The 108,635-nt window shown below is 69.3% G+C and carries 108 protein-coding genes (1 of these 108 running past the window's edge); 51 read left to right on the top strand and 57 right to left on the bottom strand.

Annotated elements, in window-relative coordinates:
* The 3 genes from ACQ5SP_RS15440 to ACQ5SP_RS15430 all read left to right on the top strand — a co-directional run.
* Positions 1 to 1,502, top strand: the 3' portion of a protein-coding gene (locus ACQ5SP_RS15440; RefSeq protein ID WP_430939297.1) for a DUF2125 domain-containing protein. It extends 4 nt beyond the left edge of the window; the window shows 1,502 of its 1,506 coding nt (coding positions 5-1,506); its start codon lies beyond the left edge, outside the window; its stop codon occupies positions 1,500 to 1,502.
* 111 nt (positions 1,503 to 1,613) lie between these two features.
* Positions 1,614 to 2,960 (top strand): TldD/PmbA family protein, encoded by a 1,347-nt coding sequence (locus tag ACQ5SP_RS15435; RefSeq protein ID WP_430939296.1) that lies wholly within the window; start codon positions 1,614 to 1,616, stop codon positions 2,958 to 2,960.
* Positions 2,947 to 3,720, top strand: coding sequence for a 3'(2'),5'-bisphosphate nucleotidase CysQ (locus ACQ5SP_RS15430; RefSeq protein ID WP_430939295.1), 774 nt, complete (start codon positions 2,947 to 2,949; stop codon positions 3,718 to 3,720). The genes ACQ5SP_RS15435 and ACQ5SP_RS15430 overlap by 14 nt, the downstream gene beginning before the upstream one ends.
* Positions 3,721 to 3,731: 11 nt before the next feature.
* Here ACQ5SP_RS15430 and ACQ5SP_RS15425 read toward each other — a convergent pair whose 3' ends face one another.
* Positions 3,732 to 4,553 carry a phosphate ABC transporter ATP-binding protein gene (locus tag ACQ5SP_RS15425; RefSeq protein WP_430939294.1) on the bottom strand — a complete coding sequence of 274 codons (822 nt, stop codon included), beginning with the start codon at positions 4,551 to 4,553 and terminating at the stop codon, positions 3,732 to 3,734.
* 203 nt (positions 4,554 to 4,756) lie between these two features.
* Here ACQ5SP_RS15425 and ACQ5SP_RS15420 point away from each other — a divergent pair, with 203 nt between their 5' ends.
* From ACQ5SP_RS15420 to lpxK, 3 genes are read left to right on the top strand one after another with little or no spacing between them, the layout of a single operon-like run.
* On the top strand, positions 4,757 to 5,002 hold the full coding sequence (locus ACQ5SP_RS15420; protein WP_430939293.1) for a DUF4170 domain-containing protein: 246 nt from the start codon (positions 4,757 to 4,759) through the stop codon (positions 5,000 to 5,002).
* A gap of 11 nt (positions 5,003 to 5,013) precedes the next feature.
* Positions 5,014 to 6,306, top strand: coding sequence for a 3-deoxy-D-manno-octulosonic acid transferase (locus tag ACQ5SP_RS15415; protein WP_430939292.1), 1,293 nt, complete (start codon positions 5,014 to 5,016; stop codon positions 6,304 to 6,306).
* Complete coding sequence (gene lpxK / locus ACQ5SP_RS15410; RefSeq protein ID WP_430939291.1) at positions 6,306 to 7,295, top strand: tetraacyldisaccharide 4'-kinase; 990 nt, start codon at positions 6,306 to 6,308, stop codon at positions 7,293 to 7,295. Before ACQ5SP_RS15415 ends, lpxK begins: the two co-directional genes overlap by 1 nt.
* Here lpxK and ACQ5SP_RS15405 read toward each other — a convergent pair.
* Positions 7,292 to 7,600: an HNH endonuclease gene (locus ACQ5SP_RS15405; RefSeq protein ID WP_430939290.1), complete on the bottom strand. Its 309-nt coding sequence runs from the start codon at positions 7,598 to 7,600 to the stop codon at positions 7,292 to 7,294. The two genes, lpxK and ACQ5SP_RS15405, sit on opposite strands and share 4 nt — an antisense overlap.
* 47 nt (positions 7,601 to 7,647) lie before the next feature.
* Here ACQ5SP_RS15405 and ACQ5SP_RS15400 point away from each other — a divergent pair, with 47 nt between their 5' ends.
* Entirely contained in the window at positions 7,648 to 8,883 is a 1,236-nt protein-coding gene (locus ACQ5SP_RS15400) for a TIGR03862 family flavoprotein (RefSeq protein ID WP_430939289.1), read from the top strand.
* Here ACQ5SP_RS15400 and ACQ5SP_RS15395 read toward each other — a convergent pair.
* From ACQ5SP_RS15395 to ACQ5SP_RS15370, 6 genes are all read right to left on the bottom strand, one after another.
* The gene (locus ACQ5SP_RS15395) at positions 8,849 to 9,808 is read right to left on the bottom strand and encodes a glutathione S-transferase family protein (RefSeq protein WP_430939288.1); all 960 of its coding nucleotides are present in this window, start codon (positions 9,806 to 9,808) and stop codon (positions 8,849 to 8,851) included. The genes ACQ5SP_RS15400 and ACQ5SP_RS15395 overlap by 35 nt on opposite strands.
* Positions 9,809 to 9,853: 45 nt before the next feature.
* A complete protein-coding gene (locus tag ACQ5SP_RS15390) occupies positions 9,854 to 10,441 on the bottom strand; it encodes a glutathione S-transferase family protein (RefSeq protein ID WP_430939287.1) in 588 nt (195 codons plus the stop codon).
* 80 nt (positions 10,442 to 10,521) lie between these two features.
* Entirely contained in the window at positions 10,522 to 11,544 is a 1,023-nt protein-coding gene (gene holA / locus ACQ5SP_RS15385; RefSeq protein WP_430939286.1) for a DNA polymerase III subunit delta, read from the bottom strand.
* Positions 11,541 to 12,038: an LPS assembly lipoprotein LptE gene (lptE, locus tag ACQ5SP_RS15380; protein ID WP_430939285.1), complete on the bottom strand. Its 498-nt coding sequence runs from the start codon at positions 12,036 to 12,038 to the stop codon at positions 11,541 to 11,543. Before lptE ends, holA begins: the two co-directional genes overlap by 4 nt.
* Positions 12,025 to 14,586: a leucine--tRNA ligase gene (gene leuS, locus ACQ5SP_RS15375; protein ID WP_430939284.1), complete on the bottom strand. Its 2,562-nt coding sequence runs from the start codon at positions 14,584 to 14,586 to the stop codon at positions 12,025 to 12,027. The genes lptE and leuS overlap by 14 nt, the downstream gene beginning before the upstream one ends.
* A gap of 108 nt (positions 14,587 to 14,694) precedes the next feature.
* Complete coding sequence (locus ACQ5SP_RS15370; protein WP_430939283.1) at positions 14,695 to 15,219, bottom strand: DUF3576 domain-containing protein; 525 nt, start codon at positions 15,217 to 15,219, stop codon at positions 14,695 to 14,697.
* A 256-nt stretch (positions 15,220 to 15,475) separates the two neighbouring features.
* Here ACQ5SP_RS15370 and ACQ5SP_RS15365 point away from each other — a divergent pair, with 256 nt between their 5' ends.
* Together ACQ5SP_RS15365 and ACQ5SP_RS15360 are read left to right on the top strand one after the other, a co-directional pair.
* On the top strand, positions 15,476 to 16,432 hold the full coding sequence (locus ACQ5SP_RS15365) for a porin (protein WP_430939282.1): 957 nt from the start codon (positions 15,476 to 15,478) through the stop codon (positions 16,430 to 16,432).
* Between the two features lie 142 nt (positions 16,433 to 16,574).
* Positions 16,575 to 17,228 (top strand): YggS family pyridoxal phosphate-dependent enzyme, encoded by a 654-nt coding sequence (locus tag ACQ5SP_RS15360; RefSeq protein ID WP_430939281.1) that lies wholly within the window; start codon positions 16,575 to 16,577, stop codon positions 17,226 to 17,228.
* On the opposite strand, the gene ACQ5SP_RS15355 is transcribed toward ACQ5SP_RS15360, so the two are convergent.
* Together ACQ5SP_RS15355 and ribA are read right to left on the bottom strand one after the other, a co-directional pair.
* On the bottom strand, positions 17,219 to 17,725 hold the full coding sequence (locus tag ACQ5SP_RS15355) for a L,D-transpeptidase family protein (protein WP_430939280.1): 507 nt from the start codon (positions 17,723 to 17,725) through the stop codon (positions 17,219 to 17,221). The two genes, ACQ5SP_RS15360 and ACQ5SP_RS15355, sit on opposite strands and share 10 nt — an antisense overlap.
* Positions 17,722 to 18,813, bottom strand: coding sequence for a GTP cyclohydrolase II (gene ribA / locus ACQ5SP_RS15350; protein WP_430939279.1), 1,092 nt, complete (start codon positions 18,811 to 18,813; stop codon positions 17,722 to 17,724). The genes ACQ5SP_RS15355 and ribA overlap by 4 nt, the downstream gene beginning before the upstream one ends.
* 160 nt (positions 18,814 to 18,973) lie before the next feature.
* Here ribA and ACQ5SP_RS15345 point away from each other — a divergent pair, with 160 nt between their 5' ends.
* On the top strand, positions 18,974 to 19,660 hold the full coding sequence (locus ACQ5SP_RS15345) for a response regulator transcription factor (RefSeq protein WP_430939278.1): 687 nt from the start codon (positions 18,974 to 18,976) through the stop codon (positions 19,658 to 19,660).
* 54 nt (positions 19,661 to 19,714) lie between these two features.
* On the opposite strand, the gene ACQ5SP_RS15340 is transcribed toward ACQ5SP_RS15345, so the two are convergent.
* A complete protein-coding gene (locus ACQ5SP_RS15340; RefSeq protein WP_430939277.1) occupies positions 19,715 to 20,413 on the bottom strand; it encodes a lysophospholipid acyltransferase family protein in 699 nt (232 codons plus the stop codon).
* Between the two features lie 109 nt (positions 20,414 to 20,522).
* Between ACQ5SP_RS15340 and ACQ5SP_RS15335 the strand changes: the two genes are divergently transcribed.
* The 4 genes from ACQ5SP_RS15335 (at position 20,523) to ACQ5SP_RS15320 (ending at position 23,179) form a co-directional block, all read left to right on the top strand.
* Positions 20,523 to 21,311, top strand: coding sequence for an exodeoxyribonuclease III (locus ACQ5SP_RS15335; RefSeq protein ID WP_430939276.1), 789 nt, complete (start codon positions 20,523 to 20,525; stop codon positions 21,309 to 21,311).
* Positions 21,312 to 21,387: 76 nt separating this feature from the next.
* Complete coding sequence (gene trxA / locus ACQ5SP_RS15330) at positions 21,388 to 22,317, top strand: thioredoxin (protein ID WP_430939275.1); 930 nt, start codon at positions 21,388 to 21,390, stop codon at positions 22,315 to 22,317.
* A gap of 26 nt (positions 22,318 to 22,343) precedes the next feature.
* Positions 22,344 to 22,988 (top strand): LON peptidase substrate-binding domain-containing protein, encoded by a 645-nt coding sequence (locus ACQ5SP_RS15325; RefSeq protein ID WP_430939274.1) that lies wholly within the window; start codon positions 22,344 to 22,346, stop codon positions 22,986 to 22,988.
* Between the two features lie 32 nt (positions 22,989 to 23,020).
* Positions 23,021 to 23,179: a Trm112 family protein gene (locus ACQ5SP_RS15320; RefSeq protein WP_430939350.1), complete on the top strand. Its 159-nt coding sequence runs from the start codon at positions 23,021 to 23,023 to the stop codon at positions 23,177 to 23,179.
* Between the two features lie 21 nt (positions 23,180 to 23,200).
* Here the strand turns inward: ACQ5SP_RS15320 and ACQ5SP_RS15315 are convergent, their stop codons facing one another.
* Entirely contained in the window at positions 23,201 to 24,325 is a 1,125-nt protein-coding gene (locus ACQ5SP_RS15315) for a TauD/TfdA family dioxygenase (protein WP_430939273.1), read from the bottom strand.
* 211 nt (positions 24,326 to 24,536) lie between these two features.
* Positions 24,537 to 25,763, bottom strand: coding sequence for an FAD-dependent monooxygenase (locus tag ACQ5SP_RS15310; RefSeq protein WP_430939272.1), 1,227 nt, complete (start codon positions 25,761 to 25,763; stop codon positions 24,537 to 24,539).
* Positions 25,764 to 25,870: 107 nt separating this feature from the next.
* Between ACQ5SP_RS15310 and ACQ5SP_RS15305 the strand changes: the two genes are divergently transcribed.
* The 4 genes from ACQ5SP_RS15305 (at position 25,871) to ACQ5SP_RS15290 (ending at position 31,969) form a co-directional block, all read left to right on the top strand.
* The gene (locus ACQ5SP_RS15305; protein ID WP_430939271.1) at positions 25,871 to 27,184 is read left to right on the top strand and encodes an amidase; all 1,314 of its coding nucleotides are present in this window, start codon (positions 25,871 to 25,873) and stop codon (positions 27,182 to 27,184) included.
* Between the two features lie 129 nt (positions 27,185 to 27,313).
* Positions 27,314 to 28,495, top strand: a complete 1,182-nt coding sequence (locus ACQ5SP_RS15300) for an aminotransferase class I/II-fold pyridoxal phosphate-dependent enzyme (RefSeq protein ID WP_430939270.1) — start codon at positions 27,314 to 27,316, stop codon at positions 28,493 to 28,495.
* A 20-nt stretch (positions 28,496 to 28,515) separates the two neighbouring features.
* Positions 28,516 to 31,296 carry a DNA translocase FtsK 4TM domain-containing protein gene (locus ACQ5SP_RS15295; RefSeq protein ID WP_430939269.1) on the top strand — a complete coding sequence of 927 codons (2,781 nt, stop codon included), beginning with the start codon at positions 28,516 to 28,518 and terminating at the stop codon, positions 31,294 to 31,296.
* Positions 31,297 to 31,357: 61 nt separating this feature from the next.
* Entirely contained in the window at positions 31,358 to 31,969 is a 612-nt protein-coding gene (locus tag ACQ5SP_RS15290) for a LolA family protein (protein WP_430939268.1), read from the top strand.
* A 1-nt stretch (position 31,970) separates the two neighbouring features.
* On the opposite strand, the gene ACQ5SP_RS15285 is transcribed toward ACQ5SP_RS15290, so the two are convergent.
* Together ACQ5SP_RS15285 and ACQ5SP_RS15280 are read right to left on the bottom strand one after the other, a co-directional pair.
* The gene (locus ACQ5SP_RS15285) at positions 31,971 to 32,552 is read right to left on the bottom strand and encodes a lytic transglycosylase (protein ID WP_430939267.1); all 582 of its coding nucleotides are present in this window, start codon (positions 32,550 to 32,552) and stop codon (positions 31,971 to 31,973) included.
* Between the two features lie 77 nt (positions 32,553 to 32,629).
* Entirely contained in the window at positions 32,630 to 33,511 is an 882-nt protein-coding gene (locus ACQ5SP_RS15280) for an AEC family transporter (protein ID WP_430939266.1), read from the bottom strand.
* A gap of 95 nt (positions 33,512 to 33,606) precedes the next feature.
* Here ACQ5SP_RS15280 and hspQ point away from each other — a divergent pair, with 95 nt between their 5' ends.
* Entirely contained in the window at positions 33,607 to 33,933 is a 327-nt protein-coding gene (gene hspQ / locus ACQ5SP_RS15275) for a heat shock protein HspQ (protein WP_430939265.1), read from the top strand.
* Here hspQ and ACQ5SP_RS15270 read toward each other — a convergent pair.
* Both ACQ5SP_RS15270 and ACQ5SP_RS15265 read right to left on the bottom strand, forming a co-directional pair.
* Positions 33,930 to 34,322: a rhodanese-like domain-containing protein gene (locus ACQ5SP_RS15270; RefSeq protein ID WP_430939264.1), complete on the bottom strand. Its 393-nt coding sequence runs from the start codon at positions 34,320 to 34,322 to the stop codon at positions 33,930 to 33,932. The two genes, hspQ and ACQ5SP_RS15270, sit on opposite strands and share 4 nt — an antisense overlap.
* A 23-nt stretch (positions 34,323 to 34,345) precedes the next feature.
* Positions 34,346 to 35,926 carry a gamma-glutamyltransferase family protein gene (locus ACQ5SP_RS15265; RefSeq protein WP_430939263.1) on the bottom strand — a complete coding sequence of 527 codons (1,581 nt, stop codon included), beginning with the start codon at positions 35,924 to 35,926 and terminating at the stop codon, positions 34,346 to 34,348.
* Between the two features lie 506 nt (positions 35,927 to 36,432).
* Between ACQ5SP_RS15265 and ACQ5SP_RS15260 the strand changes: the two genes are divergently transcribed.
* Positions 36,433 to 36,786 carry a DUF2794 domain-containing protein gene (locus ACQ5SP_RS15260; RefSeq protein ID WP_430939262.1) on the top strand — a complete coding sequence of 118 codons (354 nt, stop codon included), beginning with the start codon at positions 36,433 to 36,435 and terminating at the stop codon, positions 36,784 to 36,786.
* A 1-nt stretch (position 36,787) separates the two neighbouring features.
* On the opposite strand, the gene ACQ5SP_RS15255 is transcribed toward ACQ5SP_RS15260, so the two are convergent.
* Together ACQ5SP_RS15255 and ACQ5SP_RS15250 are read right to left on the bottom strand one after the other, a co-directional pair.
* Positions 36,788 to 37,624: an NlpC/P60 family protein gene (locus tag ACQ5SP_RS15255; RefSeq protein ID WP_430939261.1), complete on the bottom strand. Its 837-nt coding sequence runs from the start codon at positions 37,622 to 37,624 to the stop codon at positions 36,788 to 36,790.
* A complete protein-coding gene (locus ACQ5SP_RS15250; protein ID WP_430939260.1) occupies positions 37,621 to 39,009 on the bottom strand; it encodes a leucyl aminopeptidase family protein in 1,389 nt (462 codons plus the stop codon). Before ACQ5SP_RS15250 ends, ACQ5SP_RS15255 begins: the two co-directional genes overlap by 4 nt.
* Positions 39,010 to 39,158: 149 nt before the next feature.
* On the opposite strand from ACQ5SP_RS15250, the gene ACQ5SP_RS15245 reads away from it, so the two are divergent.
* Positions 39,159 to 39,809: a carbonic anhydrase gene (locus ACQ5SP_RS15245; RefSeq protein ID WP_430939259.1), complete on the top strand. Its 651-nt coding sequence runs from the start codon at positions 39,159 to 39,161 to the stop codon at positions 39,807 to 39,809.
* A 49-nt stretch (positions 39,810 to 39,858) separates the two neighbouring features.
* Here ACQ5SP_RS15245 and ACQ5SP_RS15240 read toward each other — a convergent pair whose 3' ends face one another.
* The 3 genes from ACQ5SP_RS15240 to ACQ5SP_RS15230 all read right to left on the bottom strand — a co-directional run bounded on the left by ACQ5SP_RS15240 (position 39,859) and on the right by ACQ5SP_RS15230 (position 43,110).
* Positions 39,859 to 40,212, bottom strand: a complete 354-nt coding sequence (locus tag ACQ5SP_RS15240; protein WP_430939258.1) for a hypothetical protein — start codon at positions 40,210 to 40,212, stop codon at positions 39,859 to 39,861.
* A gap of 133 nt (positions 40,213 to 40,345) precedes the next feature.
* Complete coding sequence (locus ACQ5SP_RS15235) at positions 40,346 to 41,986, bottom strand: DUF4139 domain-containing protein (protein WP_430939257.1); 1,641 nt, start codon at positions 41,984 to 41,986, stop codon at positions 40,346 to 40,348.
* A 101-nt stretch (positions 41,987 to 42,087) separates the two neighbouring features.
* Entirely contained in the window at positions 42,088 to 43,110 is a 1,023-nt protein-coding gene (locus ACQ5SP_RS15230; RefSeq protein ID WP_430939256.1) for an aspartate-semialdehyde dehydrogenase, read from the bottom strand.
* 118 nt (positions 43,111 to 43,228) lie between these two features.
* Between ACQ5SP_RS15230 and ACQ5SP_RS15225 the strand changes: the two genes are divergently transcribed.
* On the top strand, positions 43,229 to 43,588 hold the full coding sequence (locus ACQ5SP_RS15225; protein ID WP_430939255.1) for a hypothetical protein: 360 nt from the start codon (positions 43,229 to 43,231) through the stop codon (positions 43,586 to 43,588).
* A gap of 5 nt (positions 43,589 to 43,593) precedes the next feature.
* On the opposite strand, the gene ACQ5SP_RS15220 is transcribed toward ACQ5SP_RS15225, so the two are convergent.
* Positions 43,594 to 43,899: a hypothetical protein gene (locus ACQ5SP_RS15220; RefSeq protein WP_430939254.1), complete on the bottom strand. Its 306-nt coding sequence runs from the start codon at positions 43,897 to 43,899 to the stop codon at positions 43,594 to 43,596.
* 51 nt (positions 43,900 to 43,950) lie between these two features.
* Complete coding sequence (locus ACQ5SP_RS15215) at positions 43,951 to 44,403, bottom strand: RrF2 family transcriptional regulator (RefSeq protein ID WP_430939253.1); 453 nt, start codon at positions 44,401 to 44,403, stop codon at positions 43,951 to 43,953.
* A 137-nt stretch (positions 44,404 to 44,540) separates the two neighbouring features.
* On the opposite strand from ACQ5SP_RS15215, the gene cydD reads away from it, so the two are divergent.
* The 8 genes from cydD (at position 44,541) to ACQ5SP_RS15175 (ending at position 53,597) form a co-directional block, all read left to right on the top strand.
* Positions 44,541 to 46,226 (top strand): thiol reductant ABC exporter subunit CydD, encoded by a 1,686-nt coding sequence (gene cydD / locus ACQ5SP_RS15210; RefSeq protein WP_430939252.1) that lies wholly within the window; start codon positions 44,541 to 44,543, stop codon positions 46,224 to 46,226.
* Positions 46,223 to 47,881 carry an amino acid ABC transporter ATP-binding/permease protein gene (locus ACQ5SP_RS15205; RefSeq protein WP_430939251.1) on the top strand — a complete coding sequence of 553 codons (1,659 nt, stop codon included), beginning with the start codon at positions 46,223 to 46,225 and terminating at the stop codon, positions 47,879 to 47,881. The genes cydD and ACQ5SP_RS15205 overlap by 4 nt, the downstream gene beginning before the upstream one ends.
* Positions 47,882 to 48,007: 126 nt before the next feature.
* On the top strand, positions 48,008 to 49,609 hold the full coding sequence (locus ACQ5SP_RS15200; protein WP_430939250.1) for a cytochrome ubiquinol oxidase subunit I: 1,602 nt from the start codon (positions 48,008 to 48,010) through the stop codon (positions 49,607 to 49,609).
* A gap of 5 nt (positions 49,610 to 49,614) precedes the next feature.
* On the top strand, positions 49,615 to 50,763 hold the full coding sequence (gene cydB, locus ACQ5SP_RS15195) for a cytochrome d ubiquinol oxidase subunit II (protein ID WP_430939249.1): 1,149 nt from the start codon (positions 49,615 to 49,617) through the stop codon (positions 50,761 to 50,763).
* Positions 50,764 to 50,778: 15 nt separating this feature from the next.
* Positions 50,779 to 50,913 (top strand): cytochrome bd-I oxidase subunit CydX, encoded by a 135-nt coding sequence (gene cydX / locus ACQ5SP_RS15190; protein ID WP_430939248.1) that lies wholly within the window; start codon positions 50,779 to 50,781, stop codon positions 50,911 to 50,913.
* 22 nt (positions 50,914 to 50,935) lie between these two features.
* Positions 50,936 to 52,237: an NAD(P)/FAD-dependent oxidoreductase gene (locus tag ACQ5SP_RS15185; protein ID WP_430939247.1), complete on the top strand. Its 1,302-nt coding sequence runs from the start codon at positions 50,936 to 50,938 to the stop codon at positions 52,235 to 52,237.
* A 15-nt stretch (positions 52,238 to 52,252) separates the two neighbouring features.
* On the top strand, positions 52,253 to 52,609 hold the full coding sequence (locus ACQ5SP_RS15180) for a DUF5368 domain-containing protein (protein WP_430939246.1): 357 nt from the start codon (positions 52,253 to 52,255) through the stop codon (positions 52,607 to 52,609).
* A gap of 4 nt (positions 52,610 to 52,613) precedes the next feature.
* Entirely contained in the window at positions 52,614 to 53,597 is a 984-nt protein-coding gene (locus ACQ5SP_RS15175; RefSeq protein WP_430939245.1) for an SLAC1 anion channel family protein, read from the top strand.
* Here the strand turns inward: ACQ5SP_RS15175 and ACQ5SP_RS15170 are convergent, their stop codons facing one another.
* From ACQ5SP_RS15170 to ACQ5SP_RS15145, 6 genes are read right to left on the bottom strand one after another with little or no spacing between them, the layout of a single operon-like run.
* Complete coding sequence (locus ACQ5SP_RS15170) at positions 53,598 to 53,999, bottom strand: Na+/H+ antiporter subunit G (RefSeq protein WP_430939244.1); 402 nt, start codon at positions 53,997 to 53,999, stop codon at positions 53,598 to 53,600.
* Positions 54,000 to 54,006: 7 nt separating this feature from the next.
* Positions 54,007 to 54,276 carry a K+/H+ antiporter subunit F gene (locus ACQ5SP_RS15165; protein WP_430939243.1) on the bottom strand — a complete coding sequence of 90 codons (270 nt, stop codon included), beginning with the start codon at positions 54,274 to 54,276 and terminating at the stop codon, positions 54,007 to 54,009.
* Complete coding sequence (locus ACQ5SP_RS15160) at positions 54,273 to 54,764, bottom strand: Na+/H+ antiporter subunit E (RefSeq protein ID WP_430939242.1); 492 nt, start codon at positions 54,762 to 54,764, stop codon at positions 54,273 to 54,275. The genes ACQ5SP_RS15165 and ACQ5SP_RS15160 overlap by 4 nt, the downstream gene beginning before the upstream one ends.
* Positions 54,764 to 56,314 carry a monovalent cation/H+ antiporter subunit D gene (locus tag ACQ5SP_RS15155; protein WP_430939241.1) on the bottom strand — a complete coding sequence of 517 codons (1,551 nt, stop codon included), beginning with the start codon at positions 56,312 to 56,314 and terminating at the stop codon, positions 54,764 to 54,766. The genes ACQ5SP_RS15160 and ACQ5SP_RS15155 overlap by 1 nt, the downstream gene beginning before the upstream one ends.
* Complete coding sequence (locus ACQ5SP_RS15150) at positions 56,311 to 56,661, bottom strand: Na+/H+ antiporter subunit C (protein WP_430939240.1); 351 nt, start codon at positions 56,659 to 56,661, stop codon at positions 56,311 to 56,313. Before ACQ5SP_RS15150 ends, ACQ5SP_RS15155 begins: the two co-directional genes overlap by 4 nt.
* 1 nt (position 56,662) lies before the next feature.
* Positions 56,663 to 59,518, bottom strand: a complete 2,856-nt coding sequence (locus ACQ5SP_RS15145) for a monovalent cation/H+ antiporter subunit A (protein ID WP_430939239.1) — start codon at positions 59,516 to 59,518, stop codon at positions 56,663 to 56,665.
* 267 nt (positions 59,519 to 59,785) lie between these two features.
* Between ACQ5SP_RS15145 and ACQ5SP_RS15140 the strand changes: the two genes are divergently transcribed.
* The 5 genes from ACQ5SP_RS15140 to ACQ5SP_RS15120 all read left to right on the top strand — a co-directional run bounded on the left by ACQ5SP_RS15140 (position 59,786) and on the right by ACQ5SP_RS15120 (position 64,692).
* A complete protein-coding gene (locus tag ACQ5SP_RS15140; protein ID WP_430939238.1) occupies positions 59,786 to 60,415 on the top strand; it encodes a CDP-alcohol phosphatidyltransferase family protein in 630 nt (209 codons plus the stop codon).
* A gap of 25 nt (positions 60,416 to 60,440) precedes the next feature.
* A complete protein-coding gene (locus tag ACQ5SP_RS15135) occupies positions 60,441 to 61,643 on the top strand; it encodes an ABC transporter substrate-binding protein (RefSeq protein ID WP_430939237.1) in 1,203 nt (400 codons plus the stop codon).
* Between the two features lie 70 nt (positions 61,644 to 61,713).
* Positions 61,714 to 63,357, top strand: coding sequence for an ABC transporter permease (locus ACQ5SP_RS15130; protein ID WP_430939349.1), 1,644 nt, complete (start codon positions 61,714 to 61,716; stop codon positions 63,355 to 63,357).
* The gene (locus ACQ5SP_RS15125; RefSeq protein ID WP_430939236.1) at positions 63,350 to 64,009 is read left to right on the top strand and encodes an ATP-binding cassette domain-containing protein; all 660 of its coding nucleotides are present in this window, start codon (positions 63,350 to 63,352) and stop codon (positions 64,007 to 64,009) included. Before ACQ5SP_RS15130 ends, ACQ5SP_RS15125 begins: the two co-directional genes overlap by 8 nt.
* A 71-nt stretch (positions 64,010 to 64,080) precedes the next feature.
* Entirely contained in the window at positions 64,081 to 64,692 is a 612-nt protein-coding gene (locus tag ACQ5SP_RS15120; protein ID WP_430939235.1) for a DUF1989 domain-containing protein, read from the top strand.
* 191 nt (positions 64,693 to 64,883) lie between these two features.
* On the opposite strand, the gene ACQ5SP_RS15115 is transcribed toward ACQ5SP_RS15120, so the two are convergent.
* A complete protein-coding gene (locus ACQ5SP_RS15115) occupies positions 64,884 to 65,759 on the bottom strand; it encodes an MBL fold metallo-hydrolase (RefSeq protein ID WP_430939234.1) in 876 nt (291 codons plus the stop codon).
* A 76-nt stretch (positions 65,760 to 65,835) separates the two neighbouring features.
* Positions 65,836 to 66,483 carry a peroxiredoxin gene (locus ACQ5SP_RS15110; RefSeq protein WP_430939233.1) on the bottom strand — a complete coding sequence of 216 codons (648 nt, stop codon included), beginning with the start codon at positions 66,481 to 66,483 and terminating at the stop codon, positions 65,836 to 65,838.
* A gap of 103 nt (positions 66,484 to 66,586) precedes the next feature.
* Here ACQ5SP_RS15110 and ACQ5SP_RS15105 point away from each other — a divergent pair, with 103 nt between their 5' ends.
* Entirely contained in the window at positions 66,587 to 67,498 is a 912-nt protein-coding gene (locus ACQ5SP_RS15105; protein WP_430939232.1) for a hydrogen peroxide-inducible genes activator, read from the top strand.
* Here ACQ5SP_RS15105 and ureG read toward each other — a convergent pair.
* From ureG to ACQ5SP_RS15040, 13 genes are all read right to left on the bottom strand, one after another.
* Positions 67,495 to 68,139: an urease accessory protein UreG gene (gene ureG, locus ACQ5SP_RS15100; protein WP_430939231.1), complete on the bottom strand. Its 645-nt coding sequence runs from the start codon at positions 68,137 to 68,139 to the stop codon at positions 67,495 to 67,497. The two genes, ACQ5SP_RS15105 and ureG, sit on opposite strands and share 4 nt — an antisense overlap.
* A complete protein-coding gene (locus tag ACQ5SP_RS15095; RefSeq protein ID WP_430939230.1) occupies positions 68,136 to 68,780 on the bottom strand; it encodes an urease accessory protein UreF in 645 nt (214 codons plus the stop codon). The genes ureG and ACQ5SP_RS15095 overlap by 4 nt, the downstream gene beginning before the upstream one ends.
* A complete protein-coding gene (locus ACQ5SP_RS15090) occupies positions 68,770 to 69,243 on the bottom strand; it encodes an urease accessory protein UreE (RefSeq protein ID WP_430939229.1) in 474 nt (157 codons plus the stop codon). The genes ACQ5SP_RS15095 and ACQ5SP_RS15090 overlap by 11 nt, the downstream gene beginning before the upstream one ends.
* Positions 69,244 to 69,252: 9 nt before the next feature.
* Positions 69,253 to 70,965, bottom strand: a complete 1,713-nt coding sequence (ureC, locus tag ACQ5SP_RS15085) for an urease subunit alpha (protein WP_430939228.1) — start codon at positions 70,963 to 70,965, stop codon at positions 69,253 to 69,255.
* A 47-nt stretch (positions 70,966 to 71,012) separates the two neighbouring features.
* A complete protein-coding gene (locus ACQ5SP_RS15080; protein WP_430939227.1) occupies positions 71,013 to 71,681 on the bottom strand; it encodes a ceramidase domain-containing protein in 669 nt (222 codons plus the stop codon).
* A gap of 42 nt (positions 71,682 to 71,723) precedes the next feature.
* Entirely contained in the window at positions 71,724 to 72,032 is a 309-nt protein-coding gene (locus ACQ5SP_RS15075; RefSeq protein ID WP_430939226.1) for an urease subunit beta, read from the bottom strand.
* Positions 72,029 to 72,199, bottom strand: coding sequence for a peptidase M23 (locus tag ACQ5SP_RS15070; protein WP_430939225.1), 171 nt, complete (start codon positions 72,197 to 72,199; stop codon positions 72,029 to 72,031). Before ACQ5SP_RS15070 ends, ACQ5SP_RS15075 begins: the two co-directional genes overlap by 4 nt.
* Before the next feature lie 11 nt (positions 72,200 to 72,210).
* A complete protein-coding gene (locus ACQ5SP_RS15065; protein ID WP_430939224.1) occupies positions 72,211 to 72,513 on the bottom strand; it encodes an urease subunit gamma in 303 nt (100 codons plus the stop codon).
* 3 nt (positions 72,514 to 72,516) lie between these two features.
* On the bottom strand, positions 72,517 to 73,341 hold the full coding sequence (locus ACQ5SP_RS15060) for an urease accessory protein UreD (protein WP_430939223.1): 825 nt from the start codon (positions 73,339 to 73,341) through the stop codon (positions 72,517 to 72,519).
* Between the two features lie 488 nt (positions 73,342 to 73,829).
* Positions 73,830 to 74,588, bottom strand: a complete 759-nt coding sequence (locus ACQ5SP_RS15055; protein WP_430939222.1) for an ABC transporter permease — start codon at positions 74,586 to 74,588, stop codon at positions 73,830 to 73,832.
* Complete coding sequence (locus ACQ5SP_RS15050) at positions 74,585 to 75,388, bottom strand: ABC transporter ATP-binding protein (protein WP_430939221.1); 804 nt, start codon at positions 75,386 to 75,388, stop codon at positions 74,585 to 74,587. Before ACQ5SP_RS15050 ends, ACQ5SP_RS15055 begins: the two co-directional genes overlap by 4 nt.
* Before the next feature lie 54 nt (positions 75,389 to 75,442).
* Positions 75,443 to 76,450, bottom strand: coding sequence for an ABC transporter substrate-binding protein (locus ACQ5SP_RS15045; RefSeq protein ID WP_430939220.1), 1,008 nt, complete (start codon positions 76,448 to 76,450; stop codon positions 75,443 to 75,445).
* 171 nt (positions 76,451 to 76,621) lie between these two features.
* Positions 76,622 to 77,710, bottom strand: a complete 1,089-nt coding sequence (locus ACQ5SP_RS15040) for a polyheme membrane-associated cytochrome C (protein ID WP_430939219.1) — start codon at positions 77,708 to 77,710, stop codon at positions 76,622 to 76,624.
* Positions 77,711 to 77,848: 138 nt separating this feature from the next.
* On the opposite strand from ACQ5SP_RS15040, the gene ACQ5SP_RS15035 reads away from it, so the two are divergent.
* A complete protein-coding gene (locus tag ACQ5SP_RS15035) occupies positions 77,849 to 79,324 on the top strand; it encodes a ferredoxin reductase family protein (RefSeq protein WP_430939218.1) in 1,476 nt (491 codons plus the stop codon).
* Positions 79,325 to 79,460: 136 nt separating this feature from the next.
* Positions 79,461 to 80,429 carry a homocysteine S-methyltransferase family protein gene (locus ACQ5SP_RS15030; protein WP_430939217.1) on the top strand — a complete coding sequence of 323 codons (969 nt, stop codon included), beginning with the start codon at positions 79,461 to 79,463 and terminating at the stop codon, positions 80,427 to 80,429.
* A 49-nt stretch (positions 80,430 to 80,478) separates the two neighbouring features.
* On the opposite strand, the gene ACQ5SP_RS15025 is transcribed toward ACQ5SP_RS15030, so the two are convergent.
* From ACQ5SP_RS15025 to ACQ5SP_RS15010, 4 genes are all read right to left on the bottom strand, one after another.
* The gene (locus ACQ5SP_RS15025; protein WP_430939216.1) at positions 80,479 to 81,252 is read right to left on the bottom strand and encodes a formate/nitrite transporter family protein; all 774 of its coding nucleotides are present in this window, start codon (positions 81,250 to 81,252) and stop codon (positions 80,479 to 80,481) included.
* Between the two features lie 177 nt (positions 81,253 to 81,429).
* Entirely contained in the window at positions 81,430 to 82,083 is a 654-nt protein-coding gene (locus ACQ5SP_RS15020; protein WP_430939215.1) for a DUF2848 domain-containing protein, read from the bottom strand.
* 155 nt (positions 82,084 to 82,238) lie between these two features.
* A complete protein-coding gene (locus tag ACQ5SP_RS15015; RefSeq protein WP_430939214.1) occupies positions 82,239 to 82,640 on the bottom strand; it encodes a group I truncated hemoglobin in 402 nt (133 codons plus the stop codon).
* Positions 82,641 to 82,809: 169 nt separating this feature from the next.
* Complete coding sequence (locus ACQ5SP_RS15010) at positions 82,810 to 83,349, bottom strand: GNAT family N-acetyltransferase (protein ID WP_430939213.1); 540 nt, start codon at positions 83,347 to 83,349, stop codon at positions 82,810 to 82,812.
* 295 nt (positions 83,350 to 83,644) lie between these two features.
* On the opposite strand from ACQ5SP_RS15010, the gene ACQ5SP_RS15005 reads away from it, so the two are divergent.
* The gene (locus ACQ5SP_RS15005; RefSeq protein ID WP_430939348.1) at positions 83,645 to 85,069 is read left to right on the top strand and encodes an inorganic phosphate transporter; all 1,425 of its coding nucleotides are present in this window, start codon (positions 83,645 to 83,647) and stop codon (positions 85,067 to 85,069) included.
* 30 nt (positions 85,070 to 85,099) lie between these two features.
* Here ACQ5SP_RS15005 and ACQ5SP_RS15000 read toward each other — a convergent pair whose 3' ends face one another.
* From ACQ5SP_RS15000 to ACQ5SP_RS14970, 7 genes are all read right to left on the bottom strand, one after another.
* Positions 85,100 to 86,782, bottom strand: a complete 1,683-nt coding sequence (locus ACQ5SP_RS15000; protein ID WP_430939212.1) for a BCCT family transporter — start codon at positions 86,780 to 86,782, stop codon at positions 85,100 to 85,102.
* Positions 86,783 to 87,266: 484 nt separating this feature from the next.
* Positions 87,267 to 88,574 carry a TRAP transporter large permease gene (locus ACQ5SP_RS14995; RefSeq protein WP_430939211.1) on the bottom strand — a complete coding sequence of 436 codons (1,308 nt, stop codon included), beginning with the start codon at positions 88,572 to 88,574 and terminating at the stop codon, positions 87,267 to 87,269.
* A complete protein-coding gene (locus ACQ5SP_RS14990; RefSeq protein WP_430939210.1) occupies positions 88,574 to 89,080 on the bottom strand; it encodes a TRAP transporter small permease in 507 nt (168 codons plus the stop codon). The genes ACQ5SP_RS14995 and ACQ5SP_RS14990 overlap by 1 nt, the downstream gene beginning before the upstream one ends.
* A 63-nt stretch (positions 89,081 to 89,143) precedes the next feature.
* A complete protein-coding gene (gene dctP / locus ACQ5SP_RS14985; RefSeq protein WP_430939209.1) occupies positions 89,144 to 90,166 on the bottom strand; it encodes a TRAP transporter substrate-binding protein DctP in 1,023 nt (340 codons plus the stop codon).
* A 90-nt stretch (positions 90,167 to 90,256) separates the two neighbouring features.
* Positions 90,257 to 90,883: a 3-isopropylmalate dehydratase small subunit gene (gene leuD, locus ACQ5SP_RS14980; protein WP_430939208.1), complete on the bottom strand. Its 627-nt coding sequence runs from the start codon at positions 90,881 to 90,883 to the stop codon at positions 90,257 to 90,259.
* Positions 90,880 to 92,301, bottom strand: a complete 1,422-nt coding sequence (gene leuC / locus ACQ5SP_RS14975; RefSeq protein ID WP_430939207.1) for a 3-isopropylmalate dehydratase large subunit — start codon at positions 92,299 to 92,301, stop codon at positions 90,880 to 90,882. The genes leuD and leuC overlap by 4 nt, the downstream gene beginning before the upstream one ends.
* The gene (locus tag ACQ5SP_RS14970) at positions 92,298 to 93,086 is read right to left on the bottom strand and encodes a GntR family transcriptional regulator (RefSeq protein WP_430939347.1); all 789 of its coding nucleotides are present in this window, start codon (positions 93,084 to 93,086) and stop codon (positions 92,298 to 92,300) included. Before ACQ5SP_RS14970 ends, leuC begins: the two co-directional genes overlap by 4 nt.
* Positions 93,087 to 93,254: 168 nt before the next feature.
* On the opposite strand from ACQ5SP_RS14970, the gene ACQ5SP_RS14965 reads away from it, so the two are divergent.
* From ACQ5SP_RS14965 to ACQ5SP_RS14910, 12 genes are all read left to right on the top strand, one after another.
* Complete coding sequence (locus ACQ5SP_RS14965) at positions 93,255 to 93,818, top strand: tautomerase family protein (RefSeq protein ID WP_430939206.1); 564 nt, start codon at positions 93,255 to 93,257, stop codon at positions 93,816 to 93,818.
* Positions 93,815 to 95,512 carry a hydantoinase B/oxoprolinase family protein gene (locus tag ACQ5SP_RS14960; protein WP_430939205.1) on the top strand — a complete coding sequence of 566 codons (1,698 nt, stop codon included), beginning with the start codon at positions 93,815 to 93,817 and terminating at the stop codon, positions 95,510 to 95,512. The genes ACQ5SP_RS14965 and ACQ5SP_RS14960 overlap by 4 nt, the downstream gene beginning before the upstream one ends.
* Positions 95,509 to 97,584 carry a hydantoinase/oxoprolinase family protein gene (locus tag ACQ5SP_RS14955; RefSeq protein ID WP_430939204.1) on the top strand — a complete coding sequence of 692 codons (2,076 nt, stop codon included), beginning with the start codon at positions 95,509 to 95,511 and terminating at the stop codon, positions 97,582 to 97,584. The genes ACQ5SP_RS14960 and ACQ5SP_RS14955 overlap by 4 nt, the downstream gene beginning before the upstream one ends.
* Entirely contained in the window at positions 97,581 to 98,198 is a 618-nt protein-coding gene (locus ACQ5SP_RS14950) for a cysteine hydrolase family protein (protein ID WP_430939203.1), read from the top strand. The genes ACQ5SP_RS14955 and ACQ5SP_RS14950 overlap by 4 nt, the downstream gene beginning before the upstream one ends.
* Positions 98,198 to 99,079 carry an isocitrate lyase/PEP mutase family protein gene (locus ACQ5SP_RS14945; protein ID WP_430939202.1) on the top strand — a complete coding sequence of 294 codons (882 nt, stop codon included), beginning with the start codon at positions 98,198 to 98,200 and terminating at the stop codon, positions 99,077 to 99,079. Before ACQ5SP_RS14950 ends, ACQ5SP_RS14945 begins: the two co-directional genes overlap by 1 nt.
* A gap of 1 nt (position 99,080) precedes the next feature.
* Entirely contained in the window at positions 99,081 to 100,463 is a 1,383-nt protein-coding gene (locus ACQ5SP_RS14940; protein WP_430939201.1) for an FAD-dependent oxidoreductase, read from the top strand.
* Positions 100,464 to 100,668: 205 nt separating this feature from the next.
* On the top strand, positions 100,669 to 101,535 hold the full coding sequence (locus ACQ5SP_RS14935; protein ID WP_430939200.1) for a LysR family transcriptional regulator: 867 nt from the start codon (positions 100,669 to 100,671) through the stop codon (positions 101,533 to 101,535).
* 89 nt (positions 101,536 to 101,624) lie between these two features.
* Positions 101,625 to 103,076 carry an aldehyde dehydrogenase family protein gene (locus ACQ5SP_RS14930; RefSeq protein ID WP_430939199.1) on the top strand — a complete coding sequence of 484 codons (1,452 nt, stop codon included), beginning with the start codon at positions 101,625 to 101,627 and terminating at the stop codon, positions 103,074 to 103,076.
* A 4-nt stretch (positions 103,077 to 103,080) separates the two neighbouring features.
* A complete protein-coding gene (locus ACQ5SP_RS14925) occupies positions 103,081 to 104,088 on the top strand; it encodes a membrane dipeptidase (protein WP_430939198.1) in 1,008 nt (335 codons plus the stop codon).
* Positions 104,089 to 104,098: 10 nt separating this feature from the next.
* Entirely contained in the window at positions 104,099 to 105,799 is a 1,701-nt protein-coding gene (locus ACQ5SP_RS14920; RefSeq protein WP_430939197.1) for a hypothetical protein, read from the top strand.
* Positions 105,796 to 106,446: a DUF3726 domain-containing protein gene (locus ACQ5SP_RS14915; RefSeq protein ID WP_430939196.1), complete on the top strand. Its 651-nt coding sequence runs from the start codon at positions 105,796 to 105,798 to the stop codon at positions 106,444 to 106,446. The genes ACQ5SP_RS14920 and ACQ5SP_RS14915 overlap by 4 nt, the downstream gene beginning before the upstream one ends.
* Before the next feature lie 16 nt (positions 106,447 to 106,462).
* Entirely contained in the window at positions 106,463 to 107,467 is a 1,005-nt protein-coding gene (locus ACQ5SP_RS14910; protein WP_430939195.1) for an Ldh family oxidoreductase, read from the top strand.
* A 17-nt stretch (positions 107,468 to 107,484) separates the two neighbouring features.
* Here the strand turns inward: ACQ5SP_RS14910 and ACQ5SP_RS14905 are convergent, their stop codons facing one another.
* Entirely contained in the window at positions 107,485 to 108,543 is a 1,059-nt protein-coding gene (locus ACQ5SP_RS14905) for a quaternary amine ABC transporter ATP-binding protein (protein WP_430939194.1), read from the bottom strand.
* Between the last annotated feature and the right edge of the window lie 92 nt (positions 108,544 to 108,635).

The following is a 108,635-nucleotide window of genomic DNA, read 5'->3' as shown; positions in this document are numbered from 1 at the left end:
TGCACGGCAAACAGGCGATTTTCGCGTTCGGCGCCGCGACGCTCGCCGGGCTCCCGGCGCAGGCGGAGGTGACCCCGCAAGAGGTCTGGGCCAAGTGGCAGGACTTCTCGGCCTATACCGGCCAGGCGATGCAGGCCGGCTCGACAGAGATGTCGGGCGATACGCTGGTGCTCGAGAACGTCACCACCGAGTTCGGCGGCGTCGACTCGGAGATCGTCAGCAGCCGCGACTGGGTGCGCATGCGCGACCTGGGCGACGGCACCGTGGAAATCACCATGGCGCCCGCGCAGCGCATCGTCGGCACCGTCACCCCGGAGGAAGGCGAAACCGCCGCGATCGACATGACCGTTCTCTATGACGGCGCGCGCATCGTCGCCAGCGGCACGCCGGAGCGCCTGGTGCAGGAGTTCAGCCTCGACCGGCTGACGCTGGCCGACGGCGATATCGCCGTGGAAGACGAGGACGCCGATTTCAGCATCGACTTCACCGCGACGACGGTGGCCGGTCGCTACATCATGGAGGAGACCGGCGCCGAGGCGATGGCCGCCACGGGCAACAGCACGCTCGGCGCGCTCGAGATGGAAATGACCGGCACCGACCCGGAAAGCGGTGCGGATTTCACGGCGCGCTTCGACATGTCAGACGTCGCGGCCGATTTCAGCGGCAACCTGCTGAACATCGGTCTCGCCGCGAATCCCTTTGCCTCGGGGGCCGCCTTCTCGGTCGACATGACGTCCGGCGCCTCGTCCTCCGTTTTCGAGGCCGTCGAGGATGGCGACACAACCCGGTTTGAATCGCGCAGCAGCGGGGGCGGTTTCGGTGTAGCGCTCTCGCCGGACGCGCTGCGCTACACGCTCGACAGCCGCGGGATCGACTACACCCTCAGCTCGTCGGAGCTGCCTTTCCCCGAGCTTTCGGCCAGCATCGCCGAGACCGGTTTCGACCTGAACCTGCCCCTGAGCCCGTCGGAGGAACCGCGCGACTTCAACCTGCTCGTCAAGCTGCGCGATCTGGTCATCGACGACCGCCTGTGGGGGATGATCGATCCCGCGGGCAATCTCGAGCACAGCCCCGCGACGCTGCTGGTGGACCTCAGCGGCAAGGTGCAGGTTCTGATGGACATGCTCGCCCGCGCCGAGGATCTCGAGGATCTCGACAAGGCCCCCGGCGAATTGCGCGCGATCTCGCTCAACGACCTGGAGCTGGCGCTGGGCGGCGCCCGGCTTACCGGCAGCGGAAGCTTCACCTTCGATCCCGAAAAGGCCGAGGTGCTCGACGGCATACGCCAGCCCGCCGGCGCGATCGACCTGCGGCTGGTGGGCGGCAACGCGCTGCTCGACGCGCTCTCCAAGATGGGTATCGTCGGCGACAGCCAGGTGATGAACGCCCGCATGATGCTGGCCATGTTCGCCGTGCCGGGCGACGGCGAGGACACGCTGACCTCGACCATCGAGATGACCGAAGAGGGCAAGATCCTCGCCAATGGCAACCCGCTGAACTGAGCGTCGGTCCCGCCTGATGGCGCGGGCCGCCGCGCCCTTCCCGCGGCCGGTCTTGCAGCCCGGCCGCGGGATGCTTTAATCCGCCCCATCCCTGTTCATTTCGGAGCCCCCATGGCCCAGGATCTCGAGTCTCTCACCGCTGCCCTGCTGGACGCCGCCCGCACCGCCGGCGCGGAAACCGCCGATGCGCTGGCGGTCGAGGGCAGCGCCGTTTCGGTCGATGTGCGCAACGGCGCGCTGGAACAGGCGGAGCGCGCCGAGGGCGTCGATCTTGGCCTCAGGGTGCTGATCGGGCGCCGCCAGGCCTGCGTCTCGGCGTCCGACACGCGCCCCGAGACGATCGCGGAGATGGCCGCGCGCGCCGTCGCCATGGCCCGCGAGGCCCCCGAGGACCCCGGCGCCGGCCTGGCGGATCCGGCGGATCTGGCCGGTGACCGGGACGCCGCGGTACTGGAACTCGCCGATCCTGCCGGCGACCCCGCGCCCGCCGCGCTGGAGGAAGACGCCCGCGCCGCCGAGGCCGCGGCGCGTGCCGTCGCCGGCGTTTCGCAGATCCAGGGCGCGTCGGCCGGCTATTCCCGGCGGCGCCTGCATCTCGCGGCCAGCAATGGCTTTTCGGGCGGCTATGCACGCACGGGGCGGTCGACCTCCTGCGTCGCGATCTCGGGCGAGGGGCTGGGCATGGAACGCGACTATGCCGCCGAAAGCCGCGTTTTCCAGGCCGATCTGCCCGGCGCCGCGGAGATCGGCCGCCTGGCCGGCGAGCGCGCGGCGGCGCGGGCGAATCCCCGCCGCCCAAAGACCGGCGCCTACCCGGTGCTCTTCGACGAGCGTATCGCCGCCTCGCTGACCGGTCACCTTCTGGGCGCCGTCAACGGGACGGCCATCGCCCGCGGCGCCAGCTGGCTGATGGACGCGATGGACACGCAGGTGCTGCCCGCCGGCCTGTCGCTGGTCGAGGACCCGCATCGCAAACGCGTCTCTGGCTCGCGGCCCTTCGACGCCGAGGGCCTCGCCACCGCCGCCCGTCCCATCGTCGAAGACGGCGTCCTGCGCCGCTGGGTGCTCGACCTCGCAACCGCGCGCAAGCTCGGGCTGGAAAGCACGGCCAATGCCGCGCGCGGGCCCTCGGCGCCGCCCTCGCCCAGCGTGTCCAACATCGCCCTGACCCAGGGCGACCGAGGCCGTTCGGAGCTGATGGCCGAGATGGGCACGGGCCTGCTGGTCACCTCGCTGATCGGCTCGACCATCAACCCGACCACGGGCGACTACTCGCGCGGGGCCTCGGGCTTCTGGGTCGAGAACGGCGAGATCGCCTACCCGGTCAACGAGTGCACCATCGCCGGCAACCTGCGCGACATGCTGTTGCGGATCACGCCCGCCAACGATGCACGCCGCCATCTCAGCCACGTGGTGCCGAGCCTGCTCGTCGAGGGCCTGACGCTTGCCGGGGAGTGACCTCGCCCTGTTGCGCGACGCGGCCGCTGCCGCGGGCCGTATCGCCACCCGCCATTTCCGGCAGGGTCCGCAGATCTGGGACAAGGGCGGCGGCCACGGGCCGGTGACCGAGGCCGATCTCGAGATAGATCGGATGCTCCGGGCAGACCTGCTCGCGGCGCGGCCCGGATATGGCTGGCTGTCGGAGGAAACCGACGACGATACGCGGCGGCTCGGGGCGCGCCGGCTGTTCATCGTCGATCCGATCGACGGGACGCGCGCCTTCATCGACGGCCAGCGTGCCTTTGCCCACGCGCTGGCCGTGGTCGAGGACGGCCGGGTCACGGCCGGGGTGGTGTGCCTGCCGCTGATGGACAAGCTCTACGAGGCAGAGCTGGGCGGCGGCGGGCGGCTCAACGGCCGACCGATCCGGGCCAGCGACCGGGCCGAGCTTGACGGCGCAGACATCCTCGCCGGCCGGCCGCAACTCGCCCCCGAGCTCTGGCCGGGCGGGGTGCCGAAGGTCACCCGCCATCACCGGCCGTCCCTGGCCTATCGCCTGTGCCTCGTGGCCGAGGGCCGCTTCGACGGCATGGTCACGCTGCGGCCCAGCTGGGAATGGGACATCGCCGCCGGGGCGCTGATCCTTTCGGAGGCCGGCGCCCGGGTCACCGACCGGTTCGGGGCGCCGCTGCGCTTCAACGAACCGGACCCGCGCCATCCCGGGCTGGTCGCCGGCGCGCCGGCGGTGCATGCGGGGCTGCTGGCCCGGCTGCGCTGACAGCCGGTCGCTCAGCCGGATTTGCCCTCGACGAAACGCCGCGTCTCCGGGTTCCGCGGATCGAGGAAGACCTGCTCGGTCGGTCCGATCTCCAGCAATTCACCGAGATGGAAATGCGCCACCCGGTCAGCGACCCGGCGCGCTTCCATCATGGAATGGGTCACCACCACGATGCTGTGATCGACGCGCAGCTCCATCATCAGCTCCTCGAGCCGTGCCGTGGCGATGGGGTCGATGGATCCCGTCGGCTCGTCCATCAGAAGAACCTCGGGATCGGTGCCGATCGCACGTGCCACGCAGAGCCGCTGTTGCTGCCCGCCACTGAGGTCGAACCCGGACTGATCGTGCAGGTGATCCTTCACCTCGTCCCAGAGATGCGCCCGGCGCAGGCAGTGCTCGACCCAGGCATCCATCTCGGCGCCGGTGTCGACCAGGCCGTGAAGCCGCGCGCCATAGGCGACGTTCTCGTAGATGGAACGGGCAAAGGGGTTGGGCTTCTGCGCCACCCAGCCGAAGCGCTTGCGGTGCAGCGGCGGGTCCACCTCGGGCGCGTTGATATCCGCGCCGCTCATGGTGATGCGTCCGGTGATGCGCACATCCGGGTTGCCGTCATGCATCCGGTTGAGCGTCTTGAGCGCGGTGGTCTTGCCGCAGCCTGACGGGCCGATGAAGGCCAGGATTTCCTGCGGGTAGACGTCGAAGGTGACATTCTTCAGCGCATGGGTCTCGCCATACCAGAGATCGAGATCCGCCACCTCGATCAAGGGCGGCGCGTTACGGCCATGCGACGGGCGCGGGTCGGCCTTGGCCGGGGCTCGTCCGGAATCCAGCATCTCGACATCTCCTCCAGTACCGTTACCCGGAAAAGGATGACCTGCCCCGGGCCAGGGCGGTTTGCGCTGGATCAATCCCGTCGAATTGTCATGAAAACTTCATCTAAGCCGGATCGCCGGCCCCGCGCCGGCAGGCTGTGCGCCTTGACCCCGACGGGCGTTCCTTTAGGGTGCGCGCAACCTCGAAACGGTGGAGAATCCCAATGGCACAGCGCCTGCATCTCGTCTTCGGCGGTGAGCTCGTGACCCCGTCCAGCAGCGTCTTCAAGAATGTCGACGACATCCATATCGTGGGCATCTTCCCCGACTACGACTCCGCCTACAACGCCTGGAAATCCGAGGCGCAGCGCACGGTCGACAATGCGCATATGCGCTATTTCATCGCCCATCTGCATCGCCTGCGCGACGAAGAGCGCGAGGCCGGCCCGACCGAGGAACTCGGCAGCTAAGGCCGCGCGCGATGGGCCGGTCGCTGGGTCTTGCCTTCTACCTCGCCTTCTCCGCACGGGCAGACGGCTATGCCCGGCGACTGCTCGACCGGCGGCTCGCGGCGGGCAAGGAAGACCCGGAACGGCTCTCCGAGCGACTCGGCGACGCCGGCCAGCCCCGGCCGGACGGCCCGCTGGCCTGGTTCCATGCCGCAAGCGTCGGCGAGACCCTGTCGCTGCTGGAGCTGATCCGCAAGCTGGGCGAGGCCCGTCCGGAGGCGAGCTTCCTCGTGACGACCGGCACCGTGACCTCGGCCTCTGTGCTGGCGAGCCGCATGCCGCCCCGCACGATTCACCAGTTCATTCCCGTCGATACGCGGCGCGCCGTGGTGCGGTTTCTCGATCACTGGCAGCCCGATCTCGCGGTGTGGACGGAGAGCGAGTTCTGGCCGCGGCTGATGGTCGAGACCCATCGCCGCGGCATTCCGATGGTGCTGGTCAACGCCCGGCTCTCGGAAAAGAGCCACGACCGCTGGCGCTGGCTGCCCGGGTTCGCCAAGTCGCTCCTGACGCGCTTCGACCATGTGCTCGCGCAGGACACCCAGACCGCGGGCCACCTGCGCCGACTCGGCCTGCCCCGCGACCGGGTCGAGGTCATCGGCACGCTCAAGGAAGGCTCCGCCGCGCTGCCCTGCGACGAGACCGAGCGCACCACCATGGCGTCCCGGCTGGCCGGGCGGCCGGTCTGGCTGGCCGCCTCGACCCACCCGGGCGAGGAAGAGATCGTCGTCGAGGCCCATGCCGCGGCCGGACGCACCGCCCGGCGCCTCCTGCTCATTATTGCGCCCCGCCACCCGGAACGCGGCACCGCAATCGCCGCGACCCTCAGGTCCGGCGGATGGGACGTCACGCGCCGGTCGCTTGGCGAGGTGCCGACCGACGAGACCCAGATCTACGTCGCCGACACGCTCGGGGAGATGGGGCTTTGGTACCGGCTGGCCCCGGTCAGCTTCCTCGGCGGCTCGCTCGTCGAGATTGGCGGGCACAACCCGTTCGAACCCGCGGCGCTGGGATCCGCGATCCTGCATGGTCCCCATGTGGTGAATTTCGCAGATGTCTATGCCCGGCTCGCCGAGGCCGGCGCGACGATGGAGGTCCGGGATGCCGACAGCCTCGCCCGCGCGCTGTCGGAAGCCCTCGCGCCGGATCGCGCCGCCGAGCTGGCCCATGCCGCCTGGGAGGTCTGCTCCAGCGGGGCCGAGGTCACCGAGCGCACGCTCGAGGTTCTACTCGCCCGGCTGCCCGCACCCGGGGCCGATACCTGATGCGGGCGCCGCGCTTCTGGCACCGTGCGCCGGGGCTGTTGTCCACCCTGCTCGCGCCGCTCGGGGCGATCTATGCCGCCGCGACCCGGCGACGCGTGGCCCGGCCCGGCACACGGGTCGGCGTGCCCGTGATCTGCGTGGGCAACATCAATGCCGGGGGCACCGGCAAGACACCGACCGTGATCGCCCTGCTCGAGCGGCTGAACGCCGCGGGACGGACACCGCAGGTCGTCAGCCGCGGACATGGCGGGCGCCTCGCCGGGCCGGTCCGGGTCGATCCTGCCCGCCACCGGGCCGAGGATGTCGGGGACGAGCCGCTGCTTCTGGCCGCCTTCGCCCCGGTCTGGGTGGCGCGCGACCGGGCGGCGGGCGCCCGCGCGGCGGCAGGCGCCGGCGCCGATGTCATCCTGCTCGATGACGGGTTCCAGAACCCCGCGCTGGTCAAGGACGTATCGCTGGTCGTCGTGGACGCGGCCCGGGGCTTCGGCAATGGACGGGTGCTGCCGGCCGGCCCCCTGCGCGAGCCGGTGCCCGCGGGCATGGCCCGGGCCGACGCGCTGCTGTCGATCGGCGGGCCGGACGCACAGGCACGCTTCGCCGGCGACTGGGGCCGGGCGGTCGCGGTTCCGCACCTGCACGGGCAGCTCGTGCCGCTGCGAACCGGGATGGATTGGGACGGGCTGCGCGTGCTGGCCTTCGCCGGGATCGGCCATCCCGAGAAGTTCTTTGCCACGCTGCGCGGGCTCGGGGCCGAATTGATCCGCACCGTGGCGCTCGACGATCACCAGGCCCTGACGGCGGGCCTGATGGCACGCCTGGACTCCGAGGCGAAGCTTCGCAACGCCCAGTTGGTCACGACGGAAAAGGACGCCGTGCGCCTGCCCGCCAGCTTTCGCCAGAAGGTCTTGACCCTGCCCGTGCGCCTGGAGATCACCGACTGGGAGCCGCTCGATGCCCTCCTGGAAAAGGCCGGGATCAGCGGGATCTAGCGTTTCCGCCGCCGCCCCGGTGTCCTGGAGTGAAACTCCGGCGGGCGTTTCGCCACCCAGCGGATGAACCTGGCCAGCCGCGGATGGGCGCGGAGCGCTGCAATCGTGTTGTAATCCCGGGCCAGCTCGGCCTCGGTCAGCGTGGCGTGGATCTCGTTGTGGCAGATCTGGTGCAGCGCCACCACGGGCCCGTGCTTTCCCCCTTTCAGCCTGGGAACAAGGTGGTGCAGCGACCGGCGCGCGCCGGATGTGATCGGGCGGCCGCAAAGCGGGCAGACGGGATCTTGCGGCGCCGCGTCGGACATCAACGCCTCCTTGCCAAGCGGGGACGGTGGTGAAAGAGGATGGAGCCATGGCTGGCAATCGACAAGAGCGCGGCGCGCGGACCGCGGCAATGGTGATCGGGGCGGGGCCGGCCGGGCTCATGGCCGCCGAGGCTCTCGCCGATGCTGGGATGGCCGTGACCGTGGCCGAGGCCAAACCGTCGCCCGCGCGGAAATTCCTGATGGCCGGCAAATCGGGACTGAACCTGACCAAGCAAGAGCCGGCGCCCCGCTTCCGCGCCGCCTATGCAGAGGCGGCGGGCTGGCTCGCGCCGATGCTCGACGCCTGCGGCCCCGAGGCGGTGCAGGACTGGGCGCGTCAGCTGGGCCAGGAGGTCTTTACCGGTTCGTCCGGGCGCGTGTTCCCGACGGCCATGAAGGCCTCGCCGCTGCTGCGCGCCTGGCTCGCACGGCTGGCGGACAAGGGCGTCACCCTGCGCACCCGCTGGCGCTGGACCGGCTGGGAGGGCGACGCGCTGGCCTTCACGACCCCGGGCGGGCACCACGTGCTGCGGCCCGCCGTCACCGTGCTTGCGCTGGGCGGGGCCAGCTGGGCGCGGCTCGGGTCGGACGGCGCCTGGGCGCCCTGGCTTTCCGAAAAGGGCGTCGGGATCGCGCCTTTCCGCCCCGCCAACATGGGGATCTCGGTCCGGTGGTCCGCGCATATGCGCCCCCATTTCGGCCTGCCGGTCAAGGCCACGGCCTTGCGCGCGGGCCGCGTGACCCGGCGGGGCGAATACGTGATCTCCGAACGTGGTCTCGAGGGGGGCGGCATCTACGCCGTCAGCCGCGCGCTGCGCGACGGTGCCGCGCTTGCGATCGATCTCGCCCCGGATCTCGCGGTGGAAGAGGCCGCGCACCGGCTGTCACGCCCGCGCGGCAAGTCGAGCCTTGCCAATCATCTGCGCAAGGCGCTTGGCCTCGCCCCGGCGAAACGGGCGCTCCTGATGGAGTTCGGACGTCCGCTGCCGGACGATCCCGCCGCGCTTGCGCGGTTGATCAAGGCGCTGCCAGTCGCGCATGACGGGCCGCGCCCGATGGACGAGGCGATTTCCACCGCGGGCGGCGTGCGCGCGGACTCGGTGGATCCGGGCCTGATGCTGCACGCCCTGCCCGGCGTCTTCGTCGCGGGCGAGATGCTGGACTGGGAAGCGCCCACCGGGGGGTACCTGCTGACCGGCTGTTTCGCCACCGGCCTCTGGGCCGGGCGACACGCGGCCGCCTGGGCGCTCAGCCCCGGCCGTGCGGAACCGTCCAGTCGATGACCGGGCCTGCCGGCACGATGCCGAGCGGGTTGCGCAACTCCGACGGCGAGAAGTAGCCGCGCTTGTAGATGTCGAAATCCACCGTCCCGGCGACACCGGGCATCTGGTAGATCTCGCGCGCATAGCCCCAGAGGTTCGGATAGTCCGACACCCGCCGGATATTGCACTTGAACGCGTAGTGATAGGCCACGTCGAAGCGCGCCAGCGTCGGAAAGAGCCTGAGATCGGCCTCGGTGAAGCGGTCGCCGGTCAGGTAGCGGGTCCGCCCCAGCTGCGCCTCGATCCGGTCGAGCGTGTCGAACACCTCGGCCACGGCGGCATCATAGGCCGCCTGCGTGCGGGCGAAACCGGCCCGGTAGACCCCGTTGTTGAGGGTCGGATAAATCAGCGCGTTCCAGGCATCGATATCCGCGGCGAGGTCATCCGGGCGCAGCGACGGGCCGCCATCGAAGGCGGCGTCGAGCATCTGCACCATATCCGCCGACTCGTTCGAGACGATCCGCCCCGACTCGCGGTCCCAGAGAACGGGCACGGTGACCCGGCCGGTATAGGGTTGATCGTGGCGCGCATAGACCTCGTGCAGCGCCCGTGCACCCATCAAGGGATCCGCATAGGGCCCGTCGTCGTCGAAGACCCAGCCATCCTCGGTCCGGCGCGGACGGGCGAAGGAGACGGTGATCGCGTCCTCCAGCCATTTTATCATCCGCGTCAGGAACGCCCGGTGCGCCCAGGGGCAGTTCCAGGCAAGATACAGGTGATAGCGCCCGGGATCGGGGGTGAACCCGCCCGCGCCCGTCGGGCCGGCGCGCCCGTCGCGCGTGATCCAGTTGCGGATCGTGCTGTCCGCACGGCGAAACGCGCCCTGCGCCGTCGTATCCGGTCCGGGGTCTTCTGCATGATAGACCCCGTCTATCATAAGGCCCATGTGCCCTCCTTTCGGACATGACCCTAGGGCACCGGCGCCCCAAGGCTACCCGTCAATAACCCGCTTGAACGCGGAACGTTCCCACATGCGCGCCAGAAACGCGTTCAGACCGGGTGATTCGATTTCGAAATTGGCCCGCGCCGCCCAGCGGCCGCAATGCGCCAGGAGGATATCCGGCACGGTCATCTCCGCGCCCATCAGGAAGGGCCCGTCGCCAAGCCGCTCGGCGATCCGCGCCACGCCGCGGCCGAACTCCCACCGGAGACTGTCCAGCACCTCTGGCACGCGCTTTTCCACGGGCAGGACGAAACTGTGCCGCGCCGCCATCCAGATCACCGCCTCGATCTCGTCGAGGATGCGGAAGGTCAGCGCATCCTGCAGACCGCGCTCCACCGTGCCGGCGGGATAGGTCAGCGCGCCATGGCGGTCGGCGAGGAACGTCATGATGGCCAGGCTGTCGGTCATCACCACCCCGTCCACCAGCAGGATCGGGATCTTTCCGCTGGAATCGAGCGCGCGCACGGCCGCGCTGTGGGGGGCTTCGGGACGATGCTCATACTCCAGCCCCAGCTCTTCCAAGAGCCAGAGCACACGGAGCGCGCGACTCGCGGTCGCGCCGATGACGACATACATGGGCTACTCCTAAAACTCGTTACGCAGGTCACAACAAACGAGTCGGATCCTAGCTGATTTTTCCGGGAGTCACCCGTTCTCTAGCGTCCCGCCAGCATGGCAAGCCGGATCAGGGTCCGTTCGAGCATCGCCATCTGCGGGACCGGCCGCGCGGAGCGGAGCGCGAGATCGGTCTCGACCAGCAGGTGCAGCGCCTCTTCGAGCCGCCGCATTCCCCAGCGCCCGGCCTGCCGCGCCAGCCGGTCCCGCCGCGGCCCGAAGACCGGGGGCCGCGCGCGGGCGAGCCCGGCTTCCGGTCCCTTCGGATCAGCCGCGGCGGCGTGCAGCCGCCGGAAGTGCCGCGTCGCGCCGATCACGATGGAGATCGGCGTCACCCCCTGCCCCTCGAGGCGCTGCATCATCGGGCCAAGCTCGGCCACGCGGCCCTCGGCCACGACGTCGAGCGTCTCGTCCAGCCCGGCCTCGGTCGTCGCGGGGGCGCAGGCCGCGACGTCGGCGCTGGCGACGGGGGCCGGATCGCCGTGCTTGTAGAGCGCCAGTTTCTCGAGGGTCTGGCGGAAATCACCCGGATCGAGGCTGCGCGCCAGCGCCGTCAGGTCGGTCATGGCGTCCGGCGCGATATCGGCAAGGCCCGCCTTGCCCAGCGCCGCCTCGATCTCTTCGCGCGATGGCGGATCGGCGTAGATCGCCGCCGCATAGGCGTTCTTGTGACCCTCGAAGAGCTTGCGCAGCGCCGAACGCGCGTTGAGCTGTCCGGCCGTGACGACGATGCAGGCGTCCCCCTCGCGCCAGTCGTCCAAGGCGGCGCCGATCACCTTGGCCAGCCCGTCGCCGGCCTCTTCGACGAAGGCCACGCGCTGGCCAGGGAAAAACCCCTGCGCCTTGACCGCATCGGACAGCATCGCCGGGTCGCGGCGCAGATCCGCGGCGGGGATCCGCGCAAGCCGCATCTCGGCCTCGCCCTCGGGACCGATCAGGGCCTCGATCACCTCCTGGCGGCGCAGTGCCACGCGCATCGTGTCGGGGCCGTGGATCAGCAACCCGGCGCGCGATGGGTCGGGTTTGGCGAAATAGCGCAGCGCGTCGCGGCTCGAGAGCTTCATGTCCGCCAGTCCGGGGCGCTTGCGAGCAGCCGGGTGACGATCTGGTCGGCGAGCGCGCGCATCAGCCGGTCATAGGCGTCGCGCTCGGCCGCCAGCGTGCCCACGGTGGACCCGGTGGCGCTGTAAGAGGTGAAATTCTCGACCGTGCCTTCGGTCAGCACGACGTCGCGCGCCGCGTCGCGCAGGGCGAAACGGGCGACGCCGGCCAGGTTGAAGCGGCCGATCTCGTTGGTGGTCGTGATCGCGATGCCTTCGCTTTCCGTCTCGACGCTGACGGCCAGCGCGTAAGGTGCCGCCGCCCCGGCCCGGCCCAGCCGTTCCTGGAGCCGCCCCACCAGTGCGAAGCCGCGTTCCGTCCCGGCGGGATCGACGGCGATCTGCCCCATGAGCCCGGCGGCCGGCCCCGCGGGCCCGTAGACCGGGCGGAAGCCACAGCCCGCCAGCGGCAGCGCGGCCAGCCCGAGAACAAAGGTCCGGCGGTCAGATGACGACATTGACGATGCGTCCCGGCACGACGATCAGCTTCTTGGGGGCCGCTCCGGCGAGGACCCTCTGGACAGCTTCATCCGCCAGGACGCGCTTTTCAACCTCTTCCTTGGCCATGTGCTTGGGCACCTGGATCTCGGACCGGCGCTTGCCGTTCACCTGGATCGGCAGCGTCACCGTGTCCTCGACCAGCATCGCCGGGTCGGCCACCGGCCAGGCGGCCTCGGCCACCAGGCCCGCGCCGCCGAGCATCGCCCAGATGTCCTCGGCCAGGTGGGGGGTCATCGGCGCCATCAACTGCGCCAGCACACGCAAGGCCGCGCGCCGGGTCTCGGCGCCGGCCTTGGACTTCGCCACGGTGTTGGTGAACTCGTAGAGTTTCGCGACCGCCTTGTTGAAGGCGAAGCCCTCGATGCCGCGCGTCACCTCGTCGATGGTGCGGTGCATGGCCCGGGCAAGGACCTCGTCCGCGGCGCCGTCCGCGGGGGCGGTGTCGGCGCGCGCCTCGTCGGCGAGGCGCCAGACGCGGCTCAGATGCTTCCACGCGGCCTCGGCCCCGGCGGCGGTCCATTCCACGTCGCGCTCGGGCGGGCTGTCGGACAGCATGAACCAGCGCGCGGTGTCAGCGCCGAAGTCGCGGATGATGTTGACCGGGTCGACGACGTTCTTCTTCGACTTCGACATCTTGGCCGAGGGGATCACCTCGACCGGCTCGCCCGTCGCGCCGAGGCGCGCGCCGCTCTCGGTCCACTCGATATCGCCCGGCAGGTGATAGACGGGCCGGTCGCGATCGTCGCGGGTGACGTAGATCTCGTGGGTGACCATGCCCTGGGTGAAGAGCGCGTCGAAGGGCTCGGTCGCCTTTTTCGGCAGGTGCCCCGTCAGATGCATCGCACGGGCGAAGAACCGCGAGTAGAGCAGGTGCAGGATCGCGTGCTCGATCCCGCCGATATACTGGTCGACATTCATCCAGTATTCGGCATCGGCCATGGTCGTCGGCGTCTCGGCCCGCGGCGCGGTGAAGCGGGCAAAATACCAGGACGAGTCGACGAAGGTGTCCATCGTGTCCGTCTCGCGCCGGGCCGGCTTGCCGCAGGACGGGCAGGCCACGTCGCGCCAGGTCGGGTGCCGGTCCAGCGGGTTGCCCGGCTTGTCGAAGCTGACGTCCCTCGGCAGTTCGACCGGCAGGTTTTCCTTTTTCTCGGGGACGACGCCGCAGGTCTCGCAATGGACGACCGGGATCGGGCATCCCCAGTAGCGCTGGCGCGAGATGCCCCAGTCGCGGAGACGGTAATTGACCACGCCCTTGCCCACGCCCCGGGCCTCGCACTGGTCGATGGCGGCCTCGACGGCGTCCTCGCCGGTCTGCACCGCGTCTCCGGCGAAGCCTTTCACATAGCGGACTTTCTCGGTCTTGGGCGGCACGAAGGCCGTGTCGTCCACCGACTCGTCCGAATCGACCGGCTTGAAGACGTCGATCACGTCCAGCCCGTATTTCCGGGCGAAATCCAGGTCGCGTTGGTCATGGGCCGGGCAGCCGAAGATCGCGCCGGTGCCGTAATCCATCAGGATGAAGTTCGCGATGTAGACCGGCATTTCCCACGCCGGGTCGAAGGGATGCTTCACGCGGAGCCCGGTGGCGAAACCCTTCTTCTCGGCCGTCTCGAGAGCCTCTTCCGACGTGCCCATCTTGCGGCATTCGGCGTTGAAGGCGGCGATGTCCGGATTGTCGGCCTCGAGCCGCTTGGCCAGCGGATGATCCGGCGAGATCGCCGCGAAGCTCGCGCCCAGCAGCGTGTCGGGGCGGGTCGTGTAGACCTCCAGCGTCCCGAAACCCTCGGGCGCGCCCACCGTCTCGAAGCCGAATTGCAGCCCGCGCGAGCGCCCGATCCAGTTGCGCTGCATCAGCCGGACCTTCTCGGGCCATTTTTCGAGCCCGTCCAGTGCCTCCAGCAGCTCCTCGGAGAAATCGGAGATGCGGAAGAACCACTGCGTCAGCTCGCGCCGTTCCACCGGCGCGCCGGACCGCCAGCCCTTGCCGTCGATCACCTGCTCGTTGGCCAGCACGGTCATGTCCACCGGGTCCCAGTTGACGGTGGCCGCCTTGCGGTAGACGAGGCCCTTGTCCAGCATGTCGATGAACATCGCCTGCTGCTGGCCGTAATACTCCGCATCGCAGGTGGCGAATTCGCGGCTCCAGTCGATGGACAGGCCCATCGGCTTCAACTGGTCGCGCATATCGGCGATGTTGCCATAGGTCCATTCCGCGGGATGGCCGCCCTGCTCCATCGCGGCGTTCTCGGCCGGCATCCCGAAGGCATCCCAGCCCATCGGGTGCAGCACGTTGAAGCCCTGCGCGGCCTTGTAGCGCGCGATCACGTCGCCCATGGTGTAGTTGCGCACATGGCCCATGTGGATCCGCCCCGAGGGGTAGGGGAACATCTCCAGCACGTAGTATTTCGGACGGTTCTCGTCGCGTTCGGCGCGGAACACGCCGGCCTCATCCCAGGCGGACTGCCATTTCGGCTCCACCGCCGAAGCGTCGTAGCGAGACATCTGTACCTTCCTTCAACGACTGCGCCGGGCACGAACGGCCCGGCGCGTGTTTAATGCGGGTTCGGGGGCAAGGTCTAGGCTCCGAGGCCAGAATCCGGGCCGGTCGGGTCAGAGATTGCTGTCCTGGACGCGCAGCTGGCGGGCACGGGTGAGGATCGCGTCCTCGACCGCGCGCACGGTGTCGCGGCTGGCCGGACCGGCACGCGAGACCAGCGCCACCTTGAGCGAGCGCGCGTCGAGCGCCGGGTCCTGCACGTAGACGGTGGCGCGGTAGGCGCGGCCGCCGCCCGCGGGCTGGCCCCAGCCCATCACGATCACGCCGGAAAACGGATCGGCGGCCTCGATCGGCATGAAATTGAGGATCTCGAGCGAGGCGCGCCAAAGATAGCGGTTCACCTCGACGGTGACGTTCGGATCGTCCTGGTCGGTGAAGAGATCCCAGATCGTCTCGCGGTCGCTTTCGCGCATCTCGCGGGCGGGGTTCGTCTGCTCGGCGGCCCGGGCGCGCTGACGCTCCTGGGCCTCGGGATCGCTGCCGCCGCTGAACGGCCAGCTGCCGCCGCCGCCGCAGCCGGCGAGGACGACCGCCATCGAGAGGAACAAGCCGGCCTTCAGTCCCGTGGAGAATGTCATGTCGTCTGGTCCCCGCGCCCCTGATCCTTTGGGGTTGTGTAGCGAAGCACCCGAAGCGGGACAAGTTTTTTCACCGCAGGCAAAGGGCTTCGCGCGCGCGGGGGCGGTGTGGCAAAGCTGCATCAACTCCCGCCAGTTCGCTCCGCGGCTTCGGCCTGTTCATTGCAATTCAGGGGCCAAAGCGAGATAGGAAAGCATACTCAATTCGGATTCCTCGGATTGAGGTGCACCTTTGAATGTAAACGAGGGAATAATCATGAAGAAGCTTCTCCTTGCTTCCTCCGCGCTCGTCGCCTCCGCTGGCGTCGCTTCCGCGGAAATCTCCTGGTCCGGTTACGCCGAGATGGGTATCGGTGGCGGCACCACCCAGACTGCCGAGTTCATCCAGGACATCGCCCTGACCTTCTCGATGTCGGGCATGACCGACAACGGGATCGAGTTCGGCGCGTCGTCGGATCTCGACACTGACAGCAGCGGACAGGGTTCCGTCAACGGCACTTGGAACTTGGACAACGAGTCGGTGTTCATCTCGGGCGCCTGGGGCACCCTGACGATGGGCGAAATCGACGGCGCCATGGACTGGGCGCTGACCGAAGCCGCCGTCGGCAACCCGGGTTCGCTCAACGACGACGAAACCGCGCATGCCGGCTACATGGGCTCCTACCTGGACGGTCAGTACGACAACCAGATTGTCCGCTACGACTACACCATGGGCGACTTTGGCTTCGCGGTCTCGGCCGAGATGGACGACACGGATGTCCGTGACCCGGGTATGGCGATCGGTGCCAAGTACAGCATGGCGCTGGGCATGGGCTCGCTCGACCTCGCCGCCGGTTACCAGCAGACCGATGGCTTCAGCTTCGCCGGTCTCAACGGTAATGCTGGCGACGAAGCTACCGTCGCCGGTATCAGCGCCGTGCTCGCCACGGACGCCGGTCTGACGGTTGGTGTCGAGTACACCGACTGGGACTTCAACGGTCAGGACGCCACGCATGTGGGTGTCGGCGCCGGCTACACCATGGACGCCATCACGCTGCACGCCAACTGGGGTCAGTATGACCTCGACGGCCTTGGCGAGATCACCGGCTACGGCCTGGCGGCTGCCTACGACCTCGGCGGTGGCGCTGCCCTGCACCTCGCCTATGGCGACAGCGAAGACCTCGCCGGGAACGACTCGGACAGCTGGTCCTTCGGCCTGTCGATGAGCTTCTAATCACCTCCCGGTGATTTGAACGGGGAAGAGCGGGCTTCGGCCCGCTCTTTTCTTTTCCGACCTGCTTCCGCCCGTCCCAAATTGACACCGGCGCGGATGCGCCATACCCCATGGGTTCCCGCTCGCGTACCGGAGACCGCCCATGCCGCTTTCCGACATCCAGGACCGCATCCGCAAGGCCGAGGACAAGGCCGGCCGCGTGCCCGGCGCGACCCGGCTGGTCGCCATCTCCAAGAAACAGCCTCCCGAACGGGTCGAGGCCGTGCTGGAGGAGGGCCACCGGCTCTTCGGCGAGAACCGCGTGCAGGAGGCCGCCGCCAAGTGGCCCGCATGGAAAGCGCGTTTCAAGGACGTCGAACTGCACCTCGTCGGGCCGCTCCAGACCAACAAGATCAAGCAGGCCTTCGACCTGTTCGACGCGATCCACTCGCTGGACCGGCCCAAGCTCGCCCGCAAGATCGCCGCCGAGGCGGAGGCGCGCGGCCACTGCCCGAAGCTCTTCATCCAGGTCAATACTGGCGAGGAAGAGCAGAAAGCCGGGGTCCTGCCGCAGGATGCCGACGCCTTCATCGCGGAATGCCGCGAGATGGGGCTGGAGATCGCGGGGCTCATGTGCATCCCGCCCGTGGACGAGGAACCGTCGCTCCACTTCGCGCTCCTGGCGAAGATCGCGGCGCGCAACGGGCTCGAAAGCCTGTCGATGGGGATGAGCGGCGATTTCGAAAAGGCCATCGCCCAGGGCGCCACCCATGTGCGGGTCGGCAGCGCGATCTTCGGCGACCGCGATTACGGCTGAGGCACGATCAGCCGGGCGCCGTAGTCCAGCCGGTTCACGATCCAGACCAGGTCGCGCCGGTCGAAGGCGACGCAGCCGGCCGTCGGATACCGCGGCGCGCGCCAGCAATGCAGGAAGATCGCCGAGCCCAGGCCGCGTTCGGCATGGGGCCAGTTGAAATCCGTCGTCAGCACGATGTCGTAAAGCGGGTCCGCGCGGCACAGCCGCTCGTGGCCGAAGGGATGCGGGCGACGCACCATCAGGTTGTAATCCGGGTCCGCCGGGTCGTCCGACCAGCCGTCGGCGGGATGGATGGGCACCGCCCAGCCCGGCAGCGCGCCGGCGGCAACCCTGTCCGGACGGTAGAGCAGCCCCACGATCCGGTGCGCGCCGGCCGGCGTCGCGCCGTCACCCTCGCGTTTCCGGGCGGTGATCCCGCCCCGGCCCACGGAACAGGGAACGAGCCGCCCCCGGAAGCGCACGCCCAGCGGCGTCAGCACGAGATCACCGGGCGTCACAGCAAGTGCCCCGATTTCTTGGCCTTGGTCGCCAGGTAACGGGTGTTGAACCGCGTCCGGCCGACCTTGAGCGGTACCCGCTCGGTCACCTCGACGCCGTGGGCCTCCATCATCGCGACCTTGGCGGGATTGTTCGTCATCAGCCGCACCGCCGAGAAGCCGAGGCCCTTCAGGATATCGGCGCCGAGCCGGAAGTCGCGCTCGTCATCCTCGAAGCCGAGCCTGTGGTTGGCCTCCACCGTGTCGAATCCCTGGTCCTGCAGCGCGTAGGCCCGCATCTTGTTGGCCAGCCCGATGCCCCGGCCCTCCTGGTTGAGGTACAGCAGCACGCCCGCCCCCGCGGCCCCGATCTGGGCCAGCGCGGCGTGCAGCTGCGGGCCGCAATCGCATTTGAGCGAGCCGAGCACGTCGCCGGTGAAACAGGCCGAATGCAGCCGGGCCAGCACCGGCCTGTCGCGCGGCGGGTCGCCGATCTCGATGGCGTAGTGTTCCTCGCCGCCGTCCCCGGGCCGAAAGACGTGGAGCCGCCCGGCCTCGCTCGCCGCCATGGGCAACCGGGCGAAGACAACTTCCCGCGGCGCGCGGGTCTCGGCGGCCAGCGGATCGGCCACCCCCAGGTCCAGCCGGGTAAGCCCGTGTCGCCCGGCGAACGCCGCGCCATCCTCCAGCGCCAGCGCCAGCACCGCCGGCAGCAGATGCGCCTGCTTGGCCAGGTGCAGCCCGGCCCGGTAGAGCCGCGCCGCGCCGCCGCGCTCGGTCATGAGCGGTCCCTTCATCGGCCGGTCCAGGTCGTCCTTTGGGTCCGCCACCGCGCGCACCCAGGCCGCGTCCGCGTCGCCCGGCACCCGGATGCGCGCCAGGTCGCCGTCATAGGGCCGCGCGCGGAGCGTCGCCGCCCGGCGCGCGGTCACCGCCAGGACCAGCGGGTCGCCCATCGCGCGCAATTCGGCGAAACGCGCCGCGCTCACCGTCTCGGCCGCCGCAACCAGCACGGCGCCGGTCGTATCGGACAGCACCACCGGCACACCGAGCCGAAGATCGGCGCGGGCGCGGGCGATCATCTCTTCTGGCGAGGGGTCGAGACTCATCGGCGGTTCCTGTTGCACGGGCCGCGTCTTCATAGCCCGTCACCGCAGAAATATGAAACAATTCCCCGGGTTTCGACACGAGGCCGTGAAAAAGCCACGCGGCAACTTGCGCCGGGGCGTCAACGGCAACACCTATAGCGCAGACAGGAGGGAGAGGACCATGAGCACCCTGAAAAAGATACTGCTGGTCGATGACGACGACGATCTGCGCGAGGCGCTGTCCGAACAGCTGGTCATGACCGAGGATTTCGACGTCTTCGAGGCCGAGGACGGCAACGGCGCGCTCGTCAAGGCCAAGGCCGGCCTCTATGATCTGGTCATTCTCGACGTGGGCCTGCCCGACACCGATGGGCGCGAGCTGTGCCGCCTGATGCGCAAGCAGGGCGTCAAATGCCCGATCATCATGCTGACCGGCCACGATTCGGACGCCGACACGATCCTCGGTCTCGACGCCGGGGCGAACGACTACATCTCCAAGCCGTTCAAGTTCCCCGTCCTGCTGGCCCGGATCCGCGCCCAGCTGCGTCAGCACGAGCAATCCGAGGACGCGGTCTTCCAGCTTGGGCCCTATACCTTCAAGCCGTCGATGAAGATCCTCATCGACGAGGACGACCGGAAAATCCGGCTGACCGAGAAGGAAACGAACATCCTGAAGTTCCTCTATCGCGCGACCGAGGGTGTCGTGCCGCGCGACGTGCTGCTGCACGAGGTCTGGGGCTACAATGCCGGTGTGACGACCCACACGCTCGAGACGCATATCTACCGGCTGCGCCAGAAGATCGAGCCCGATCCCTCCAACGCGCGCCTTCTGGTGACCGAGTCGGGCGGCTACCGCCTGGCCGGCTGACCGCCCCCGGCGCGCGCCCCGGCGGCCCGGCCCGGCCCCGCGCCGGGCCTGTCCTTACCAGTCGCCCGCGTCCACGCGCCGATCGGCCTCGGCCGCCGTTTCGGTCAGCAGGCGGCTTAGCCGGGCCTGCGCCGCGGCGAGCCCCTCGGCATCGAGATTGGGCGCAGGCACGAATCCCTTGCCGATCAGGAAGATCCCCCGGCCGAAGGGCAGCGGGACCAGGAAGCGGTCCCAGCTCTTCGCGTGGATGCGGCGGTTCGTCGAATAGGCGAAAGGCACGAGTTCCGCCTGCGCGCGCGAGGCCAGCAGGATCGCACCGGCCTTCGCCTCCTCGCCCGGGCCGAGCGGGCCGTCGGGGGTGATCCCGATGGTCTTGCCGCCGCGCAGGACCGCGACCGCCCGCGCGACCGATGCGCTGTTGCCGCCACGGGTCTTCAGCGGGATCACGTCGATGCCCATACGCCGCATCACCTCGGTCGCGATCCGCGCATCCGGATGATCGCTGCCCAGCACCGAAAGCCCGGGATCCGTCCAGTCCCGGCAGAACGGCGCCATGAGAAGCCGCCCGTGCCAGACGCAGAAAACCTTTGCCTCGCCGCGGGCGAGATCGGCCTCGAACCCGGCGAATCCCTCGTGCCGCCAGCGCGTCGTGCGCAGGATGAGCCGCGTGTAGCCCGCGAACATCCGCTCCAGCATCCGCTGGAAAGCCGCGCTCTTTCGAATCCTGCGGGCCAGGCCGCGCAAATCGCCCATGTCAGACCTCCGTGCGCGGGCTTATATCAGCCTGGAAACGGGGCGCCAGTTGCTTGAGCCCCCCGCGCCCCGCGTCTAGTCTCGCCCGACCCAAGAGCCGGAGATTTTCATGAGCTTCACCATCGCCACCTGGAACATCAACTCCGTCCGCCTGCGCGAGGGGCTGGTGCTCCGCCTGCTCAGGGAGGAGGCGCCCGACGTGCTCTGCCTGCAGGAATGCAAGTCGCCGGTCGACAAGATCCCGACCGAGGCGTTCCGCGAGATGGGATTCGGCTGGATGGTCGCGCGCGGCCAGAAGGGCTATAACGGCGTCGCGATCCTGAGCCGCCTGCCGCTGGAGGATGTCGGCCACCGCGACTTCTGCGGCCGGGGCGACGCGCGCCACGTGGCCGCGCGGCTCGAGAACGGCGTCACGATCCAGAACTACTACGTCCCCGCCGGCGGCGACGTTCCCGATCGAGACGTGAACGAGAAATTCGGCCACAAGCTCGACTTCCTGACCGAGATGCGGGACTGGTTCCACGGCGAGCGCCCGGAAAAGACGATCCTCGTGGGCGATCTCAACATTGCCCCGCGCGAGGATGACGTCTGGGCGCACAAGCAGCTTCTGAAGGTGGTCAGCCACACGCCGGTCGAGGTCGACCACCTGTCGGAGGTTCTGGACTCGGCCGGTTGGCGGGACATCACCCGCGCCGACATTCCGGCGGGCCAGCTCTATTCCTGGTGGTCCTACCGGGCGCGTGACTGGGACGCGGCCGACCGGGGCCGGCGGCTCGATCATGTCTGGGCCACGCCCGACATCGCGACCGCCGGGCATGGCTCGCGGATCCTGCGCCATGTGCGCGGCTGGGAGAAACCGAGCGATCACGCGCCGGTCTTCGCCAGCTTCGATCTGTGAGCCCCCCTTGGCCCGGGCGCCAAGACGCCTCATATAGACGGCAACCGCCAACGACTCAGACAGACCGGGGGCAGACATGCTCGAACTGAACGCAAACGCCAGCGCCGCACCTGCCGGCGATCTCATCAAGGACAGCACCGAGGCCACGTTCATGGCCGACGTGGTCGAGGCCAGCCAGGAGGTTCCGGTCATCGTCGATTTCTGGGCGCCCTGGTGCGGCCCCTGCAAATCGCTCGGCCCACAGCTCGAGAAGGCCGTGCAGGAGGCCGGCGGCAAGGTCCGCATGGTCAAGGTCAATGTCGACGAGAACCAGCAGATCGCGGCCCAGCTGCGCATCCAGTCGATCCCGACCGTCTACGCCTTTTTCCAGGGCCAGCCGGTCGATGGCTTCCAGGGCGCGATCGGCCCGGCCGAAATCAAGCAGTTCGTGGACAAGCTGGCCGGCATGGCCGGCGGCGGCGCCGAGGGCGCCGAGGGCGACGGGCTGACCCAGGCCGTCGAGGCGGCCGAGCAGATGCTCGCCGAGGGCGCGGCCACCGATGCCGCGCAGACCTTCGCCGCGGTTCTCGGCGAGGACGACAAGAACGCCGCCGCCTATGGCGGGCTGGTGCGTGCCCATGTGGCGATGAACGATCTCGGCCAGGCCGAGGCGATCCTGAACGGCGCGCCGGCAGAGATCACCGACGCGCCCGAGATCGAGGCCGCGCGCGCCGCGCTCGATCTCGCCAAGCAGGCCGAAAACGCCGGGCCGGTCGACGAGCTGCGCGCGAAACTCGACGCGAATCCCGACGATCACCAGGCGCGGTTCGACCTGGCGACGGCGCTTCATGCCAAGGGGCAGACCGAAGACGCCGTGGACGAACTTCTGGAGCTTTTCCGCCGCGACCGCGAGTGGAACGGCGGCGCCGCCAAGGAGCAGCTCCTGACGATCTTCGACGCGCTGAAGCCGCAGGATCCGATCGTGCTGAAGGGCCGGCGGAAACTGTCCTCGATGATATTTGCCTGACGGCCTGTGCGGGCTAGACTCCAAGCATGATGACCGCCGCGGATCTGCCCGACACGATCCCAGTTTTCCCGCTGCCGGGTGCGCTGCTGTTGCCGCGCGCCCGGTTGCCGCTGCACATCTTCGAGCCCCGCTACCTGGCGATGCTCGACGATGCCCTCAAGACGTCGCACCGGTTGATCGGCATGGTGCAGCCCCAGGAGGTGCCGCAGGGCGGCGAGCCGCGGCTCCAGCGGATCGGCTGCGCGGGACGCGTGACCGCCTTCTCCGAAACCGAAGACGGGCGATACATGATCACGCTGACCGGCGTGTCGCGCTTCCGCGTTCGCGAAGAGGTCAACGGCTTCACCCCGTATCGGCGGGCCGAGATAGACTGGGCGGGCTTCGAGCGCGACCTCGGCGGCGCGGAGACCGACGCCGGTTTCGACCGTGACCGGCTGATGGACCTGCTGAACCGCTTTTTCCAGAGCGAGGGCCTCTCGACCGACTGGGACAGTCTCAGGGAAGCCGAGGACGAGCTGCTGATAAACTCGCTCTCGATGCTCTGCCCCTTCGACCCCGAGGAAAAACAGGCCCTGCTCGAGGCGCCCTGCCTCGGCACCCGGCGCGAGACGCTGGTCACCCTGATCGAGTTCGCCCTGCATGGCGGGCGCGGCGAGGAGAAGCTCCAGTGACGGCGCCGGACGGGCCGCTCCACGACCGCAAGATGCTCGAGGCGCTGGTCTGCCCGCTGACCCAGGACGTGCTGCATTATGACGCCGAAGCACAGGAACTGGTCTCGGGCAAGGCGCGGCTGGCCTTCCCGATCCGGAACGGTATCCCCGTGATGCTGCTGGACGAGGCGCGGCGGCTCGACGATCGCTGACCGGCCGCCGCGCGTTCGGGCCTAACCGCCGTGACCGGCCCGCGCGAGGATGCGCATCCGGCTTTCGAACTCTCCCCGGTCGACATAGCATCCGAGCAGGTGGCGATAGCCGGTCGACGGATCGAAGGCCGCGCGCCCGTGCAGGACGCGCCGGTTGTCGAAGACGACCATCTCGCCGGCCGAGAGTTTTAGCTCGACCGGGTATCTCGGATCTCGGGTCGCCGCCATGAACCGGCGATACGCCCGGTAATAGGGGCCGAGCACCTCCGGCGCCATGTCGAAGATCCCGGCGATATGGGCGTTGTAGCAGACCTCGCTGACCGCCCCGGTCTCGTCCAGCCGGATCACCGTCTGGCGCCGCCGGATATCGCAATCGTCGTCATGGAACCGGAACGGGATCGACACGGTCGACAGCAACGCGAAGGCGTCGGGATCGGCGGCGCGCAGATCCTCGGCGATCGCGACCCCGTCGGCGAAGACCGACCCGCCGCCCGCGGCCTCGTTGGCGAGGCAATGCAGGAACTGGAAGCCCGGCGGCAATTCCTGGTTGGGCAGATCGGTATGGAGCGGCAGCGCATCGGCCGTGTAGGCGAGGTTGTTCGGGTTGGGTTTCGACTTCACCTGGAAAGTGCGCCCGAAATTCGTCTCGCGCAGGAAGCCGATCCGGCGCGCGACCTCCTGCCCGGCTTCGGGCGAGTCCGCGAGGCCCTCGACGATGGAAAGCCCGGTGCGCCGTGTCTGGCGCAGCCAGGCCGCCAGCGCCGCGTCCGAGCGCAGCACCGCATCGGCCGCCACCCGCGGGATGCCGGCCGCCCCCATATCGGCGCGCCAGGGCACGTAGGGCGTGTCGGCCGGGTCGTCGGCGGGCCGTCCCGGGCGGTTGGCACGGAGCCAGCCCGTATCGAACCGGCTGGTATGGGCCTCGCCCGCCCAATCGATTTCCAGCACGCCCGCGCCGAGACGGACCGCCGCCGGCGACGCGTCCTCGGGAACGCTCAGAAGATCGAAGGCCCGCTCGCCCGTGTCGGGATGGAAGCCGCTCGGGCAGTTGTCGCGAAGCCAGATGAAGGGGAACTCCGTGCTGGTGCCGTCGTCCCAGCGCAGGGCGACGGTGCGCGCCTCGGCGCGAAGCGTTGCGTCGGTCATTGCAGGTCTTCCTTTGTACATGCCTTGGGGTCACGCGGGCCATACGGGCCCGCCGCGATCAGCCCGGCATGGGCGGCGGCCACCAGTTATGGGCCTTGGCATGAGGATGGCCGGGACACCGGCCGAGAACCGTGCACATGACACCGCCTCGCTTTGGACAGGGGAAGTCCAACGCAATTTGCGCAGCGGCGCAAGCCTTGGAAGCCCGTTTTCAGATGGCGCGACCCTGCATCAGGCGCGGCAGGTCGCCGGTCAGCCCGGCGGCTTCGCGGATGAACCGCCGGCGCAGGCCCGGCGCGGCGTTGACCGCGCCCAGCCCGATGTCGCGCGCGGCGCGCAGCAGCGGGTTGTCGTTGGAAAAGAGCCGGTTCACCAAATCGGTGCCGATGGCCAGCGTCGTCGTGTCCCAGCGTCGCCATTGCTGGTAGCGCGCCAGCACGTTCGCCGCGCCGATATCCTCGCCCCGGCGGTGGGCCTCGACCAGAACCTGGGCCAGGGCGCCCACGTCGCGCAGCCCCAGGTTCAGCCCCTGCCCCGCGATGGGATGCACCCCGTGCGCCGCATCGCCGGCCAGCGCGACGCGGTCGGCCACGAAGCTGTTGGCGAGCGTCAGGCTCAGCGGGTAGGTAAAGCGTTCGCCCGCCAGCGAAATCTCACCCAGGAAATCGCCGAACCGGGGACGCAGGATGTCCAGATACCGTTCGTCGGAAAGAGCGTTGATCGCCTCGGCCGCCCCGGTCGACTCGGTCCAGACGATCGAGGCGCGGTTGCCGGGCAGCGGCAGGATCGCAAGCGGGCCGGGCGGCATGAAGAACTGGTGCGCAGTGCCGTGATGGGGCCGTTCATGCGCCACGGCGCAGACCAGCGCCGTCTGCCCGTAATCCCAGCCCGTGCGGCCGATCCCGGCGCGTGTGGCCGTGCCGCTGCGCCGCCCGTCACACCCGACCAGGACCCGCCCCGTTATCCGCCGCCCGTCGGCCAGCGTCACCGTGACGCCGGTCAGGTCGGTCTCCTGCGCGACGATCTCGGCCGGCGCGACCTGCGTGATGCGCTGTTCCGCCGCCATGGCGTCCAGCAGCGCGCGGCGCAGGTAGCGATCCTCGAGCATGTGGCCCATCGGGCCTTCCTCGATCTCGGCATGGTCGAAATGCAGGAACCAGGGCGCGGCCCCCGCGCCCGCACGGCCGTCGGTCACCTCGATATCGAGGATCGGCTGGCTGTTTCCGGCCACCGCCGGCCAGACGTCCAGCGCGGATAACAGCCGCTGCGAGCCCAGCGCCAGCGCGTAGGCCCGGCCGTCGAAACCCGCGTCCGACCGGGTCTCGGCCGGAAGGGCGTCGATCAGGGTGACGCTCAGCCCCGCCCGGGCCAGCGCCAGTGCCAGCGCGGGGCCGTTCAACCCGCCGCCGGCGATCACAATATCCGCGTCGCGTTCCATGCCCCCCAATATGCGCCCGCATTCCCGATTGTCCATCGGTCAGCCTGCCGCTACCGTCGCGCCATCACGGAATACGGGGGGAGACGATGTCGCAGGACTGGCTTTGGATGAGCGCAACCGATCTGGGCCGCGGGATCGGCGCCGGGGCGATCGATCCGGAACAGCTGACCGAAACCTATCTTGCCGCCATCGACGCTCACCCGTTCCGCGACCGGGTCTATGCCCGCGTTACCCATGACCGTGCCCGGGCGGAGGCCGCCGCGGCCGCGGCCCGCGCGAAATCGGGCCATCGGCTCGGCCCGCTCGACGGCGTGCCGGTGTCCTGGAAGGACCTGTTCGACACCGCCGGGGTAGAGACCGAGGCCGGGTCGGCGCTGCTGAAGGGACGCATGCCGGTCGAAGACGCCGAGGTGCTGCGCAACGCCACCGCGGCGGGGCTCGTCTGCCTCGGCAAGACCCACATGTCGGAACTTGCCTTCTCGGGGCTCGGCTATAACCCGGTGACCGCCACGCCGCCCTGCGTCAACGACGAGAAGGCGGTTGCGGGCGGGTCGTCTTCCGGGGCGGCGGCATCCGTCGCCTTCGGGCTGGCGGCGGCGGCGGTTGGCTCGGACACGGGCGGTTCTGTCCGCGTGCCGTCGGTCTGGAACGATCTCGTGGGGCTCAAGACCACCTCGGGGCGGGTATCGCTGAACGGGGTCGTCCCGCTGGCCGAGAGCTTCGACACGGTGGGACCGCTCTGCCGCACGGTCGAAGACGCGGCCCAGATGCTCGGCGCCCTCGAGGGACGGCGCGCCCCGGACCTCGTCGACACCAGCCTGACCGGTCGCCGCTTCCTGGTGCTGGAAACCGAGGCGATGGAGGATCTGCGCGACGCGCCGGCGGCAGGCTTTGCGCAGGCGGTCGAGCGACTGGGCGCCGCCGGGGCGGTGATCGAGCGCGGCGAGATCGCGGAAGTGGCCGAGGCCGCGACCATGTCCGCCATTCTTTTCGCGACCGAGGCCTATGGCACCTGGAAACACGCCATCGAGGCGACGCCGGGCCTGATGTTCCCCGAGATTCTCGAGCGTTTCCGGGGCGGCGCGCATTTCACCGGCGCGGATTTCGTCCATGCCTGGCAAAAGCTGCGCGCGCTTCGCGCGGCGTACGCGGAAAAGACCGCCGCCTATGACGGGGTGCTGGTGCCGACCTGCCCGATCCTGCCGCCCGAGATCCGCCGGCTGGAACGGGACTCGGACTATTACAAGGCCGAGAACCTGATGACGCTCCGGAACACGCGGATCGGCAACCTGATGGGCGTCTGCGCGCTGACGCTGCCCACCGGCGTGCCGTCCACCGGCGTGTCGATCATGTGCGCGCCCATGTCGGAGGACCGGCTGCTCCGGCTCGGGCAGGCGGCGGCCCGCGCCATGGCTCCCTGAGCCGCCGCGGCGCGAAAGACACAACAGCGCGACGCCGACGGGAACGGTCCGCCACGATGCTGGACCGGGCCGGTTTTGGGCTGTATCGTGAATGAAAAGGGGCACTTAGACCCCGGGCATGAGGCAGTGATGGATTTTCCTGAGCGGTTTGCGAACCTGCCGGACTACGCGTTTCCGCGTCTGCGCGCGCTTCTCGACGGGCATGCGCCGGGCGGGGATGTGCTGCACATGTCCATCGGCGAGCCGAAACACCCGTTCCCGGTCTGGGTCTCGTCGATCATCTCCGAATACGCCCACGAGTTCGGGAAATACCCTCCGAACGAGGGCACGCCGGAGCTGCGCGCGGCAATCGCGGGCTGGCTGCAGACCCGGTACGGCGTGACCGCCGCCCCCGACACGCAGGTCTTTCCGTTGAACGGCACCCGCGAGGGGCTCTTCAACGCCTGCCTGGCGCTTTGCCCCGAGACGAAGGGCGGCAAGACGCCGGTGGTGCTGATCCCGAATCCCTTCTACCAGGTCTACACGGTGGCCGCGCAGGCCGTGGGCGCCGAGCCCGTCTACCTGCCGGCGACCGCCGAAACCGGCTTCCTGCCCGACATCGCGGGCCAGCCGGCGGAGCTGCTGGACCGCACGGCCATCGTCTATCTTTGCTCTCCCTCGAACCCGCAGGGCGCGGTGGCATCGCGCGCCTATTGGGCCGAGCTGCTGGCGCTGGCCGAGAAACACGATTTCCGCATCTTCGCCGATGAATGCTATTCCGAGCTCTACCGCGGTGCGGCGCCCGCCGGCGCGATGCAGGTCGCGGCCGAGACCGGCGCCGATCCCGAGCGGGTGGTCGTGTTCCACTCGCTGTCGAAACGGTCCAACCTGCCGGGGCTGCGATCCGGTTTCGCAGCCGGCGGACCGGGCTGTATCGCCCGGATGCAGCAGCTCAGGGCCTATGCGGGCGCGCCGCTGCCCCTGCCGCTGCAGCGCGTGGCCGAGCGTGCCTGGGCCGACGAGGCCCACGTGGCGGCCAACCGCGCGCTCTACGGCGAGAAATTCGAGATCGCGGACGAAATTTTCGGCGACGTGCCGGGGTACCGGCCCCCCGAGGCCGGGTTCTTTCTGTGGCTGCCGGTCGCCGATGGCGAGGCCGCGACGCTGAAGCTCTGGCAGGAGACCGGGGTCCGGGTGCTGCCGGGCGCCTATCTCGGCCGCGATGCGCCCGGAGGCAACCCGGGGCAGGGTTTCATCAGGGTCGCCCTCGTGGCGCCCCGAGAGGATACACGGCGCGGATTGAAGGCAATCCGCCGCTGTCTTTACGCATAAGAACGAGGACAGGGCTGAACATGGCGTATCAGGCGAGGCAACGCGACCCCCTTCTGGACAGCAACATGCAGGCTGCGCTGCAAAAGCGTGGCCTGGAACTGCTGGGCTTTCTCCTGGTGGGACTCGGCGTCGCGCTGGGCCTGATGCTGGGCTCCTACGTGCCGGAAGATCCGAGCTGGCTCTCGGCCACGGACGCGCCGGCGCAGAACTGGCTCGGCCAGTTCGGGGCGACGGTGGCGAGCCCACTCTACATTACCATCGGCTGGGGCGCCTGGGGGCTGGCCGGGCTGTTGGCCGGCTGGGGCCTGCGCTGCGTCCTGCACCGGGGCGAGGAGCGCGCGCTGTCGCGGGTGATCTTCGCGCCGATCGCCATCGCGGTCGCCTCGGTCTATGCCTCGACGCATGTGCCGGTCGCGGGCTGGACCCATTCCTTCGGCCTTGGCGGGCTGTTCGGGGACACGGTTCTCGGCGCGGCGCTGGGCCTGCTTCCCATCGACCCGGCGCTGGGCCTGAAGGCGCTGGCGGCGCTTTCGGGGATCGCGATGGTGGCGCTCGGTCTCTTCGTCCTCGGCGCCGACCGGGCGGAGCTGCGCGCCGGCGCGCGGTTTCTGCTGATCGGGGTCATCGTCACCTACACCGCGGCGCTCGCGCTTCTGCGGCGCCTCGGCCTGGTGACGGTGCAGGGGGCGGCGGCGCTCAAGGATCGCTACGCCGCGCAGCAGGCCGCGCGCGCGGCGGCGGACCCCGCGCTACACCGCGAACCGCGCGTCCGGCGCGCCGAACCCGTGATCGAGGAGGCGCCGGAACCGGCCGATCCGCCAGAGGCGCCCCGGCGCAAACCGTCGCTGTTCGCCCGCGTGCCGCTGCTGGGCACGCGCGCCGCCGAACCGGAGCCGGAACTGATCGACGCGGACATCGACCCGGAGGCGGAAATCGACGCACCGAGCGACGAGCGGATCCGCGAAAAGATCAACGACGTCATCCGCAACCGCTCGCGCCGGGACCGGGTGATGGATATCCGGCAGCGCCAGGAACCGCCGGTTCAGACCGGCGACGCCGCACCCGGGGCCGACCTCGCGCCAGAGGACGAGACCGGGCCGCTCCACGCGGAACCCATGTTCGAGACGCCCGATCCCGACGCGGTCGCGGGCGACGGCACCGCCTATCCGCGGCCCCCGGCCGCGGAAAAGCGCAAGGTCGTGCAGGCCCCGGCCCGGAAAGCCCCCGCGCCCAGCAGCCAGGCCCGTGCCGAGGCGCAGCCGGCCTTCAGCTTCGAGGAAGACCCCGACGCCTACGAGGCGCCGCCGCTCTCGTTGCTGACCGCCCCCTCGACCGTGGTGCGCCAGCAGCTTTCGGACGAGGCGCTGGAAGAGAACGCCCGGATGCTGGAGAACGTGCTCGACGATTACGGCATCAAGGGCGAGATCGTCAGCGTGCGGCCCGGCCCGGTCGTCACCATGTACGAACTCGAACCCGCGCCGGGGCTGAAGGCCAGCCGCGTCATCGGGCTCGCCGACGATATCGCGCGGTCCATGTCCGCGCTCAGCGCGCGTGTTTCCACGGTTCCGGGACGTTCCGTCATCGGGATCGAGCTGCCCAACGCCCAGCGCGAGAAGGTGCTTCTGCGCGAAATCCTCTCCTCCCGGGATTTCGGAGACGGCAATCAGAGGCTCCCGCTTGCGCTGGGCAAGGACATCGGCGGCGGCGCCGTGGTCGCCAACCTCTCGAAGATGCCGCACCTGCTGATCGCGGGGACCACCGGCTCGGGCAAGTCGGTCGCCATCAACACCATGATCCTGAGCCTGCTCTACAAGCTGACGCCCGAGGAGTGCCGGCTGATCATGATCGACCCGAAGATGCTGGAACTCAGCGTCTATGACGGTATCCCGCACCTGCTCTCGCCGGTGGTCACCGACCCCAAGAAGGCCGTGGTGGCGCTGAAATGGGTCGTGGGCGAGATGGAGGAACGCTACCGCAAGATGTCGAAGATGGGCGTCCGCAACATCGAGGGGTATAACGGCCGCGTGCGCGACGCGCTGGCCAAGGGCGAGATGTTCCAGCGCACCGTGCAGACCGGCTTCGACGAGGAAACCGGCGAGCCGATCTTCGAGACCGAGGAATTCGCCCCCGAGACCATCCCCTACATCGTCGTCATCGTCGACGAGATGGCCGACCTCATGATGGTGGCGGGCAAGGAGATCGAGGCCTGCATCCAGCGCCTCGCGCAGATGGCCCGGGCCAGCGGCATCCATCTCATCATGGCCACCCAGCGCCCCTCGGTCGACGTCATCACCGGCACGATCAAGGCGAACTTCCCCACGCGGATCAGTTTCCAGGTGACCTCCAAGGTCGACAGCCGCACGATCCTGGGCGAGCAGGGGGCCGAGCAGCTGCTGGGCATGGGCGACATGCTCTACATGGCGGGCGGCGCGCGGATCACCCGCGTCCACGGGCCCTTCGTCTCGGACGAGGAAGTCGAGGAAGTCGTCCGCCACCTCAAGTCCTTCGGGTCGCCGGAATACGTGTCCGGCGTGCTGGAAGGCCCCGACGACGAGAAGGAAAGCGATATCGACCTGGTGCTCGGGCTGGGCGGCAACACGGATGGCGAGGACGCCCTCTACGACCAGGCGGTCGCGATCGTCGTCAAGGATCGGAAATGCTCGACCTCCTACATCCAGCGCAAGCTGGCGATCGGCTACAACAAGGCCGCGCGCCTGGTGGAGCAGATGGAGGAACAGGGCCTCGTCAGCCCGGCCAACCATGTCGGCAAACGCGAGATCCTCGTACCCGAGCAGCAATAGATCGCCGAAACGTGAGCGGGGGTCTGGTGCATCGGCCGGCCCGCGCCCATATGTTGACCCCATGATGATGCTGCACCGCCTGAGCGCCGTTTTCCTCGCCGCCGTCCTGGCCCTGCCCGCGGCGGCCCAGGACAGGATCCCGCTGGCCGAGATCTCGCGCTACCTGAACGGGATCACGACCGCCGAGGCGGAGTTCACGCAGGTGAACGCCGACGGCTCGGTTTCCACCGGCACGCTTTACATGCATCGCCCCGGGCGCATCCGCTTTGAGTATGACCCGCCGGCGCCGGCGCTGGTCATGGCCGGGGGCGGCACCGTCGCGATCTTCGACGCCAAGTCCAACGTGGCGCCGGAACAATACCCGCTGCGGCGCACGCCGCTCTCGATCATCCTCGAGCGAGACGTGAATCTCGGGCGCTCGGACATGGTGGTGGCGCATGAAGGGGACGGGACGCGCACGGAAGTTGTCGCGCAGGATCCCGAACACCCGGAATACGGCAATATCCGGATGATCTTCACCGCGGATCCCGTGGAGCTGCGTCAATGGGTCGTGACCAACGAGGCCGGAACGGAGACCACCGTGATCCTCGGCGAGATGGAAACCGGCGCGGAGCTGTCCAGCCGGCTTTTCAGCATCGTGACCGAGCTGCGCACCCGCGGCCTGACCGAGTGACTCAGTAGAAGCGGCAGCGCCGCAGCTGCCCGCGGTACATCGCCGCGCGGTCGGTCACGCGGTCGGCAACCCGCAGGAGCCAGGCCTTGTTTCGGTAACTCCCACGCGCGAAGCCCGTGTGCCCCTGGTGATAGGCCAGGTACTGGTTGCGAACGTCGTAAAGCGGGACGCCGTTGCGCTCGCGCGTTTCGTTCATGTACCAGCCCATGAAATCCACGGCATCGTCGAAGCGGTCGCGCCGCGCGAACCGTTTCCCGGTCTCGTCGCGATACCAGTCCCATGTTCCGTCGATTGCCTGGCTGTAGCCGTAGGCCGAGCTCTGCCGGCCCATGGGGATGACGCCCAGCGAGTAGCGCAGCGGTGTACGCGCATTCCCGATGAAACTGCTCTCCTGGTGGATGATCGCCATCTGGACATGCACCGGCACGCCCCAGCGGCGTTCGGTGCGTTCCATGTCGCGCATCCAGCTGGGGCGTTCCCGCGCGATGGCGCAGGCATCGTCGAGGTTGCGCGGCGGGTCGTAGCGTCCGCCTCCGCAGGCCGCGACCAGCAGGAGCGTCCCGATAATGATAAGCCTGTTCATGACTGCCCGATGCTCGGCTTGTTTTGCGGTCAGAATACGGGAAATCGGCCCGAAACGAAACGGTCATTCGGACGCGGTCAGATCAAAACCGCGAGGGTGAGCGGAATCGTGACGACGGAAAGCAGCGTCGAGACCACGACGAGGCCCGCGACGTGGTCGGCCTCGGCGCCGTATTTCTCCGCGATCAGGTAGGACGTGACCGCCACCGGCGTCGAAAGCTGCAGCACCAGGACGGCGAAGGGCACCGGGCCGAGCGCGAACCAGCGCCCGGCCGCCCAGGCGATGGCGATGCAGAGCGCGATCTTCAGCACGGACAGAACGACGGCGCGGCCCAGCCCGCGCGGATGCAGCCGCGCAACCGCCACGCCCAGCGTGATCAGCATGAGCGGAATCGCGATCTGGCCCAGGAGTTTCAGGGTATTGGTCATCCAGACCGGGGTCTGCCAGCCCTGCGACATGAACAGCAGCCCGAGGATCGTGGCCCCGACCATCGGCTCGCGCAGCACCTTGAGCGGCGATCCCCCGCCGGCCACCACCCAGACCCCGAAGGTAAAGGAGTAGACCGCCATGATCGCGAAGATCACCACGGCAAAGCCGAGCCCCTCGTCGCCGAAGGCAAACAGGGCCAGGGGCAGGCCCAGGTTTCCGGTGTTGCCGAAGATGAGCGGCGCCAGCCAGGTCCGGACCTCGAGCCCGGCGATCCGCACCATGACCCATGTCAGGGTGGTCACCGCCCCGTAGGCCAGGACCGCCGCGAAGGAAACCGCCGTCAGCGCCTGCGGGTCGATCTCGGTTTCCATCAGCGCCGTGAAGATCAGGCAGGGAACCGACAGGGTCATCGCCAGCTCGGTGACGAACTTGACCCTGTATTCACCGCCAAGCCGCACCCAGGTGAACCCGATCGCCGCCAGTATGAAAACCGGCGCGACGATTTCGAGAACTGTCAGGACGAGGGTCACAGATTGTTTCCGCGTTTTGACTCTGAAACCCGGCCCCGCTGGTGGACTCCGGCTGCCGGCGTAGTTACATGGGGGCGAAAGGGGTGACAACACGCATGCTGACGTCGCACGCGAAATACATGCTGGGCCAGATCGTCCGCCACCGGAAGCATCCGTTCCGGGGGGTGGTCTTCGATATCGATCCCGAGTTCGCCAACACCGAGGAATGGTACGAGTCGATCCCGGAAGAGAGCCGCCCGCGCAAGGATCAGCCGTTTTACCACCTGCTCGCGGAAAACGAGCAGAGCTATTACATCGCCTACGTGTCCGAGCAGAACCTCGTGCCCGATGAAACCGGCGAGCCCGTCGATCACCCTGACGTGCCCGCCATCTTCGGCGATCTCGAGAACGGCCGGTACGACCTGGACGTGCAGCTCAACTAGGGGTCGCGCTTTTCCACCGCGCCGCCGGCCGCGACCCATCCCTTGAAGCCGTCCGCCATCTCGGCGACGTTCTCCAGCCCCATCTCGCGCAGGGTCCGCGTCGCCAGCGCCGACCGCCAGGCCGATGCGCAGAACAGCACGAGCTTCCTGTCGGTGTCGAAGGCGGGCTTGTGATAGGGGCTCTCGGGATCCACCCAGAATTCGAGCATTCCGCGCGGGGCGTGCAGCGCCCCCGGGATGCGCCCGTCGCGGTCCAGCTCGCGCACGTCGCGGATATCGACAAGCTGGATCTCGCCCGCGGCGGCGGCGCGCATCGCCTCTGCGACGGGCATGGTCTCGATCCCGGCCTTCGCTTCGGCGACCATGTCTTTCACCGGACGTATTGCCATGGCTGTCTGTCCTCCCTGTGTTCTCAGTATCCCAAGGCGCAGCCGTCCTTGCGCGGGTCCGACGCGCCCTGCAGAACGCCTGTCTCGTCATCGATCAGGATCGCCTGGGCACCGCCGATCGGCGCTTCGGGGATCCTGACGTGGTGGCCGAGATCGGCCAGGCCCTGGCGCACCGCGTCCGGGTAGCCGCGCTCGACCCTCATGTCGCCGGCATCCGAGAAACAGCGCGGCGCATCTATGGCCTGCTGCGGATTCATCCCGTAATCCACCATATTCGTGACGAAGCGGGCGTGGCCAGCCGGCTGGTAGCCCCCGCCCATCACGCCGAAAGGCATGATGACGCGGCCCGCCTTGCGCAGCATGGCCGGGATGATCGTGTGCATCGGCCGCTTGCCGCCGCCCGCCTCGTTGGGGTGACCTTCCTCCAGCGTGAACCCGGAGCCCCGGTTCTGGAAGTTGATCCCGAACGCCGACGAGGCCAGCCCCGAGCCGAAGCTGCTGAAGACCGAGTAGATCATCGAGACCACCATCCGGTCGCGATCCACCACCGTCAGGTAGACCGTTTCCTTGTGCACGGACTCTGTCAGCGCGGCGGGCGCCGGCATGGCGCGGTCCGGATCGATCAGCGCGGCGAGTTTCTCCGCCGTTTCGGGCGCAAGCATGTGGTCCAGGCGCGCCGTGTGGTCCGGATCCGCGAGAAAACGGTTCCGCGCATCATAGGCGAGCTTGGCCGCCTCGGCCTCGAGATGCGCGCGCTCCACCCCCATCGGGTAGAGCGATGGCAGGTCGAAATGCGCCAGGATGTTGTTCATGAGAATGGCCGTCGCGCCCTGCCCGTTCGGCGGATGCTCGAGCAGCTCCATGCCCTTGTAGGTTCCCGCGACGGGGTCGGTGTAGTCGCAGGCCGTCGCCGCGAAATCGTCGAGGCTGTGGGTCCCGCCCATGGCGCGAAGGCTTGCGACCATGTCCTCGGCCACCTCGCCCTCGTAGAAGCCCTTGCGCCCCTCGAGCCCGATCCGGCGCAGCACCTCGGCCTGGCCCGGCGCGCGGAACACCTGCCCTTCGCGCGGCGCGGCACCGTCGAACAGGTAATGCCGGCGCGCATCGCCCTGCAGGCTGTCGGCCGCCTCGTGCCAGTCGAACGCCACGCGCGGCGCGACCGGCACGCCGGCCTCGGCATAATGGATCGCCGGGGCCAGGCTGGCCTTGAGCCCCGCTCGGCCCCAGTCCCGCGAGAGCCGGCAAAAGGCGTCGACGGCGCCCGGCACCGTGACCGAATGCACGCTGCCGTCCGGGATCTTCCGCATCCCCTCGGCCCGCAGCGCCGCCGGGTCGAGCCCGGCAGGGGCCCGGCCCGAGCCGTTGAGCCCGATGATCCGATCCTCGCCGGCCGGTTTCAGAAGGACGAAACAGTCCCCGCCGATGCCGGTCATCTGCGGCTCGCAGATCCCCAGCAGGACCGCGGCGGCGATGGCGGCGTCGACGGCGTTGCCGCCCGATTCCAGCATCTGCACGGCGACCTTGGCCGCCAGGGGATGCGACGTCGCGCACATCCCGTTCGTTGCGAATACGGGCGAGCGCCCCGGCAGATGGAAATCGCGCATCGTTTCCCTGTCCTCCCCAACTCAGCGATACCGGCCGGAGCCTAGGGGCGCGCCGCGGGCTTTCCAACCCGGAAATGCCAGAGGACTCGAAAGAGCGGGGAGAAGCTGCCAGAGACCCCGACGCCGCGCACTGGGTGGGGGCTTCGTAACGCGACGCCGGGGGAAGCTCTGGCAGCTACGAGCCAAGGGGTAGCCCGGCTTTCCGGCGCCGGTTTGCTTGGAAAAGGGCAGGATTGAGGACTCTCGGTCCCATCGGAAAACAATGCGTTTCCAATGCGGTGACAGCTGGAAGCCCGTTGCGCGCCCTGCGGGCGCACGACCCGGTGCCGTGGGCTGGGTGGGGGATGATATCCACGGCACCGGGCTGAAGCGTTACTCGCTACACGGATCCTTATCGTCCCGAAACCGGGCTGAAGATTGGACCGGCGGCGGAAATACCGCGAAGATTTCGCGTCCATTCCAAGGCACCGCTTGATTTCACGGCCCCGCCGCGCAACTCTTGGGACATGAACGTGCAGGATCCCGCGCAGCCCGGACAGGGCAGGCAATCCGTCCCGCAACAGGTCAGCTTCGACCGCGGCGAGCTCGGCTGCATCCTGTCCCTTTACGGCCGCATGGTGGCCGCGGGCGAATGGCGCGACTACGGGCTGTCCTGCCTGCGGGACGTCGCCGTCTTCTCGGTCTTCCGCCGCACCGCCGAGCATCCGCTCTACCGTATCGAGAAACGCCCGAAGCTGCGCGACCGGCAGGGCCAGTACGCGGTGATCGGCATGGACGGCCGGATCCTGAAGCGCGGCCACGACCTGAAAACCGTGCTCCGCGTCCTCGAACGCAAGCTGATCCGCGCGGTGAACGACTAGCTCAAAGCCGCCGGCGGCTGGTCACCGGGCCGGTGTCGGTCTCGGCGATCCGGCGCGTCGCCTCCAGCAGCGGCTCCTGGGCCACGGCCATGTGATGCATGTTGGCGTGCAGCAGCATGCCCGGCGCCGTCAGGATGCCGACATGTCCCTTCCAGAACACGATGTCACCACGGCGCAGCGGCTCGCCCTTCGCGAGCGGCCGGCCGAGCGCCGCTTCCTGCATGTCGCTGTCGCGCGGACAGTCGATGCCGCAGGCCTCCAGCGCCAGCTGGATCAGCCCCGAACAATCGACGCCCCAGCGGCTCCGTCCCCCCCAGAGATACGGCGTGCCCAGGAACAGCTCCGCCACGCCGGCCGGATCGGCATACCGGGTGGCAAAGGGCTTCAGATGCGCCATCGGCACGAAATGCCCGGTCTGGATCTTGCCGAAGCCGTTCTTCTGGGCCAGCACGCGCAGCGCCGTCCCCATGAAGAGCGCCGTCTCGGCCCGCGACTTGGCTTCGGCGTCGGGATAGAGCTGCGTGGCCGGGGCCGCGACCCAGTGCGTCGGCGTATCCAGCCGGCCGAGCGCCGCGGTCTCGACGAAGCCGACATAACCGTCCCGCGCGCACTGGCCGAAAGCATAGCCATCGCGCTCCTCGATCACCGCGAACGGGTCACCGAAGAGCAGCTGGCTGTCCCGCGCCCCCTCGGGACCGGGCCGGTCGAGGATGTCGGCGACGGGCTGGCGGCACTGCCGGGGCGCCGGCGTGACGTAGCGCGGCGCCTCGACCGTGCCCTGCAGCGCCACGTCGGCCACGCGCGCATTGGCCAGCGTCAGGCGACGATCCCCGATCATTGCGCCAGCACCCTGGGCAGCGCGTCCAGCAGGGCCCGCGTGCCCTGCCCCGCACCGCCCTTGGGCCGGGCCGCGTCGCCCTCGGGCGCCCAGCCATAGATGTCGAAATGGACGAAGCGCCGCGCGTTCTCGACGAAGCGGCGCAGGAACAGCGCGGCGGTGATCGCCCCGGCAAAGCCGTTGCGGGGCGCGTTGTCGAGATCGGCGATGCCCGGTTCGATCATTGCCTCGTAAGGCGCGTGGAATGGAAGCCGCCAGACCGGGTCGGCCACCGCGTCGCCCGCGCTTTGCAACGCCGCGGCCAGCGTGCCGTCGTCGGTGAAGAACGGGGCGATATCCGGGCCCAGCGCCACCCGCGCCGCGCCGGTCAGCGTCGCCATGCAGACCAGCGCGTCGGGCGCCTCCTCGTCGGCCAGCGCAAGTGCGTCGGCCAGCACGAGCCGTCCCTCGGCATCCGTGTTGTTGACCTCGACGGTCAGCCCCTTGCGCGATGCGAGAATATCCTGCGGGCGGAACGAGTCGGACGAGATCGCGTTTTCGACCGCCGGCACCAGCACCCGGAGCTGCACCGGCAGTTCCAGCGCCATGATCATGCGCGCGAGGCCCATGACGGCGGCGGCGCCGCCCATGTCCTTCTTCATCAGCGCCATGGACTGCGCCGGCTTGATGTCGAGCCCCCCGGTATCGAAGCAGACCCCCTTGCCGACAAGCGTCAGGCGCGGCGCGTCGTCGGCCCCCCAGCGCATGTCCAGCAGCCGGGGCGCCTCGGCGGCGGCGCGGCCGACGGCGTGGATCAGCGGGAAATTCCCGTCGAGCAGCGCCGGTCCCCGGATCACCTCGACCCGGGCGCCGAAGTCCTGGCCGAGCGCGCGGAACGCCGCCTCGAGCGCCTCGGGTCCCATATCGGCCGCCGGTGTGTTGATCAGGTCGCGCGTCAGGAACTCGCCCGCGGCGATCGCCTCGATCCGGGCGGCATCGACCCCGTCGGGCGCGACGAGCATCGCCTCGGCCGGCGGCTGAGCCTTGTAGCGGTCGAAGCGGTAGCCCGCCAGCAACCAGCCAAGCGCCGCCTCCTCCAGCGCCGCCGGTGCCAGATCGCCATCGAGACGATAGGTTCCCGCGGGCAGCGCGGCGGCGGCGCGCCCGGCCAGGAACCGTCTGCGCCCGGCCTGCGCCGGATCGCCCAGGCCGAACAGCGCCCCGGCCAGCGCGCCGTCCTCGCCCGGCAGCCGGCACAGCTCGCCCGCGGCGGCCTTGAACCCGGTCTCGTCCACCCAGCGCCGCAGCCGCTCCGGCTGGTTTTCGCGCCAGCCCGGCAGGCGGTCCGGGTCGATCAGTGTCACCGGGCGCGACTCGGCGCCAGCGGGGGCGAAACGGGGTGTCATTCAAGGAATCTCCGCTGCGGACTGGCGCACAGCCTAGCGCCTGCCCCAGCCGCCGCAAGGGTCACCGCGCGGCCCCACGCGAGACAAAACGCTCGAATTCCGGCGCGTTGAGGATTAGAGACGGCAGAACAAGAACCGAGGGACACCCGATGGATCACGCAAAACCGCTGCCATCCTATCTCGTTCAGCGCTACCAGGGCTGGAAAGCGACGACCTATGCCGAGAACCGCGGCTGGTACATGCAACTGGCCGAACAGGGGCAGCACCCGCGGGCGATGGTCATCTCGTGCTGCGACTCGCGCGTGCACGTCACCTCGATCTTCGGCGCCGACACGGGCGAGTTCTTCATCCACCGCAACATTGCAAACCTGATCCCGCCCTACGAGCCAGACGGCGACCACCACGGCACCTCGGCAGCGGTCGAATACGCGGTAAAGGCGCTCAAGGTGGCGCATCTGGTCGTGATGGGGCATTCCAACTGCGGCGGCGTGCATGGCTGTCTCGAGATGTGCGAGGGCAAGGCGCCGGAACTGGAAGAGAAATCCAGTTTCATCGGCCGCTGGATGGACATTCTCCGTCCCGGCTACGAACGGGTGTCCGAGATAGCCGACGACACCGCGAAGCACCGGGCGCTGGAACGCGAGGCGGTGCTGGTCTCGCTCGAGAACGTGATGACCTTCCCCTTCGTGCGCGAAGCGGTCGAGGCCGGGCGGCTGACGCTGCACGGGCTCTGGAACGACATCGCCGAAGGCCAACTCTTCCAGTACGTCCCGGCGCGCCAGGATTTCCAATTGATCTGATCCGGCGCCCCGCACGGGCGCACGGCCATGACGCGGGACCGGGCGTGGCCTAGTGCAGGAACTCGCCCGCGGCCGGTGCGTCGCGGCGGGCCAGCACGCAGGGCCGGCCAAGGCGCGCGGCCAGGTCCGCCAGCGGATGGCCGAGAAGCCGCGCGGTGCAGATGCGCCGCCCGGTTTCACCATCCGTCAGCACCAAACGCCCCTCGCGTATGGCCAGCCGCACGCCGCGCCGTCCCAGCGCCGCGATAAGGCCCGCCCAGTCGCTCGCCCCGTCGAAAACGGGCCGGAGCGCCGCGCGCAAGAGCGCCGCGGTCTCGCTGTCGGGATCGTGGAAATCGGGATCTGCCTGCCAGGGGAACGCCACGGGGGCGGCACCGGCACCTGCCTCTTGGATCTTTTTCATGGTCGACTGCTCGTTATCATTCTCGCCGATCCGGCCAGCCTACCCCAAAATCGCATCAAAATCCGGGGGATAGGTTCCATACCGCCGCCGGGCGCGGCTTCACTGCAACAGGTCCGGTCCGGCCGGTGGCCGCTTAACGCAGGATGTCACCCTCGGGCCAGCTGATCTCGTGTTCGAGCCGGATCGTGCGCGTGCCGCCCGGCGCGATCTCGAAGCGCCATTCGAGCACGCCGCGCAGACCGTCGGGATCGGCGGTGTCGGCCGGCGGTTCGGCGGTGTAGTCGATCCGCAGATCCTCCTGCTCGGAATAGGGGACGCGGTCGCGCAGCTGCACCGGCCAGGCCCGGTCGGTCAGGTTCTCGACGGCGATCTCGGCGCGCTCGAAGACGCGGTTGGAGCGCGAGATCACGCCCCGGTCGCCCTCCAGCCGTTCGAGGATACGGCGCGACAGGCGCAGGCCCTCGATCGGGCCGAAGGGAAAGCGGGCCGTCTCGCCCCCGGCCCAGAGCCCGATCTGGCCGGAGCCCACGAAAGCGCCGTCCATGTAAAACGAGACCGGTCCCGGAAGGATCAGCTCGCCGCTGGCGTTCTCGGCCTCGGCCACGAGATAGGCGGTGGCGTCGAGACGCGGCGCGGCGACGGCGGTGAGATCGGGGGCCAGCGCGATGCGGTCCAGCGCGAGCCGCGCGGCCTCGGCGCCGCTGGCGACGTCGACCGGGTCCGGATAGCGGTAGACGACGGTAAGGCCCTGCATCTCGGTCCGGGCGCCGATGGCGTCGGCCGCGGGCGCGGACTGCGCCGGTTCCGCAGCGCCGGACAGCATCTCGGACTCGCCGCTGATCCGCTGGCGGTCGGCGGTGACGGGCGGGCCGATCCGCAGGCGGCGCGGCATGACCTCCGACGGACCCGTCTGGCCGGACGGCCGCGCGGTAGACAGCGTCAGCGCCACGCCGGTCCAGTCGCCCCCGGTGGCCTGGCGCACCAGCGCGCCCCGCACAAGCTCCAGCGTCGCCGTCTCGCCGCGCGACAGCCGCAGGTCGTAGACGGGCTGCCAAGCGGCAGCGGGGCTCTGGTATCGTATCTCGAGCCGGGCCGACGTCGCGGCCGCGGCCCGAACCTCGACCCGCAGGGCCGCGCCCGGCGGCGCGGGGCGGGTCAGCGCCTCGAGCGCGGCGCGCGCCTCGGCCAGTTCCTCGTCCAGCTCGGCGCGCGCGCGTTCGGCCGCGGCGATCTCCTGTTCGGCCGCGTGCGCCGCGGACCGGGCGGCAAGGGTTTCCTCGCCAAGCATCCGGGCGAGATCGCGGATCTCCGCCGGGCTGCTGCCGGCCAGGGGCTCCGCCGCCTTGGAGGCGCCGACGCTCGACAGGAAGTCGAGCCGGGCGCGGGCCGCATCTATCCGCAGCCGGATCGCGCCGATCTCCGCCGTCGCCTCGCGGATCGCGGCCTCGAGCCGGGCGATCTCGGCGCGGGCGGCCTCGATCGCGGCGCCGTCCTCCGGCGCGCGCGGCGGCAGGCGGCGGTCGCGGTAGCTGACCGCGCCGATCTGGAAATCCCCCGCGCCCGAGACACGCAGCGTGTCGGGGTTCAGACCGCGGGGCAACCCGGTCACGATCACCGCGCCTGACCCGGCAGGCAGCTCGGCCTCGGCCAGGCGGGTCAGCGCGGCACCGTCGGGATAGAGGGTGGCGCGCGTGACGGCCGAGGGGACGACGATATCCTCGGCGGCGGCCATCGTGGGCAGGAAAAGGACCAGGGCTGCAAGGATCCGTCGCATGGGGGCCTCCGCGCGTTGTGGGGGGTCAGGGTCCGCCAGCACCGCCCAAAAAGCAAGGGGCGCCCCGGCGGGACGCCCCCTCGAGATCCCTCTTCGGCCGGTCAGCCTTTCTTGAGGACGCGGTTGGCCAGCGTTTCGGCGATCTGCACGGCGTTCAGCGCCGCGCCCTTGCGCAGGTTGTCGCTGACGCACCAGAGGTTCAGCCCGTTGTCGATGGTCGAATCCTGGCGAATGCGGCTGATGAAGGTGGCGAAGTCCCCCACGCATTCCACCGGCGTGATGTAGCCACCATCCTCGCGCTTGTCGACGACCATGATCCCCGGCGCCTGGCGCAGGATCTCGCGGGCTTCCTCTTCGTCGAGATGGTCCTCGAACTCGAGGTTGATCGCCTCGGCATGGCCGACGAAGACCGGGACCCGCACGCAGGTCGCGGTGACCTTGATCGCGGTGTCGATGATCTTCTTGGTCTCGGCGACCATCTTCCATTCTTCCTTGGTGGAGCCGTCCTCCATGAAGACGTCGATATGCGGAATGACGTTGAAGGCAATCTGCTTCTGGAACTTCTTGGGCGCCACCTCGTCGGTCGGGTTGTAGATCGCCTTGGTCTGGTCCCAGAGCTCGTCCATCCCTTCCTTGCCGGCGCCGGACACCGACTGGTAGGTCGACACGACGACGCGCTTGATCTTCGCGCGGTCATGCAGCGGCTTCAGCGCCACGACCATCTGCGCGGTGGAGCAGTTCGGGTTCGCGATGATGTTCTTCTCGCGGTAGCCCTCGACCGCCTCGGGGTTGACCTCGGGCACCACCAGCGGGACCTGCGGGTCGTAGCGGTAGAGCGACGAGTTGTCGATCACGACGCAGCCCGACCGCGCGGCCTTGGGCGCGTAGTCCTTCGTCGCGTCGGAGCCGATGGCGAAAAGCGCGATGTCCCAGCCCTCGAAGTCGAAGGTGGCGAGGTCCTGGGTCTTGAGGGTCTGGTCCCCGAAGCTGACCTCGGTGCCCAGGGAACGGCGCGACGCCAGCGCGGCGAGCTCGTCCACCGGGAACTGGCGCTCGGCCAGGATGTTCAGCATTTCGCGGCCCACATTGCCCGTGGCGCCGACGACGGCCACACGATAACCCATTGTCATCTCCTGATCGGGAATCTCGGTTGTGCGTGTCTTAACGCATCCCAGCGGGAATGTGAAATGCACCATTGGCGTTGTTGGCGTAGCCTTGGGGGGCACGATCACGGAGGCCGAAGTGAAGACCGTTCCGCAAGCCCTCGCCGCCAGCCTCGTCTCCGTCCTGCCGCTGCAGGCCGGCGAAGCCGACATCGTCGCGGCCGAGGCCGTCCGCGGCGGAGAGACATGGCGCTTCGAGGTCACGCTGCGCCACGCCGACGAGGGCTGGGACCACTATGCCGATGGCTGGGCGGTCCTTGCCCCCGACGGCACCGAGCTCGGGTATCGCGAGCTTCTGCATCCGCACGTAGCCGAACAGCCCTTCACGCGGTCGCTCACCGGCGTCACGCTGCCCGACGGGGTGGACCGGGTCACGATCCGCGCCCATGACAGCGTGCATGGCTGGGGCGGCGCGGAGATCACGCTAGAGTTGCGCTGACCGCGTCAGTCGAAGAGATCCTCGATCTCGTCGAAGGCTTCCTTGAGGTAATGGAGCATCCCGCGCCGCTTCTTGCGGCGCTTGCCCTTGCGCGGCCGGTCCGGGGCGCCGTGACCGGGGTATCGCGACGGCTTGGACGGGCTCCGGGGGCGGGCCGGACCGGGGTCCGCCGCATCGGCGCGCAAGGCTTTCATCTTGGTGATCGGCGCGCCGCAGGCGGCGCATTGCAACACGTGCCGGGCGGAGTCGAACTCCAGCACGCTGCGCGTGCCGCAATAACAGCAGGTGGCGATCTTGGTCTCGGGCCTCATGGTCTGGACCTACGGCGCCCGCGCCCGGCTTTCAAGTCGGGCAGGCGGCCTTCAGGCCGTCGCGGCGTCGGACGGCATGCCGAGCAGTCCCTCCAGCCCGGCATTGCCGGCCACGAGATCCGACAGCGTCACGTCGTCGAGATAGCTGTAGAAGGCCGCGACCGCGCCGGCCAGCGACTGCTTCAACCGGCAGAACGGCGTGATCGGACAGGTGTTCTGCGCCCCGGCGAAGCATTCGGCGAACGGCACGTCCGCCTCGAAGGCGCGGATCACCGCCCCGACGGAGATATCGGCCGCCGGCCGGTTCAGCCTTATCCCGCCATTGCGCCCGCGGACGGTGCGGATGAACCCGCGCTGGCCCAGCAGGTTCACCACCTGCGCGAGATGATTCTCGGACGCGTTGCAATGTTCGGCGACGTCGGATTTCCGAACGGTCCGTGCATCGTTCACGGCGCAGAACATCAGCGTGCGCATGGCGAGGTTGGTGCGAGTGGTCAGCCGCATGGCAGGGTCTCGGTTGCGCCTTCAAACATGCCACGAGAATACAGCTTTATCCCCGGCACGATTTGATCGAGATCAGGTTCCGGGCAGTTTCCCGCTGTTAAAGATGTGCCGCGAATATAGCTTTAGGCAGGGCACACGTGGCGGAAACCGCGGACAGGGACGCCGGCAGGGACCGGCTTGCGGCACTTGTCGCGCCGGGCGCGCGTGACCTGCGGCGCGCCGGTGTGCTGTCGGTCGCCGCGGCGCTGATCTGGCTGCCGCAGGCCGCGATCGTCGCCCTTGCCATCGCGGCCCTCCTGGACCCGGCCCTGCCGCAGCTGCCGCCTCTCGTGCTGGCGGCGGGATTCGCGGGGCTGGGGCTGGCCCGCGCCTGGCTCGCGGCGCTCTCCGAGGCGCGTGCGTCCCATGCCGCCGACCGGGTCCTCGGGCTGGAGCGGCAGCGGCTGATCGAGGACGAGGCGCTGCGCGGGCCGCTCGATCCGAACCGCCCCGCCTCGGCCGAGGTCACGGCGCTCGCGGCACAGAAACTCGAGGCGCTGCGCCCCTTCCTGACGCGTTACCAGCCGGCGCGCATGCGGGTGGCGATCCTGCCACCGGCGATCCTGGCCCTGAGCTTCTGGTTTTCCTGGGCGGTGGGATCGGTCCTGCTGGTCGCCGGGCCGCTGATCCCGGTCTTCATGGCGCTCGTGGGGCTTGCCGCCCGCGAGGCGAGCGCACGCCAGATGGAAGAGATCGGCAGCCTGAACGGGCTGTTGATGGAACGGCTTTCGGCGCTGGTGGACATTCGCGTGCTGGATGCGGGCGCGCGCACCCTGGCGCGTTTCGACCGCGCGGCGGACGAGCTTCGCCGGCAGACGATGGAGGTTCTGCGCATCGCCTTCCTGTCGTCCACCGTGCTCGAGCTTTTCGCAGCGCTTGGCGTGGCGATGGTCGCGGTCTATGTCGGCTTCGCGCTTCTGGGCGAGATCGGCTTCGGCACATGGGGCGCGCCGCTGGGCGTCGGCGCCGGCATCTTCCTGCTGCTGATGGCACCGGATTTCTTCCAGCCGCTCCGCGATCTCGCGGCCGCCTGGCACGACAAGTCCGCCGCCGTCGCGGTCGCCGCAGAGCTTGCCGCGGCCGAGGCCGCCGGGCGACGCAACATCGCGGGACAGGGCGCGGCCGCGGCCCCGCTGGCAGGCCCGGCACGGATCGCCACGCGCGGGGTGGCTTTCGAGACAGCGGCCGGGCATCGCCTGCTCTTCCCCGACCTGGACCTGCCGCCCGGCAGCCGGGTCGCCCTGACCGGGCCGAGCGGTGCCGGCAAGTCGACGCTGCTGGCGCTGCTCGCCGGGTTGGCCGCGCCCGCGTCCGGCCGGATCGAGGTGGCCGGACAGCCTCTCGGGGCCGATACCGCCGATGCCTGGCGGACCCGGATCGGCTGGGTGTCCCAGACGCCCCATTTCCTGAACCGCAGCCTTGCAGACAATCTCGCGCTGGCGGGCGGGAACGCCGCGAGGGTCGAGCAGGCCCTAGATCTGGCGCAGGCCCGCGCGGTGGTGTCCGCGCTGCCGCGGGGCCGCGCCACGCGGCTCGGTGAAACCGGCGCGGGCGTCTCGGGCGGCGAGGCGCGGCGGCTGACCATCGCCCGCGCCGCGGCCGCGTCCCCCGGGGTGATCCTGGCAGACGAACCGACGGCCGATCTCGACCCGGAGACCGCGCGACTGGTGACGGACGGGCTGATGCGGCTGGCCGACGGCGGCGCGATGCTGATCGTCGCCACCCATGACCCGGACCTCGTGGCGCGCATGGATCGGCAGATCGCCCTCGGGGATACGGCATGAAGCCGCTCTTCGCGCTCCTCCGCGTGATCTGGCAGGGCCAGAGCCGCGCCTTCTGGCGCGGTGCCGCGCTGGCCGCCATGGTGCTGATGGCGGGTGTCGGGCTGCTCGGGCTCTCGGGATGGTTCATCACCGCCGCGGGCGCGGCCGGGCTGGCGGGGCTCGGCATCGGATTCGATTTCTTCCGCCCCAGCGCCGGGGTGCGGCTCCTGGCCCTCGGGCGCGCCGGGGCGCGCTACGGGGAACGTCTGCTGACCCATGACGCGACGCTCCGCGCGCTGGCCGGGCTGCGGGTCCATCTGCTCGGCGGCATCATGCGGCTGCCCTATCCGCGTCTGCTGCGGCTGCGCGGCGGGCTGGCGCTCAACCGTCTGACGGCGGATGTCGATGCGCTGGATGGCATTTCCCTGCGGCTGGTGATCCCGATGGCCTCGGGGGCACTGACCCTCGCGCTTGCCTGGGCGATCCTGGCCTGGCTCGTCGACCTGGCGGTGTCGACCGCCGTGATCCTGGCGGTCCTCGGCGGAACCGCGGCGACCCTTGCCTGGACCCTGCGCCGGGCCGCGCGCCCGTCGCTGCGCGCGGAATTGCACATGCAGGCCTTTCGCACCATGCTGATCGATCTTTTCCGCGCACGGGTGGAACTGGCCGTCTTCGGGCAGCTTCAGGCCCAGACCCGCGCCGCGCTGCGGCGCGAGGCCCGCCAGCGCGCCGCGGCCAACCGCGTCGACAGCATCGACCGGGTCGCGGGCGCCGCCCTGTCCGCCACGGCCACACTGGCTGCGGCGCTGGCGCTCTTGCTCGGTCTGCGGCTGGCCGAGACCGGGGCGATCACGCCCGCCCAGGCCGCGCTGGGGTTCTTCGCCGCGCTGGCACTGGCCGAGGTGATCGCCCCGCTGCGCCGGGGGCTGTCGGAGCTCGGGCGGACGCTGGTCGCGGCGCGGCGCATCGACCGGGACCTGCGCGACACCGGCCAGCCCGCGGCGGCCCGCGCTGCACCAGCGCCCCGGGACGACGCCCCGGCACTGGCCTTTGCGAATGTCGCGCTGCGCTATCCGGGCGGCGCGGCGCCGCTCTTCCGCGATCTCTCGTTCCAGCTTCGTGCGGGCGAGACGGTCGCGCTGACCGGGCCGAGCGGAGGCGGGAAAAGCAGCGCGCTGACCCTTGCCGCCGGGCTGATCGCACCGGCGGCGGGCGAGATCCGCCTGCGCGGCGCCCCGCTCACGGCCTGGCCAGAAACCGCGCTGCGCGCGACCGTCGCGTTCCTGCCCCAGCGCAGCGCCCTGCTGAGCGGGACGGTGCGCGATGCCCTGACGCTGGCCGATCCGAACCTCGACGACGCCGGAGTGCGCGCGCTGCTCGAGACGGTCGCGCTTGACGACGTCGTCGCCCGGATGGGCGGGCCGGACGCCCGGCTGGGCGAGGGCGGCGCTGGCCTGTCCGGCGGCGAGGGCCGGCGGCTGGCGCTGGCGCGCGTGCTGGCCCGGCGCCCGCGCGTTCTGCTGCTGGACGAACCGACCGAGGGCCTCGATGCGGACACGGCGCGCCGGGTGCTGGACGGGCTCCGCAAGGCGCTGCCTGACGCGGCGATCCTGACCGCCTCGCATCGCGCCGTCGAAATCGACCGGGCGGACCGGGTCCTATCCATCACGCAGTAAATATATATCGGATATGCTACTTATTTGATCTGAGTCAAAGCCGCCACGCCCGCTTTGATCCAGAACGACGCCGAACCGACATCTCGGAGTCATCTTTTCTCCGGGCAGGAGCGAAGGAGCCAATCCATGGAACTGGACGTCGTAGAGCTGTCCCGCCTGCAATTCGCGATGACGGCGATGTACCATTTCCTCTTCGTGCCGCTGACGCTGGGTCTGTCGATCCTCGTCGCGATCATGGAGACGGTCTACGTCATGACCAACCGCCCCATCTGGCGGCAGATGACGAAATTCTGGGGCACGCTGTTCGGGATCAACTTCGTGCTGGGCGTGGCCACCGGCATCACCATGGAGTTCCAGTTCGGCATGAACTGGAGCTACTACAGCCACTACGTGGGCGATATCTTCGGCGCGCCGCTGGCGATCGAGGGGCTGATGGCCTTCTTCCTCGAGGCGACCTTCGTGGGGCTGTTCTTCTTCGGCTGGGACAAGCTCAGCAAGGTCGCCCACATGATCGTGGCCTGGCTGGTCGCGATCGGCTCGAACTTCTCGGCGCTCTGGATCCTGATTGCCAATGGCTGGATGCAGAACCCGGTGGGGGCGGAGTTCAACCCAGTCACCATGCGCATGGAGATGACGAGCTTCTTCGACGTCATGTTCAACGAGGTGGCGCAGGCGAAGTTCGTGCACACCGTCTCGGCGGGCTACGTCACCGCGGCGGTCTTCGTGCTGGGCGTCTCGGCCTGGTACCTGCTGAAGAACCGCCACGTGGAACTCGCCCGCCGCTCCATCGCGGTGGCCGCCAGCTTCGGGCTGGCCGCGGCGCTGTCGGTGGTGGTGCTGGGCGACGAGTCGGGCTACTCGGCCACCCATACCCAGAAGATGAAGCTCGCCTCGATCGAGGCGATGTGGGAAACCCACGACGCGCCCGCGCCCTTCACCCTGGTCGGCCTGCCCGACAAGGAAAACCGCGAGACCCACTACGCCATCGAGGTGCCCTACGCGATGGGCCTGATCGGCACGCGCTCGCTGACGCAGGAGATGCCCGGCATCAACGATCTCGTCGCCGAGGCCGAGGATCGCATCCGGTCGGGCCAGATCGCCTATGACGCGCTGATGGACATCCGCGCCGCCAAGGGCGACGCGGCGCCCGAGGCCACCGCGCGCTTCGAGGCGCACAGCGACGATCTCGGGTTCGCGCTGCTTCTGAAGCGCTATGTAGAGGATCCGCGCGCGGCCACCGACGAGCAGATCGCCATGGCGGCCGAGGACACCATCCCGGGGGTCTTCCCGCTGTTCTGGGCGTTCCGCATCATGGTCGCGCTCGGCTTCTCCTTCATCGCGGTGATGGCGTATTTCTTCTACCGCGCCTCGTTCCGGGGAATGGATTTCCCGCGCCCGGCGCTCTGGTTCGCCGTCTTCATCATCCCCACGCCCTGGATCGCGGCCGAGCTTGGCTGGTTCGTGGCCGAATACGGCCGCCAGCCCTGGACCGTGGACGGGGTGCTGCCGACCGCGCTCTCGGTCAGCCAGCTCTCGATCTCGCAGGTCGCCCTGACGCTGGCCGGTTTCGTGGCCTTCTACTCGGTGCTGTTCGTCATCGAGATGGGGCTGATGATCAAGTTCATCCGCAAGGGTCCCTACCAGGACGTCGAGCTGGTCGAAGACTGGTTCCGGCGCCACGACCGCCCGGCGGCGGCGCACGGGTCCGTTGCCCATCCTGCGGAGTAATCGACATGATCCTGCATGAATTCCTGAGCTTCGAGATCCTGCGCGTCATCTGGTGGCTGCTGCTGGGCGTTCTCCTGATCGGCTTCGCGCTGACCGACGGCTTCGACCTGGGCGTGGGCACGCTGCTGCCCTTCGTCGCCAGGACCGATGTCGAACGCCGGATCGTGATCAACACGGTCGGTCCCGTCTGGGAAGGCAACCAGGTCTGGTTCATCCTCGGGGGCGGCGCGATCTTCGCGGCCTGGCCACCGCTCTACGCGGTCAGCTTCTCGGGCTTCTACATCGCCATGTTCCTGATCCTCGCGGCGCTGATCCTGCGCCCCGTGGGCTTCAAGTACCGCTCCAAGCGCGACAGCGCGGCCTGGCGCAGCGCGTGGGACTGGGCGCTCTTCGTCGGTGGCTTCGTGCCGGCGCTGGTCTTCGGCGTCGCGATGGGCAACGTCCTGCAGGGCGTGCCCTTTCGCCTGAACGACGACCTGATGACCGTCTACGACGGCGGCTTCTTCGGGCTGCTGAACCCCTTCGCCCTGCTTGCCGGTGTCGTGTCGGTGGCGATGCTGGTCATGCATGGCGGCAACTGGCTGGCGCTGAAATCGGAGGGCGTCGTCGCCGAGCGGGCCAAGCGCTATGCCGCGACCGCCGCGCTGGTCACCGTCGCCGGCTTCGTGCTGGCGGGGGTCTGGCTGGCCCTGGGGGTCGATGCCTATGCCCTGGCCGATCCGGCCGCGACCGGGGGGCCGTCCAACCCGCTCCTCTCCGAGATCCGCCATGGTGGCAGCTGGCTCGCGGCCTACGGGGCGCGGCCCTGGATCGCCGTGGCGCCGATCCTGGGCATCGGGGGCGCGCTGCTGGCCTACCGCCAGGTGCACCGGAACCGGGAGGTGCTCACGCTGATGGGCTCGTCGCTCTCGATCCTGGGCATCATCGCGACGGTGGGCCTGACGATGTTCCCCGTCATCCTGCCCTCCAGCATCCAGCCCGACGCCTCGCTGACGGTGTGGGACAGCTCGTCCTCGCACCTGACGCTCTTCGTGATGCTGGTCTCGACGGTGATCTTCATGCCGTTGATCCTTCTTTACACCGCCTGGGTCTACAAGGTGCTCTGGGGGAAGGTCACCGAGGACGACGTCACCGACTCCGACCACGCCTACTGAAAAAGGAGCGCACGCATGTGGTATTTCGCCTGGATCCTGGGGCTCCCGCTCGCCGCGCTGTTCGCGGTCGTCAACGCCATGTGGCTGGAGCTGCAGCAGGACAACGCCCGGATGGAGGAAGACAACACCAACGGCCCGGCCAAGGGCTAACCGCGAGGAGGAGGATCCCGCAATGCAGACCAACAGACGCCAGTTCCTGGGGCTTGCCGCCGGCGGTGCCGCGCTGGCCGCCGCCGGTACGGGAAGCGCCCGGGCCGCCAGGGTGCCGACGAACGCGCGGATCGTGATCCTGGGCGCCGGCGCCGCCGGGTCGGCGCTTGCCAACCAGCTGAACGATGCGCTCGACGGCGCGAAGATCACCATCGTCGACGAACGCAAGCGCCATCTCTACCAACCCGGCTTCACCCTGATCGGCGCCGGGCTGAAACCCGCCGGCTACTCGGTCTCGACCACGGCGGAATGGCTGCCGAGCGCGGCCGAGTGGATCGAGGAAGCCGCCGCGGAAATCGACCCCGAGGCCCGGACCGTCACCACGACCGGCGGCACCACGGTCGCCTATGACTACCTGATGGTCGCCACCGGGCTGAAGCTCGACTGGGACGCGATCGAGGGTTTCTCGCTCGACCTCGTGGGCAAGGACGGGGTGGGCGCGGTCTATGCCGGCCCGGACTACGCCGCGAAGACCTGGCAGGCGATGGACCGCTTCACCGAGGAAGGCGGCGAAGGACTGTTCTTTCGCCCCGCGACCGAGATGAAATGCGCGGGCGCGCCGCTCAAATACACCTTCCTGACGGATGACTATGCCCGCAAGAAAGGCACCCGCGGCAAGACGAACATCACCTATGCCGCGCATTCCGGCAGCCTCTTCGGCGTGCCCATCGTCAACGAGAAGGTCCGGATGCTCTATGACGACCGCGGCTTCGAGACGGTCTACAACCACGTGATGAAAGCCATCGACCCGGGCAGGAAGACGGTCACCTTCGAGACCCCCGAGGGCGAGGCCGAACTGCCCTACGACTTCACCAACGTGATCCCCCCGATGCGGGCGCCGGACGTGATCCGCAACTCGCCCCTGCCCTGGGCCGACCGGTGGACCGACCAGGGCTGGGTCGAGGTCGACCCCCACACCATGCGCCACACCCGTTTCCCGGAAATCTTCGCGGTGGGCGACGTGGCCGGGGTGCCCAAGGGCAAGACCGCGGCCAGCGTGAAATGGCAGGTGCCCGTGGCGGTCGACCAGCTCGTCTCCGACATCGCGGGGCGCGACGCCACCGAGACCTATAACGGCTACACGTCCTGCCCGCTGATCACGCGCGTGGGGCGGGCGATGCTGATCGAGTTCGACTACAACAACGATCTCGTGCCGTCCTTCCCGGGCATCATCGCGCCCCTGGAAGAGCTTTGGATATCCTGGCTGATGAAAGAGATCGCGCTGAAGGCGACCTATAACGCCATGCTGCGCGGCCGCGCCTGAGGAGGAGCAAGACCCATGAAAGACCTGACTTTCGGCACCCTGATCGCCGTCTTCGAGGAAATCTTCGGCCCCTGGCTCTTCTGGGTCATGGCCGTCGTGGCCCTGCTCGTCGGGCTCGCCTTCATCTACGTCGTCATCCGCGACCGCGGGCTCGAAAGCCGCCCCTTCCTGCGTGCCGAGCTTTCGGCGCCCATCGGGGCCGTCGCGGCGGTCGCCTTCGTCTTTTTCATGACGAAATCGGGCCTGCGCGACATGGGCGGCCCCATCGACGTCATCGTGATGCTCGCCATCGCGGCCGCCGGTGCCGTCGGGCTGACCATCCTCGTCTACGTCGTCCAGGAGATGTTCCTGAACAAGAAGACCGGTGAGTGACCCGATGACATCCCCCGAAGCGGCCGACGCCGACGGGGCGGCGCTGCGCCTGCCCAACTACCCGATCACCTTTTTCGCCACGGTGATGGGAATGCTCGGGCTGACCCTGGCGCTGCACGCGGCCGAGCAGGCCTACGGGCTGGCGGCCGGCGCCTCGCGGCTGGCGCTGGCGGTGTCGGTCGCGCTCCTGCTTGCCGTGGCGGCGGGCTACGCGCTCAAGGCGGTGCGATATCCGCACGAGGTCCGGGCGGAATGGAACCACCCGGTGCGCATCGCCTTCTTCCCGACGATCTCGATCTCGCTGCTGCTCCTGTCGGTGGCCACGCTGGGGACCTGGCCCGGTGTCGCGCAGACGCTCTGGCTGGTGGGCACGGCGCTGCAGGGGGCCCTGACGCTCAGCGTGATCGCCAACTGGATCGGGCATCGCCCCTTCCAGCCGCAGCATCTCAGCCCGGCCTGGTTCATCCCCGCCGTCGGCAACGTGATCGTGCCGGTGGCCGGCGCGCCCCTCGGCCATGTCGAGCTGTCCTGGCTCTTCTTCTCGCTCGGGCTGGTCTTCTGGCTGGTGCTGCTGACGCTGGTGATAAACCGGCTGATCTTTCACGATCCGCTGCCGGGCAAGCTGCAGCCGACGCTGGTGATCCTGATCGCGCCGCCGGCGGTGGCCTTCCTCGCCTATCTGCGGCTCGAGGATCAGATCGACGCCTTCGCGCGCATCCTGCTCAACACGGGATACGTCTTCTTCGCCATCGTCGCGACGCAGGCGCGCAAGCTGCCGCGGCTGCCCTTCGCGCTGTCATGGTGGGCGCTGTCCTTCCCGATGGCGGCGCTGACCATCGCCAGTTTCGCCTTCGCCGCCGCGACCGGCTCGGCGGCGCACCTGGCGATCGGGACGGCGCTGCTGGCGATCCTGGCGGCGATCATGGCCATGCTCGTCCTGCGCACGGTGCTGGCGATCCGGCGCCGCGAGATCTGCCAGCCCGAGTGATCAGGCCCGGGGGCCGCCGGTGTCCTTGTCGACCTGCCCGCCGGCCGAATCCACGTCATGGACGGCCCAGCCCCGGTCGGCGCCCGCCTCGGGCAGCTCCTCCGGCGCGACATGCCGGTGAATATGCGCCTTGGCGATGAAATGCGCGACGATCGGGGCGGTCAGGAACAGGAAGATCGTGATCAGCAGTTCATGGAACGATCCGTCACCTTCCAGGAGCCAGGCATGGATCATGGAGGCGATCAGCACGCCGCCGACGCCCAGGGTCGTCGCCTTGGTCGGCGCATGCAGGCGCGACATCGGATCCCCCAGCTTGATCAGCCCGTAGGATCCCACCAGCCCGAAAATGCCCCCGAAGACGAGGAAGAAGGCGACGGCGATTTCTGCGATCTGGCTCAGCATCTCCGCCTCATTCGATGATGTTGCCGCGCAGCATGAAGCGCGCATAGGCCACGGTGGAGACAAACCCGAGCATCGCGAAGATCATCGAGGCCTCGAAATAGACCTCGGTTCCGGCCTTGACCCCGTAGAGGATCAACAGCGCGATCGCGTTGATGACCATGGTGTCCAGCGCCAGCACGCGATCGCCCACCCCCGGCGCGTAGACCACGCGCCAGAGATTGAGAAGGATCGCCAGCCCGAAACAGCCGAACGCGAATGTAAGCGCGGCGTCGATCATTCGAAAATCTCCTTCAGCCGGCGTTCGTAGCGGGTCTTGATCTCGTCGCGCACCGCGTCCGGGTCGGGGGCGTGCAGGCAATGGACCAGCAGGCTGTGGCCCTCCGAGGACAGGTCGCTCGACACCGTGCCGGGGGTCATGGTGATGGTGCCCGCCAGGACCGTGATCGCCTCGGGGGTTCGCAGTTCCAGCGGGACCGTGACCCAGTTCGGCCGCATGTTCGCGTTGCGCTTGAAGAGGATCAGCCAGGCCACCTGGATGTTGGCCATCACGATGTCCCAGAGAACGACGAGGGCATATTCCACGATCATCGGCCAGTTCTTCAGCCGGGGACGGTCGGGCCAGTACGGCTTGGTCACGATGGGAATGATCAGCCCCAGGATAAGCGCGAAGACGAAGGTGCCGAGCGATACCGTGTTCTGCAACAGTATCCAGACGACGACGAGCAACAGGGTCAGGTAGGGGTGCGGCAGGATCCGGCTGAACATCACTGCGCCTCCTCTGCCTTGACGGGGGTCCCGCTCAACACCGCGTCGAGATAGGCGTCCGGCGCGTAGAGCTGGGCCGCGGTCGCGTCCAGATAGGCGGTGACCGGCCCGGCGGCAAGCGTCATGCCGACGAGGGGCGCCAGCAGGCCGAAGGCCGCGACGAAGGCAAGCCCGCCGCCGCGGGCCGGGGCCGCGGGTGCCGTGTCCGTCTCGTCCGTGACGATGCCGTAGCCTTTCCAGAAGACGGTGCTGCCCGCCCGCGCAAGCCCGACGATGGCGATCAGCGACGTCACGAGGATCACCGCCCAGATCGTCGTCGCCCCCGGCACGTCACGCGCGGCATCCAGCACCAGCAGCTTGCCGATGAAACCCGACAGCGGCGGCATACCGGCCATGGCAATGGCCGATATGAAGAAGATCGACGCGATCAGGCCGTTCTGCGGGATCGGCTGCGCCGCGCGGATCTCGACGCCGTCCGCGCCGCGGCGCTCCATCACCATGTCGGCGACGAGGAAGAGCGCCGCCGTCGCAAAGGTGGAATGGATCATGTAGTAGAGCGCCGCCGTCGTCGCCCCCGGCGCGAAGAGCGCCACCGCGACCAGCAGGGTGCCCATGGACCCGATCGCGGCATAGGCCGTCAGCCGCCCGAGGTCACGCGCACCGAGAATGCCGATCATCCCCACCGCGACCGTCAGCAGCGCCGCCGGCATCAGCCAGGCATCGAAGGATCCCGCCACGATCCCGGCCTCGGGGCCGAAGACCAGCGTGTACATCCGCAGGATCGCGTAGGCGCCCACCTTGGTCATGATCGCAAAGAGCGCCGCCACCGGTGCGGGCGCGTTGGCATAGCTTTCGGGCAGCCAGAAATGCAGCGGCAGCAACGCCGCCTTCACCGCGAAGACCAGCAGCAGCAGCGCCGCGCCGACCCGGATCAGCGCCGTGTCGTCGGCGGGCAGCTCGCCAACCTTCACCGCGAGATCGGCCATGTTGAGCGTGCCGGTCACGGCGTAGATCGTGCCGAGCGCAAAGAGGAACAGCGTCGAGCCGAGCAGGTTGTAGACCACGTATTGCGTGCCCGCCCGCAGCCGGCGTGGCCCGCCCCCATGGATCATCAGCCCGTAGGAGGCGATCAGCAGCACCTCGAAGAAGACGAACAGGTTGAACGCGTCCCCGGTCAGGAAGGCGCCGCAGACGCCCATCAGCTGGAACTGGAAGAGCGCGTGGAAATGCTTGCCGCGCTCGTCCCATCCGGACCCGATCGCGTAAAGCTGCACGCCCAGCGCCAGCGCCGCGGTCAGCAGCACCATCAGCGCCGAGAGCCGGTCGAGCACCAGGACGATCCCGAAGGGCGCCGGCCAGTTGCCGAGATCATAGACCGTGACGGTGCCGCCGGCGGCGGACACCGCCAGGCCGAGCGCGATCGCCAGCAGCAGGACCGTCCCGGCCGTCGAGAAGACCCGCTGCAGAAGGATATGGTGGCGGAAGGCCAGCATGGTCACCGCGGCCAGCAGGGCCGGCAGGATGACGGGGGCGATGATCCAGTGGCTCATGCGCCGTCCTCCTCGCCCCGGGCATCGGTGTCGATCCGGTCACTGTCGGAGGACAGGTAGGCGCTGAGCGCGATCATCACGACAACCGCGGTCATCCCGAACGAGATCACGATCGCGGTCAGCACCAGCGCCTGCGGCAGCGGGTCGGTATAGGTTCCGGCCCCGGACTTGTCCTGCAGCACCGGCGGCAGGTTGATCGCCAGGCGTCCGGTCGTGAACAGGAAGACGTTCACGGCATAGGTCAGCAACGACACCCCGATGATGACCGGGAAGGTGCGCTGGCGCAGCACGAGGTAGACCCCCGCCGCCGTCAGCAGCCCGATGGCGGATGCAACGAGCAGTTCCATCTCAGCGGCCCTCCCCTTGCGGCGTCCCGTCCTCGCGGGCGGGGTTGATGTCCATCGGGTACTCGCTGACCTCGTAGCCTGCCCGGCGCGAGATCCGCGACAGGCTCTCGAGCGTCAGCATGACGGCCCCCACGACGGCCAGGAACACCCCCAGATCGAAGGCCATGGCCGTGGCGAGCTCGAACTCGTTCATCGGCGGGATGCGGACATAGCCGAAATCGCTGGTCAGGAAGGGCAGCCCGTTGAACCAGGCGCCGATCCCGGTGAAGGCGGCCGCCAGAACCCCGGCCGCGATGGTCGCGTGATAGGGCACGCGCTGGCGTTCCGCCGCCCAGTCGAACCCGCTGGCCATGTACTGCATCACCAGCGCGATGGCGACGACGAGCCCCGCGATGAACCCGCCGCCCGGCTCGTTGTGGCCGCGCAGGAAGATATAGACCCCGACCATCAGCGCGATCGGCATCATGACGCGCGTGGCGATCACCATCATCAGCGGATGCGCGTCGCCGGCCAGCGCGTGGTTCGGCTGGCGCTCGAGCAGCTTCTGGCGAACCGGGCCGCGCAGCAGCGACTCGGTCACCGCGTAGATCACGATGGCCGCGATCCCCAGCACGATGATTTCGCCGAAGGTGTCGAAGCCCCTGAAGTCCACAAGGATGACGTTGACGACATTCGTGCCGCCGCCGCCCTTGTAGGAATTCGCGAGATGGAAGTCCGAGATCGACGGGAAGGCGAAGTCGCGCACCATCATCCCGTAGGCCAGCCCGGTCACGGCGAGGCCGGCCACAGCCGCGATGACGCCGTCGCGCAGCTTGCGCCCGGCGGTGCTCTCGCGCGGGGTGAACTCGGGCAGGAAATTGAGCGCGAGCAGCAGAAGGATGATCGAGACCACCTCGACCGAGAGCTGCGTCAGCGCCAGGTCCGGCGCCGAGAGATAGTTGAACCCGACCGCGACCACGAGCCCGATGATCGCCATCAGCACCAGCGTCAGCAGGCGGTGATGGTGGAACGCCACCACGCAGCCCGTCGCCACCACCAGCAGCACCCAGCCGATGAAGGGCAGCCCGGTGATGGGCGTCATGTCGCGGGTCGGCGCCCCGGCGACGCCGCCTGCATAGGCATGCAGACCCGCGGCCGCCACGGCGACGGTGAAGATCGCGGCATAGCGGGTCAGCGCCCCGTCATGCAGCGTCTCGGTGATCGCCCGGCTCAGGCGCACCAGCGCGTCTATGATGGCATCGAAGATCGCCTTGGCCGCGGGGGGACCGGCCCGTTTCCAGACGGACTCGAGCCCGCGATGCGACGCCAGCAGGACCGCCCCGCCGACGATCGCCGCGACGGACATGTAGAGCGCCGCGTTGATGCCGTGCCAGAGCTTGAGGTGCACATCCGGATCCTGGCCGGTCACGGCGGTCGCGACGAGGTTCACGAAGGGCTCGACCACGAAGGGGGCGAGACCGATGCCAATCACGAGGCCCGCCAGCAGCGCCGGCCCCGCCCACATGCCGAAGCCCGGATCATGCGGATTGGCCGGGTAGTCGTCGCGCGCCGGCCCCATGAAGACATGCCAGATGTAGCGGAAGGAATAGGCCACGGAGAAGAGGGCGCCCAACGTCGCCAGCGCCGGCATCAGCCAGGCGTTCCCGGCCCAGACGGCGTAGGTGGTCTCTTTCAGCATCATCTCCTTCGAGATGAAGCCGTTGAGCGGCGGGATGCCGGCCATGCTGAGCGCCGTGACCGTGGCGATCGCGAAGGTGATGGGCATCAGGTGACGCAACCCGCCCAGCCGCTTGATGTCGCGGGTATGCGCCTCGTGATCGACGATGCCCGCCGTCATGAAGAGCGCCGCCTTGAAGCTGGCGTGGTTGATGATGTGGAACACCGCCACCGCCGCCGCGGCCTCGGTCCCGAATCCGAGCAGCATGGTGATCAGCCCGAGATGGCTGACGGTCGAGAAGGCCAGGAGCCCCTTGAGATCGTCCTTGAAGAGCGCGATCACCGCGCCGATCACCATGGTGACCAGGCCGGTCGTCGCCACGAGGTAGAACCAGGCCTCGGTGCCCGACAGCACCGGCCAGAGGCGGGCCATCAGGAACAGCCCGGCCTTCACCATGGTGGCCGAATGCAGATAGGCCGAAACCGGGGTCGGCGCGGCCATCGCGTGCGGCAGCCAGAAATGGAACGGGAACTGCGCCGACTTGGTGAAGGCCCCGAGCAGGATCAGCACCAGCGCGGGCAGGTAAAGGTCGGACCCCTGGATCGCCTCGCGGTTTTCCAGGATCACGGTCAGGTCATAGCTGCCCGCGATATTGCCCAGGATCAGCATGCCCGCGATCATCGCCAGCCCGCCCATGCCGGTCACCGCCAGCGCCATGCGCGCGCCCTGCCGGCCTTCCGGCAGGTGCTTCCAGTAGCCGATCAGCAGGAAGGAGGACAGGCTCGTCAGCTCCCAGAAGATCAGCAGCAGCAGGATGTTGTCCGACAGCACGATCCCCACCATCGCGCCCTGAAAGAGCAGCAGGTAGGTGTAGAACTGGCCCATCGGATCCTCGCGGCTGAGATAGAACCGCGCGTAGAGGATGATCAGCAGGCCGATCCCCAGGATCAGCCCGGCAAAGAGCAGCCCCAGCCCGTCGAGGAAGAAATTGGCGTTGAGCCCGAGCATCGGCAGCCATTCGATCCGCGACTGGATGACCTCCCCCCGGAAGACGGCGGGCGCATGGGTCAGCAGACCGATGAGCGCAAGCAGCGTGGCGGACCCCGTCGCCCAGGCGCAGCTGTTGCGCCCGGCACGGATCATGAGCCCCGGCAGCAGCGCGCCGAGGAACGGAAGAGCGGCGATCAGATAGAGCGGCACGGCAGGTCACGACCGGATGTGAATGAACATGGTCCAGCGGTCATATACAGGTCGAGTCTCTGCTGCAATTCCCCCTCCGTCTCCCGCAGCTTGGCCGTTCGCCAACGCACCCTACCATGACTGCATCGGATGAAATCAAGGTATTCCGGCACGATGCCCCGGCAATCCCCCGGGGCCTGCGACACGGCGGCTTCACAAAGCCGTCATGGCGATTGAAAAATGGGCGCCCCATGCGCCAGATGGACGCCGCAACGGAGATTTGGCTGGATGCTCGACGCCGCCGCGCGAAAACTCATCGATCCGGTGCTCAACCGGCAGGGCGCCGCGCTGGCGCGGCGTGGGGTGAGCGCCGACGCCGTCACGCTGGCGGGGCTGGTTCTGGGCATTCTCGCCGCGGGTCTCATCGCCCTGGGCTGGAGCCTTCTGGCGCTCGTGCCGTTGCTGGCCAGCCGCCTGGCCGACGGGCTCGACGGGGCGGTGGCGCGGGCCACGCGCCGCACCGATTTCGGCGGCTATCTCGATATCGCGGCGGATTTCCTGTTCTACGGCGCGGTGCCGCTGGCCTTCGTCTGGTCCGATCCGGATGCCAACGCGGCCGCCGGCGCCTTCCTGCTGCTCAGCTTCTATTTCAACGGCACCACGTTTCTCGGCTTCGCCATCCTCGCCGAGCGCCGGCAGATGAAAACCGACGCACGCGGGCTCAAGTCGCTCTATTTCACCGGTGGCTTGCTGGAAGGCACCGAGACCATAGGCTTCTTCGTGCTGCTCTGCCTTCTGCCCGGGTGGTTCGCACCGCTCGCCTGGGCCTTCGGCCTGCTCTGCTTCGTGACCGCGATCTCGCGCCTCATGCTCGCCCGGCGCGTCTTTCCGGGCGGTCCGGGCGATACCCCAGAATGAACGACAAACCGACAGGGAGACCCGCATGAAAAACCTTGCCGCCGCCGCGATCCTCGCGTTGCTGACCCTTCCGGTCCGGGCGGACCCCGATCCCGGCGACTGGCAGGCCGTCCTGGCCGAAGCCGAGGGCGAAACCGTCTACTGGAACGCCTGGGGCGGGTCGACGATCACCAACGACTTCATCGCCTGGGTCGGGCAGCGCGTCGCCGAAGAGCACGGCGTGACGCTGGAGCATGTGAAGCTCTCCGACACCGCGGACGCGGTCAGCCGCGTGCTGGCCGAGAAGACCGCCGGGCAGGACAGTGGCGGCGCGATCGACCTCATCTGGATCAACGGCGAGAATTTCGCCGCGATGAAGCGCAACGACCTGCTGTTCGGCCCCTTTGCCGAGTCGCTGCCGAACTGGACCCTCGTGGACGTCGACGGCAAGACCGTCACCACCGACTTCACCGTGCCGACCGACGGCTACGAGTCGCCCTGGTCGATGGCTCAGGTGGTCTTCATGCACGACACCGCCCGCCTGCCCGAGCCACTGCCGGACATGGCGGCGCTGCTGGCCTGGGCCAAGGCGACCCCGGGGCGCTTCACCTTTCCGCAACCGCCCGACTTCCTCGGCGCGACCTTCCTGAAACAGGCGCTCTACGACCTGGTCGACGACCCCGCGCCGCTGCAGGCCCCCGTGGACGCGGCCGATTACGATGCCGTTACGGCGCCGCTCTGGGCCTTCATGGAGGAGCTGACGCCCAATCTCTGGCGCCAGGGCCGCGCCTATCCGCAAAGCGGGCCGCGCCAGATCCAGCTGATGGCCGATGGCGAGATCGACCTCGCGATCTCCTTCAGCCCCGGCGAGGCCTCCGCCGCCATCGCCAACTACGAACTGCCCGACACGGTGCGCACCTTCGTGCTGGAGGGCGGGACCATCGGCAATGCCAGCTTCGTGGCGATCCCCTACAACGCGAACGCCAAGGCAGGCGCCATGGTCGTCGCGAATTTCCTGCTCTCGCCCGAGGCGCAGGCGCGGGCACAGGACCCCGATTACCTGGGCGTGGGCACGGTGCTGGCGATGGACAAGCTCGACGCAACGGCGCGGGCGCGCTTCGACGAGATCGCGCTGGGCATCGCGACGCTCTCGCCCGCGGACCTCGGCCCGGCCCTGCCCGAGCCGCACCCGTCCTGGATGGAGCGCCTGGAAGCGGACTGGACCGCGCGCTTCGGCGTCGCGGAGTGATCCCCGCGTGACGGCCTTCCGCCGCCCCCGGGGCGCCGTGCCCCGGCTGCCCGCGCTGACGCTGCTGGTGATGCTCGGGCCGGTGGCGGCGGGGCTTTTCGGCACGCTCGCGCCGGCCCTGGGCGTGATGCCCGCGCTCGGCCGGGTGGAGCCGACGCTGGCGCCCTTTGGCGATCTCGCGTCCTGGCCGGGCTTCGGCGCCGCCATGCGTCTCAGCCTCGTCACGGGCCTCGCCGCGACGGCGCTCTCGCTGGCCGTCGTGGTCATGGTCGCCGCCTGCTGGCAGGGCACCCGGGCCTTTCGCGCCATGGAACGGCTGCTCTCGCCGCTGCTGTCAGTGCCGCATGCGGCCGCGGCGTTCGGGATCGCCTTTCTCATCGCCCCATCGGGCTGGATCGCGCGGCTCGTCTCGCCCTGGGCGACGGGATGGGAGCGGCCGCCCGACATCCTGATCGTGCAGGATCCGAACGGCCTTGCCCTGATCGCGGGGCTGGTGGCCAAGGAGGTGCCGTTTCTCATGCTGATGACGATCGCGGCCCTCGGCCAGGTGGAGGCCCGGCGCAGCATGGCGGTGGCCCGGGGGCTGGGCTATGCCCGCCACACCGCCTGGCTCAAGACGGTTTTCCCGCGCGTCTATGCCCAGATCCGGCTGCCGGTTTACGTGGTTCTGGCCTATTCCATGTCGGTGGTGGACGTCGCGGTGATCCTCGGCCCCAACACCCCGCCGACTCTCTCGGTGCAGATCGTGCGCTGGATGGGCGACCCCGATCTTGCCATGCGGCTCCGGGCCGCGGCCGGCGCGGTCGTCCAGCTCGGCCTCGTGGCCGCGGCGCTTGCCGCCTGGCGCGGGGCGGAGGCGCTCGTGGCCATGTGGGGGCGACACTGGATCCGGCAGGGCGGGCGCGGCGGCGGCGAAGGCCTGCTCCGGGCCGCTGCCCTCGCCGCCGGCGGCGTTTCGGCCGCCGCGGTGATCCTTGGCCTTGCCGGGCTGGCCGCCTGGTCGGTGGCGGGGTTCTGGGCCTTTCCCGACGCCCTGCCCGACGGTTTCACCCTGCGCAACTGGATGCGCCACGGCCCCGGGCTGGGCGCGCCGGCGACCGAGACCGCGATCATCGCCGCCGCCGCGACCGCCATTGCCCTTGTCCTGACCATCGGCTGCCTCGAGGCCGAGCACCGCTTCGGGCTGCGGCTCTCGTCGCGGGGGCTCTGGCTTTTGTACCTGCCGCTGCTGATCCCGCAGGTCGCGTTCTTGCCGGGGCTCCAGATCCTGATGCTGTCCTTCGGGGTGACCTCCGGCACCATGGCGGTCATTCTCGGCCACGTGGTCTTCGTGCTGCCCTATGTCTTTCTCTCGCTCGGCGATCCCTTCCGGGCCTGGGACACGCGCTACGCCACCGTCGCCCATGCGCTGGGGGCCGGGCCAGACCGCGTGCTCTGGACCCTGCGGCTGCCGATGCTGCTGGCCCCCGTCCTGACGGCGGCCGCGGTCGGGATCGCCGTGTCGGTCGGGCAATACCTGCCCACCTTGCTGATCGGGGGCGGGCGCGTGCAGACCCTGACGACCGAGGCCGTGGCCCTGGCCGCCGGGGGCGACCGCCGGGCGATCGGCATCTACGGGCTGGCCCAGACGGCGGCGGCGCTGCTGCCCTTCGCGGTGGCGCTGGCGGTCCCGCGGCTGGTCTGGCGCAACAAGGCGGCGCTGGCCCATGGCTGACGCGCGGCGCGGCGAAACCGGCCTTGTGCTGGACCGGCTCCGGATCGCGATCGGCGGAACGGAACTCGTCGCCGTGGACGCCACCGTGCGCCCCGGCGAGGTGCTGACGGTGATGGGGCCGTCCGGGTCGGGCAAGTCGACGCTGCTCTCGGTGGTGACCGGCACGGTCGACCCGGCCTTCACCGTCGCCGGCGGGGTGCGGGTCAACGGCCGCGAGCTGACCGGCCTGCCGCCCGAGGCCAGGCGCGTCGGGCTGTTGTTCCAGGACGAGCTTCTGTTTCCGCACATGTCGGTGGGCAGCAACCTGGCCTTCGGCCTGAACCGCGGCGTGCGCGGGCGCGCCGCGCGGCGCGCCCGGGTCGAGGAGGCGCTGGCCGAGGTCGGGCTCAAGGGGTTCGCGGACCGCGATCCGGCGACGCTGTCCGGCGGGCAGAAGGCGCGCGTGGCGCTGATGCGCGTCCTGCTGTCGGAACCCGACGCGCTGTTGCTCGACGAACCCTTTTCGCGGCTCGACCCGGACCGTCGCGACCGGGTGCGGCGGCTGGTCTTCGACCGGGCCCGCGCGCACGGGCTGCCGGTGCTCCTGGTGACCCACGACGCCGCGGACGCCCGTGCCGCGGGGGGACGGATCATCCGGCTGGAGTCGTCTTGACGCGCCACACCCCACGGTCGATCCTGCCCGGGACCCTGCCCGCGGGCGGTCACAGGACAAGGGGGCACGACATGACAGGCGAAAGCGAAACCTTTACCGTCCCGGCACGGCGCGGCCGGGCCACGCGGCTCGGTGCCGGCGAGGCGATCAAGATCATCAACACCCATGGCACGCAGGTCGTCGACACCTGGGCCTTCAGCGCCGAGGACCTGACCGAGTTCATGTCGAACGAGCACATGCGCGCCACGCTGGGCAAGCTCTGGCCGGCGCCGGGCGATGCGCTGGTCACCAACCGCCGGCGGCCGATCCTGACGCTGGAGGAAGACAGTTCGCCGGGGCGCCACGACACGCTGATCGCCGCCTGCGACGACTACCGCTACGGCCTTCTCGGCTGCACCGAGTACCACGACAACTGCACCGACAACCTCTTTGCGGGGATGCGACAGCTGGGCCTGACGCCGCCGGAATGCCCGAGCCCGCTGAACCTGTGGATGAACATTCCCGTCGACGCGGCCGGGGCCACCAGCTGGGGCGAGCCGCTGTCGAAACCCGGCGACTACGTGGTGCTGCGCGCCCATATGGACTGCGTGGTGGCGATGTCGGCCTGCCCGCAGGACATCCTGCCGATCAACGGCGCGGCCTGCACGCCGGTCGAGGCGCATTACCGGATTCTCGGCCGCTGAAAGGAAGGACGCCGGCAAGCCCGAGGGCCGCCGGCGTCCGGAGTGGTGGCGTTCCATTAATGCCCCGACACTAGAGGCGCCCCCCTCGCGGTCAAGCGGCACGGCACACCCCCATACCAATTTGCCGCGATACCCCCCGAAATGGGGGTAATACCCTATTTAGGGTAGGTTTTGGGCAGGGGCGGCCGGGGTCACCGGGGCTCGAAATAATCCAGCGGGATCTTCAGGTAGCGCCGCCCGTCATCCTCGGGCGCCGGCTTGCGTCCACCGCGGATATTGATCTGCAGCGCCGCCAGCATCAGCCTGGGCAGGGGCAGGGTTGCATCGCGGGCGTCGCGCACCGCGCGATACGCGGCCTCGGACGGCGCATCCTTGAGATGGATGTTCGTCGCCTTGTGCTCGGCGACCGTCGCCATGCACGCCGCTTCCCGGCCTTCGGGGGCATAGTCATGGCCGACGAAGAGCCGGGTATCGTCGGGCAGCGCCAGGATCGCCTGGATACTCGCGTAGAGATCCGCGGAACTGCCACCCGGGAAATCGGCGCGGCTGGTGCCGCTGTCGGGCATCATGAAGGTGTCGTGGACGAAGGCCGCATCGCCCGCCACATAGGTGATCGAGGCCAGCGTGTGCCCGGGCGAGAACATCACGCGCACGGGGATCTCGCCCACCGCGAACGTCTCGCCATCGGCGAAGAGCCGGTCCCACTGGCTGCCATCGGTCGGGAAGTCGTCGGGCAGGTTGTAGATGCCTTTCCATAGCGCCTGCACCTTCACGACATGTTCGCCGATGGCCGTCGGCGCGCCGAGACGCTCCTTCAGCCAGGGCGCGGCCGAGAAATGGTCGGCATGCGGGTGCGTGTCGAGAATCCAGACGATCTCGATCCCGGCCTCCTCGACGTAGGCGAGGATTTCCTCGGCGCTGTGGGTCATGGTGGCCGCGGCCTGCGGATCGTAGTTCAGCACCGGGTCCACGATCGCGCCCTTCATGGTCGCGGGGTCGTGAAAGACGTATTGCCAACTGCCCGTCGGCGCGTCCCAGAAGCTCTTGACGATTGGGCTCTTGCTCATGGCTTGCCTCCTTCGTGAATGGACCGGCGCGCTGTCCCGCGCGCCGGTGTCTCGCTGTGTCCGGATCGCGTCCCGCTCAAAGCTGGCGGGTCGAGAAGTACCAGTCGACCGTGTCGTAGCCTTCGGCCGCGCGACCCGCTGCCGCATCGGCGGTGGCCGGAGGGGGAACGATGACCGGGTCGCCCGGTTTCCAGTTTTCCGGCATGGCGCATTTGTTCTCGTCCGCGGTCTGCAGCGCGACCAGCAGGCGATGGATCTCGTCCACCGAGCGGCCGGCGTTCATCGGGTAGTAGACCATGGCCCGCAGGACGCCCTCGGGGTCGATGATGAAGGTGGCGCGCACCGCCGCCGTGTCAGAGGCACCGGGCTGGATCATGCCATAGGCCTGGGCGACCTTCATGTTCAGGTCCGCGATGATCGGGAACCGGATCTCGACGCCGAACTTCTCCTTGATGTTCAGCATCCAGGCGATGTGGCTGTAATGGCTGTCGATGGACAGGCCCAGCAGCTCCGCGCCCAGCGCGGCGAAATCGTCCTGGCGCCTGGCGAAGGCGATGAACTCCGTCGTGCAGACCGGGGTGAAATCCGCCGGGTGCGAGAACAGGATCAGCCACTTGCCCCTGTAGTCGTCGAGCGTCTTGCGCCCGTCGGTGGTGGGCGCGTCGAAGGCCGGGGCCGGTTCGTTCAGGCGCGGCATGGCGGGGGCTTGGATGGGGTCGGTCATGGGTCGCTTCCTCGTGTCGGTGTCTCGATGACCTCGACATAAGGCGCGGGTTGATATATTTGAAATGAATTAAATCTCTATCTGTAATAGGGTTTTTCTATCAATGATGCCGGGCATCAATCTTCGCCAGTTGGCCTTCCTCGTGGCCCTCTCCGACCAGCTCCACTTCTCGCGCGCGGCCGAGGCCTGCCACGTCACGCAACCCACGCTCAGCGCGGGGTTGCGCGAGCTGGAGGAAACGCTCGGCGTGCAACTGGCCGAACGGACCCGGCGCAGCGTCATCATGACGCCGATCGGGCAGGAGATCGCGGACCGGGCCCGTCGGCTGCTGATCGCCGCCCGCGAGATCGAGACGCTGGCGGGCGAACAGTCCGCCCCCCATGCAGGCGATCTGACGCTGGGCTCGATCCCCACCATCGGCCCGTTCCTGCTGCCCCGCGCCCTGCCGGAAATCCGCGGCGCCTTTCCCGACCTCCGGCTCTATCTCCGCGAGGAGATGACCGAGTCGCTGCTCGATGGGCTGCATGCCGGGCGGCTGGACGCCATCGTGGTGGCGCAGCCCTTCGACATCGGCAATCTCGAGACCGCGTTTCTCTTCGACGATGGCTATCATCTTGCCGCACCGCCGAAACATCCGGCGCTGGCGCAGGGACGCGTGAGCGGCGCGGATCTTGCCGGCAAGCCGCTGATGCTGCTCGAAAAGGGCCATTGCCTGCAGCGCCACGCGCTCTCGGCCTATCCGGATGCCGGCATCCAGCAGGACGAAAGCTTCTCGGCCACCAGCCTGTCGACGCTGATCGCCATGGTCTCCGAGGGGCTCGGGATCACGCTGCTGCCCGACCTGGCCATCGACGCCGGGGCGACCGAAGGCAGCCGGCTCGCGCTGGCGCCGCTGCCCGACGCCTGCCCGCGGCATGTCGTGCTCGCCTGGCGCAAGACCTCGGCGCGGGCGAACCTCTTCCGCGACCTGGCGGCGATCCTGACCCGCTGCCGTGCCGAGCTGGCCGCGGCCTAGGCCGAGCGGGCCGTTTCCGGCCCCAGCCCGCCCAGGCCGCCCAACCGGTCAATATGCGCCAGGATCTCGGCCACGCCCGCACCATGGCGCAGCGCGGCCATGACGAAGGGGCGCCCGCCGCGCACCCGTGTCGCGTCGCTCTGCATCACCTCGAGCGACGCACCGACATGGGGTGCGAGGTCGGTCTTGTTGATGATCAGCAGGTCCGAGCGGGTGATCGCCGGCCCGCCCTTGCGCGGGATCTCCTCGCCGGCGGCGACGTCGATGACGTAGAGCGTGATGTCGGCCAGTTCCGGGCTGAAGGTTGCAGACAGGTTGTCGCCGCCCGACTCGATCAGCACGATCTCGACCGCGGGGTGGCGCGCCTCCATCTCGGCGACGGCGGCGAGATTGATGGAGGCATCCTCGCGGATCGCGGTATGGGGGCAGCCCCCGGTCTCGACGCCGATGACGCGATCGCGCGGCAGGATCTGCATGCGCATCAGCGCCTCCGCGTCCTCCTGGGTGTAGATGTCGTTCGTCACCACCCCGATGGACCGGACGGGATGCAGCGCCTCGGCCAGGCGCGCCGTCAGCGTGGTCTTGCCCGCGCCCACGGGGCCGCCGATCCCGATGCGGAGGGGTCCGTTCATGCGTGTCATGAGACAAAGATCCTCGTTTCCATGGTTTCATGTCGCATCGCCGCGACGTCCGACAGGAAGGCCGCGCTGGCCAGCGCCTCGAGCGGCGCCTCCGCCGCCTCGGCCGCGATCGCCTGGCAAAGCGGCGTCAACGCCGCCAGCACCGACTGCCCCTCCGTCTGACCGACAGGGGCGAGCCGCTGGGCCGCCTGCACCAGGTTGCCGGTGAAGGCCTGCAGATACATCGCTGCCGTCAGCGTGACCGGCAGCCCGCGCAGGCCGGCCGCCGCGCCCACCGCGACCGGCAGGGTCAGCGCCGGCACGTCGAGCCCCCAGACCGCGCTGGTCGTCCGCGCGAAAGCCCGCCCCTGGCGGTCCGCCTCGACCAGCCGCTCACGGCTGGCGGCGAAGGCCCGCGCGGCGGCGTCGATCCCGTCCCACTCCGCCGGCGCGGCCCGCGCGGCCGCGCCCAGAAGGATCGCGTCGCACCGCCCGGTGCCGAGTTCCAGCACGTCGCACAGCCACCCGCGCAGCCCCTCGGCGTCCCGCACATGCCCGTCGGCCACGGCCGCCTCGAGCCCGTGGGAATAGGCGAAGGCCCCGACCGGGAAGCTGGGCGACAGCCACTGCCCCAGCGTCAGCACATCGGCCTCAGTGGGCATGCGCCGTCGCCCCGTGCTCATGCGCGTGGGTCCGCCCGTGGCCGTAGGCGCCGCCCTCGGGCCGGAAGGGCGCATTGCCCTCGGCGATGCTGGCGCCCAGGTGCTCCAGCATGTGCCGGATCACGGGATCGTTCCGGATCACCAGCCGGTCGCCGTCGATCTGGCAGGGCGTGTGACGGTTTCCGATGTGCCAGGCGAGCCGGGGAAGGTTGTCGCCGGTCACGAAGAGGACCGGCTCCACCGCCGCCCGGATCGCGACCGGCGTGCCGTCGGCCAGGATCAGCGCATCGCCGTCATCCAGCGAGGTCGTCTTCTCGAGATCCGCCAGTATGGGACGGCCCGAATCCGTCTCCAGCCGCTTGCGGCGCAGGAAGCGCGCCTCGTAGTCGAGCGTGCAGCTCTCGCCGGCGCCGCTCCAGTCGCCGGCGCGTTTCAGGGTCTGGGCAATGGGAAGATCGGACATCGGCGAACCTCAGAACAGGAAATAGCGCTGCGCCATCGGCAGCTCGTGGGCGGGCGCGCAGGTCAGCAACTCGCCATCGGCGCGCACCTCGTAGGTTTCGGGATGCACCTCCATCTCGGGGAGGGCGTCGTTCAGCACCATGTCGCGCTTCGTCGTCCCGCGAATGCCCCGCACGGCGCAGGTCTCCTTGGCGAGGCCAAGCCGGCCACCGATCCCCGCGGCCTGCGCCGCCTGGGAGACGAAGGTCACGGCCGAGTTCTCGACGCTGCGCCCGTAGGCCCCGAACATGGGGCGGGAATAGACCGGCTGCGGCGTCGGGATCGAGGCGTTCGGATCGCCAATCTGGGCCATCGCGATCGTCCCGCCGATCAGCACCATCTCGGGCTTCACCCCGAAGAAGGCCGAGTCCCACAGCACCAGGTCCGCGCGCTTGCCCACCTCGACCGAGCCGATCTCGTGGCCGATCCCGTGGGCGATGGCGGGATTGATCGTGTATTTCGCGACGTAACGGCGGACGCGGAAATTGTCGTTCTCGCCCGTCTCCTCGGGCAGGCGGCCGCGCTGTTTCTTCATCTTGTCGGCGGTCTGCCAGGTGCGGATGATCACCTCGCCGACGCGGCCCATCGCCTGGCTGTCGGAGGCGATGATCGAAAACGCGCCCATGTCGTGCAGGATGTCCTCGGCGGCGATGGTCTCGCGCCGGATCCGGCTTTCCGCGAAGGCCACGTCCTCGGGGATCGACTTGTCGAGGTGGTGGCACACCATGAGCATGTCGAGATGTTCCTCGATCGTGTTGGCCGTGAAGGGCCGCGTCGGGTTGGTCGAGGAGGGCAGCACGTACTCTTCCCCGCAAATGCGGATGATGTCAGGGGCATGCCCCCCGCCCGCGCCCTCGGTGTGGAAGGCGTGGATGGTGCGCCCCTTCATCGCCGCGACGGTCGTCTCGACGAAGCCCGACTCGTTCAGCGTATCGGTGTGGATCATCACCTGCACGTCCATATCGTCGGCCACCGACAGGCAGCAGTCGATCGCGCCCGGGGTGGTGCCCCAGTCCTCGTGCAGCTTGAGCGCGCAGGCTCCTGCCTCGACCTGCTCGACCAGCGCCGCGGGCAACGCGGCGTTGCCCTTGCCCGCGAAAGCCAGGTTCATCGGGAAGGCATCGGCGGCCTGCAGCATCCGCCCGATATGCCAGGATCCCGGCGTGCAGGTGGTGGCCAGCGTGCCATGGGCCGGGCCCGTGCCGCCGCCCAGCATCGTCGTCAGCCCGGAATGCAGCGCGTCCTCGATCTGCTGGGGGCAGATGAAATGGATATGGCTGTCGAAGCCGCCCGCGGTCAGGATGCGCCCCTCGCCGGCGATGGCCTCGGTGCCCGGGCCGATCACGATGTCCACGCCCGGCTGGGTGTCGGGGTTGCCGGCCTTGCCGATCCCCGCGATCCGCCCGTCGCGGAGCCCGATATCCGCCTTCGTGATCCCGGTGTGATCGACGATCAGGGCATTGGTGATGACGGTGTCCACCGCGCCCTCGGCCCGTGTCACCTGCGATTGCCCCATGCCGTCGCGGATCACCTTGCCGCCGCCGAACTTGACCTCCTCGCCATAGGGGCCCGTCAGGTCACGCTCGACCTCGATGACGAGATCTGTATCGGCCAGGCGCAGCCGATCCCCGGTCGTGGGGCCGAACATGGCAGCGTAGTTCGCACGGGAGATGGACGTCGGCATGGATCAGCCTCCGGTCGTTTGCGTGTGGGGTTCGGCGGGGGCGCCGATCAGGCGCGCCGGTGCCGGATGAGCGCCTGCAAGAGCAGCCCGACCATCCAGCCGTTCATCAGGTGCCAGATGAAATGCGTGCCTGCCGGGATATCCGCGCAAAGGTGCAGGTCCAGGGTTCGCGCGACCAGCGAAACCGTGAACGCCAGAGCTGCCGCCAGGATCCAGCCCCGCGCGGGATGGCCGCGCCACGCCATCAGCCCGGCAAGCGCCAGGAGCGCGATGAGCGCGGGGGCATACTGGCCGCTGCCGTTCAGCAGGCCCGGCGGTCCCGTCTCGGCGCCGGTCGCGGAGGTGAGCGTCAGCGTAGCCGTCGCGGCCACGGCGGTGATGCTCCCGGCGATCCAGGCCGCACGCGCCGGCGCGCCGCCCAGGTGATAGGTCGAGAGCCCGACATAGAGCGCCACGAAGCCCCAGATCGGGACGACGTCCGCCCATTCCGACCAGGCATTGGCGTAGACGTGGAACAGGAACGACCCGACCCCGATCAGGGCGGCCATCACCACGGCCAGGCCGAAGCCGGGCGCGCCGCCATACCGCCGGAGCGCCTGCCATCCCCAGAGCGCCGCCAGCGGGAACGCGGCGTTCGTAAAGGCGTTCAGGGGCTCCGCCCAGAGCCCCGGTCCCGCACGTTCGCAATAAAGGTCGATCGGGGTAAGCCAGTCCATCGTGCCGGCAGCCTATCATCCGGCTCCCGCCGCGACCGGGTATCATTCGAGATTTCCCATGATTTTCTGGTTGAACCCGTAGACGCGCCGGGCCCCGGAAATCGGGATGAGCCGGACCTCGCGGCGCTGTCCCGGCTCGAACCGCACCGCCGTTCCCGCCGCGATGTCGAGCCGAAGGCCGCGCGCCGCCGCGCGGTCGAAGTCGAGCGCGGCATTGGCCTCTGCGAAATGGTAGTGGCTGCCCACCTGCACCGGCCGGTCGCCGGTATTGGCGACCATCAGCACCGTCACCGGCCGGTCGGCATTGAGCGTCAGCGCGCCCTCGGCGGGGAAAAGCTCGCCGGGGATCATCGGCGGCTCGCGACGAAGACCGCCGCGACCCCGGCCGCCACCAGGAAGAGCCCGAGCGCCCAGGCGCCCGTGTCGATCCCGTGGGGATGGGCATGCGCCCCGGAATGGGCCAGCGCGGGGGCGGCCGTCACGGCGAGCACGGGCAGGGGGACGAAAAGCGATTTCATGGCGGTCTCCTTCAGCGGATCGGGTTGTGAACGGTGACGAGCTTCGTGCCGTCAGGGAAGGTCGCCTCGACCTGGACCTCGTGGATCATCTCCGGCACGCCCTCCATGCAGTCCTCGCGGCGGACGACCTCGGCCCCGGCGGACATCATCTCGGCCACCGACCGGCCGTCGCGCGCGCCCTCGACCACCGCGTCGGTGATGAGCGCGATGGCCTCGGGGTGGTTCAGCTTGACGCCGCGCGCCTTGCGCCGGCGCGCGACCTCGGCGGCCATGGCGACCAGCAGCTTGTCCTTCTCGCGGGGGGTGAGCTTCATGTCTCAGAGTCTCCAGGATATCGGCAGGCCGTCGGATGTGAGCCGGTCGAGAACCGGCAAAAGCGCCTGGCGCAGCGCGTGGCCGTCCTCTGCCACCAGCCGCATCGCCAGCATGTCGGGCGCCAGAAGGCTGGCGCCGCCGGTCGTCGGCATCAGGGCGCGCAGCGCGGGCAAATGCGCCTCGGCGTCGGGGGCGACATGCACGAGGCTCGCCATGGCGACGGACCCGGCGCCGACCGCGGCCCTGTCGAGCGTCGCGGCCACGTCGCCGGACAGATCCAGCCCGTCGAGATAGGCCGGCCGCCCGTCCCGGCGTATCGCGACCCGGTCACTGAACCGGGCGGAGCGCAGCACCTCGCCCATCGCGCGGCGCCCGAACAGCACCGGCTCGACCATCAGCAGGCGCGCGTCCGGGGCCAGGTCGATCTCGAGGCTCCGCTCGAGATTGCAGCGGTCGTAGAGGATCAGTTCCTGCGGCAGCCAGAAGAGCGTCGCCCCCGCCGCGGCCGAAAGCCGCGTGGTCACCCGGCCCGGGTCCGGCCCGGTGGCGCGATAGGCGCGTTCGGCGGCCTGGGTCGTCAGGCAGAGCACCGAGCCCGGACCGGCCTCGGCCGTGACGGCGAAGCGGTCACCGCCGGTCACGCCGCCGGCGGTGTTCACGCAGATCGCGTCGAGCCGCCCGCGCACGCCGGGGAAAAGCGCCTTGAGCGCGCCGGCCTGGTCCAGGCGATCGATATAGCTTGATCCGTCGCGCTCGCGCGACGTGATGCGCAAGTCGCCCCGGGCCCGCGGCTGGGACGCGGGTTTCGGCTGGGCGATATCGGGCATGTGCAAGGTGATGTCCGGGCTCCGCGCAGTGGGGCGTCGCGATCGACGTAAGCACAGCGCAGGCGGCGGCGCGCGGGTCCCGGGCCCCGCCGGGACGACCGGACCGGCATCGCGCACTCAAAATGACCAAATATTCAGCACCACGCCCGCTTTATGGGCGGCGCCCTGAAAGGCGGTGCCACCGAATTCCGCCGCGGCGCAGAATCACCGGCCTGACAGGGCAGACGAAAAAAGGCGGCGCCTTTGGAAAGACGCCGCCAAGTATCCTGCAACGCTTTCGAAGGGAGGAGGATGAAAGCGCTGTGATACGTTGAATATAGCGTCTGCGCTGCAATGCAGCAAGTGACGTTTCCGTGAGGCTCCCATGCGCTAAATGCATGGATTGTATGTATTTTGCCCAAGTTTCAGGCGATGCCCACGCAGGGGCGTCGCCGAATTGTGCTGCATATGCGAAATCCGGAAGCCGTGGATGCCGGTGCCACCCGGGCTTACTCGCGGTCGGCCCAGCCGGCGAAGATACGCTCCAGCAGCACGACGACGTAGAACAGCAGGATCCCGAGCAGCGCCAGCGCGATCAGCACGGCGAACATCAGCGGATAATCCGCACTGATCTTGCCCGAGTCGAAGAGATGGCCCAGGCCGCGCCCGTGCGGCTCGACGATTTCCATCAGGTTGGTGCCGATGAAGGCGAGCGTCACCGAGACCTTAAGCGCCCCGAAGAATTCCGGCAGCGTCTTGGGCAGCGCGATCTTCCAGAAGATCGTCATCCGCGAGGCCCCGAGCGCACGCAGGATGTCGCGGTATTCGGGCTCCAGCGTCGAGAGCCCGATGGATACCGACACCGCGATCGGGAAGAATGAGATCATGAAGGCAATCAGGATCGTGTTCATGTCGTGCTGGCCGACGAACATCAGCGCGATGATCGGCACGACGGTGGCCTTGGGGATCGCGTTGAAGCCCACCAGCAGCGGATAGAGCGCATCGCGCATGGTGCGGCTGAAACCCATGACCACGCCCAGCGCCACCCCGACGACCACGGCCAGACCCAGCCCCGCGATGGTCCGCCAGAGCGTGTCCCAGGAATATTTCAGGAAAAGCCCCCGATGTTCCCAGAAGGCCGGCCAGAGATCGCTGGGCGAGGCCATGCGGTAATCGGGCCAGCCATTGACCCAGACCAGCGCCTCCCAGAACAGCGCGAAGAGCACGAGGGCCGCGGTCGGCACCGCGATCCGGCGCAGGGCGGTCATGCGGACACCTCCTCGGGCGCGCTGCGGCCCTGCGCGATCTCGATCTGGTGGCGCAGCACCGCCAGCATTTCGGTCGCCTGCTCGGTGAAGAGCGAGTCGAGCGTCCGGTCGCGCGGCAGCGCGGAGGGCATGACGTATTGCGCATGTGCCGGGCGCCCGGACAGCACCACGATCTCGTCGGCCAGGAACACGCTTTCACGCAGGTCATGGGTGATCAGCAGGCAGGTGAACTTCTCCTCGCGGCGCAGCGCGTGCATCGTCTGCCAGAGATCCTCGCGGGTGAAGGCGTCGAGCGCCCCGAACGGCTCGTCCAGGATCAGGACCTCCGGCCGGTGCACCAGCGCCCGGCAGAGCGATGCCCGCTGGCGCATGCCACCCGACAACTCGGACGGGCGCTTGTCCTCGAACCCCTCCAGCCCGACCTCGGCCAGGAGTTCCCGGGCACGCGCCTCGCGGTCCTTGCGCGCCATGCCGGGCGCGACGATTTCCAGCGGCAGCATGACATTGGCCAGAATCGTCCGCCATTCGAGCAGAACGGGGTTCTGGAACGCCATGCCGACTGTCTTGCGCGGGGCCTTGATCTCGTCGGAACCGATCCAGACGGTGCCGCTGTCGGGCCGCATCAGCCCGGCGATCAGCCGCGTCAGCGTGGACTTGCCGCAGCCGGACGGACCCACCACCGCGGTGAAGCCGCCCTCCGGAAGGAAGATGTTTAGATCGTTCAGAACCGGCAGCGGGCCGGACTCGGTCCGGTAGGCATGCGTGACGCCGCGTATCTCGATATGCGCGGGTGCGGTCATCGCTCGGTCCTTGTCCGGGAAGAGGCGGGCCGGCACCCCGGCCCGCCGTGAACTTTACTGAAGCATCAGGCTGCCGTCATCCGGCAGGTAAGCATCGGTGAAGTAGAGCGCCGCGTCCGGGTCCGTCTCGAACTCGTAGGTCAGGGCGAGCTGCTCGAGCGCGGTCGCCATGCGGTCGGGATCGATGCCGCCCATGCCGTTGGCCATGGTGTAATCGGTGACCACGTTGGCATCGATGGCCAGTTGCAGGCGCCGGGCCTCCAGATCGACATCGGCGGCCGGGTTGCGGTCGGCAACCATTGCCGCGCCGGCCGCGGGATCTGCGATCACGTCCTTCCAGCCCTTCGCCACGGCGCGCAGGAAGCCGGTCACGGCGTCGGGGTTGGCCTCGGCGAAATCGGTGTTGGCGATAATGGCATTGCCGTAAAGCGCCAGGCCGTGATCGGCCATCAGGATGGTCGAAATGTCGTCCTCGGGCACGCCGAGACGAACGAGGTTCAGGTAGGACGAGAAGGAAAAGCCCGTCACCGAGTCGACCTCGCCCTCGGCCAGCATCGGCTCGCGGGTCGGGAAGCCCACCGGCTCGACGGTGATCTTGTCCATGTCGAGCCCGTTCTCCCTGGCGAAGATCGGGAACTGCGCCCAGGCCCCGTCGGGCGGCGGCGCGCCGAGCACCGAACCCTCGAGGTCGGCCGGCGCCGAGACGCCGAGGCTCTTGCGCCCGACAACGGCGAAGGGCGGCTTGTCATAGACCATCATGACGGCCGTGACCGGCGCGCCCGGGTTCTGGTCGAGGAACTTGATCAGGCTGTTGATGTCGGCAAAGCCCATCGGGAAGGCCCCGGTCGCGACCTTCGGGATCGCGTCGAGAGAGCCCTTGCCAGCGGACACCTCGACCGAGAGCCCTTCTTCGGCGAAATGGCCGTTGTCTATGGCGGCGAAATAGGCGGCGGAGGGGCCCTCGAACTTCCAGTCCAGCGCGAAGGGCACCGAGGTCTCGGCCAGCGCCGGCCCGGACAGCCCGAACGCGGCCACGGCGGCAGTGAGAATCGAACGCAGCATCTTGTCCTCCTGCTTTAAGCGTCGACGACGAGTGAACCCACTGTTGCGGGGCCGCGCATCATCGCCACCCTGCGACAAACCGGACCGCCCACCTTCTTGCCGCGATTTTGGGCGCGGCCCAGCGGCCACGCCCGAAAATTGGGCGAATGCGCCATGCGCGCGGGTGCAGGGTCAGGGCCGGGTCAGCGCGCCCGTCTCGACACCCAGCTGCGCCGAGAGATCCTCGATGCTGTCATAGAGCAGCTGCAGGAAATACTGCGGGTTGTGGCTGTAGCCGCCGGGATCCTTGGCCACGACCTGGTAGTTATAGGCCGCACGCAGCAGGCGCGGGGTCCAGCTCTGGTAGCGGTTGGGATAGGCGGCCTCGCCGTCATCGACGGTGCCGTCGCCGTCGGTATCCGTGAAATAATAGGGGTAGGCATGGCTGTCATAGATGATCGGCGTGCCGGCCACATCGGCCGCGTAGGCCGTGATGCGCTCGGCCAGGATGCCGTGCAATGTCATGATCTCGCCGTGGATGCCCTCGGCGGTGTCGCCGTCGCCGTCGAAGTCGGCATGCCGGGTCCGGATGTCGCTCAGTTCCTCGATACCCTGGTGGCAGGCGACGCAGCCCTCGGTCGCGACCTCGGTGGTGTGGGGCTCGTGGCAGGTGGTGCAGGTATTCGCGCTCGGCACGTGCATGAACCGCCCGGCATAGCTCTTGCCCGGGTACTGGTAGCCGCCGCGCGCGTCGCTGCCCATCAGCGTCGCGGCGGACGCGGCGTAGTGAATGTTGAGGAAGCCGAGCTCGGGATCGACCGTGTCGTCGGCCTTGCCTTCCAGCGCGGCCTCGACGGAATCGGTCGATTGCCGCCCCTGGTGGCACACCGAGCAGATGGCCGACGATCCAAGCCCGGACATCGTCACGCCGGACGGGAAGGACACGGTGTCGAGCGTCTCGGCCGCGCTGGTGTGACAGGCCGCGCAATCGACCGGCGCGTTGATGGGCGCCGGATGGTCGACCACGCCCGCGGCACTGCCGTCGGCCCCGAGGAAATCGGAGAAGCCCGGACCGGAATGGCAGGCGGCGCAATTGACGGGCACCGCACCGTCCTCGTTCCAGTGGGTAAAGGATTCGGAACTGTAATCCCCATGCGGCGAGGCGATCCATTGGTCGACCAGCCGGGACAGGCTGGACCCCTCTTGCGCCGCGGCCGGCAGGGCGAAGGTTATGCCCAGGATAAAGGCACCTATGGCTCTGGACAGACGGGAAACGCGCATGGAGACCTCCGAAAATAGGGTTCGCCGAAGCTTTACATGACTCTGTGAGCCTCTGATGACATTGATCGGTATCAAAGCATTTTCACAGCGCGGCGTCATCACTGACGCCGCGTTCCGGGAAGGAGGACGGCAAACCCCATGACCGAGATCAACCGATCCGCTCCGCGCGCCGGCGCGCGCGACCTGCCCAGGCCCAGCGGCCGGGCCCTTGCGCTGGCCTATCTTGCCGCCTGCCTCCTGCCGCTGGCACTGGCGGCGGGGCGGCACGTGGCGCCGGCCCACCCGTGGGAGGCCGCGGCGGCCGCGCTCGGGCTCGTGGCGCTGTCGGGCATGGCGGTGCAGTTCTTCACCTCGGGGCGGTTCGAAACGGTGTCGGGGCGGCTCGGGATCGACAAGGTCATGGCGTTCCACAAGATCGCCGCCTGGGGGCTTTTGCTGGCGCTGCTGCTGCATCCCGTCTTCTACGTGATCCCGACCTGGACCGAATCGCGCGCGCTGGGGATCGAGCGGCTGGTCGCCTATCACACCAGCCCGCATTACCGCTCCGGCATCGTCGCGCTGGCCGCGCTGGTCCTGCTGGTGCCCACCGCCTTCCTGCGCGACCGCCTGCCCTGGCGCTACGAGCTCTGGCGGGCCACGCATCTCCTGCTGGGGCTGACGGCCGTGGGCGCGGGGCTGCATCACGCGCTGACCGTGGGCCGGTTCAGCGCGGGCGGTGCGCTTGCCGGGCTCTGGTGGGGTGTGGCCGGGGCGATCGTGCTGGTCATGGCGGTGCTCTACGGCTGGCGCTGGGCGCGGCTACACACGCACCCGTGGCAACTACGATCCGTCACGCGCCTCGCCGACCGCACATGGGAGCTCGACATCCAGCCCGGCGAGAGCACGCCACACATGGATTACAAGGCCGGTCAATTCGTCTGGATGACCGAGGGGCGCGGCCGGTTCCCCTTGCTCGATCATCCGTTCTCGATCGCCGACAGCCCGGCCCGGCCGGGGCTGAGCCTGATCGTCAAGGAAGCCGGCGATTTCACCAACCGCGCGGGACAGCTGGCCCCGGGCACGCCGATCGGGATCGACGGCCCCCATGGCAGCTTCACGCTGGAGCATCGCGACGCCGACGCGATCCTGCTGATCGCCGGCGGTGCGGGGATCGGGCCGATCATGGGGCTGCTGCGCGATCTCGTGGCGCGCAGGGACCGGCGCCCGGTGCGCCTGGCCTACGCGGTCGGTCAGCCGGGCAACCTCGCCTGCCTCGAGGAGATCGAGGCCGCGAAGGACGTGATCGACCTCGAGGTCATGTTGCTGAGCGAGGCCGACGCCCCGGGATTCACCGGCGAGGTGGGCCGGCTCGACCCGGCGCGGCTGGACCGGCTGCTGGGCGATCTGGCGCGCGACCGCACCCTGGCGCTCATCTGCGGCCCCGGCCCGATGATCACCGGCGTCTCCGACGCGCTGATCGGGCTCGGCATGCCGCTCGACATGGTGGAATACGAACGCTTCGACTATCGCGGCGCGCTGGCCTCGCGGCGCGACAGGCGGCGCATTTACCGGTTCCTCGGCCTCTTCGCCGTTCTGGCGGCCGCCATCGCGCTCGCCGTACCGATCCTGTCCTGAAGGCGTCGCGGGATCGGCCCTTGGCGGGGCCGCCCGGCCCCGCCCGTCATTGCCCCTGCGGCGCGGGTTGGACAGGGGCGGGGTGAGTCGTGGTAGGCTAACCTTTTCGCCCGAAAAGGGCAGGCAGGAGGTCGCCATGTCCAAGACCGCGCGTTTCACCCCCGCGGCAAGCGGGATCACCTACCTCGCCGAAGGCGGCACCGAGACCGAGATCATGTACCGCCATGGCCATCGGCTGCGCGAATTCGCCATGTTCGAATTGCTCGACGATCCACAGGCCGTCACGGATCTGCGCGACATGTATCGGCGCTATCTGGACGTGGCCGCGACCCACGGCATGGGTGCCGCGATGGCCGGCTTCGACTACCGCGCCAGCCCGGACTGGGGCGAAAAGCTAGGCTATTCCGCCGCCGGCCTGGCCGAGATGCAGCACAAGTGCATCGATTTCCTGCGCGAGGTGGCCGCCCCCTATCGCGACCAGATACCGCATATCGCGATCTGCGGCTGCGTCGGACCGCGCGGCGACGCCTACGGGACCGGCGGCAACATCACGGCGCAAGACGCCGCCGACTATCACGCCACGCAGATCGCGACGCTCAAGGACTGCGGCGTCGATCTGGTCTGGGCGGCGACCTTCAACAATATCCCCGAGGCGGTCGGCGTCAGCCGGGCGGCGGCCGCGGCCGGCGTGCCGCTCAACATGTCCTTCACCCTGAACAGTGCTCACCGCCTGAGTTCGGGCCCGAGCCTGCGCGAGGCCATCGAGACCACCGACGCCGAAGCCGGGGAGGCCCGGCCGGAGTCCTACGGGATCAACTGTTCCCACCCGGTCGAGTTCGAACCGGCGCTCGGCCCCGGCGACTGGACCGGTCGCATCCGGTCATTCCGGCCCAACGCGGCCGAGATGGACAAGGTATCGCTCTGCAAGCTCGGCCATATCGAGGAAGGCGACCCGGCGGAACTCGGCCGGCAGATGGGGGACCTGGCCCGGCGCTATCCCGCCGCCGATATCTGGGGCGGCTGCTGCGGGTCATGGGACAGCCATCTCGACGAGATCGCCCGCAACGTGATGGCCGTGCGCGGGCCCGCCGCGGCGCCTGCATAGCGGCCGGGGGGCACCGGGGTCCCATGCCCGCCGCCGGCGGTCGCCCGGGTCAGATCTCCTCGCGCAGCTGTGCATAGGTCAGCGCGGTGAATATGCCCGTGCCGCCGAGGACATTTCCGGCAAAGGCCGGGAGAATGCCGCCGAGAACCGCCTCGACCGGCCCCAGTTCGCCGCGCACCACCAGAAGGAACAGCTCCGTAGAGCCGGCAACGACGTGCGACATGCCGCCAAGGCCGATGACGTAGGTCAGGATCACGATGATCAGCACCTCGCCCGCGCCTTCCATCCGGGGCAGGATCCAGACCAGCGCCGCGATGATGAAGCCGGCCGGAATGCCCCAGGCGAAATGCTCGAGCGCCGTCGCCTCGGCGTAGTGGCGCGACACGGTCAGAATGCCGTCGAACCGGGCTTCCGGCAGGATATGGCCGTGCACGAGCACCACCGCGGCGGCTGCGCAGCCGACGAGATTGGCCGCCAGAACGATGCTCCAGAGACGGGCGGTCTGGTAGAAGTTGGCCCGGCTCGGGGCCAGGAACAGCGGCAGGATGGGCGTGATCGTGTTTTCCGTGAAGAGCTGCATCCGGGCGAGGATGACGATCAGGAACCCCACCGTGTAGCCCAGGTTCGACACGCCCGCCGCCCAGTCGGCATGGGGCAGGATCGACTCGAGAAAGCCCTTGCACAGAACCGAGGTGCTGATCGCAAGCCCGGCCGCCACCCCCGACCACCAGAGCGCGCTGAACGGCCGCGACAGTTCGTGTTCGCCCTCACGGCGGATGGCCTCGAATATGACCGCCGAAGGGACCTTCTCGTAGGCGTCCACCCGGTTTTTTCGTCCCGGTCGCGTTCGGCGTCTTCCGACATGGTTCCGGCACCTCCCTGCCCGCGTGGCGATGCGCGCCCGGACGGGTCCGCGCCGATGGCGCGCGCCGGGCGCCCAATCAAAGCATGACGGGACAAGATCCGCCAGACGCGCCTTGCCCGATCGCCGGCGGGCCGGTCAGGAAACGATTTCGAGACTGACCGTCCGGTACGCGGCGCGGATCGTGCGGTCGCGCACCGGATCGTGGAATTCCATGCTGAACCCGTCGCCGGCGCGCACCCCGCCCACCGCCGGCACCGTGCCGCAAAGCATCGCCGCGCCGTCCGGAAGGGCCGCGCCTGCGATCAGGTCCTCGAGCGGCAGGATCTGGGCGAGCGTGCCGTCCTGGTAGGCAACCCAGGCCTCGTTCTCCAGAAGCCATGACCGGATCTCGATCCGGTCGAGATGCCCGGCCACCTCGTCCATTGGCCAGACCGTGCCGGCGGCGGGTTTCATGCAGGCCTGCTTGGAATGCGCGACGGAATGGGTTTCGAGCTTGCGGTCCGTGTGGTCCGAGGCAAGGCCGAGCCAGGTTCGGCCGCCGGAGCGGACGATCAGCGGTTCCGCCTCGCCCGACGTGTCCGGGCCAAGCACCTGGATACTGTCGCTCTGGCACAGCAGCGCCGCCGAAACCCGGTAAAAGAGCGGGGTCTCCGACGGCGGTGCCACGCCGATCGCCTCGAGTTCCCGGATATGATGCTGCACCTGGCCGCTGTCGCGGCCGGTCCAGCCGGCGACGAAAACTTGCGCGACGCTCAGATCGCGCGGTCCCTGCGGGGTCTGGAACAACATCGGCAAAGCCCTTTCCTGGCGCGGTTTTCGAAACGCGGCGACCGGTCCGGCCGGACCGGTCCGCCCGATAGCTACTGCATATCCCCGCGCTGTTCCATCGCGATGGCGGCCCGCCGTGTCGACGCGCCGGACCCGGCCCGGCGCGCCGGGCCGGATCAGGCCCGCATGATCTCGTCTTTCAGGGCATAGACGATCGCAAGCACGTCCTTGCGCACATCGGCGTGGTAGCCATGGCTTTCCATGACGGACAGGATGTCATCCGTTGCCGCCATGTACTCGGCCTCGCCGATATTCATGCCGCGATGCGCCTCGGGCATGCTGCGTCCGGTATAGCTTTCAGGCCCGCCGCTGCCGGCGGCAAAGAAGGCGCAAAGCTGCTGCTTGGTCGCGTCGAGCCTGTCCGGATCCTCCCTGTAGGGCAGGAATCGCGCCTTGATGACGGGGTTGCGCATATGGGCCTCGACGATCTCGTCGACCAGTCGTCGCACGCCGGACGCCCCGCCAAGCCGTTCGTAGAGCGAAACGGTGGAGAGTTCGCGGAGAAGTGGCTCTGCCATGGGTGTGCTCCTTCCAGTCTGTGTAACGCGGCCATCGGCCGGCCGCGCACACAGGGTGCCGACTCGATGCCGGGGGCGTCCAGTACAAGACCTGTACCGGGCGGCTGCGGACGCGGAACAGGATCGCGGCGGGTCGGAACGGGACGGGACGGGGCCGGCGGGGCGCGCCCTACCACAGGGCGGGCTTGTCCAGGGCGGTCACGCAGGTGCAGGGACCACGCAAAGGGGTCAGCTCCGCGCCGGTCAGGGACTGGCCGATCCAGCCCTCGGGATGGCTGAGGGGCAGCGGTGCGGGGGCGATCTCTTCCGTCATCGGCCGGAAGCCCACCTGTCCGTAGAAGGCCGGGTCGCCATAGGTCACCGCGATCTCGACACCAGCGACGCGCAGCGCGCCCAGCGCGTGGCGCAACAGGTCGCGGCCGATCCCCGCGCCCTGCCGGCCGGTCGCCACCGCCATCGGCGACAGGATGAAGACCGAGCGCGCATCCCCTGCATAGCGCAGCCTGGAAAAGATCGCCGCGCCGACGATCGCCCCGTCGGACCGGGCGATGAACACGTGCAGATCCGCGTCCGGCGTGCCGATCAGGAGCTCGCGCACCAAGCCGCCGATCAGCGTGCCCTCCTCCGCCCCCTCGGAGTCGGTGAAGGTCGCGGCGAACATGTCGGCGATCTCTTCCTCGCGGCCTTTGAATTCCGTCGAAAACTCCACCGATGATCCTCCTCCGGGTCGATCCCGTGCCACGGCGCCGGGTGCGTTGCCGCACGCCCCCTCATAGCCGACGTTTTCCGTGCCGTCATGGGGAACGCGCGGTTTCACGCGCCACGCCCTACGCGCGCTGCCGACGACCGGCGATCCCCGGTCACGGCCGTCACGGCCTTGTCACGGGCGAGGAGACGTGCCATCGGCGCGTCGCAGACGCCCCATCCATGCAGGATCATTCCGCGCCGTGAAGAAACCCGTTCGGAAAAGAAACTGGCACACCCTCGACAAGGATCTGACCCGGATGGGGCGCGTCGAGATCGCCACCGCCTACGTGGCACGCCCGCTGATCGGTTTCGGGGCCGCGCTGATCTTCGTTCTGCTCGCGGTCCTCGTCGCCGGGATCGTGTTCGGGTTCGCCCCGGGCACGCTCTTCGTGGTCATCGCGGCGGGCCTCGGCGCCTACATGGCGCTCAACATCGGTGCCAACGACGTCGCGAACAACATGGGGCCGGCCGTCGGCGCGAAGGTGCTGTCGCTGACCGGCGCGATCGCGATCGCCGCCATCTTCGAAACCGCCGGGGCGCTGATCGCCGGCGGGGACGTCGTCTCGACCATCTCGAACGGAATCATCGACGCGGACAGCGTCGCGGATGCGCGGGTTTTCACCTGGGCCATGATAGCGGCGCTCCTGTCGGCGGCCCTCTGGGTGAACATCGCGACCTGGATCGGCGCCCCCGTATCCACGACCCATGCCGTGGTGGGCGGGGTCATGGGGGCCGGCATCGCGGCGGCCGGCCTGTCGGCGGTGCACTGGCCCACGATGGGCGCGATCGCCGCAAGCTGGGTCGTTTCGCCGGCGCTGGGCGGGGCCATCGCGGCGCTGGTCCTCGCCTTCATCAAGGCACGCATCATCTACCGCGAGGACAAGATCGCGGCGGCACGGAAATGGGTGCCCGTCCTCATCGGTGTGATGGCCGGGACCTTCGCCGCGTATCTGGCGATGAAAGGCCTGAAACGGGTCGTTTCGGTCGACATCGGGGCGGCGCTGGGGCTCGGGGCGGCAACCGGGCTGATCGCCTGGCTGGCCGCGATCCCCGTCATTCGCCGGCAGGCCGCGGGCATGGAGAACCGGAACAAGTCCCTGAAAGCGCTGTTCGGCTTCCCGCTGGTGATCTCGGCGGCGCTGCTTTCCTTCGCGCACGGGGCCAACGACGTCGCGAACGCCGTGGGGCCGCTTGCCGCCATCGTCCATGCGCAGGAGTCCGGCGCCTTTTCCGACCGGGTCGCGCTTCCGGCTTGGGTCATGATGATCGGGGCCTTCGGCATCTCGCTCGGGCTGATCCTGTTCGGCCCGAAACTCATCCGCCTCGTCGGCGACCAGATCACCAAGCTGAACCCGATGCGCGCGTATTGCGTCGCGCTGTCGACCGCGATCACCGTGCTCATCGCGTCCTGGTTGGGGCTCCCGGTCAGTTCCACCCACATCGCCATCGGCGGGGTCTTCGGGGTCGGCTTCTTCCGCGAATGGTACATGCAGAGGCGCGCCGTCTCCAACAGGCAGAGGACGGCACCGCCCCTGACGCTGCCCTACGCGGAACGGCGCCGGCGCAAGCTTGTGCGCCGCTCGCATTTCCTCACGATCGTGGCCGCCTGGGTCGTCACGGTGCCGGCGGCGGCGGCCCTGTCGGCGGCGACGTTCCGGCTGCTGGGCGTCCTCTTCGGCTAGGCGCCCCCGCGGCGTCCGATCCGGGTTGGATCAGCGGCCGGGACCGTCCTCCTCGAGGTCGGTGGACGGCGCCCCTTGCCCGTTTTCGGGAACGGTCGGATGGACTTCGGCCTCGGCCTTCTCGGCCGCCTCGCGCTCGGACTCCCGCAGCAGAAGGCGCTCGATCCGCTGCTCGAGAACCCGCGCCTTCTCGTCGCGCGCCGCGATCTCCTGCGAGAGATCGCGGTACAGCGAGACCGCGATCAGGATCATCAGAAGCATGAAGGGAAAGGCCGCGATGATCGAGACCGTCCGCAGGCTATCCAGCCCGCCGGTCAGCAGCAGCACCACCACCATCAGCAGCTGCAGGCAGCCCCAGAGCACCCGGACCAGCCGCGTCGGGTTGAGCACGCCCTTCGAGGTAAACATGCCAAGCACGAAGGTGGCCGAGTCGGCCGAGGTCACGAGGAACATGCCGACGAGGAGGATGGATGCGACCGTGAGCACCCCGCCGCCGGGCAACTGGTCGAGCAGGGCGTAGAGCCCGGCCGGAACCTCGGCCGCCACGGCATCGGCGATACCGGCGTTCTCGAAGATCTCGAACCGGATTGCCGCGCCGCCGAAGGTCGAGAACCACAGCATGCTCAGCGCCACCGGGACGATCATCACGCCGAGCACGAATTCGCGGATGGTCCGCCCGCGGGAGATCCGGGCGATGAAACTGCCGACGAAGGGCGCCCAGCTCAGCCCCCAGGCCCAGTAGAACATGGTCCATTGCTCGACCCACGCCCCGTTCGAATAGGGCGAGGTGACAAGGCTCATCTGGATCACGTTGCCGAGGTATTCCCCCAGGGTCTGGGTCAGCACCCCGAAGATGAAGGATGTCGGCCCAAAGAGCAGAACCGCCCCGAGAAGCGCCGCGGCAAGCAGCATGTTGGCGTTGCTCAGCAGCCTGACGCCGCGATCGAGCGGGGTCATGGCCGACAGCATGAAGAGCCCCCCGATGACGGCGAGGATCGCCAGCTGCGCCGGGAAGCCGTAGGGGATGCCGGTCAGCTGCGCGATCCCGCTGTTGATCTGCAGCGCTCCGAGCCCGAGCGTCGTGGCCACGCCGAAGACCGTCGAGACGACGGTCAACACGTCGATGGCCTTGCCCCAGCCGGTGTCCACGCGCGCGCCCAGAAGCGGGCGGAAGGTCTCGCTTATCAGGCCGTGGCTGTCGTGGCGAAACCGGACATAGGCGATGGCCAGCCCCACCAAAGCGAAATTCGCCCATTGGTGCAGCCCCCAGTGGAAGAAAGCATAGCGCATGCCGGTCTGGGCTGCCTCGGCCGTGCGCGGCAGCCCGGTGCCGAGCGGGGGATCGTTGAAATGCATCATCGGCTCGGCGACGCCCCAGAACACCAGCCCCACGCCCATGCCGCCCGAAAAGATCATCGCGAGCCAGCTCGGAAACGAGAACTCTGGCGGCTCTTCCGGGCCGCCCAGCCGGATGCCCCCGATCCTCGAGAGGCCGAGGAACAGCACGAAAAAGACGAAGCCCGTCATCACCAGCAGGTACATCCAGCCGACATTCGTCGCCGTGGCATGCAGCACCGCCTGCGCGGCGCGCTCCACCGCCCCCGGTGCGATCGCGGCCGCCAGGACAAAGATCACGACGATCGCGACCGACACGCGAAAAACGGCGCCGACATCTCCCAGGATTGACGTGGTCGCGCTGGCAGGCTGGGTCATCCCGCGTCCCCCTTTCCGGTCGCAACCTAACGGGCGCCCCAACGCGTGTCGAACACCGCGGGTACGATCGAAGGCCTTGGTTTTCCGGTTGGTGTCGCGGGGCTCGCACCGGCGCCCCGGAACCGGGGCCCGGGGGCAAAATTCCCCGGGCTTTCGAGCTTTCTATTCTGGCTTTCCGGGCTTCCGATCCCTCCCGCGGGCAAAGGTCGCGGGGCATCCCGGCCGGTCCTCTGCAGGCGTTTTTCCGCGGCCGCGGCGATAAGGGTCCGGTCGCGCACCCCGGTCTGGCCCCATCACAAGGTCGGGAAGCCAGGGCGCCGGTCCCGGGAAGAGACCGGGCAACTTGACGGCGACCACCATGCAGGCCGCGAAGGGCAGCGGCCCCGTGAGGACGGTCTCAAGGATGATGGTCGCCACGACCGCTCACAGGATCGGAAAGCCCGCGCATGCGGCGACCGGCACGCCGTCGTCACGTGCCGCCGCGTCACCGCCCCGGAAGCCAGAGCGCCAGTCCCGGGAACACTACCAGGAGCGCCACCAGGATCAGCGAGCACAGGATGAACGGCAGCGCCGACAGGTAGATGTCGCGCATCGTCGTCCCCGGGGGCGCGACGCCCTTCATCACGAAGAGCAGCAGCCCGAATGGCGGAGTGGTAAAGCTGATCTCGAGCCCGAGCAGCATGATCAGCGCGAACCAGATCGGGTCGAAGCCGAGGCTTTCCGCCAGCGGGAAGAAGATCGGCACCGTCAGCAGCATGATCGAGATCTGCTCCATGAACATGCCGAGGATCAGCAGCACCCCGAACATCGCCAGCAGCATCGCCACGGGCACCAGGTCAAAGCCCGTCGACCAGTCGATCAGGCCGTGCGACGCCCCCGAGAACGCCAGCAGCTGGCTGAAGGTCGCCGAGCCGAAGACGATCAGGTAGGCCATCAGCGTGACCTTGAGCGCCCCCTCGACGGATTTGCGGATGACCTCCCAGGACAGGCAGCGGTAGATCACGCCCAGGATGATGACGCCGAGCGCGCCGAAGGCCGCCGCCTCCGAGGGGGTGGCGATACCCCAGAGCATCATCGCCACGACGATCACCATGATGCCGGTCATCGGCACCACGTCGCGCAGGACCAGGCCGACCTTCGCCGCCAGGCGGATCGGCGCGACCTCGTAGGCAGGCGCCGCGCCCGGGTCGGCACGGGTCTGCAGGAAGATCAGCCCGATATAGAGCGCGGCCAGCACCAGCCCGGGGATGACCCCCGCGATGAGCAGCGCGCCCACGTCGATCTTGGCCAGCGTGGCAAGCAGGACCGCCAGCGCCGAGGGCGGGATGATGATCGCGAGGCCCCCGGTGCCGAGGATCGGCCCGATGGACATCTTGTTCTTGTATCCGCGCCGGTTCATCTCCGGCACCATCAGCGAGCCGAGCAGCGCCGTGGACCCCATCGACGACCCCGACAGCGTGGCAAAGCCCGTGCCCCCCAGCACGGTCACGTAGGACAGCCGCCCCGGCAACCGCCCCAGCAGCCGGTCGATGGCGTTGAACATGCGCGCGCCGAGCCCGGTGTGGAAGAACAGCTCCCCCATCAGCAGGAACAGCGGGATCGGGATCAGGGCGAATTTCGAAAGCGCCCCGAAACCGTTGTCGAGCATCAGCACCACGCCCTGCGCCCCGCCCATGAAAACCCAGGCGCCCAGCACGTTGGCGGCGAGGAAAGCCAGCGCGACCGGCATGCCCAGCGCCATCAGGAAAACGATCGATCCCAGAAGCAGGGCGAGCGCCGCATACCACTCCATCACTCGTGTATCCCCGCCTGGCCCGAATGCATCAGCTTGCGCCCGAAGACGAAGCGCGCAAATTCCACCGCCATCATCCCGAACGACACCGGGAAGGCGATGGTCAGGATCCATTTCGGCGTGAAATAGGCGCGCACGTCATAGTCGTTGCGCGCGTAGTTCTGCTGCACCAGCTCGAGCCCCTTCCAGGCGAGCAGCGCGCAGAGCGCCACGCAGGCCAGCGCGATCAGCCGGCTGAGCACCCTCTGCGCCGGGCCCGGCAACATCGCGGTCACCAGCTCGACATGGACATGGCCCCGTTCGCGCACCAGCCAGGGGGCGCCGAGCATGGTCAGGTAGAACAGCCCGTATTCCCCGGACAGGAACAGCCACGCGAAGGGCTGCATCCCGAAATTCCGCATCGTCACCGAGATCAGGATGGACACCATAAGCCAGACCAGCAGCCCCCCTGCCAGGAGGGCCATGCCGGTCAGGATCAGGTCGTACAGCTGGACCAGCCGCTTCATGCGGGCACCTTTCGATGGCACGGCCCGGCGCCCCCACCGCGCGGGGCCGCCGGACCGGCGGGCTTACTGGCCCGGATCGCGCGACGGGTCGTAGAAATGCTCGAGCAGCGCATCGTAATGCTCGAGCCCCATCGGGTGCTTCTCCATCTGGGTGCGCATCCGCTCCCAGGTCTTCTCGCGCGCGGCGGCGAGGTAGTTGGACGCCGCTTCGCCGGTAAGCTCGACCACCTGCATGCCGCCTTCCTCGAGGGCCGCGAATTCCTCGTCGCGCCGCTCGCGCAGCTTCTCGACGCTGCTGCGCTCATGCGCGATCGCGGTCTCCTGCAGGATGCTCTTGGCCTCGTCGCTCAGCTCGTTCCAGCTGTCGAGGTTCACGATCACGCCGAGATCGGTCGAGAAGAAATCGGGCTCGATCCGGTAGTTGACGAAATCGTCCCATTTCAGGTCCATCAGCCCGATCTGGGTCCAGCCGCTGGCATCGACGACGCCGCGCTCGAGACCGGCATAGACGTCCGTCGTGGGCAGGTCGATGACCTGCGCGCCGAGATACTCGGTGAAGAAGGCGTTGTAGACCGGGTTGCCGCGCAGCTTCCAGCCCGACACGTCGAGATTGCCGTCCGCGTCCAGTTCCGGCTTGTCGACGGTCCAGAGGTTGTAGCTGACACCCGAGTCGAACCAGCCGAGGTAGTAGACCCCCATCTTCTCCTGGTGAATCTCGTTGATCAGGTCGATGCCGCCGTTCTCGCGGGCCTCGATCGCGGTGATGTTCGAGGCCACCATCGCGTCTTTCTCCGGCAGCGCGCCGGCGTAGAAGCTGCCGGGCGTGTAGACCATGTCCACCACGCCGTTCCGCACCGCGTCGGGCTGCTGGAACATGCCGATGGCCTCGGGGCCGCCGCGCACCTCTATCTGCACGACGCCCTCGCCGGCCGCGTTCACCTTGTCGACGAACTCGAGGAAGCTCTGGGTGTAGATCAGCGTCGTCGGAAAGGCGTGAACCGCCGTCAGGGTCTGCTCCTGGGCGCTCGCCGGTAACGCCACGAGCGTCGCGCCCGCCAGAAGTCCGGATGTCAGGACGTGTCGCATGGTTTGTCTCCTTCGTTGCGGGCCCCGCGAGGCCCCTCCCTGTTGCGGGGCTTTCCGCCCCCTGCTTCGCGCGACGCCCGGCAGGGCGCCTCACCCCGTTCCGCCGCCTGGCCACAGCCAGGGGCGGTCCGTCTTCAGCCCGCGCCGCCAGGCGTCGAGCGCCGGCGCGTGGCGCCGTGTCAGGTCGATGTCGTCCCAGCCATTCACCAGTTTCTCGCGCATCGCGTCGTCGAGCGTGAAGGCGTGTTCCTCTCCGCCCCCGGCCACCGCGACGCTGCACGCCTCGAGGTCGATCTCCATCCGGGCGGGCGCGCGCTCCAGTATCTCCAGCAAGGTTTCGGCCGCCGCGGGGGTGACGCGTGCCGGCAGCAGGCCGTTATTGACCGCGTTGGCCGCGAAGATGTCGCCGAAGCTGGGCGCGATCACCGCGCGGAACCCGAAATCGGCCAGCGCGTAGACCGCCGCCTCGCGCGAGGAGCCGCCGCCGAAATTGCGCCGCGTCACCAGGATCGAGGCGCCCGCGGCTTCGGGCCGGTTCAGCGGAAAATCCAGGTCGGGCGTGCCGTCGGCGTCGAAACGCAGGTCGTGGAGCAGGAAATCGCCATAGCCGGCGGCGCGCGGCCGCGACATGAACCGCGCGGGAATCAGCTGATCGGTGTCGATACCCTCGACCGGCAATGCCACGGCCTTGCCCCGGTGATGCGTCCAGCCGGTCATGCGACCTCCCGCCCGGCCAGCAGCGGCCTTGCATCCGTCAGTGTGCCGGTCACCGCCGCGGCTGCCGCCATCACCGGCGACATAAGGTGCGTGCGCGCGCCCGGCCCCTGCCGGCCGCGGAAATTGCGGTTGGTGGTCGAGGCGCAGCGTTCCCCGGGGGCGACGCGGTCACCGTTCATGCCGACGCACATGGAGCAGCCCGAGTCGACCCATTCCAGCCCGGCCGCGCGGAAGATCGCGTCGAGCCCCTCCTCTTCGGCCTGGGCCTTCACCAGGCTGGACCCCGCCGAGACCAGCCCCGGCACCTTCGCGCGGCGCCCCTCGAGCACCGCCGCCGCGCGGCGCAGGTCTTCGATCCGGGCATTGGTGCAGGATCCGATGAAGATCCGGTCGACCGGAATCCCGTCCAGCGGTCGCCCGGGCGCCAGTCCCATGTAGTCCAGCGCGGCCGCGATCTTGCGGGCCCGGGTCGGGTCCGGCGCCCGCGCGGGATCGGGCACCGTGCCGGTGATCGGCAGCGCATCTTCCGGGCTGGTGCCCCAGGTGACGATGGGCGCGACCTCGCTGCCGTCGAGCACCACCTCGCGGTCCGGCGCCGCCGCCGGGTCGCCGGCGAGGCCGGCCCAGTGCGCGCAGGCGCGGTCCCAGTCGGCCCCGGCGGGGGCGAAGGGCCGACCCTTCAGGTAGTCCAGCGTCACCGCGTCGGGCGCGACCAGACCCATGCGCGCGCCGCCCTCGATCGACAGGTTGCAGAGTGTCATCCGCCCTTCCATCGACAGCCCGCGCACCGCGGCGCCGGCATACTCGACCGCGTGCCCCCGGGCGCCGTCGGCCCCGAGCCGCGCGATCCAGGCCAGCGCGACGTCCTTGGCGCCGACACCGGGGCCGAGCCTGCCCTCGACCCGGATCCGCATGGTGGCGGGCCGGCTCTGCCAAACGGTCTGCGTCGCCAGGACATGGGCCACCTCGGTCGCGCCGATCCCGAAGCCGAGACTGCCGAAGGCGCCGTGCGTCGAGGTGTGGCTGTCGCCGCAAACGACGAGAAGGCCGGGCAGCGTCAGCCCCTCCTCGGGGCCGACGACATGCACGATGCCCTGCCGGCGATCGTGCAGCCCGAAGAGCTGGAACCCGTGAGTGGCGGCGTTCTGCTCCAGCGTCTCGACCATGCGCGCGATGTCGGGATCGGCGATCGGCGCGTCACGATCGCGGGTCGGCACATAGTGATCGGCCACGCCGAAGGTCAGGTCGGGCTCGGCCACGCCGAGTCCGCGCTCGGCCAGTTTGGCGAAGGCGTGGTGAGAGCCCTCGTGCACGAAATGCCGATCCACCCAGAGAAGATCCGACCGCCCCGCCGTCTCGATCGGGACGCGATGCGCGTCCCAGAGCTTGTCGAAGAAGGTGCGCGGCGCCGCGGTCATCCGGCCTCTCCCTGGCCCGGGTCGGGCATGACCACCGGCGTCCAGTGCCGCCCGTCGCCCGCACCCACGCGGTCGAGTTCCATCTCCAGGCGGAACCGGTCGGGCCTGTAGAGGGCGTGCAGATGTTCCACCCCGCGACCGGAGGCGTCGCGCACCACCCGGGTCAGCGAGATCAGCGGCGCGCCGACCTGGACCTCCAGCGCGTCGGCGACCTGCGGCGCGGCCAGGGTCGCGCTGACCTGCTGGCTGGCATGGTCGACGCGGACGCCGCCGCGTTCCATCAGGCGCAGCAGGGGCGTGTTGGCGAGATCGGCCTCGGAATAGCTCTGGGCGATGTCCGCGGGAACGTGGGTGGTCAGGTGCGAGAATGGCTTGCCCTCGACGAGCCGCACGCGCACCGCCCGCTGAACGCGGTCCGCGCTGCCAAGCCTCAGTGCCGCGGCGACCGACGGGGCCGGCGCACCGTACGAGAAATCCAGCAGGCGGGCCGTGGTCTTCTGCCCCATTTCCAAGAGCTGCGGCATCAGCGTGGCCAGATCGGCGCTCATGCTGACGCCGTCGCCGGGGCGCTTGCAGACGACGGTGCCGCTGCCCGCGCGCCGCTCGACCAGGCCCTGCGCCTCCAGCGCCTCGAGGGCGCGGCGAACGGTGACGCGGGACACGCCGTAATCCTCCGCGAGGCGCAATTCACCCGGCAGGGCCTCGCCCATGGCCGGCACGCCGCGCGCGATCTCGTCCTGCAGAAGCAGGAAGATGCGATGGGCCTTGCTGCCCTCGGGCGCCATGCGCGGATCGCGGTCTTTCGGCACGTCTCCCTCCGTCCGATTCTGGGTGAATCGTTAGCCGGGTCGGCCCTCAATGCAAGTTTTTTGTCTTTCACGCTCGAATTTTTTGTTCTTTTCATGATCAATGACCTGTCCTATCAATAATACAGGTTTGCAGGGAGGACGCCGATGCCGGTTGTGACCATCGACCTGATCGCGGGCTATGACGCGGACACGCGGGGCCGGCTGGGGCGGGCCGTGACGGATGCGGTCGCCAGCGTCGTGGCCGCACCCCCCGAGGCCATCACCGTGATGCTGACCGAGCACGCCGGCGAGAATTACATGCGTGGCGGCGCGCATCGCCGCCCCGGACCGCCCCGCCCCGACCCGGCGGAGCTGGTCCGCGGCTTCCTCGGTGCGATGGAGGCGCGCGACCTCGACACCGCGCGGGCGATGCTGGCCACCGGATTCCGCATGACCTTTCCCGGCGATGTGCGCATGTCCCGACTCGAGGAGCTGATCGAATGGGCGCGGCCGCGCTACAAGGCCGTGCAGAAGACCTACGAGCGGTTCGACGCCGCCCAGTCCGGCGCCACGGCCATCGTCTACTGCTTCGGCACCTTGTCGGGCACGTGGCTCGACGGCACGGGCTTCTCCGGCATCCGCTTCATCGACCGCTTCGAGATCGAGGCCGGCAAGATTACCCGGCAGGACGTCTGGAACGACATGGGCGAGACGCGGGGCCGGACATGAGCGCCGCCATCGACCCGATCACCCTGGCCGTGCTCGCCGGCCGGATGGAACAGATCGCCGACGAGATGGACGCGACGCTCTTCCGCGCCGCCTTCAATCCCATCATCGCCGAGGCGCATGACGCCAGTCACGGTCTCTACCACGCCGATACCGGCGAGACGCTGGTCCAGGGCAAGAACGGCCTGCCGATCTTCGTCGGCGTCATGGCCTTCGCGGTGAAGGCGGTGATCGACAAGGCCGCCGCGCAGGGCGGCCCGCGGGACGGCGATGTCTGGATCTTCAATGACGCGCATATCGGCGGCACGCATCTCAGCGACATGCGCCTCGTGCGGCCCTATTTCCGCGATGGCGCGCTGTTCTGCTGGCTGGCCTCGGTCGGGCACTGGCACGACGTGGGCGGCGCGGTGCCGGGCAACTACAACCCTTCCGCCACCGAGGTTTTCCAGGAGGCGGTCGTTCTGCCGCCGGTGCGGCTGGTCAAGGGCGGCGAGGTTCAGACCGATGTGCTCGACATCCTGATGCGCAACACGCGCCTGCCGCTTTCGGCCGAGGGCGACCTGAACGGTCAGCTGGGCGCGCTCGATCTCGGCGTCAGGCGGCTCGACGCGCTGCTCGACGAATACGGCGGCGAGACGGTGAGCGCGGCGCTCTCCACGCTGAGCGACCGCGCAGAGACGCTGTTGCGCGAGGAAGTCGCCGGCCTGCCCGACGGACGCTGGGAAGCGCAGGATTTCCTCGACAATGACGGCATCTCCGACGCGGCGCTGCCGATCAACGTGGCGCTGGAGGTGCGGGGCGACCGGCTGAAACTCGACTTCACAGGCACCGCCGGGCAGGCCGCCGGGCCGATCAACATCGCCCGGCCCACGGCGATTGCCTGCGTCTACGTGGCGATCAAGCACATCTTCCCGACCCTTCCCGCCAATGCCGGGGTGATGCGCCCGATCGAGATCGAGATCCCCGAGGACTGCCTGCTCTCCGCCGAGTTCCCGGCCCCGACCGGCGGCTATACCGAGACCATCCTGCGGATGATCGACGTCATCTTCTCGGCCGCGGCGCAGGCCGCCCCCGAGCGGGTCGTCGCCAATGCCTACGGGACAATCAACGCGCTTTCCATCGCCGGGCGGCGGTCGAACGGCGCCCGCTGGGTCATGTTCAGCTTCTACGGCGGCGGGCACGGCGCCTCGAACGAAAGCGACGGGCTCAACCATGGCAACGCCCCGATCTCGATGGCGACGATCCCGCCCGTCGAGATCCTCGAGGCCGCCTACCCGGTCCTGTTCCGGCAATGGGCGCTGCGCCCCGACAGTGCCGGCGCGGGCACCAATCGCGGCGGGCTCGGCGCGGTCTACGAGATCGAGGTGCTCGAGGAAAACGGCGCCGAGGCGTTCTTCTTCGGTGAACGCGGACGCTTTCCGCCCAAGGGGATCGCGGGGGGCGGCGACGCCGCGCTCAACCGGTTCGACTACGAGCAGGCCGACGGCTGGCACCAGCCGCCGCTCGCCTCGAAAATGGTGGGCATCCGGCTGGACCGGGGCCAGCGCGTGCGGCTGCAGACACCGGGCGGCGGCGGCTACGGCCCGGCCGCGGAACGCGATCCGGCGAAGGTGGCCCGCGACGTGCGGCTTGGATACATGACGGCAGACCGGGCGGATCAATGCCACGGCACCGCCTGGCGGGAGATCGGGCAATGACGGCGAAGCGCATGATCGGGGTCGATGTCGGCGGCACCTTCACCGATGTCTTCTCGCTCGACCTGCGCAGCGGGGCGGCTTCGGTGGCCAAGGTGCCGACCTCGCGGCCGGACCAGTCCGCCGGTTTCCTGGACGGCATCCGCCACGAGGCCCCGGACATGGGCGAGATCACCACCGTGGTCCACGGCACCACCGCCGGGACCAACGCGCTCCTGGAACGCAAGGGGGCGCGGACCGGGGTCATTACCACGGCGGGGTTCCGGGACGTGCTCGAGATGCGCCGCCGCAACCGGCCGCGCACCTGGGGCCTGCGGGGCGATTTCACCCCCGTCGTGCCCCGCGACCTGCGCCGCGAGGTGCCCGAGCGCACGCGGGCCGACGGCACGGTCGAGACCCCGGTGGACCTCGACGCCGTGCGCAGCGCCGCCGCGGAGCTGCGCGCCGCCGGCTGCGAGGCCGTGGTGATCCTCTTCGTCAATGCCTTCGCCAACCCGGAAAACGAGGCCGCCGCGGTCACCGCCCTGCGCGCGGCCTGGCACAACGACCACGTCGCCGCCTCGTCCGAGATCCTGCCCGAGATCCGCGAGTTCGAGCGTTTCTCGACCACCGCGTTGAACGGCTACCTTCAGCCCGAGGTGGCCGGCTACCTGGCGCGGCTCGAGACGGCGCTGGTGGACGGCGGTTTCGGCGGCGAATTCATGATCGTGCAGTCGAACGGCGGCGTGATGTCGGTGGATACCGCGCGCCGCCTGCCGGTGCGCACCGCGCTGTCCGGCCCCGCGGCCGGCGTGATCGCCGCCGGCTACATCGCCGAGAGCGCGGGGTTCTCCAACGTCATCACCGGCGACATGGGCGGCACCAGTTTCGACGTGTCGCTGATCGCCAACGGCGAGAGCGTGCTCAGCCCGCAAACCGCCATCGATTTCGGCCTTGTGATCCGGACGCCGATGATCGAGATCGCGACCATCGGCGCCGGGGGCGGCTCCATCGCGTCGGTTGATGCGGGCGGCCTGCTTCAGATCGGGCCGGAAAGCGCCGGGTCCGACCCGGGGCCGGTGGCCTATGGCCGCGGTAACGACCGCCCGACCGTCACCGACGCCAATATCGTCCTGGGTCGGATCGACGCCGCGCGGCCGCTGGGCGACGGGCTCGGGCAGCTGGATGTCGACGCCGCCCGCGCCGCCATCGAGACCCATGTGGGCCAGCCGCTCGGCCTCTCGGCGATGGACGCCGCCGAGGCGATCATCCGCGTCGCCAACTCGCACATGGCCGGGGCGATCCGGCTGGTTTCCATCGAGCGGGGCTTCGACCCGGAACGGTTCGTCTTCATGCCCTTCGGCGGGGGCGGCGCGCTTCATGCCGGCGCGATGATCGAGGAAGTGGGGCTCGGCCGCGCTCTGGTGCCGCGCTATCCCGGCGTGACCTCGGCCATGGGCTGCGTGATCGCCGACATGCGCCAGGACTTCGTGCAGACCATCGGCGCGCTCGCCGCCGAGATCGACACCGCTGCGCTGGCCGCGCAGATGCAGGATCACCTCGACGAGGGGCATCGCGTGCTCGACGCCGCCGGGACCGAGTTCGCCGCCCGCGAGGTGCGCTTCGAGATGGACATGGCCTATCTGGGCCAGACCCACACGGTGGCCGTGCCGCTGGAGGTGACCGTGACCGGGGAGACCGTGGCGCCGCTGACGCCGGACGCGCTGAAGGCCGCCTTCGAGACGACCTATCGCGGCATCTACGGGCGCCTGCTGACCGGCAGCGCCATCCGGGTGCTGAACCTGCGCAGCACCGTGATCGGCAAACGCCCGAAATTCGACCTGTCGAGCCTGGCGCCGGCGGCGGATGCCGCCGTCGACACCGCCGCGCGCGGCACCCGCCCGGTCTATGCCGGCGGCGCCTGGCACGAGGCCGGGGTCTACGACCGGCTCGCCCTGCCGGTGGGCGCCCGGATCGAGGGTCCGGCGGTTCTGGAACAGCCCGACGCCACGATCTTCGTCGAGCCCTGGCTCGCCGCCAGCGTCGACGCCCATGGCAATATCCTGATCGAACGCAAGGAAGGAGCGGCACGATGAGCCATGACGGCCCGATCGACCCGGCCCGCACCGCGGTCCTGACCATCGACCTGCAGAACGATTTCCTCCACCCCGAGGGCGCCTATGGCCGCGCCGGGCAGACCGCGCCGGCCCTGACCGAGCTGCCGGCCCGCGTGGCCCCGGTGATCGAGGCCGTGCGCGCCGGCGGCGGCGCCTTCGTGTCGGCCCAGTTCACGCTGGTGCCGGGGCCGGGCGGCGCGCCGCTGATCGCCCCGCACCTGAAGGCCCTGCGCCCCTTCCTCGGCAAGGGGGACTTCGCGCCCGGCGCCTTCGGCCACGCGCTGGTCGATACGCTGCAGCCGGCGGACTACGCGGTGGAGAAGGTCGCCTACAGCGCCTTCTACCAGACCCGGCTCGAATACATCCTGCGCGCGCTCGACATAGACACGCTAATCGTCGGCGGGATCGTCACCAACGGGGGCGTGGCCACGACGGTGCGCGACGCGCATATGCGGAACTTGCGGACGCTGCTGCTCTCGGACGGGTGCGGCGCGTTCAAGCCCGAGGTCCACGACGCCACGCTGACCGCGCTCGGCTCGGTGACCGAAATCCTCACCTGCGCGGCGGTCTGCGCGCGCCCGGAGCTGGGCTGATGGCGGGCGCCGCGACCCTGCGCCGGCGTCTCGCCGCCCGCGAGATCCTGCTCGCCCCCGGTGTCTATGACGGGCTGACCGCCACCCTGGCCGAGCAGGCCGGCTTCGAGGCGCTGTACCTCTCGGGCGCGGCTGTGGCCTACACGCGGCTCGGGCGGCCGGATATCGGCCTGACCACCATGACCGAGATGACCGACACGCTGGCGCTGATCCGCGACCGCGTGGCGCTGCCGATCATCATCGATGCCGATACCGGCTTCGGAAACGCACTGAACGCCGAGCGCACCATGCGCGCCTACGAACGCGCCGGGGCGAACGCGTTGCAGGTCGAGGACCAGAGCTACCCGAAGCGCTGCGGCCACCTTGCCGACAAGTCGCTGATCCCGGCAGCCGAGATGGCCGGCAAGATCCGCGCCATGGCCGAGGCCCGCGCCAGCGACGAGACGCTGATCATCGCCCGCACCGACGCCATCGCCGTCGAGGGGTTCGAGGCGGCGCTCGACCGCGCCGGCGCCTATCTCGAGGCGGGGGCCGACGCGCTCTTCATCGAGGCGCCGCGCAGCCGCGACCAGCTCGAGGAGATCGCGCGCCACTTCGCCAGCCGGACCGCGCTGATGGCCAACATGGTCGAGGGCGGTCTGACCCCGGTCACCTCGGCCGATGATCTGCAGGCGCTGGGCTTCTCGCTGGTGATCTTCCCGGGCGGGATCGTCCGCGCCCTCGCCCGCACCGCCGAGGATTACTACGCCAGCCTGAAGGCGACCGGCTCCAACCGGGCCTTCGCCGAGAGGATGTTCGACTTCTCGGGGCTGAACGCGCGGATCGGCACGCCGGAAATGCTGGCCCGCGGTCGCAGCTACGACGGCAGCGCGGGGGACTGACGTGACCGTTGCCCCGCCCCCGGCCGAAGGCTTCGAGCTCCGCATCGAGACGCTGATCGTCGGGTCGGGGGCCTGCGGCATGGTGGCGGCGCTGGCCGCCGCGGAAGCCGGGCAGGAGGTGCTGGTCCTTGAACGCGATCCGGTCCCGGCGGGATCCACCGCCCTCTCCGCCGGGCTGATCCCGGCCGCCGGCACCACACAGCAGGCCTTGGCCGGGATCGAGGACCGGCCGGCGCTCTTCGCCGGGGACATCCAGCGCAAGGCCAAGGGCGAAGCGGATCCCGGCCTGGTGGCAGCCCTGACCGGGGCCGCGCCGGAGACCGTCGCCTGGCTGACCGACGGGCTCGGCCTGCCGCTGACCCTGGTGACGGATTTCGATTACCCGGGCCACTCGCGCCGCCGCATGCACGGCCTGCCGGACCGGTCCGGCGCGGCGCTGGTAGACCGGCTGCGCCAGCTTTGCGAGGATCGCGGCATTCCCATCGTCTGCGAGCGGCATGTCCACACGCTCTGCGCCGATGGCGCCCGGGTCGCGGGCGTCGTGGCCCGGCGCCCCGACGGCACCGACGAGGCCATCGGCTGCGGCCGGCTGATCCTGGCGTGCAACGGCTATGGCGGCAACCCGGACCGCGTCGCCCGCGAGATGCCCCGGATCGCGGGGGCGCTTTACTTCGGGCATGCCGGCAACCGGGGCGAGGCGCTCGACTGGGCAGAGGCCCTGGGGCTCGAGACCGCGCATCTCGGCGCCTACCAGGGCCACGGCAATGTCGCGCACCCGCATGGCATCCTGATCACCTGGGCCGTCATCACCGAGGGCGGCGTCCAGATCAACGCCGAGGGCCACCGGTTCTGGGACGAATCGCAGGGCTATTCCGAGGCCGCGCGCGCCGTCCTGGCCCAGCCCGGCGGAACCGCGGTGACCGTCTTCGACGACCGCATCGCCGGCATCGCCGCGCAATTCGCCGATTTCCGCGCAGCCGAGGCGCAGGGCGCGATCCGGCGTGCCGGCACGCCCGAAGCCCTGGCCGAAGCCTTCGGACTGCCGCCCTCGGCGGTGGCCGAGACGCTCGCCGCCGCCGAGGCCGCGCGCGTCGCCGGGACGCCGGATGCCTACGGGCGCCGCTTCACCGGGGACGACCCGCTGGCGCCCCCCTATTGCGGCGTGCGGGTGACAGGCGCGCTGTTCCACACCCAGGGCGGCATCGCCATCGATCCGCAGGGCCGCGTACGGCGTCGCACGGGCGGCGTGATGCCCAACCTCTTCGCCGCCGGCGGCGCGGCGGTCGGCGTCTCGGGCAGCGGGGATTTCGGCTATCTGTCGGGCAACGGCCTGCTGTCGGCGGTGGTCATGGGCCATATCGCCGGCCGCGCGACGACGGAATAGCCCCGCGGACAGGGCGGTCGGCGGATCATTCCCGCGACCCCCCGGAACGCCCGGATCGGGAAAATCGCCACGCGAGTTGCCCTTGCCGCCCACGGAACGGTTTGTCCCGGGAACACTGCCTCGTTAAGCTATGCCGTCGAGAGCCGCCAGGCGTCCCGAACGGGACCCGTGTCCGTGGAAGAATATGGCCATAAAGCTCGAAATGATGCGCTGCTTTCAAGCGGTTTCCGAACGCGGCAACCTGGCCGACGCGGCACAGGCCCTGGGCCGGACGCCGTCCGCGGTGTCGATGATGCTTTCGCAGCTCGAGGACGAAGTGGGCGGCCCGCTGTTCGAGGCGCCCCGCAAGTCGCGGCTGACGCCCCTTGGCCGGATGATCCTGGCGGAAACCCGCGACGCGCTGCAACATTTCGACCGGCGCGTCCGGGCGATCGAGGGCATGGCCCGCGCCGATGCAGGATTCGTCCGGCTGGCCGTGACGCCGTCGGTCGCGGCGGCGGTCATGCCGGCCATCGTCGAGGAATTCTGCCGCGCCCATCCCGCCGTGCAGGTCGAGATGCGCGACATGGATTCGGTCTCCGTCGTCCGCGCGCTGCAGGCCGAGCGTGCCGATATCGGCGTGGCGACGGCCGACCCGTCCGCGACCGAGATCACCCGCCAGCCGCTGTTCACCGATGCCTTCGGCGTCGTCTGTCCCAAGGATCATCCCCTTGCCGCACAGGATCGCTGCGGCTGGCGCGACCTGCGCGACGAGACCTTCATCTCGAACGGACTCTGCAACCTGATCCATGACGAGGACTTCGCCCCCATCCGGGACGGGGCGCGGCTCAACGTCCCGAACACCACCTCGCTGCTGGCCCTGGTGCGGGCAGGCGTGGGCGTGACGGTGCTGCCAAGGCTGGCCGTTCTGCCGGGCGACACGGGGGTCGCCTTCGTGCCGCTCGAAGGCGACGAACTCCGCCGCGAGATCCACCTGCTTACCCCGCCGCACCGCAACCTGCCTCCGGCGGCCCGCGCCTTCTGCGAGGCCATCCGCAAGGCCCGCTTCAGCGCGCCGGTTCAGCCCGATTGAAGAATATTTCAGAACTTCGCTTTTGCGGTCCCGAGACCCGCCCGGCCAGAGTTGCAGCAGGTTTGCAAGACAGGAGGACGGGCGCGCCAATGGCTGAGATCGGCAGGAATTACATCGCGGGCGAATGGAGCGCGGGAGAGGCGACCGTCGAGAACCGCAGCCCCTCCGACCTGTCCGATCTCATCGGTCATTACGCACAGGCGGCCCCGGACGATCTCGACCGCGCGCTCGAGGCCGCGCACCGCGCGCAGGCCATCTGGGCGAGAACCGGGCTCGAGGCCCGGCAGGCGGTCTTGCAGAAGGTCGGCGAAACCCTCATCGCACGCGCCGACGCGCTGGGTGAACTGCTGTCGCGCGAGGAAGGCAAGCCCTTCGCGGAGGGCCGCGGCGAGGTGTACCGGGCCGGCCAGTTCTTCACCTATTACGCCGCCGAGGTCCTGCGCCAGATCGGCGGCAACGCCGACAGCGTGCGCCCCGGCATCGAGGTCGACATCCGCCGCGAACCGGTGGGCGTCGTGGGCATCATCAGCCCGTGGAATTTCCCGCTTGCGACGGCGGTCTGGAAGATCGCGCCGGCGCTCGCCTTCGGCAACGCCGTGATCTGGAAACCCGCGAACCTCGTGCCCGCATCGGCGGTCGCACTGGCCGAGATCATGGCCGAACAGGATATCCCCGCCGGGCTTTTCAACCTGGTCATGGGCCCCGGCGGCGACATCGGGCGGCAGCTTGCGGAAAGCCCCGGGATCGACGCGCTGTCTTTCACCGGCTCCGTGCCGGTGGGCAAGGCCATCGGCGCGGCGGCGATGGGGAACCTCACCCGGGTCCAGATGGAGATGGGGTCCAAGAACGCGCTGGCCGTCATGGACGACGCCGACCTCGACCTGGCCGTGCAGCTGGCGCTTGGCGGGGCGTTCGGCGGCACGGGACAGAAATGCACCGCCTCGTCGCGGCTCGTGGTGCACGCGGCGGTCCACGACGCCTTCGTCGACAAGCTGGTGGCGGGTGCACGCGCCCTCAAGGTCGGCCATGCGCTCGCCGAGGGGACGCAGATGGGCCCGGTCGTCAGTGCCGGGCAACTGGCAGAAAACCTGCGCTGGATCGAGACCGGCAAGGCCGAGGGCGCGGAACTCGCCTGCGGCGGCGACCGGCTGACCATGGAGACGGACGGCCATTACATGAGCCCCGCCGTCTTTACCGGCACGACCAACGCCATGGAGATCAACCGCGAGGAAATGTTCGCGCCGATCGCCGCCGTCATGAAGGTCGCGGATTACGAAGAGGCCCTGTCGGTGGTGAATGACACGCGCTTCGGACTGACCTCGGGCATCGTCACACGCTCCCTCGCCCGCGCCGCGCATTTCCGCCGCAACGCGCGAACTGGCTGCGTGATGGTCAACCTGCCCACGGCCGGCACCGACTACCACGTGCCCTTCGGCGGCCGGGGCGAAAGCTCTTACGGGCCGCGCGAGCAGGGCCGCTACGCCGTGGAATTCTACACGGCGGTCAAGACTTGCTACACATTGGCCGGCGCCCCAGAGTAAACGCATGAGCTACCGTATCGACTGCCTCCAATACGCCAACTGGTCGGAAGAGATCTTCCGCCAGATGCGCGCGGGCGGCCTGGATGCCGTGCATGTCACCATCGCCTATCACGAGACGTTCCGAGAGACGGTCCTGAACGTCGAACGTTGGAACCGCTGGTTCGAGGATCACCCCGACCTGATCTTCCAGGGCTTCACCGCCGAGGATGTTCGCCGCGCCCGGGCGGAAGGCCGCACCGCGATCTTCTTCGGCGCACAGAACCCGAGCCCGATCGAGGACGATATCGGCCTGATCGAGGTCTGGCACCGGCTGGGCCTGCGCTTCATGCAGCTGAGCTACAACAACCAGTCGCTGCTGGCGACCGGGTGCTACGAAGCCGAGGATCCCGGGCTCACCCGCATGGGCCGCGAGGTCATCCGCGAGATGAACCGCGTCGGGCTGGTCGTGGACATGAGCCACTCCGCCGACCGGTCCACCATCGAGGCGGCCGAGATGTCGACCCGGCCAATCGCCGTCACCCACGCCAATCCCCATTCCTGGCACCCGGCGCTGCGCAACAAGCGCGACCCGGTGATCCGCGCGGTCACGGGCACCGGCGGCATGATGGGCTTCTCGCTCTATCCCCATCACCTGAAGGACGGCAGCGGCTGCTCGCTGCGCGCCTTCTGCGAGATGGTCGCGCGCATGGTAGAGAGCTACGGGATCGATCATTTCGGGATCGGCTCGGATCTCTGCCAGGGCCAGCCGGACAGCGTCGTCGACTGGATGCGCCGGGGACGCTGGACCAAGGGCGTCGACTACGGCGAGGGCAGCGCCGGCGCACCTGGATTTCCGGCGCAGCCGGACTGGTTCCGCGACAACCGTGATTTTCCGCGGCTGGCCGAGGGGCTCGCCGCGACCGGCCTCGACGGCGGCGAAATCGATGCGCTGCTGGGGGGCAACTGGCTGCGGTTCTTCGCGGAAAGCTTCGGCCCCGCCGCAGACCGCCGGGAGGCCCGCGCCGCGGAATAGGAGAGGGAACATGGACGCTCGCGCCGAGACAGACGCCGCCATCGCCTGCCGCCCTCCGGGAACGGTGATGCGTCTGTCGCGGCTGGGATCCTTCCACCAGACCCGGCTGTCCTTCATGCGGGTGCTTCTGCGCCGGCTGCGGCGCGAGAACTGGCGCTTCGAGCGGCCGGTCTTTTCCATCGACGCGCGCGGCGTGGGCGAAGCCGTCTACACCATGCGGGGCCCGGACCGCGCCTACAGCCTGGTGGCCTTCGCCCACGACCTGCCCCCCGACCAGCGAAGCGACCGCGTCATCGCCACGGCCTGGGACGCGACCTTCACCCTTTTCGATGGCGTGCCCGACGCCGGCGACATCGCACGCCTGCGCGAGAACGTGCCGCGCCAGGAGGCGGGCCGCGTCAGCGACCGCGAATTGTCCGTCTCGCGCGCGAACCGCTCGGTGCGGCTCTTCGAGCACGTGGTCGACGCGCTGGCCGCCGGCCGGCAACCGGACCCGGCCCGGGTCGACGAGGTCGGCTACCTGATGCGCACGACAGCCGTCTACGGCTCGGGCAAGCTGGGGGCCGCGGACCGCGAGGCCATCGAGACCCGTCCGGAATTCATGCCACCCTTCCAGGCCGAGATGCTTTCGGTCTGGCTGACGCGCGCCTTCGTGATGGACCTGGTCGAGGAAATGGCACGGCATCGCGCGCCCGGAACAGCCGTGGCGCTGGACCCGGATCTTCGCCGCCGCTTCGGCATCGGGAACTCCACCGGGCTGGGCATGGCACCCTTCCTGATCAGCCACCCGATCCTGCTGAACAACTGGATCCATGCCCGCGAAGAGGCGCTCGCGCGGGTCCGTCGCTTGCCCGACGCCGGCGCCGATACCGTGCGGATCTTCCACCGGATGCGCGCCCGCGCCGAGCGCTGCGTCGCGCTCTGGCGGTCCGAGCACCCGGTGCAGCGCCAGCGCCTGACGGCACTGGCGGCCGACCTCGACGCGCTCAGGGCGTATGTCTCGGCGGCCGGCCTTTCCGGCCCGCTGCCCTGGGACCGGCTCTGGCGCTGGGGCGAGGCGGAACTGACCGAGGAAGGCCAGGAGATGCTGGTCTCCCTCCTGCTCGAGCCCCATGGCGCGCTGGTGGACGGGCTGGCCTGCTGCATGAGCGCCGAGGAGGTGGAAGGCTTCGTCATCGATGGCGCCATGACCGTGGGCCGGCTGCGCGCCATCCTCGAAGAGATCTATGGTTGGGCGCTGGAAATCGACTGGACCGCACCAGAGACGCAGGCGCGCGCCTGGTACGTGTCGGCCGCCAAGCTGGAACCGCGTCTCGGCGAACGCTGGGAAGAGGATCTCGGACCCTACGAACAGCCGCTCGCGCCGGGGCGGGACGCCGCGCGGCTCTACCATGCACTGGCCGACGAGGCACCGGGCGGACCGGTGGCCGGGTTCCTGCTGCGCCATCCCGACCACCGCCACAGCGTCCGCCGCGCGCAGATCGCCGCGCGCCATCCCTATTCAGAGATCCGCGACAACACCATCGGCGCCGACCTGACGCCCATCGACATGCTGCGCGCCAAGCTCTCTTTTTTCGGGGCGGGCCATTTCGACCCGCGCTCGGATCGCTGGGTGCGGATCAACATGTACCGCGGCGCACCCTTCCCGCATGAATTGCATGCTCAGCCCGAAGACGACTGGTCCTGGCCGCGCGCCGGGGGCGACGCGTGAAGCTGCTCTCGCTCGGCGAGACGGAGGCGCTGGTCCGCAAGGCGGCACGCGGCGCGGGGCGCAGTTGGGGCATGGCCGAGGAAGCCGGCCGTACGGCCCGCTGGCTCGAGGCATACGGCCTGCCCGGCGCGATGCTTTCGGCGGCCCTGCTGGAAAAGACCGACGGCGCGGCGGCGGCACCGCTCGCGCCGCAGCCCGACGCCGCTGGCGTCTGGCGCCCCGGTGGCGCGGTGCTGTGCCCGCTCGCCGCGGGCACCGCCCTCTCCGATGCGGCGCGGGCGCTGCCCGAAGACCTGCGGCTCGGACCGGTGCTCTGCCCGCTGCTGATCCTGCCGCACCTGGCCGCCGCTGCCTTGCAGACGGGGCGATCGCATGCCCTCTGCTGGGGTGATACCCGGCTCACGCTCACGGCGCTGGGCGCGCTTCTTCCGCCCGAAGGCGCGTGGCCGGACCAGGATCGTGTCGCCTGCGTCACCTGCCGGCGAGACGTGCGCGCCGACGCCGCGCCACTGGCCCGGCGTCACCGGGCCGCGGCCGCGCAGGACACGATCCGGCGCCTGGAACGGCTGGCGGAACGCACCTATGCCCCCGAGACGGCAGATCGGCGCCTGTCGGGCGCCGGTGCCGGGCTCACCGACAACGACTGACGAGAGGATCGCGACCATGGCCGAAACAGAGACCCTGACGCTGGACGAGATCGAGGCGCTGGCCTTCGACGCGCTGATCCGCGCCGGCGCGACCGAGGCGAACGCACGGCCCCTGGCACGGGCCACCGCCGACACGGAGGCGGACGGCGTGGCCAGCCACGGCCTGGCCTATATCCCGATCTACTGCGAGCATCTCGCCTGCGGCAAGGTCGACGGCAGCGCCGTGCCAAGGATCACCCGCCCGCGCCCCGGCCTGGTGGTGGCGGATGCCGGCACCGGCTTTGCGCATGGCGCCATTGCCGCCGGGTTCGAGGCGCTCATCCCGGCCGCCCGCGAGCAGGGCATCGCCGCGCTGGCGGTGCGCGAGTCCTACAATTGCGGCGTGCTCGGCGTGCATACGCGCGCCCTGGCCGAGGCCGGTCTGCTTGCGATCGGCTTCACCAACGCGCCGGCCTCGATCGCGCCCTCGGGTGGCAAGCGCCCGGCGGTCGGAACCAACCCGATCTCGCTGGCAGCGCCGGACGGCGAAGGCGGCACGGCGCTGCTGATCGACCAGAGCGCCAGCACCATCGCCAAGTCCGAGATCATGAAACACGCCCGCGAGGGTCTCCCCATCCCCGAAGGCTGGGCGCTCGGCCCGGATGGCCAGCCGACGACCGACCCCGAGATCGCGCTCAAGGGATCGATGGCGCCGTCGGGGGGCTACAAGGGGGTCGGGCTGGCGCTGATGGTCGAGACGATGGCCGCCGCCATGGCCGGCGCGACGCTCGGCATGGATGCGAGCCCTTTTTCCGGCACGAAGGGCGGGCCGCCGCGTACCGGCCAGTTCTTCATCGCCATCGACCCGGCCGCAAGCTCGGGCGGTGCCTATGCGGAGAGGATCGGCCGCCTGGTCACCGAGATCCGCGACGAGCCCGGCGCCCGCCTGCCCGGCGACGGACGCCGCGCCATGCGGCGCAGGGGGGCGCGCGACGGCGTAGCCGTCAGCCGCGCGACGCTGGACAGAATCCGCGCGATCTGATCGCGCCGGGGTGCCGGTCAGACTGCGGCGCTCGCGCGCTCGGTCCCGGCCCGCGCCGGCACCAGCGCACGGACGAGATCGGTCATCTCCAGCACGCCCACCTGTTCGCCCTCGCGCATCACGCGGTAGGCATGCGACGTGTCGCCGCCAGACTGCTCGATCACCGACTCGAGCGTCGCGTCGTGGTCCACCGCGCCGGCCGTGCCGGGCGGCACGGTGGTGTCCGGCCGCATGATCGAGCGCACCCGCAGCACCCGGGCGCGGTTGATGTCGCTGACGAAATCCTCGATGTAAGGCGCGCCCGGATGCAGCAGGATCTCCTGCGGCTCGTCCTGCTGGATCACCTCACCGTCCTTCAGGATCACCAGGTGATCGGCCAGTTTCAGCGCCTCGTCGAGATCATGGGTGATGAAGATGATGGTCTTGTGCAGCTCCGCCTGCAGTTCCAGCAGCAGGTCCTGCATGTCCGTGCGGATCAGCGGGTCGAGCGCCGAGAACGCCTCGTCCATCAGCATGATCTCGGAATTCGAGGTCAGCGCGCGGGCGATGCCGACCCGTTGCTGCATACCGCCCGACAGCTCGTGCGGATAATACCCGCCATACCCGTCGAGACCGACCCTGGCGAGCCACTTCTCGGCCTCCGCCAAATACTCCGGCCGCGGCACACCCCGCACGGCCAGCGCCATGCCGGCGTTTTCCAGCACCGTGCGATGCGGCAGCAGGGCAAATTTCTGGAACACCATGGACATGCGTTCCTGGCGGAGCCGGCGCAGGGCGTCCGGGCCATAGCCGGTGATATCCTCGCCATCCACGGTGATCTCCCCGGCCGTGGGTTCGATCAGCCGGTTGAGATGCCGGATCAGCGTCGACTTGCCGGACCCCGACAGGCCCATGATGACGGTGATCTCGCCGTCGCGCATGTCGACATTGATATCGTTCAGCCCCAGCACATGGCGGTGCTTTTCCAGGAGTTCGGTCTTGCCGAGCCCGTTCCGCACATGGGGCAGAACGGCCTGCGGCGTGGGGCCGAAAAGCTTGTAGAGATTGCGGACACGAACCTTGATGCCGTCTTCCATGACCGCCCCCTAGTGTTTCTGTGCCGCGTTGATGCGGGCGAGCGCGGCCTTGGTGACGCGGTCGAGGATGACGGCGAGCAGCACGATGCCGA

It is taken from the genome of Rhodovulum sp. YNF3179, from assembly GCF_050586465.1.
Classification (GTDB): domain Bacteria; phylum Pseudomonadota; class Alphaproteobacteria; order Rhodobacterales; family Rhodobacteraceae; genus CAJXYS01.
Note: the sequence above shows the minus strand (reverse complement) of the source record. Positions and strands in the feature narration are given on the sequence as shown.

Excerpts from the sequence above, each read along its gene's own strand:
- ACQ5SP_RS15435 (WP_430939296.1), top strand. The coding sequence starts at position 1,614 with ATGGCCCAGGATCTCGAGTCTCTCACCGCTGCCCTGCTGGACGCCGCC.
- ACQ5SP_RS15425 (WP_430939294.1), bottom strand. The coding sequence starts at position 4,553 with ATGCTGGATTCCGGACGAGCCCCGGCCAAGGCCGACCCGCGCCCGTCG.
- ACQ5SP_RS15420 (WP_430939293.1), top strand. The coding sequence starts at position 4,757 with ATGGCACAGCGCCTGCATCTCGTCTTCGGCGGTGAGCTCGTGACCCCG.
- ACQ5SP_RS15415 (WP_430939292.1), top strand. The coding sequence starts at position 5,014 with ATGGGCCGGTCGCTGGGTCTTGCCTTCTACCTCGCCTTCTCCGCACGG.
- lpxK (WP_430939291.1), top strand. The coding sequence starts at position 6,306 with ATGCGGGCGCCGCGCTTCTGGCACCGTGCGCCGGGGCTGTTGTCCACC.
- ACQ5SP_RS15405 (WP_430939290.1), bottom strand. The coding sequence starts at position 7,600 with ATGTCCGACGCGGCGCCGCAAGATCCCGTCTGCCCGCTTTGCGGCCGC.
- ACQ5SP_RS15400 (WP_430939289.1), top strand. The coding sequence starts at position 7,648 with ATGGCTGGCAATCGACAAGAGCGCGGCGCGCGGACCGCGGCAATGGTG.
- ACQ5SP_RS15395 (WP_430939288.1), bottom strand. The coding sequence starts at position 9,808 with ATGGGCCTTATGATAGACGGGGTCTATCATGCAGAAGACCCCGGACCG.
- ACQ5SP_RS15390 (WP_430939287.1), bottom strand. The coding sequence starts at position 10,441 with ATGTATGTCGTCATCGGCGCGACCGCGAGTCGCGCGCTCCGTGTGCTC.
- holA (WP_430939286.1), bottom strand. The coding sequence starts at position 11,544 with ATGAAGCTCTCGAGCCGCGACGCGCTGCGCTATTTCGCCAAACCCGAC.
- lptE (WP_430939285.1), bottom strand. The coding sequence starts at position 12,038 with ATGTCGTCATCTGACCGCCGGACCTTTGTTCTCGGGCTGGCCGCGCTG.
- leuS (WP_430939284.1), bottom strand. The coding sequence starts at position 14,586 with ATGTCTCGCTACGACGCTTCGGCGGTGGAGCCGAAATGGCAGTCCGCC.
- ACQ5SP_RS15370 (WP_430939283.1), bottom strand. The coding sequence starts at position 15,219 with ATGACATTCTCCACGGGACTGAAGGCCGGCTTGTTCCTCTCGATGGCG.
- ACQ5SP_RS15365 (WP_430939282.1), top strand. The coding sequence starts at position 15,476 with ATGAAGAAGCTTCTCCTTGCTTCCTCCGCGCTCGTCGCCTCCGCTGGC.
- ACQ5SP_RS15360 (WP_430939281.1), top strand. The coding sequence starts at position 16,575 with ATGCCGCTTTCCGACATCCAGGACCGCATCCGCAAGGCCGAGGACAAG.
- ribA (WP_430939279.1), bottom strand. The coding sequence starts at position 18,813 with ATGAGTCTCGACCCCTCGCCAGAAGAGATGATCGCCCGCGCCCGCGCC.
- ACQ5SP_RS15345 (WP_430939278.1), top strand. The coding sequence starts at position 18,974 with ATGAGCACCCTGAAAAAGATACTGCTGGTCGATGACGACGACGATCTG.
- ACQ5SP_RS15340 (WP_430939277.1), bottom strand. The coding sequence starts at position 20,413 with ATGGGCGATTTGCGCGGCCTGGCCCGCAGGATTCGAAAGAGCGCGGCT.
- ACQ5SP_RS15335 (WP_430939276.1), top strand. The coding sequence starts at position 20,523 with ATGAGCTTCACCATCGCCACCTGGAACATCAACTCCGTCCGCCTGCGC.
- trxA (WP_430939275.1), top strand. The coding sequence starts at position 21,388 with ATGCTCGAACTGAACGCAAACGCCAGCGCCGCACCTGCCGGCGATCTC.
- ACQ5SP_RS15325 (WP_430939274.1), top strand. The coding sequence starts at position 22,344 with ATGATGACCGCCGCGGATCTGCCCGACACGATCCCAGTTTTCCCGCTG.
- ACQ5SP_RS15320 (WP_430939350.1), top strand. The coding sequence starts at position 23,021 with ATGCTCGAGGCGCTGGTCTGCCCGCTGACCCAGGACGTGCTGCATTAT.
- ACQ5SP_RS15315 (WP_430939273.1), bottom strand. The coding sequence starts at position 24,325 with ATGACCGACGCAACGCTTCGCGCCGAGGCGCGCACCGTCGCCCTGCGC.
- ACQ5SP_RS15310 (WP_430939272.1), bottom strand. The coding sequence starts at position 25,763 with ATGGAACGCGACGCGGATATTGTGATCGCCGGCGGCGGGTTGAACGGC.
- ACQ5SP_RS15305 (WP_430939271.1), top strand. The coding sequence starts at position 25,871 with ATGAGCGCAACCGATCTGGGCCGCGGGATCGGCGCCGGGGCGATCGAT.
- ACQ5SP_RS15300 (WP_430939270.1), top strand. The coding sequence starts at position 27,314 with ATGGATTTTCCTGAGCGGTTTGCGAACCTGCCGGACTACGCGTTTCCG.
- ACQ5SP_RS15295 (WP_430939269.1), top strand. The coding sequence starts at position 28,516 with ATGGCGTATCAGGCGAGGCAACGCGACCCCCTTCTGGACAGCAACATG.
- ACQ5SP_RS15290 (WP_430939268.1), top strand. The coding sequence starts at position 31,358 with ATGATGATGCTGCACCGCCTGAGCGCCGTTTTCCTCGCCGCCGTCCTG.
- ACQ5SP_RS15285 (WP_430939267.1), bottom strand. The coding sequence starts at position 32,552 with ATGAACAGGCTTATCATTATCGGGACGCTCCTGCTGGTCGCGGCCTGC.
- hspQ (WP_430939265.1), top strand. The coding sequence starts at position 33,607 with ATGCTGACGTCGCACGCGAAATACATGCTGGGCCAGATCGTCCGCCAC.
- ACQ5SP_RS15270 (WP_430939264.1), bottom strand. The coding sequence starts at position 34,322 with ATGGCAATACGTCCGGTGAAAGACATGGTCGCCGAAGCGAAGGCCGGG.
- ACQ5SP_RS15265 (WP_430939263.1), bottom strand. The coding sequence starts at position 35,926 with ATGCGCGATTTCCATCTGCCGGGGCGCTCGCCCGTATTCGCAACGAAC.
- ACQ5SP_RS15260 (WP_430939262.1), top strand. The coding sequence starts at position 36,433 with ATGAACGTGCAGGATCCCGCGCAGCCCGGACAGGGCAGGCAATCCGTC.
- ACQ5SP_RS15255 (WP_430939261.1), bottom strand. The coding sequence starts at position 37,624 with ATGATCGGGGATCGTCGCCTGACGCTGGCCAATGCGCGCGTGGCCGAC.
- ACQ5SP_RS15250 (WP_430939260.1), bottom strand. The coding sequence starts at position 39,009 with ATGACACCCCGTTTCGCCCCCGCTGGCGCCGAGTCGCGCCCGGTGACA.
- ACQ5SP_RS15245 (WP_430939259.1), top strand. The coding sequence starts at position 39,159 with ATGGATCACGCAAAACCGCTGCCATCCTATCTCGTTCAGCGCTACCAG.
- ACQ5SP_RS15240 (WP_430939258.1), bottom strand. The coding sequence starts at position 40,212 with ATGAAAAAGATCCAAGAGGCAGGTGCCGGTGCCGCCCCCGTGGCGTTC.
- ACQ5SP_RS15235 (WP_430939257.1), bottom strand. The coding sequence starts at position 41,986 with ATGCGACGGATCCTTGCAGCCCTGGTCCTTTTCCTGCCCACGATGGCC.
- ACQ5SP_RS15230 (WP_430939256.1), bottom strand. The coding sequence starts at position 43,110 with ATGGGTTATCGTGTGGCCGTCGTCGGCGCCACGGGCAATGTGGGCCGC.
- ACQ5SP_RS15220 (WP_430939254.1), bottom strand. The coding sequence starts at position 43,899 with ATGAGGCCCGAGACCAAGATCGCCACCTGCTGTTATTGCGGCACGCGC.
- ACQ5SP_RS15215 (WP_430939253.1), bottom strand. The coding sequence starts at position 44,403 with ATGCGGCTGACCACTCGCACCAACCTCGCCATGCGCACGCTGATGTTC.
- ACQ5SP_RS15205 (WP_430939251.1), top strand. The coding sequence starts at position 46,223 with ATGAAGCCGCTCTTCGCGCTCCTCCGCGTGATCTGGCAGGGCCAGAGC.
- ACQ5SP_RS15200 (WP_430939250.1), top strand. The coding sequence starts at position 48,008 with ATGGAACTGGACGTCGTAGAGCTGTCCCGCCTGCAATTCGCGATGACG.
- cydB (WP_430939249.1), top strand. The coding sequence starts at position 49,615 with ATGATCCTGCATGAATTCCTGAGCTTCGAGATCCTGCGCGTCATCTGG.
- cydX (WP_430939248.1), top strand. The coding sequence starts at position 50,779 with ATGTGGTATTTCGCCTGGATCCTGGGGCTCCCGCTCGCCGCGCTGTTC.
- ACQ5SP_RS15185 (WP_430939247.1), top strand. The coding sequence starts at position 50,936 with ATGCAGACCAACAGACGCCAGTTCCTGGGGCTTGCCGCCGGCGGTGCC.
- ACQ5SP_RS15180 (WP_430939246.1), top strand. The coding sequence starts at position 52,253 with ATGAAAGACCTGACTTTCGGCACCCTGATCGCCGTCTTCGAGGAAATC.
- ACQ5SP_RS15175 (WP_430939245.1), top strand. The coding sequence starts at position 52,614 with ATGACATCCCCCGAAGCGGCCGACGCCGACGGGGCGGCGCTGCGCCTG.
- ACQ5SP_RS15170 (WP_430939244.1), bottom strand. The coding sequence starts at position 53,999 with ATGCTGAGCCAGATCGCAGAAATCGCCGTCGCCTTCTTCCTCGTCTTC.
- ACQ5SP_RS15165 (WP_430939243.1), bottom strand. The coding sequence starts at position 54,276 with ATGATCGACGCCGCGCTTACATTCGCGTTCGGCTGTTTCGGGCTGGCG.
- ACQ5SP_RS15160 (WP_430939242.1), bottom strand. The coding sequence starts at position 54,764 with ATGTTCAGCCGGATCCTGCCGCACCCCTACCTGACCCTGTTGCTCGTC.
- ACQ5SP_RS15155 (WP_430939241.1), bottom strand. The coding sequence starts at position 56,314 with ATGAGCCACTGGATCATCGCCCCCGTCATCCTGCCGGCCCTGCTGGCC.
- ACQ5SP_RS15150 (WP_430939240.1), bottom strand. The coding sequence starts at position 56,661 with ATGGAACTGCTCGTTGCATCCGCCATCGGGCTGCTGACGGCGGCGGGG.
- ACQ5SP_RS15140 (WP_430939238.1), top strand. The coding sequence starts at position 59,786 with ATGCTCGACGCCGCCGCGCGAAAACTCATCGATCCGGTGCTCAACCGG.
- ACQ5SP_RS15135 (WP_430939237.1), top strand. The coding sequence starts at position 60,441 with ATGAAAAACCTTGCCGCCGCCGCGATCCTCGCGTTGCTGACCCTTCCG.
- ACQ5SP_RS15130 (WP_430939349.1), top strand. The coding sequence starts at position 61,714 with ATGCTCGGGCCGGTGGCGGCGGGGCTTTTCGGCACGCTCGCGCCGGCC.
- ACQ5SP_RS15125 (WP_430939236.1), top strand. The coding sequence starts at position 63,350 with ATGGCTGACGCGCGGCGCGGCGAAACCGGCCTTGTGCTGGACCGGCTC.
- ACQ5SP_RS15120 (WP_430939235.1), top strand. The coding sequence starts at position 64,081 with ATGACAGGCGAAAGCGAAACCTTTACCGTCCCGGCACGGCGCGGCCGG.
- ACQ5SP_RS15115 (WP_430939234.1), bottom strand. The coding sequence starts at position 65,759 with ATGAGCAAGAGCCCAATCGTCAAGAGCTTCTGGGACGCGCCGACGGGC.
- ACQ5SP_RS15110 (WP_430939233.1), bottom strand. The coding sequence starts at position 66,483 with ATGACCGACCCCATCCAAGCCCCCGCCATGCCGCGCCTGAACGAACCG.
- ACQ5SP_RS15105 (WP_430939232.1), top strand. The coding sequence starts at position 66,587 with ATGATGCCGGGCATCAATCTTCGCCAGTTGGCCTTCCTCGTGGCCCTC.
- ureG (WP_430939231.1), bottom strand. The coding sequence starts at position 68,139 with ATGACACGCATGAACGGACCCCTCCGCATCGGGATCGGCGGCCCCGTG.
- ACQ5SP_RS15095 (WP_430939230.1), bottom strand. The coding sequence starts at position 68,780 with ATGCCCACTGAGGCCGATGTGCTGACGCTGGGGCAGTGGCTGTCGCCC.
- ACQ5SP_RS15090 (WP_430939229.1), bottom strand. The coding sequence starts at position 69,243 with ATGTCCGATCTTCCCATTGCCCAGACCCTGAAACGCGCCGGCGACTGG.
- ureC (WP_430939228.1), bottom strand. The coding sequence starts at position 70,965 with ATGCCGACGTCCATCTCCCGTGCGAACTACGCTGCCATGTTCGGCCCC.
- ACQ5SP_RS15080 (WP_430939227.1), bottom strand. The coding sequence starts at position 71,681 with ATGGACTGGCTTACCCCGATCGACCTTTATTGCGAACGTGCGGGACCG.
- ACQ5SP_RS15075 (WP_430939226.1), bottom strand. The coding sequence starts at position 72,032 with ATGATCCCCGGCGAGCTTTTCCCCGCCGAGGGCGCGCTGACGCTCAAT.
- ACQ5SP_RS15070 (WP_430939225.1), bottom strand. The coding sequence starts at position 72,199 with ATGAAATCGCTTTTCGTCCCCCTGCCCGTGCTCGCCGTGACGGCCGCC.
- ACQ5SP_RS15065 (WP_430939224.1), bottom strand. The coding sequence starts at position 72,513 with ATGAAGCTCACCCCCCGCGAGAAGGACAAGCTGCTGGTCGCCATGGCC.
- ACQ5SP_RS15060 (WP_430939223.1), bottom strand. The coding sequence starts at position 73,341 with ATGCCCGATATCGCCCAGCCGAAACCCGCGTCCCAGCCGCGGGCCCGG.
- ACQ5SP_RS15055 (WP_430939222.1), bottom strand. The coding sequence starts at position 74,588 with ATGACCGCCCTGCGCCGGATCGCGGTGCCGACCGCGGCCCTCGTGCTC.
- ACQ5SP_RS15050 (WP_430939221.1), bottom strand. The coding sequence starts at position 75,388 with ATGACCGCACCCGCGCATATCGAGATACGCGGCGTCACGCATGCCTAC.
- ACQ5SP_RS15045 (WP_430939220.1), bottom strand. The coding sequence starts at position 76,450 with ATGCTGCGTTCGATTCTCACTGCCGCCGTGGCCGCGTTCGGGCTGTCC.
- ACQ5SP_RS15040 (WP_430939219.1), bottom strand. The coding sequence starts at position 77,710 with ATGCGCGTTTCCCGTCTGTCCAGAGCCATAGGTGCCTTTATCCTGGGC.
- ACQ5SP_RS15035 (WP_430939218.1), top strand. The coding sequence starts at position 77,849 with ATGACCGAGATCAACCGATCCGCTCCGCGCGCCGGCGCGCGCGACCTG.
- ACQ5SP_RS15030 (WP_430939217.1), top strand. The coding sequence starts at position 79,461 with ATGTCCAAGACCGCGCGTTTCACCCCCGCGGCAAGCGGGATCACCTAC.
- ACQ5SP_RS15020 (WP_430939215.1), bottom strand. The coding sequence starts at position 82,083 with ATGTTGTTCCAGACCCCGCAGGGACCGCGCGATCTGAGCGTCGCGCAA.
- ACQ5SP_RS15015 (WP_430939214.1), bottom strand. The coding sequence starts at position 82,640 with ATGGCAGAGCCACTTCTCCGCGAACTCTCCACCGTTTCGCTCTACGAA.
- ACQ5SP_RS15005 (WP_430939348.1), top strand. The coding sequence starts at position 83,645 with ATGGGGCGCGTCGAGATCGCCACCGCCTACGTGGCACGCCCGCTGATC.
- ACQ5SP_RS15000 (WP_430939212.1), bottom strand. The coding sequence starts at position 86,782 with ATGACCCAGCCTGCCAGCGCGACCACGTCAATCCTGGGAGATGTCGGC.
- ACQ5SP_RS14995 (WP_430939211.1), bottom strand. The coding sequence starts at position 88,574 with ATGGAGTGGTATGCGGCGCTCGCCCTGCTTCTGGGATCGATCGTTTTC.
- ACQ5SP_RS14990 (WP_430939210.1), bottom strand. The coding sequence starts at position 89,080 with ATGAAGCGGCTGGTCCAGCTGTACGACCTGATCCTGACCGGCATGGCC.
- dctP (WP_430939209.1), bottom strand. The coding sequence starts at position 90,166 with ATGCGACACGTCCTGACATCCGGACTTCTGGCGGGCGCGACGCTCGTG.
- leuD (WP_430939208.1), bottom strand. The coding sequence starts at position 90,883 with ATGACCGGCTGGACGCATCACCGGGGCAAGGCCGTGGCATTGCCGGTC.
- leuC (WP_430939207.1), bottom strand. The coding sequence starts at position 92,301 with ATGACCGCGGCGCCGCGCACCTTCTTCGACAAGCTCTGGGACGCGCAT.
- ACQ5SP_RS14970 (WP_430939347.1), bottom strand. The coding sequence starts at position 93,086 with ATGGCGCCCGAGGGCAGCAAGGCCCATCGCATCTTCCTGCTTCTGCAG.
- ACQ5SP_RS14965 (WP_430939206.1), top strand. The coding sequence starts at position 93,255 with ATGCCGGTTGTGACCATCGACCTGATCGCGGGCTATGACGCGGACACG.
- ACQ5SP_RS14960 (WP_430939205.1), top strand. The coding sequence starts at position 93,815 with ATGAGCGCCGCCATCGACCCGATCACCCTGGCCGTGCTCGCCGGCCGG.
- ACQ5SP_RS14955 (WP_430939204.1), top strand. The coding sequence starts at position 95,509 with ATGACGGCGAAGCGCATGATCGGGGTCGATGTCGGCGGCACCTTCACC.
- ACQ5SP_RS14950 (WP_430939203.1), top strand. The coding sequence starts at position 97,581 with ATGAGCCATGACGGCCCGATCGACCCGGCCCGCACCGCGGTCCTGACC.
- ACQ5SP_RS14945 (WP_430939202.1), top strand. The coding sequence starts at position 98,198 with ATGGCGGGCGCCGCGACCCTGCGCCGGCGTCTCGCCGCCCGCGAGATC.
- ACQ5SP_RS14935 (WP_430939200.1), top strand. The coding sequence starts at position 100,669 with ATGCGCTGCTTTCAAGCGGTTTCCGAACGCGGCAACCTGGCCGACGCG.
- ACQ5SP_RS14930 (WP_430939199.1), top strand. The coding sequence starts at position 101,625 with ATGGCTGAGATCGGCAGGAATTACATCGCGGGCGAATGGAGCGCGGGA.
- ACQ5SP_RS14925 (WP_430939198.1), top strand. The coding sequence starts at position 103,081 with ATGAGCTACCGTATCGACTGCCTCCAATACGCCAACTGGTCGGAAGAG.
- ACQ5SP_RS14920 (WP_430939197.1), top strand. The coding sequence starts at position 104,099 with ATGGACGCTCGCGCCGAGACAGACGCCGCCATCGCCTGCCGCCCTCCG.
- ACQ5SP_RS14910 (WP_430939195.1), top strand. The coding sequence starts at position 106,463 with ATGGCCGAAACAGAGACCCTGACGCTGGACGAGATCGAGGCGCTGGCC.
- ACQ5SP_RS14905 (WP_430939194.1), bottom strand. The coding sequence starts at position 108,543 with ATGGAAGACGGCATCAAGGTTCGTGTCCGCAATCTCTACAAGCTTTTC.